This is a genomic window from Colwellia sp. SU-HH00943, assembly GCF_057546125.1.
The window spans coordinates 576,714-692,056 of record NZ_BAAJLW010000002.1 but is presented as its reverse complement, the minus strand read 5'-3'; the positions used below and the strand labels follow the sequence as shown (position 1 = coordinate 692,056).

Below are 115,343 nucleotides of genomic sequence, written 5' to 3'. Positions count from 1 at the left end.
AACATGACTAACTTGTGGAATGATCAGGTTTGCCGTTGTAGGCCTTGTTGTGTCTAGCTCCTTAACCCAATCATTTAATTTTTTAGCCGTTTCAGCCAAAATATACTGACCTTTTTCAGATTCGTGATAACGTTTCTTTAACTCTTGTGGTGAGAATTTAGGTGCTGCTCCCCAGAATTCATTATCCATTTTAGTCGCATCATTGGGATCATTCCAAAAGCCGGTAATATATCGATAATGCAGATAAGTCCACTCTATTTCATTACCAATACTCCATTGAAAGACACTTGGATGGTTGCGATCACGAAGCATTGTACGAGTTAAATCGCTTTTCGCCCATTGTTGAAAGTGTTCACCATAGCCGCGGGTGATATTGTCATCATGGCGCTCGTGCATGTTTAGACGTTTGTCTTTGGCATAATCAAATTCATCAAAAAATTCATTTTGTACCAAAATACCCATCTCATCACATAAGTCTAAAAACTCAGCGGAGAAAGGATTATGAGCTGTACGTACAGCATTTAAACCTGCATCTTTTAATGACTGTAAACGACGACGCCATACTTCTTTGGGAACAGCAGCGCCGACTAGACCGCCATCATGATGTAATGAAACACCTTTTACCAAGGTTGCTTTACCATTTAAAAAGAAACCTTTTTTGGCAATGAATTCAATACTACGAATGCCAAATGGCGTAGTGTAAGAATCGAATACCTTACCGTCTTTGCTTAACGTGGTGACTGCTTGATACATGTTCGGCGCATCAATATCCCAAAGTTTAGGCTTTGCAACTGTCATTGATTGGGATATGACTTTATTTCCTTTGCCTTTAACACGTGTTTTAGTCGTCTCAGTTGCAACAACTTTTCCTAAGTTATCAACTAATTGAGTGGTCACCAAAAGACTAGATTTTTTCTTATTATCATTAGCTAGTTTTATGTCAATATTAACAGTCGCTTCTGCGTTAGATATTTCAGGCGTGGTAACAAAAGTGCCCCAAATAGGGATATGAAGTTTATCTACTGTAATTAATTTTACATTTCGATATATACCACTGCCGGTATACCATCGGCTATCACCATGACGCGAATGGTCAACATGTACTGTTAAGATATTATCTGAGCCGTCCGTAGTTAATAATTTCGTTAAATCAAAATAAACCGGTGAATAGCCGTAAGGGTTTTCCCCTAACTTTTTACCGTTTAACCAGAACGTAGCATTGTTATATACACCGTCAAATAATATATAGCTGTTTTTATCACTTGGTTTTGCTGGTGTTTTAAAGTGTTTTTGATATATGCCTACACCACCGGGTAAATAACCCGTTGCACCTTCTAATGATTCATCAAAGGAGGCTTCAACACTCCAATCATGCGGCAAACGTATAGTTCGCCATGAAGAATCATTAAGGGGTAGCTCTGTAGGTAAACTCGTGCTTTCAACTAAGCGAAACTTCCAGTTAAAATTAAAATCAGTTTCACGGCTACTATCAGCCATTGCAACACCACTACAAAGCAGTACACTGATAATGAGCTGCTTAAGTGTCTTAACAGTTATCACAATTAAACTCCAAATAAGTATCTTATTATTGTTAACAATTAACAGTATTACATAATGAAAACTCATTTACCATGGTGAATTAACACTCTTCAAATATTTAAGTTTTGAGTTAGTTAGTATTAATAACCGTTGGGCGATAACTATCCATACGCACCATAGCTTTACCTTCATATTCACGCTTTAATTGCCACAACGGCCTTTCTAGCGTTAATTCCCAAGCAAATATCTTTTTGTATAATTGCCTAACTTTTTCAGGATATTTGTATGCTAAGTTATGAATTTCTTGTTCATCTTTAGCAATGTTATATAACTCAGCTGGTCTGTCAGGAAAACGAAGTAGTTTCCAATCGCCATCTCTGACAGCGGCTCTCACTTCTTTTTTCCAAAATAAGGTTTGATGAGGAACCCCACTTTTTTCTTTTGCGATGTATGGCAGTAAATCAACACCATCTAAAGCGTCTGCTTGGGTAATTTTCCCACCTGCCGCACTAATGAAGGTTGGTAATAAGTCTAGTGTGCTTATCGGGTTCTCATATTGGCTATTAGCGTTTATTTTGTGCGGCCAACGCATTATAAAAGGGACTCGAATTCCCCCTTCTAAATGATTTGCTTTAGTACCACTTAATGGAAAATTGACAGAAGCATTGGTGTCTGATGGGCCGCCATTATCATTGGTATAAATAACTAAGGTATTTTCTGCTAAACCTAAGGCATCAAGTTTAGCTAAGATTTTACCTATAGCGCGATCAAGGGATAGCGTCATGGCAGCAAGCGCTCTACGCTTACCTGTTAACCCTTTAATCTTAGCCAAATCGTTAGGGTGAGCTTCCATGGGAGTATGAACAGCATTAAACGACACAAATGCAAAAAATGGTTGCTCTTTATTACGTTCAATAAATTGATTGGCTTTCTCGGCTAAAAAGTCAGTCATGTATTGCTTGGTTTCTCGGTAATCTCCAAAACCATATTCTAACAATGCATTTTTTGGCGTTGTTGTTAACTGATTCTGATCATATTCAAAATAACTGCGCGCCCCAGTTCTAAAACCGATAAATTCATCAAAGCCTCGTTTTAACGGATGATATCTATCTGCATCACCCAAATGCCATTTACCAAAAAGTGCTGTTCGATAGCCGAGTTTTTTTAACCGATCTGCTATAGTTATTTCACTTAGCGGTAACCCCATATCATCATGATCTAAACCTGATTTACTCATGTAACCAGGGACATTGTTCTCCTCAAAGCCAAATTTCTGTTGGTACTTACCTGTCATCAAACCAGCACGCGAAGGACCACAAACAGCAGATGTCACATAAGCTTGAGAAAACTTAACCCCTTGTGATGCTAACTTATCTAAATGTGGTGTATTAAAATGATCATTTTGATTTTGCACTGTTCGCTGAAAACTAAAATCGGCGTAACCTGCATCATCAGAAAATAACAAAACTATATTAGGCTGTTGTTCGCTGGCAATACTTGTAAATGAAATAGCCCAACAAAAAACTGATAGGCTAACAAGGTTAATGAATCTCATAAACGCCTCGTTCATCTGCAGCTTTAAGCTGTTCTTTAGATAAATCATCAAAAAACTTTTGCTTAGCGGCATCATATTCATGTTTTTGTAAGTGGATATTATTAATATTTTTTTGATTCCACTCATTCCAAAGTTTAGCTAACTGAGCTTGCTTATCAGGGTGTTGATCAACCAAGTTATTTTGCTCGGTTGGATCAAGTTTCATATCAAAAAAGCTTCGACCTACATTAGGCAAGGTTTGATGCAAATATTTAAATTCAGGCGTTCGTACCGCCCAAAGGTGATCTGCTTCTTCTAATCGCCAAAATAGCGCTTTGTGCGGGCTACCTTGCTTTTCACCTTTGATAAATGGAATAAGGTTCACCCCTTCAAGTTTATTATCACTATGGTCAGCTTGTGCAAGTTCAACTGAAGTCGCAGCAATATCCAGTGATGAAACTAGCCCGTTAAATTTCAGGCCTTTGGGTATTTTAGCTGGCCAATGAGCTATAAATGGCACATGTATTCCCCCTTCTAAAAGAGCAACTTTTCCTCGTCGAAAAGGAGAGTTATCGGCCCAGTCAAAAGTAGGTAACCAAGCTTCAGGGTAAACACCGCCATTATCAGATAGAAAGAAAATTAAGGTATTATCAAATTTGTTAGCTTGTTTTAGTGCCTTAACAACACGTCCTATGCCTTCATCCATAGCATCAACCATAGCAGCATAGATACGACGTTCTTTATCTTTAATGTGAGCATATTTATCAATAAAAGATTGTGGGGCCTGTAAAGGTGCATGCGGTGCGTTATACGCTAAATACATAAAGAAAGGGTCACTTGAACTACTTTTAATATAATTAGCAGCATCGTTACTTAGTGCTGTCGTTAAATATTCATTAAACTCAGCGACATCATGATTTCTCATGATAGGTAATTCATAACCGTCGCCACCAACAACTACTTCTCCTGGCATATAGTTATGCCCACCATCTAAAAAACCATAAAAGTAATCAAAGCCTCTATTGTTAGGTTGATATTTAGGAGCACCACCTAAATGCCATTTGCCAAACATAGCCGTTTTATAACCGGATTCTTGTAAACGTTTAGGGAAAGTTTTTTCTGTTAGCGGTAACCCCATATGTGGATCATCTGGCATATAAGACACATTATTTTCCATACCAAATCTTGCTTGAGCACGACCTGTTAATAGACCTGCACGCGATGGCCCACAATAGGGGTGAGTCACATAACCATTGTTAAATATCACTCCGTTGTTTGCTAAGGCATCAATATTAGGGGTTTGTATAGGCGTTTTACCCGTAAAACCCACATCGTTATAGCCTAAGTCATCCGCCAAAATAACAATAATATTAGGCCTAACCTCTTCTGCGTTTGCTATGGCTATATTTAGAGTAAGACCTAGCGACGACATAACAAACAAAATAGCTAAGCGCATCATTAATTTCATTATTCTTTATCCTTTTCTCTGACAGCTTATTTATTAATAATTTATTAAAATTTACTTATCAGGAGTGACTATGCTAATCGGGTAAATTTCATGTTTTACGGTTTCGCCATTACTATTGGTAAATGAAGCATTCAGGTAATAAAAATGTCCTTCAGGTAGTTCAGCTGAGGGTGTAAAACCTTTTAGAGAGAATGTTTGTGTTGCAGTACCTGACTCACTATAAAGGGCTGAAGGATCTACTAATACTCTATCCTTGGCAGGGATCCATTTATTTTTAAATTCTCGTAACCAGAAACGTACTCCCCCTTCATCAGCCGAAATAACTTTATAACCACTGCCGGCATGATAGTTAACTTTTAAGGTAAGGTTTTCACCGATCACTAAAGGCGTATTTTTATAAATTTCTTCATTTAAAATGCTAATAGAAGGTTCAACACAGTTTGTATTACACGGGGTGTTCATCAGTTGGAAATTCATTGAACTATCAATATTCACACTGCTCGTTTTAGATAAGTTAGCTAACTCAGGCTTTTCCTTACCAAGCACAAATAATTGGTTGGCAGCTTTCTTTTCAATAGTTACCGTTTCGCCGTTGCGCCACGTAACAGTAATGTTTTCAATTTCATCTTCATCTCCTAAACCAAAGTGCACTATATTAAGTAAGCTTTGTGAAAAAATAGCACCTGCTGAACCAACTCTTTTGAGATACTCATTTTTAGTAGTTGTCACAATCACTTGTGCTGATATTGCATCAATATTATTTTTTGGTGAATAACCAACTCTCACTAAAGCATAATGGTTATGCTTATCTAAATTAAGTTCATTATTATAAAGATACCATTGCCCGTCTTCACTGCCACTGAGTAGATCTAAATCACCATCTAAATCAAAATCAAATGCTTGACCCATATCACCATTGCCTGGTCCGCCGACATCATTGGCACCATGATGTGTAGTGAGTTCAAAATTACCTTTGCCATTATTTAATAACATATAATCTGAAACCCTTGAGCCTATCAGTCCCCAACGATAAACCAATAAATCTTGAAAACTGTCATTGTTAAAGTCTCCAACTGTTACGCCAAGCGCATTACCGCCGGTAGGTACATGCCACTGACTTGAGACATCAGTAAATTTGCCCTCGTCATTACGAAGCAGTACATCGGCAATATTTCTATTTTCTGGTGTAAAGGCAAGATCTACCGCCTGAACACCCGACAAACTAAATCTATATGACCAAAAGATATTGCCATTACGGACAAGCGCTGATTTCCAACGATTTTCACCTAAATAGCCAAAGTAAACTCCATTTTCTGAAATATCATCAGGCCAGCCTTTCGCTTGTTGCGGGTTTATAACTAGCTCTTCACCTGAACTTAATACGTTAGCTTGTTTATTGCTGCCTAAAAATATTGGGTAATCTTTACCTCGAAAAGCACCTTGGGTTAAAAATTTATAACTATGAAGCTTAATTGCGCCTTCAGCGATAAAGTCAAAAGCATCAACCCCTCTATAGCCACGAGGTTTTATTGAGAACTCTTGACTAATAGGATCATGATCTACAGAAGGTGCTTCACCATAGCCATTTTCAAAGACTTTTCCTCTAGCAAGGTACAAATCAAAGTCGCCGTCATTATCAATATCAATGTCCGTGATGGCCATAACATCATTAAGTTTGGCAATCTCTTCTGGGAACTGACTGGTTATCTCGGTAAAAGTAAAATCACCATTACCTTGCCAAACAGAAAATGGGCTATATAAAATAATATCGTCAATATGATCGTTATTTAAATCGGACACTAGAACACGAGAAGACTCGTGATCTTCTATGCCCTTGATGCTTCGGTAAGCAAATCGACCATTATTTAAATTTTCATAGAAAAAGTGCTGAGGTTTTGAGTGAGTTAAACTGGCTTCATTAATTAGCATTAAATCAAGATCACCATCAAGGTCTAAATCTATAAATTTAGCTCCTCGTCCTCTACCACCGCGATCTATTCCGACATCTCCTGTACTTAAAACAAAAGTACCGTTATTGTTTTGATAGAAGTTTGCTTTTGAAGGGTTAGTACCGTTCCCCCCTCCCATAGTTACCACTAGATCTAAATCACCGTCATGATCATAATCGCCAGCGGCTGTACCGTGTAAATCATGCATAAACCAGCGGGAAAGATCTTTTTTATGCTTAGTTACTGTACCATCACCATTATTCCAATACAGTTTACTCGGCTCAGCATTATGGTTATTGACGATAAAATCATAATCACCGTCGTTATCTAAATCAGCAACGGTTGGCCCACCATATTTAATCGAGTTGGCTTTATCTAAACCAGCTTGCTCAGAGATATCACTAAATTGAGGTAAATTCACCTCTTCTATATCTGAGAAGGACAATTCATTGATATTTAAGGTAGCGGCCTTACTCACTAGCTTTAAAGTTACTTTTCCGTGGCTGTTAAAATTAGCTAATACGGTGAATGTTTGTTCTCCTGCAACAGGAATCGTTAAATTATCAAGCAGTAATTCATCATTAGCATAAACAGTTAAATAAGCATAATCATTAGGATTAATCAGCTTTATAGAGAGCTTTTTGAGTAAGGCACCTGAAACGGAGTAGTCAATTTCTATGGGCTGTTGTGGCGCAACTGTTAACGGTAAACCTGCCAAGTTTTCATCATGACACGCAGTCATGCCACAAATCATAAATGCCATAAAGATGGGTTTATTTACTAAAAAGCTGAAAATTTTTTTCATGTTAGACTTAAAACAAATGTTAATTGTTTACAATTTACATTAGTATTAAATTAATTGTCCAGATATTTAACTAAATAGGTGTAGTTTATTGTGAAGGTAAATTTCAGTTTTCCATTAAACAGGACGGTATAGTGAATATATAAAGCAAGTTAAAACAAAAACAAAGCGTTCAGAGAACTATTCAATGATTCAATAATAAAAGGCAAAATAATGAAGACGATCATAATAAGTTTAATCAGTTTATTTACTTTAATCTCTTGTGCCCAAAATCAGGATAAAATAACCAAGAGTGAAAATTTACCGACCATAAATACAAGTATTGAGATTCACTCTGAAGAAGCGTTAGCTTTTTTGAACGAGTCAACGCCTGTTAATGTACTCGCCACTGGATTTAAGTGGGTTGAAGGACCTTTATGGTTAGAAAAAGAGGGATACCTAATTTTTTCTGATATTCCTAATAATAAAATAATGAAATATCATCCTAAAGAGGGTTTGAGTGTTTATTTAGACAAATCTGGCGCAACAGGTTTGCATCAGGGGGATTACGATCAAGGCTCAAACGCACTTTTATTAGATAAACAAAATAATTTAATACTGTTACAGCAAGGTGATAGACGGGTAGCAGTAATGAATGCCCCGCTTGATTCACCAACAAGTAACTTTAAAACCTTAGCGGGTTATTATCAAAATAAACGACTTAATAGCCCTAATGATGCTGTTTTTCATAGCGATGGCAGTTTGTTTTTTACTGATCCTGCCTATGGTTTAAAAGAAATTATGAAAGATCCCCGTAAAGAACTGCCTTTTCAAGGAGTATATCGATTAACCAAAGACGGAGATTTACAGCTATTAGACGATGAAATCAATTACCCAAATGGCATTGGTTTATCTAAAGATGAAAAAACCTTGATAGTCGCGGTATCAGATAATGTTTACCCACATTGGTTGGCTTACGATTTATCACCTCAAGGTGAAGTTTCAAATAAACGCGTATTAATGGATGCCAGTGAATTAGTAGGCAAAAAAGGTGAACAAGGTACAGCTGACGGCATGGCGTTGCATTCAAGTGGCAATATATTTGCCACCGCACCTGGTGGTGTATGGCTTATAACGCCACAAGGAAAAATATTAGCTAAAATCAGAACCGGAAAATTTGCTGCTAACTGCAAGCTTTCTGCTGATGAAGAAACGCTGTATATCACAGCACATGACACTTTAATGAGTGTGGCAATAAAATAGTTGCAAACTGCCTTTGTTTATCCAGATATCACATAAACAAAGGCATCCCCTAAAGGCAATGGCAAAGGCAAAGGCATTGAAAAATTATTGCGATTCTTTTCCTAACAATTCCATTAAGCCCAATAAGGCAGCAAATAGTACCGCACCTACAGGCCAAACTATCCAAGTAACTCCCCAATTCATCGTCCATAAACTCCAGCCGAGAAATACCGCAGTTAATAACGGCCAATAAAATGCTGCTAGTTTTTCTGCTCGCTTATTGCGCCTTGTTTTTTCAGAATCCAGCTCGCTTTCTTTTAAAATAGCATTATAGGCATAGAATTGAGCCGAAACAGGCGAAATTATAGCGATTCCACACGCGATTATACACATTAAGACAATCAGCATCATAAGTAGTGTATCTGAGCCGGAAGAAAATATACTTGCTAACATGAGTGGCATGAAACTGATAATAAAAAGAAATATCCCTATTGATAAACGCTTATTATAAATAGGCTTAAATTTTTGTAATTTATCCGTAAAAACGCTATGTACGCCATACGCAAGTTCAAAGGTCTCGTTATCAATGACAGTAGTGTTCTCTTCAAACTGGTTAGTTTTAATAAAGAAGTAAATGCCGATAGAAACCATCACTAAAATACTGGCAATACCTAATGCCGCAGCAATATTGCCCGTCATGTTCATTCGGCCTGTTTCAGCCATCGCCAAAAAGAAAAATAATGGAATCACTGAGCAAATACAAAGCATCACACCTTTAGTGATCAAGCTTGAGACAGCCATTTTGTCTTCAACGTATGCTGTAGCTTGTTCTACACTAATTTGAGTCGTTTTAACTAGCTTCTCTTGTGAATTCGTCGTAAATGTTTCGTTTTCATCTTTGAGTAAAAAATCTGTTGAAACCTCAAAAATATCGGCCAGTAAAATGATTTTATTTAAGTCAGGGATACTGTTGGCGCTTTCCCACTTAGAGACAGATTGTCTAGAAATATTCATTTTTTCTGCCAATTCTTCTTGTGACCAGCCAAACTGCTTTCTTAATCTGATGATCTTTTCTGCTAATATCATAAAATTTATTCCTTCATAGATTGTTGAGAGCCAAGCATAGGAAATCCGCTGGTTGCACACTAGCAAGCAGAGTTGTTAATTTGTCAACCACAGGTTGCATAAACGCTAACCACTTCAATTAAACGAGTTTTTTTGCTTCTAGCAAGAGAATAAGTCAGTTGGAATTTATCAATAATATTACTCCCTTTCTTTTATAAAATCTCATTAAAAAAGTCTAATTACCCCTAGTTAAGTTAACTTACCTAGCACTCTACAGGTTTACTTGTTGATGATTACTCCAAGTTTTTCCATCATAAAATCCCCCTCCCCTTCACGATTAATTAACACACACCAATTTATTTTTATATAAAACCAATATTCATATAAAAATATTGCTTGCAATTTTATTCAAAACAAGCAAATATTGTTAACAATTAGCAAAGAGGAAAAAGTTATGAATAATTTACTGATATCAGATCAACAAGTAGAAGACTTTCATCGCGATGGTTATGTCATTATCAAAGGCTTTTATAATCAAGAAGAAATTCAAAAATTACAAAATAAAGCGTTTAACGATGACAGTTTATATCAACGAGCTTGGGACAAAAAAGATGCCTCAGGAACGGTGAGTAAAGTGTGCTTATGGCAAGATCTTGGTGATGACTTTTATTCTATGTTCTCACGTGGGCGTAGGCTAGCTGACTCGGTTGAGAAAATTTTACAAGAGCCTGTTTTTCACACTACCACGAAAATTATGATGAAAGAGCCTTTAGTTGGAGGCGCTTGGGAGTGGCACCAAGATTACGGTTATTGGGCAACAGATAATTATCACCTATACCCTAAAATTGTTAGCTGCATGATTGCCATCAATAAAGCCACTATTGAAAATGGCTGTTTGGAAGTGTTGAAAGGCTCACATCATATTGGTCGTATTAACCACAATAAAACGGGCGATCAAAAAGGCGCTGATATGACATTCGTTGATGAAGCGATAAAGCACCATGAATTAGTAAAAGTTGAACTAGAGCCAGGTGATACTTTATTTTTTCATTGTAACTTGCTACATAAATCAAACCAAAACCATTCAACTGAACCACGTTGGGTGATGATACCTGCCTACTGTGCAGAAAGTGCTAAACCTTTTAAAGAGAACTCTTTAGTTTATCGTCCTCTTGATAAAGTTGAAGACAGTGAAATTTTAGCTTGGCAGGAAGCATAAAACACTTTCTTTAAATATGAATACAAAACGCCGTAAACTCATTTAGTTAAAGCTAAGTAATGCTAAGTAAATGAGTTTACGGCGTTTTACGCTTACGGTTTTACAACTTGATTAACTTATACGGATAGCTATTTTCTGCCTGCCATTGCCCCACGTATAAATTGCCTTCTTTATCAGCAATAACACCATGGGCATGCCTGAACAAGTTCCAGTTGGTGATAAGTGGTTGAAGCTCACCCTTTACATACTTTGCTTCTTCAGCGCCAATTGTTGAGATAACTTGGTTATTTTGATCAAAAACACATAAAAAGCCTGAATCATCTTGGTTTTTATTGTCAATATCAGACCAACAAACTGCCGCAACAAAATAATCACCCATAAAAACGGGGCCATGAATCCATGCTCCTGGTGTTTCTATAGTCGATATATACACTCCTGACATTGAGAACACTTTTAAACACTGCTCTGCACGTGAGCTGATGATTAAGGTTTGTTGGTTAGGGTTTCGTTTATCTATCGCTATACCGTGGGCATTGACCAAATTATGATTTTCATTGATATTTTCATGCCCGCCCCAGTGGCGAATATACTGACCTTGCTTATTATATTGAATAACATAATCAGAGCCGTAACCATCAGTGATATAAATATCACCATTGTCTGCTACCGCTATATCAGTAGGATTAAATGGCATATCAGGCGAATAAATGCCGATTGTTTGTGGGTGACCTAAAGTGAAAACAACATTACCTTCAAGCGTTAACTTTGTGATAGAGCCAGCTTGAGGGATCACTCGATTAAAAGGTGAGTCCCAAGCACCTGTAGAAACACCATCCCATTGACGGTTTAACTTCCAGCCACTGTCCACCAAATAAATATATTCACATCCCTGTTCTTCTATTATTTCAATAGCATGCAACCCTGGATACTCTGTTCCCCAGCTATCTAATAAATTTCCGTCAGCATCATAGACAATAACATTATTCTTAGGTTGATCGGTTACCATAAATATTCTGCCCGCCTTATCTATGGCAAAATCATGGCAGTTTTCTACCGGATATTTCGTTTTATCTAACGTTCCCCAATGGGCATCCACCTTATATCGAAAGTCTCCTTGACCCACAATTTGATCATGGGGATCTAGGTTAGATTTTGGTAGCACTGGCATATAAACCTCATATTAATCTTATCTATTTTGTTGTGCGCTTAGCGAAAAATATAACAAGCGCATTTGTCATTGGTTAACACTAATTACTATTTAAGAGCTTGCGCTTCATTGAGACAAGTTTTTGCACATTGCCGATGCTTGCTAATAATAAGTAACAAGCTTGAAGATAACCCGCACTGTTTACTTGTGATTAGACATCCTGATATAACAAGCTGCCAATAAAGCTAATAAAAAGAGTATTGATGCTGAGCCGCCTGATGACTTTTCTGCTGGTGTGGACTCGGCTGGCGTTGATTCTGTAGGGGCTGTCTCTTCAGTTTCTTCTGATTCAGTTTCTTCTGGCTCAGACTCTTCTGGTTCTGACTCTTCTGGTTCTGACTCTTCTGGTTCTGACTCTTCTGGCTCTGATTCTTCTGGCTCAGATTCTTCTGGCTCTGATTCAGCATTAGGATCAATTAATTGCGTAAAACTGAATTTATCGCCATTCCATTGCCATTCACTTGAGCCACTACTTTGTATTCTTACTACTTTTGTGCCGGCTGTTTCTATATATAGAGTATTATCACTAACTACTGTTTGATAATTCCCCCAATCTCCTGTGCCCGAAAAACTATCATTACTAGTAATCTCACCATCTATAGAAAGAGTCACTCCTAAGCCTTGCTCTGACTCAGAAGCAACAAGATATTCTACGCGATAATAGCCAGCATTAGGAAAAGCAACATCATACTCTCCCCAATCACCTACCGTATTGTAATTAATGTTGTCGCCAACCTTGTTAAACCCTAATTCCGTATCACTGGCTGAAGCGCTACCTTCTTTGTTGGTACTTACAAAGTCACCAAATTCAATAGTTATTGTATCGCCATCTAGCCAAGCTGAAGTATCAACAACACTTTCAGCCTTCACGGGTTTATAAAAGCGCACCCAGTCAATTAAAAAGGTGTTTTTTTCTGGATCGGCTAACTCTTCATCAGTTGCTTTAATTCCGTCAGCTTCACGCCAATCTTGCTGTTCAACATCAAAAATCACTTGCATAGGCTTACTTAAACCTGTGCCATCGGTATAACCTAAGGGATCAATAATATCTTCACCACTAACCGTGCGTACTAGCTCACCATTGATGTAATATTCTAAATTCCAAGGGTCAATCCAATAAACACCAATACGGTGGAAAGCATTACGCCAAGTGCCTGCATCATTAGTTACCCAACTTCCGGCATCTTTAGGTTGATAATCTTGAAAAGGCTCTCGAATAAAAACATGGTGGCTAAGGTGCATTCGTTGATCAAACCATTCCTGACCTGCCCTATCACTGCCATAGCTTTCTATAACATCAATTTCTTGCGTGGAATCAGGGCTTAACAACCAAAAAGCATTGGCTAAAGTTAAATTGGTAATTTTGACTCTGGCTTCAAGGTAAAGTGGATAAAGCATAGTTTCATTAGAATGAATTGCGCCAGTATAAACATTTTCTGTCCCTGCTTTTCTACTTGTGGTTAGGTTTAACATACCATTAGTAACATATGCGTGATCACCGGTAAAAAGTGTCATACCAGGGCCTGTCCAAGCATTAATAAAGCCTTCATCCCAGCGGCTATAAAATTCATCACTTTTACCAACGGCAGGCGCATCATAATTAAAATCATCAGACAAAGACTGCAATAACCAAACATTACCTTCACCTGCCTCTGCAGGTACAGAAACACCATCCCAATCGGCAGCATAACTAGCCGTAGATAAACCTAATAACAATAATAAACTTGCTGTTTTTTTCACTTTGTCACCTTTTTAATAAAGCAATACTACAGTACTTTATAAGTACCTTATTACTAATCCATCATCCTTCACCAAACCCAAATTGTCAACAATTAACAGTTAAACAATAGTTATAAAAAAGCCGATAGTGGTAACACTATCGGCTGCATACTCAATTCAAGAGTACTTAGGGAGACATTATAACAAAGGCATGAACCTTTATTTTTCCATCATATAAACGGTTTTCTTTTCTAAATACTGTTCAAGACCAAACTTACCGTCTTCACCACCAAAGCCTGATTGCTTCCAACCATTGTGGAAACCTTGATGTTGTTCACCCATACCACGGTTAACATAAACTTCACCCACTTCTAAATCATTGATAGCTTTATTAATATCAAAGAAGTTCTCAGTAAAGATATATGCACTTAGTCCGTAAATACTATCATTACAGTATTCAATGGCTTGCTCCATACCTTTAACTTTAACAATGGGTAAAACAGGACCGAAAGTTTCTTCGTGAACAGCGATATTATCTTGAGCAACATCCACTAATAATGTTGGCTCATACCAGCAACCGCCTTCATAACCAGGAACATTGGCAACCTTACCACCCGTAGCAAGCTTAGCGCCTTGCTTAAGGCTTTCTTGTACGATGTGATCAATATTTTCAATTTCACGTTGATTACATTTAGGACCCATTTGTGTATCAGGCTTCATTGGATCGCCAACTTTAAGTGCTTTAACCGCTGGTACAAACTTCTCCATGAATTTTTCATAGACACTTTCTTGTACGTATAAACGCTCAACACAAGTGCACACTTGACCACAATTAGCAAAACGTCCCCAAAGAGCGGCATCAACGGCTTTATCTAAATCCGCATCTTCCATGACCACCATAGGCGCTTTACCACCAAGCTCTAACATAACCGGTGTCATATATTCAGCTGAGGTTTTATAGATTTGCTTACCTGCAACAGTAGAGCCAGTCATGGTGATCATTTTAGTGATAGGGCTTTCACATAAAGCCTGCCCCACAACAGATCCTGAGCCGTTAATCACGTTTAATACGCCTGCAGGAATACCTGCTTCATTCGCTAAACGACCTAATTCAGTTGTTGCCAAAGGTGTTTCTTGAGTAGGTTTAAGTACAATTGAATTACCCGTAATTAAGGCTGGGCCAATTTTACGACCCGCTAATGCTAGTGGGAAATTCCATGCGGTAATACCAACTACAACACCACGCGGTACTTTATGAATGTAGATTTTTTCATCTTCATTATCTGACGGTAAAATATCACCTTCAATCGTTAAAGCATTATCACAAGCGTAATCAATAAAGGTTGCAGTAACATCTACTTCCATTTCAGCAACTGAAAGCAACTTGCCCTGTTCAGCAACAAGCATAGGCGCTAAAATACTTTTGTTTTCACGGATCTTATTGGCAAAATCACGCAAAATATTTTGACGAGTTCTCGCTGTTAACTTAGCCCACTGCTTTTGACCTGCATCGGCTATTTCAAGCGCAAATTGCGCATCTTCGCTACAGCCTTTTGGGATTTCAGCAATTTTTTCACCCGTTGACGGGCTTAATATTTCAATAATGCCATCAGCTTTTGATGAGACATACTCGCCATTAATAAAGTTAACATTATTTTTGAAGTTCAAGTCTTGAACACTCATAGTATTATCTTCCCATCCATCCGCCATCTACAAGTAGAATAGCGCCATTTACATAACTAGCCGCTTCAGAAGCTAAGAAAACTGCAGGGCCTTTAAAGTCTTCAGGGTTACCCCAGCGACCTTGTGGAATGCGGCCTAATATTTGTGCAGAGCGCTCAGGATCATTTCTTAACGCTTCCGTATTATCAGTATCAATATAACCTGGTGCGATAGCATTAACATTAACGCCCTTACCAGCCCATTCGTTTGAAAGCGCCATTACTAACTGACCAATAGCGCCTTTACTTGCCGCATAACCTGGTACAGTAATACCACCTTGGAAGGTTAATAACGAAGCAGTAAAAATAATTTTACCTGAGCCACGCTCAACCATGTCTTTACCAATTTCACGACTAAGCACAAATTGAGAGTTTAAGTTAACATCAATAACTTGATCCCATAAATCATCACCGTGCTCAGCAGCAGGTGCGCGTAAAATAGTGCCTGCATTATTAACTAAAATATCAATTTGAGGAAAATCAGCTTTAACTTCCTTAATAAAAGCATATAAAGAATCACGATCCGCAAAGTCACATTGATACGCTTTAAAATTACGACCAAGTGCTTTAACTTCTTTCTCTACTGCTGAACCTTCAAGCTCTAATGTTGCAGATACTGCGATAATATCAGCACCAGCTTCTGCTAAACCTAATGCGATACCTTTACCAATACCACGTTTTGCACCAGTAACTAAGGCGACTTTGCCTGCTAGGCTAAATTTTTCTAACATGTCATTTTCCTAAAAATTATTTATTCTGGGTTACATTCCACAAGCGCTTTCATGCCTTGAGGATTATTGTCCATACCTGCAAACGCCAAATTGATATCACTTAAGGCACTGATTGAGCTGATAAATGGTGCTACGTCTATTTCACCTTTGGCAATAAGTTCGATCGCCCAATCAAAATCTTCAGCTTCATAAACACGTGCGCCTAATAACTCTAACTCTTTCCAGAAAAATTGGAATAAATCAATAGGTGGTTGTGTAGAATGAATAGCTACCATCACAATACGGCCACGACGACCAGCAACTTGTGTCATTGCTTCAATAGCAGGTTGCACGCCTGATACTTCAAAAACAACATCAGCACCTTTGGTGCTTGTCCAATCATCAACAAATTTAGCTAAATCTGTTTCTATTGGGTTAACTGACTTAACGCCTAAACCATCTGCAAATGCGCGACGACTGTCATTAGGCTCAGAAACAAGTACTTCTGCACCAACGCTCTTAGCAACGGCTGCCACTAATTGTCCAATTGGACCACCACCTAAAATGACAACTTTTTCGCCTGCTTTTAAACGTGAACGACGTACATCATGACAAGCTACCGATAACGGCTCAATTAATGCGCCTTGCTTAAGATTAACGCCTGCAGGTAACTTATGTAATGTACGTGCTTTAACGGTCCAGCTAGACTGGAAAGCGCCGGGCGTGTCAATGCCCATAAATTTTAGGTTTTGACAAATATGTGTATGACCTGCTTCACAGGTAGGACACTCACCACACCAATCTAGTGGGCGAACAACCACTTTATCGCCAATAGCATAACCCTCAACTCCTTCACCAATTTCAGCAACTGTGCCTGAAATTTCATGACCGATAGTCGCAGGTGGGTTAACACGCTGATCCATCACACCGTGATAAATATGCATATCAGTACCACAAATACCAACGTAACCGACATTAAGACGAACTTCGCCTGCCTCAGGTGATTGTTCTTCACCGGCAACCAGATCAAAACCTTTATTACCTATATAACGTGCAGCAACCATTTTTTTTACCTTAAGAATGTTTAATTAAATATTGACCAATGAGCGCATCATCAAACTCAACCCCTGTACCAGGAATATTAGGCGCAATAGCATCACCCTTTTCATCAAGCTTTAAAGGATGTGTTGTGTATTGATCAATGGGAAATGAATGTACCTCTAAATAACCCGCATGAGGCTGAGACGCTAGTAGTGACACATGTAACTCATGCATGCCATGACTACAAAGCGGAATACCATGTTCTTTTGCTAATTCTGCAATTTGTAAAAAGCCCGTGATACCACCAATATTAGAGGCATCAGGCTGAACAAAGCCTAACTTTGATTGTGAAAATGCATAAGTAAATTCATGATACGTATGTAAGTTTTCACCCATAGCTAAAGGAATAGATAAGGCATCAGAAATACGGCCATAAGCTTCATACTCATCCGGTATCATTGGCTCTTCAAACCATGAAATATCACAATGTTCTATTGCCTTACCAAATCTAATAGCTTCTTGCTCTGATAGTGAATAATTTGCATCCACCATAAAAGTGCAATCTTTACCGATTAAGTCTCTTACCGCTTCAACTCGAGCAACATCTTCTAAATAATCTTCTTTACCGACTTTAATTTTTACCGCATTGAAACCTTTATCTAAATAGCCTTGAATATTTGATAGTAATTTTTCTTGGCTAAAATTCAAATCAATTCCGCCCGCATAACAGCGAGTAGTATTGCTAGCGCCACCGGCAACTTCCCATAACGGTTTGTTTAAGCGCTTACATTTAATATCCCAAAGGGCAATATCTACAGCTGATATAGCAAAACTTAGTAATCCGCCTCGACCAACGTAGTGATATTCCCATTGTAGTGAATCCCAAATAGCAAAAATATCAGTAGAATCTTTACCAATAAGGTTTGATTTCATTTCATCATTGATTAATGAATAGATGGCGCGACCACCTTTACCACCTGTGTATGTGTAGCCTACACCTTCATAGCCGTCGCTAGATTTTATTTTACATACAACAAGTTCAAAATGAGTGTGATCGCCATGTTTTGCATCTGACAAAACTTCAGCTAATGGTATCTGATAATATTCTACTGTTACGGCAGTTATTAAACTTTGCTTGCCATTCATTGAATCAGTCTCTCTTGGCTGGTTAATTGTTAACAATTTACACTTCACAAGAGTTTTTGTAAAGGTTTATTGTTAACAATTACCAATATTATAATTAATTATTTACGCATTGTTTATTTTTTGTGTTATTAGCGTTTATTTTTTAAATAATTACGCCTAAATCCCCTAACAACGAGTACTTTGCTCTGAAAAAGCCAACCTGACATTAGCTATTTCTACGGTCATTTTACCGCCGGTATAAACCATAAAAGGGGTAGTGACTTTACTAAAATCAAAGTTGTTTTTAGCAAAACACTTTAGCGGTACCGGTAAACTGACCCATTCATTTTTAGGGAGCTTTTTAAAAGTACTTTGCAGTGCAAAGCTGCTTCTACACTTCCAATCCCAGTTACACTCCATCGTCAATTCCACCAATTTTTTAGGTGGTTTGATTACCTTAACGTCTATCAACAGTACGCCGTTATCTACAAACGAGGATAAATCTAAAACATTTAAGGTATTCATTAAATTGGCTGTTAAAAGGCTTTTATCTTCAGTGCCCCATTCATTTTTAATCCCTCGAGGTTTCCACGTTAATCGCAGTGCATCGTTCTCAACATCTTTTGTAGCAGGCGCTGCAACTAAGCTTCCTCTCAAAGTTTTTGCTTTACTGTTTTCTAGTTTGACCTTACCGAACTGCAAACTAAATTCCCAAGGAGCTACACTTTGACCTGCAACTAAAAAATCAGTTTGAGGATTTGCTACTTGCGCAAAAACGTTCAAAGGTAATAAAAATAGAACCGCAGTGATTAACTTATTAGTGCTTAAAAAAGAAGGTTTCATGATTAACTCGCTTTTGCTGAATTTTCTGATTTATTGCGCTTCCATTTAATTAACTTCTCCAAATGTAACCCTGAGCTCAACATCAAGTGACAAACTTGCAACAAACCATTTTGATGACATGTTTTAAGCTTGCTGCCACTTAATTCGCTGATCGCTTTTTGATTAAAGCTATATAAGCCGCTTAACGCTGTATTGCCCTGATCGCCTAAATCAATATTTAACGTGATTGGCTCTAGCAATTCATATTCATTGGCGAGATTTAGCAATTCTCTGCTTTGTTTGCTGCCTGCCATTAGTTGTGAAAATGTTTGCTGAATACGTTGTAAATACTCTGTAGCTTCACCTTGTTCATCAAAAATGCGCGCACCATCATCTATGGCTAATAATGGGCTAGCAATGTCCAGCGCAAGTTGTGCGCCCGAGGTAAACTCCCCTTCAGGTAAATGAACAATAAAAGGTCGTCTTAAAATATCTAAAGGTAAGTAAGTTGCCTGCCAAGCATCACCTTGTAAGTATAAATTTTCGCCTCGTTCAAACCCTAAGATGGCGCTAAATTGAAACTGTCCTGTTTCTGAATTTTTAGTAATAAATATTGGATATTCGTGCACTAAGCTACTTAATTCTCCCACCATAACAACACTTAAGTTGACGTGATTTTGCACAATATTGTAGGTTTTATTTCTTATTCTTAAGTCACGATGCTTAACCGGATTTAATAATTCTATTTTGCTTGAGGACATACTTCTCTCCGTTAACATTTAAATTTTAGATAAACCGTATTGTTGAATTTTTGTTATTAATTCACGGTTACTGGGTAAGCTATTAACTAACTGATTGGTTTTATTTAGATTGTTTTTAACCTGTTCTTGGACAAAAGCATTTAAATTTGGGTCAGGTGTAAACAGTGTCTCTGTTCTAAACTGACTGCCATAGAGTACAAACTGGTAACTGGCTGCCTGAAACACTTCACCAATGCGGTTAAAATCTAATTGAGTTGGCACATTGTATTGCCATAGTTCCATTTGTGTTTGCAAGCGCTCTGGAATACTTGCTGAATTTCTATTATCTTGCCAAAAAGGTGTTTCACGGTTACTGACAATATAATGCAACTTCAAAAACTCAATGACTCGTTGCCAGCGGTAACTAAAGGTGTCATTAAAACGCGCTTCGACAATCGATAAAGTATTTTTAGTTTTAGGCAATTGCTCAGAAATCATGGTGGCTGAAAGCTCAATCATCACTAAAGCTGCAGCTTCTAAAGGCTCTAAAAATCCAGCCGATAAACCTATGGCAACACAGTTTTTATGGAAGAACTTTTCTCGATGGCCTGCCTGAAAATTTATTTCTTTGACGTTTAGCCCTTTAGTGCTCGCACCGCTTTTTTCAATATACGCCATCAAGTCTTGTTCAGCTGACTCTCGCGACTGATATTTACTTGCATAAACATAACCAACACCACGGCGAGTAGGTAATCCTATGTCCCAAATCCACCCTGCGGTTTGCGCAGTTGATTGTGTATAAGAGGCAATAGCATCGTTATCATGCTCGTACGCTACTTGCACTGCTAAAGCGGTATCAGCAAATAATACATCATCAATAGGGTTAAATTTAACGCCAAGTGCATCGCCCAATAACAGTGATTTAAAACCACTACAATCAATGAAAAAGTCTGCAGCTATTTTCTCACCGCCAACTAGTTGTACGCTTTCAATTTCACCAGATTCAGACAATAGTGCAGATTCAACATCGGCAACGACGTGGCGAACACCTAGGTTGTTAGTACAATGTTTCTGTAAAAATGCGCTGAACTTAATCGCGTCTAAATGATAGCCATAATTCGCGTAGCCCGCATACTCAGGTGTTGAAATAGTTTTCGGGGCGAGATTTTTATTGCACAGAGTTTCTTGGCTGGTGAAGAGTTTAGCCAGTGATTCATTCGTATTTTCAGTTAACCAATAGGCTGCAGTATCACCGGTTAGCGCACCATCAGGTACATCAAAAGGATGGTAATAAAAATTATCTTGTTGCTCACTGTCCCAGTTAACAAACTTTGAGCCTTGTTTAAATGAGACATTACATTCTCGAATAAAATCAGTTTCTGATACACCAATACTACGCAGTGTTTGTGGCATGGTTGGCCAAGTACCTTCACCCACCCCAACCGTTGGTACATTGGCAGATTCAACCAAAGTAATAGTCAATTCGTTATGTTTAATTCGGGCGCTATGCCTTGCTGCAATAATACCTGCAGTTAACCAACCTGCGGTACCACCGCCAACAATAAGTATTTCTTTTATTAGATTACCCAAAATTATTTCCCATAGTTATCATTCTAAATCACGTAACCTCTGAAGAATCATTAGGTACCAAGCAAAGTCATATCCATTGACAGTAATAGATTCAGTACAAATTCAAATCTCACCAATAATTTTAAACATACAAATACTTCGTTAGAGGTTAAATATTGATATGTTTAAAATTAAAAAGCTCTAGTAAGTACTAGAGCTTTAATATTAATAGAAAAATCTATCTAAGGAATGCGTACAATTTCAATGTTATCAATAATGTACTGTGCACCTACACCGCGTAGTACAAAATCAACGGTAAGATTCTCGCTATCCCAATTGGTATCAGCACCATGTCCCCACCAGTGAGAAGTTTCATCAGCGACACCTTGCACCGTACCGAAGTCTGCGCCATTCCAAACGTCACTAAACAAGGTGAAATCTAAAGCAATATCTGGGTTTTTAAATACAACCTCAAATCTGTAGCCACCCCATTGATTAAGGTTTGGATCAGTTCCAGCAGCCATATTATCTTCGTAATTTAAGTACTGCACATCATAAGTTACACGATAACGTCCACCTGACACCATGGCACCATTTTGAACTGGAAAGCTAATGGTTACTGCATCAGTAGCATCGGTAGTATCTACATACAATACTTGATTAGTTGCATCATTAGGATCTTCTCTTAGTTCTACCGTACCACCGCCAGTTGCCGTAGGCGTATAGCCATCATCTTCAAACGAGCCAGGATTACCAGTTAAAATGTCTACACCTTCAATGTTGTCATAACGAGCGAAGGTAAAGTCATCAAGCACTGGCATACCATCATTACCCATCCATGCACTCATGACGAACAACCTTAACTGATCGGCAATATCCATTGGAGTTTCACCATCGCCGTTTGCTGTAGCTAAAAATCCTGATTCAGTATCATAAGTAATCAATAATGGACGCCAAGAAGCATTCGCAGGATGCCAAGGTCGAGCACCAACCCAGAAGTTATGGGCACCATTTGGATCATTACTTAGCATCACATAAGGTGAAGCTTCACCAGCACCTACGTAAGCATTGTAATGGAAGTAATATTTACCACCTAACTCCATATCAGGGAAAGCGTCAGCAGTAACCGCATAGTAACAAGGAGCTCCTAACATTTGAAAAGATGAATTGCCATTGGCTACTATTGAATTTTGAATCGCCGCACCTGGGTCACACCAAGTTGCTTCAAAACCAGCACCATCACTTTCAAAACCAACATCCATGCCATTAGCAGCTAAGAGGTTTGATTCAACACCGTTGACACGAATAGTTAACTCACGCTCACCATCAGACATGTTACCTTGATCATCCGATACTTTCATTGTGAAAACAAAATCTTGGAATGCACCTGGCGCAATATCATCAAAATAAGCATTCGGGTTGAAGTTTAAGGTATTGTCTTCAACTTGACCTGCAAACGAGTTAACGTATGCTTGCCCATCTAGTTTAACGTCACTTATAACGATAGCATCGCCTTCACGATCTATTACTTCAGCAGCAAGATCGACCATTAGCATGCCATCAGTTTCTTGAACATCTTCACTCATAAAGTAATTAAGTACTAATGGTGCACCAGGAATATCTTGAACACCTAATACGTTTACAGAAAGATTTCTTTCAAGATCATTATTGTGATCACTTACTGTATAAGTAAAATTAAAAGTAACCTTTTGACCATCAGGAATATTCGCTTCTACAGCAGAAACATCTATATCAAGATTAGTACCATTAACCGTCACAGGAAGATCAAAAGGATTATTTGCACTGGCAACAACATTGCTGATAGTCAATTCTTCACCATCTGCATCAGTAACATCTTTTAAACCATCAAGAGTACTCATACCAGCATCACGGGTAAAGTTGCCCACTAAGTCATTAGCTATCTCAGGTGCAAAATCTTCACCTTCGATGTTAATGGTCATTGTACGAGGTACAGAATGTTCACCGTCACTGATATCGTAATTTAACACCACGGTATATGTTTCACCCGTATCAATGATAGGAGCTACATCTAGCGGACGAACCCCTACATTAGGACCTGATGGCTCTACACCTACAGCATCTGTTGGGGTTACACTGCCATTTCTAACGGTTAACACATCACCGTCCATATCAATAGCTTTACCTTCTGTACCTAATTCACCATTAGTGCCACCTAAAGCAGAAAGTAATACGTAGCCATCTTTTTCATGAAGGTTTACAACAATATCGCCACCGTGCTCTGGCGCATATAAATTTTCTTTTACTGGTGGTGTGTAGCTTTCACTACCACAACCTGTAAGTGCAGCTACAATAGTAGTAGCAATTATCGTTTTAGATTTTTGTAATGTTTTCATAATTAAACACCATTCAATTATTTAGTGAAGACATGGGAGTTACCCCATGCCGTTCTCAATTTATTATTAGAAATTAACGCGAACACCTAAGCGATAAGATGCACCCACTTTATAGTTAGTGTAAGTACGTGACGTTGGAGCATCACCCGTTAACGGGTTACCTTCTTCAAGCGCAACAAACTGATAGCCAACAGCATTGTCAGCATAAACACGTTGTACTTCTAACTCACGGTTCGTGTAGTAAGTTCTATAAGCAGCATCAGTTAAGTTAGTCGCTTGGAAAATCACCATCACGTTATCATTAACTTTATAAGAAGCTGAGAAATCTAGGGTATCGCGCCCTTCATTCCAAATTGAACCTTGGTTCCATGTACGACCACTTTGCCCAGTGTTGTAATCTGTACCTACAAGTGAATCACTAGCACCACGGTAGCTTAAACGTACTTGATGTCCGTCTTGCTCCCAAAAAGCGGTGAAGTTATAGGTGTGCATTGGTGTGTCTGCAACAGGCATTGGTGCTAGTTCTTTACCTGTTACTGATGAAATATCTGCATCATATTCACTGTCTTGGTAAGTATAGTTAGCTGATACCCCTAAACCACTTAAGAAGTAGCCAGGTAAGAAGTTATAACTTTGCGTATAACCAAGCTCTACACCACCAATAGTAGCGCCTTTACCATTAACAATTTTACTAACACTGTATTGCCCACATAAATCACGTAAATCATTGCTTAATCGTGTTGGATCTGAGCCCCACCAACCGTAATCAGCCGTAGCACGTTGTGGCATACAACCCGTTAAGCCATGATCATCACCGTCAGCATCACTGTCATCAGCAATCATAACAAGCTCATCACTACTAATTTCACCTTCTAAGGTACGTAAATCAGTCAGATAAGTTGCTGCTGTATCGTTAGTCGTAAAGTTTTTCATGTCTTTGTAGAACAAGGCAACACTTAATAATGAAGCTTCGTTAAAGTACCACTCAGCTGAAATATCAAAGTTATTTGACTCAAGTGGATCAAGTTGCGTGTTATACATACTTACACGACCTACTTGCGGGTTACCATTACCCCAGTAACCATTTTCATACACTGAGAAACCCGGACGGATTAAGTCAATTTCAGGGCGTGTCATGGTTTTAGAAGTAGCAAAACGACCAACCACTTCATCAGAGAATGCATAGTTTAAGTTTAAGCTAGGTAACACATTTTCATAACTATGTTTACCATTAGATTTAAATGATTTTAATGATCTATCTTCGTTCTCACTAAAACTATAACCGGTAAAGTTTCTTGACTCGGCTGGTGAACCGTCCCATAGAACTGAAGAGTTCCAACCATAAACATCATTAGTACTTACATCAGCATGTTGCCATAATACGTCCCAACCTGGTGTCCATGAACCTGCAGGTCTATCTACACCTGCTAACGTATCAGCTGCCCATGAAGCATAGTTTGGATCATGACAAGCACCTTGGTCAGCCTGTGGTGTCCAACCTGAAGGATCTTGACCTGAGCTGGTATCCCAACCCTGACCATCAACACGGCCATAACGTTTTTCATAACCCTGCTCCATAGCGCTTGTGTATTGACAAGCAGGTAATGAAGTATCACGTAAATCACGTAATTGAACACGGTCAAATTCACGGTATAAATTATCGGTAAAGGTCCAGAAGTTTGCACCTGAATAACCTGTAGTTTCTACGTCAGTTTTCACATAACGTACACCAATATCACCCGTTAACTTGCCATCAAAATATTCAAAGTTAAATTTCAAGTAAGCAGCTGAGGTATCAAAATCAGCGCCACGTGTTTGGGTATTATCAACCGTTCTAACAATGTCTTCACCACCAAACACTAAATCAGAAGCAGCAAAAACATCAATAGGAGTCCAGCCAGTAGTATTAAAGTCGCGAGCATAACCTAATGAGCTCATAAAATTATCATAAGCTAGGCCATCACTGGCAATCATTGAACCACGAATACCTGTTAATGTACCACCGGGTACAGTAACAATATTACCGTCTTCATCTTCTAATACTTCTGTTGCTGCAGAAGAACTATAAGAATAGGTTTGATTATCAACAAATTTTTCTCGTTGAGTATACTTAGCACCAAACTCTATTCCTGTAACACCAGCAAAGTCCATTTCATATTGGAAATCAACTTGTGCGTTACTCATTTTGTCTTCAACGTCTACATCCCTATTTGAAATGTAACCTAAGTGAAATGCTTCAATATCACGAGGGTTGAAGTTTGTTGTTGAAGAGTTATCTTCATTGGCTGGATGAAAAACACCGTCATCATCAATCCAGTCATAGATATTATCACCTAAATCTACATAACCTTGACCACTAACGATTTTACACATACCACTAGTACAGTCATAACCAACAGGTTCAACATTTTCTAATGCTTCTTGACTTAATCGTGCTGGCACTTGCACAAAGTTTTGCATATTTGTTGAGGCGTTAGGTAAGCTTTCAGAAGTACTGCTTGAATGACCAATTGCTACTTTCATTTGTAATGAATCAGTAATAGCTTGATCAAGCTGTAAACTAAAGCTGTAATTCTCACGGTCATCACCACCGTCATTTCGCGATAGATCACCTGTACCGTAACGGTTAATGTATTTAGTTAAGGTTTGTGTTGTGGTATCTATGGTATACCAGTCAGCTTGCGGATCAGTAAACGGGTCAATAGTAGCATTATTTAATGAACTTTGACCTTCAATAAAGTTACCCACATTACCGTGACGACTTTTGATGCCATCCATAGAGTTTGTTCTTTCTTGCGTTGAATAAGTCGCATCGAACATTAACTCAGTTGAGTCGGTAGGTATCCATTGAAGACCTAAGGTACCACCAGTTCGGTCACTGGTATTTTGGAATAACTCATAGTTAGTACTATTGTGTCTGATCGCTTTAACACCAGAAAGTATTTCACCGTTTTGATCTCTTGCAGCAAAAATTTCTGGTGTTACTTCAAAGTTACCTACACGGTATTGGTCGCGGCGAATAGTATTAGTTTCGCTATAAACAGATAATGCTACACCAAAAGTATCATCAAGGAATTTTTCAGATAGTGCTGCTGAAACTTTATAATCTGATTCTTCAGAAAAGTCATTGTAACGACCTTGTACTGTCGCAGAACGTACATCATTTTCTTGGTATAGAGGACGAACCGTTGTTAAGTTTACGCTAGCACCCAATGAACCTTCATCATGGTTAGCGCTTGGTGTTTTAACAACTTCTAATTTAGATAGAATATCAGCAGAGAAAGAACTTAAGTCAACCGATTGGCTAAAATCAGTTGAGGTCATTTGTTGACCATTAATAGTGATTTTGTTTTGGTTTGAAGAAGCACCACGAACTGTAATTTGTGAGCCTTCACCGTCTTGACTAACCACGGTAACACCGGTAACACGCCCTAACGCATCAGCAATATTTTGGTCAGTACTTTTACCAACATCTTCGGCGTTAATCGTATCAACGACGTTAGTGGCAAATCGTTTATCATTGATTGATTTTTTCAAGCTACCACGTAAACCGGTAACTTCAATCACCTCAATATTTTCATCTGTAGCTGAAGCATCTTGTTCTTCTGCTTCTTGAGCACTTACATTAAGACCTGTTGCAGCAAGCAACGCCATGCAAACAGGGCTCAATTTGAACTTTCTATTCGGACTTATCATTTTTAATCCCCTAGGGTATCTGATTCCACTCTTTTTATAATACATTTTCTATTTTTGTTTTTAATAGCTGAGCTATTTTATAAACGACATAGACCAAAATTATTCTGGTTGTTTCATTTATATACACCACTTTATTCTCATAACTACACACTTGTCAATGATTTTTTGTTAACAATATTCAATTTACAATCATTTTACAATTGCTACGAAAAAACTCGTAAAAACAACTGCTTTAACAAGGGGTTAATTTAGCCATTACAGCTCCGTAGTAAGCGTTTTAACAGAAAAAAACATACGGACATACCTAGGTGTAAAATTGATTTTTAAAACGAATTTAGCCAATCAAAAAGCTTTATAGAAAAAATGACAGTAGAAAATTATAGAAATAAAAATAAAAAAAATTGTGCTAATTAATTAAAAGTGACCAATGCCTTTAAGCTGATTTTTTAATTTGAATAATGTAAAACAGTTTTTCGGATATGATGTTATACCAAGTTGATTAAGTTCTTTACCACTCAGCGAGAATTAAAAGGCTTTGAGGCAAGGCATTGATTGAAGAGAATGGTTATTCCCTTGTCAATATCAATAACGCAGCATATAAGCCTTTTAAACTCGCCCTTTGGGAGCTTGCTCGATGCCCACTAACTTCGTTAAATTTATTTGATTTAGAATGACTAGACCTAAACAAATTTGCCTTGTTATTGAACATCGAGCATAGCTCTGATTAGGGAAGAAATTTAATCAAATTGGTATTAACAGCATCAAAAAAAGCCTATCACTTTTCAGTGATAGGCTTCTTAGGTAGCTAGCTAATCTTATACCGACTTAACTTAAGCTAATTTATCAAGGGATAAGATAAATTGGTGGTTATGCAGTATTTTGGAAAGTGCCTGCATCTAATACCTGCTTTCTTGGTGTGAACCTACAAATATAGTTCCAATTCCAACTGGCATCATATTTATGACACAAACCCCAACCAATACCCGGCTTGGCTGATTCTTTCCCTTGTGGATCACGATATAAACCAATTGCCTCAGGCGCACCTTTTATATGTGCTTTTATTTCAAAATTAATGCCGTCCGGTGAAAATTGAATAGTATTTTTTTCAGGACCATCAGTCGTTAGCATGGAAGCAATGCCGCCTTGATAGTTCCATACCACAACTTCATGGCCACTATTTGAAATAGGGTTATAGTCTGATTTTACATAAGGGCCTTCGATGTTTTCAGCGATAGCAACACCATGCTTAATTTCGCGACCGCCAAAGTTCATGCTCTCCCCCATGGTTTCACCTTTATAATAAAGATAAAACTTTTCATTAAACACTAATAAACAAGGATCGTGCACTTTATGGCTATCAAAGCTGCCTTTACTTTTGACATGGAAACGATTGTCTTCATCGCCATCCCATTCACCGTCTTTTGAAGGGCTTAAGATAGGCTGCGAAGATTTATGCCAAGGACCATAAGGACTTTCTGACCACGCTAAGGCGATTTGTTCATATTGACGATTGGTATAAGGATATTGTACCGATTGATAAACTAAATAGTATTTTCCATCGTGTGCTAATACCTCGGGGGTAAATACAGCACGGTCATCATAGGCGCCAGCTTCACCACGCTCTATGGCTACACTTTGCTCTTGCCAGTATTCTCCATCTTCTGACGTTGCATGCCACACTTGTGTTAAATCCCAAGGAAAAACTTTGTCTTCTGGATTATCAGAGCCAAAGCCAACGGTTTCCCCCTCACCTTTGGTGTACCAAACATGGTAAAGATCATCCACTTTAATAACCGATGAAGGATCTCTTCGGATCACCCCTTCTTCAAAAGCAAAATCACCTTTTAATTCGTGAACGTCAAATTCAGTTAACCACTGATCGTCTTTTTCATCATAACCGCGCTCAATGGCACGCTGACTTGCTAAACTTAATTTTTTATTTTTCATGCTTACCTCAAAAACCTGCTAATGCAGTACGGAGATGCTGGTAGGTAGGTTTACTTAAAATAGCGCCTTTATGTTGTACAACATTACTGGCAACAAAACAGGCCTTCTTAATAGCCATTGTTATGTCATCACCAGAGAGTCTAGCGGCTAAATAAGTACCAGCGAACGAATCACCTGCAGCGGTACTATCCACCTGTACAGGCGCAGGCTCAAACGGTTGATGATATTGACAAATGTTGTCGTTATAGCCATAAACACCAGCCTCACCACATTTAATCACTACTTCTTTTGAGCCGAATAATTGACAATAATCAATAATCTCTTGATAACTTTTATGTTCGAATAACTGTTCATGCTCTTCAATGCCTGGCATCAAAATATCACTCACGTTATACGCTTTTTCTAACCAATAAATTGCATGAGTTTTATCACGCCACATTTTTGGGCGGTAGTTAGGATCAAAAGCAATTCTACTACCTTGTTTTTTTAGCGTTGACATTAACTCAATTAATGCTGATTTATCCTCATCGGCTAGTACAGATAAAGAAATACCACTAAAAAATACCAAATCTGTGTCGGCACATAGCTTGGCAAATTCATCAATTGTTAAATATTGCATCATCTTGCTAGCTGCTGAGCCTGAGCGCCAATAACTAAAACTACGCTCTCCATGACTATCCGTTGCAATGGAATACACGCCAATGGTTGCTTTATCTGTAACAACCGCTTTGGTGTCATCTATTCCTTCAGCACGCCAACAAGCTAACATATCTTCACTTGCTTGATCCTGACCCACTGCGGTTAAATAACTTGTGGTTAGTTTGTCATTTAACCTTTTTGCATATACCAAGGCATTATAGGTATCACCAGCGAATGCTTTTTGAAACTTATCTTCACCAATAGGCGTTAATTCCATCATACATTCGCCAATAGCGAGCAATTTACTTTTCATTATCCGTTTTTACCCTGTTATAGATTGTTAGGTCGCTGATATTTTGGTCTCAGAAAGCTTGCTTTCAGAAAGTTTGGCCCCTGAAAATTCAGCTTCAATTTCTTCAATTGTTTTATGCTTAGTTTCTGGCAACAATTTATATAAGAAAATAAAGCCAACAATACCGCTTACCGCATAGAATAAAAACACATCAGCAGCACCGATATTATTCAATAACCAAGGGAAAAACTGCTGAACAAAATAACTCATCATACTACTGATAAAAGCAAATACCGGTATGGCAACACCGCGAACACCTGTTGGGAATATTTCAGAAAATAATACCCATAAAATAGGACCTAGCGAATAATGAAAAGCAACAATAAATAACATAATACCCGTCATAACAACCGCTACATTGATAGTCGTTGCATTTTGTAAGATGATACTTTCTGCCTGACGTAATTCAGATTCTGACATGGTTTCTTTAAGCGCTGCTTTAAATTCAATATCTGAATGGAAAACTTTATTGGTTAGTTTGTCTAACCCTGAAATTTGGTGCTGTTCTTTTATTTCTGCAACCGCTTGTGGCGTTAACTGGTAAGTTGCTTGCTTAAAGCCAACATGACAAATATATAAGCTGATACTTGCTAAAATTAACCCAGACATTAACAGCGGACGACGTCCCACTTTATCAATTAAAACTATCGCAACAATAGTGAAAGCAACACCAACTACCCCAACCACTACTGCATTTAAGAACGCAGCATCAGTGCCTATACCAATTTGTTCAAATACGGTTGGCGCATAAAATAAAATAGCATTAATGCCTGTGGCTTGCTGAACAATAGCAATAGTAAAAGCAACGATTACCGCTTTACGGCGTCTTGTTGAAAATAAGCTTTTAAAGGAGGCAATCATAGAGTGGCTTGTTGGATCAGACGCTAAGCTTTGCTTAACATCAGCCACTTCTTCTTCAGGATCTAAATCATGATCGAAGCTGGCAATAACTTGTTTCGCTTCCTCTTCTTTACCGTTCATAATTAACCAACGAGGGCTACGAGGAATAGTAAACAATAAAGCAAACCAGATCACTGCAGGCACTATTTCTAGCCCTAACATCCAACGCCAAGTATGTGTATCAAGCCCTACAGCTGACACCCACTCATAACCAGACTGAGACAGCATTAAAATACCGTAATTTGCGAAGTAAGCCGCTGAAAAGCCAACAACAATACTTACCTGTACAATAGTCACTAATTTACCGCGAATATTCGCAGGTGCAATTTCACCAATATACATTGCCGCTACAGATAAAGAAGTAAACGCCAAGCCACCAATAAAACGGGCAATCACTAACGTTTCATAATTAGGTGCAAAGGTAGAAGCTATTGCTGAAAATATATAAATGAAGGATATACCTATTAGCACTTTCTTTCGGCCGATACGATCACATATATAACCAGTAATAAGTAAGGCGAATAAAACCGCTAAACCAGGAGCACTTACCATAGTGCCCACTTGCATATCAGACAAACCAAATTCAACAGAAACAAATTTAACCGTTCCTGAAATGAGTGCAGCATCAAGACCTAAAATAAAAGCACCAAATGCGACAACCAAAGCACAATAATAAACGCTTTGCGAACTTGTTTTCATAGACTTCCCCATTTTTTGCCAACATTAAAATATTCACACTTTAATGAAACATGGCTTTTTAATAATTTTTATTCATGTTACCTTATATCTCAAGAATTGTTAACAATTAAATATATACATTTATGTTGTTTTTTATTCGTACAAGATTAAGTGCTTAATTTATTAAAGATAATTAATCTGTTAATTCGCTTTAATTTAGCAAAAAAGCTTAATTAAAAGTAACATAACAACTTATGCTCTGTCATTTGATGCATTGTGAATCATATTGACCTTAGGAGACCCAATGAAAACATTAAAACAAATACTTATACTTTCAACTGTCGCTTTAGCGGTTGGTTGTCAATCTGAAAGTAGCAATACAGCAATTAACACCACGTTAAAACAAGTTTCACCACAAGCCCCTGAAACCTTATTAGAAATTGCCAAGTTAGACAGCAAAAATCCTGATGTTAAATTATCTTACTCTTATGCAAAGGGACATATTGAAAACAACCAGCTTGATGTAAAATTCGATAACACCAACAGCACACACACCAGTGTAACAATCGAACCTAAAGACAACTGGGATTGGAGTAGCTACTCTGATTTCAACTTAGCGTTTGATATTGCCAATCATGGTCAACGTTCTACCCAAATATATTTAGATATCACCGACGGCAATGGCGATAATTACACTCGCTCAGTGAGCATTCCCAAAGGTGGTTTTAATACCTATTATGCTAAAATGAAAGGTCATGATTTAGCCACTCCCGAAGGTGAAGACGGCGTAGAGCTTAACTTTACCTCAGGGTTACGTTCAAATCCTGATACTTGGCAAAGTAACGAAATACAATTTATTTCCTTATGGGGTAAAAAGAATTTAGATCTTTCATCGATTAAAAAAATTACTATTAGTGTACAAAGTGCATTATTTGATAAAGAAATTCAGTTAAAAAATATTCGCCTTCGTAAAAACCCTACCATGGACAAGGACTTCCTTACGAATATTGTTGATAAATACGGTCAAAACGCCAAAGAAGATTTTACTGGCAAAGTGCACAGTGACGAACAACTACTTAAAGAGAAGCTAGCTGAACAAGAAAAATTTGCCAGCCAAACAATACCAGACCGCTCTAAGTTTAGTGGCTGGGCTGCAGGTCCGAGATACCAAGCAACGGGTTATTTTAGAACAGAAAAAACCGATGGCAAATGGTCACTTATTGATCCTGAAGGCTACATTTATTTTTCCTCAGGCATTGCTAATATCCGTTTATCAAATACCTCAACCATGACAGGTTATGATTTCCCTGTTGCTTCGATTGCCCAGCAAACTGCTGATGATGTTACACCAGAAGACTCTCAAGGTTTAAACAGAGTGCCCGATTCAGCAATCCCTAAACGCTTTGAAGCATCAGAATTAAGAGCAAGTATGTTTAATTGGTTACCTGATTATGCTGAAACGTTAGGAAAACATTTTGGTTACCGCCGTAGTGCGCATTCAGGGCCACTTAAGAAAGGTGAAACCTATAGCTTTTACTCAGCCAACTTAGAAAGAAAATACGGTGAAGATGGCGCTGATTTCATGAAAGCATGGCGTGATACCACGTTAGATAGAATGACCAATTGGGGATTTACTTCATTAGGTAACTGGGCTGATCCTGCATTTTATGACAATACACAAGTTCCATATTTTGCTAATGGTTGGATCCGTGGTGATTTTAAAACCGTCTCAAGTGGCAATGATTTCTGGTCACCATTACCTGATGTATTCGATCCTAAGTTTGCTGTTCGAGCAGACTTCACAGCTAAAGTTATCTCACAAGAAGTACAAGATAGCCCATGGTGTGTAGGTGTATTTATCGATAATGAAAAAAGTTTTGGTCGCCCTGAAACTAAAGAGTCTCAATACGGCATTGTGCTCCACACATTAAGAAGAGACGGCAAAGAAGTACCCACAAAAGCAGCATTTACTCGTTTAATGAAAGCAAAATATGTTGATATTGCTAAGTTAAATAAAGCTTGGAATAAAAACATTGCTAGTTGGGAGGCCTTTGATCAAGGTATTGATTCAACCTTTAATACCGATGAGCAAGTTACAGACTACGCCGAATTACTAACGGCCTACGCTGACAAATACTTTGCAATAGTTAACCAAGCAGTGAAAAAACATCTGCCAAACCACATGTATATGGGCGCGCGTTTCCCAGATTGGGGTATGCCAATCGAAGTAGTAAAAGCGTCAGCTAAGCATGTTGATGTGGTAAGTTACAATGCTTATAAAGAAGGTTTGCATAAGAAAAAATGGGGATTTCTTGAAGAAATTGATATGCCAGCAATTATTGGCGAATACCACGTGGGAGCAAAAGACAGCGGCTTATTCCACCCAGGTTTGATTCACGCCTCTGATCAACAAGATAGAGCCAACATGTTTGAAGATTACATGAACTCAGTAATTGACAATCCATACTTTATTGGCGCTCACTGGTTTCAGTACATAGACTCACCTATTACTGGTCGTGCTTATGATGGTGAAAACTATAATGTAGGTTTTGTTTCTGTAACCGATAGCCCTTACCAGCCACTGATTGAAGCTTCACGTAAGGTAAATAGCACACTTTACCAACGTCGTTATAACAATAAGTAGCTCAATTAAATATGGCAGAGATTGTTAACAATCTCTGCCATATTTAGAAAAATAATACCGAAAAACCCATCTCTAACAATTGTAACAATGACTAATCGTAGATATTTAAAGACATCACCATTAGAAACCATTGTTTTTTGTAAACAATAATCTAATTGCAATCTTTGTCAAAAACGTTATTATTAACTTAACATTCTAATAAGAGGAATCATTATGGTTGGAGCTAGAACAAAAATCCTTACCATAAAAGATCAAATCGCAAATGAATTGCGTTCAGATATTATTTCTGGTGCATTACCCCCGGAAAGTAAATTAAAAGAACAAGAGCTTGCTGCTCGATTTGGTTTATCACGCGGTCCTATACGCGATGTTATTTTACAATTAACCAAAGAAGGTTTACTGGTTTCAAAAAATAACTGTGGTGCGTCAGTTAACAGTGTTTTAGATCCTAAAATGCAAAAACTGATGATCAACTTGCGTCGTAATATAGAAGCATTTGCTATAGAGCAACTCAAAGGTAAGTTAACCGAACGAGACTTTGCCGAATTAGATGCAATTCTTGATGAGTTACAAGCAGCATTTGAAGCTGAAGACTTTACTGAAGTAACCAATATCGATATCTCATTCCACAACTACTTGGTTCATAAAGCAGGTGGCGATGAGTTAACAAATATTTGGTATCCTTACGTAATGCGAATGCGCTTAAACTACAAGCGAATACGCTCAAGTGAAGCATGTGTTGATGAACACAGAAATATACTAACAGCGTTGAAAAACGGTGAAACTGCCATTGCGGTTAAGGCCGTTAAAGCCAATATAAAGTAATCATTAATTTCACAATAAAAACGCAATAACGAAACTATTGCGTTTTTTATTATCTTTTACTTATTGTTAACAATTTATAATTTACAATAAGTGTGGAATTCGTTAGATTATGCTTAAGATTATAAAAAGAGCATGCTAATGATCATTACGAAAAAAAATTATACATTCAAAACGCTGTTGCTTAGCCTTTCACTCACTTTAACAGCTTGTGGCGGTGGCAGTGGTGGCAAAGAAGAAACACCACCTCCTGTTACTCAACCAGACACTACGCCCAACAGCTTTACTTTTACCGCTATTGAAGATAGCGAATTAAACTCATCCATTGACTCAAACAGCATCACTGTAACCGGTATTAATAGTGCCAGTAGCATATCAATTTCGATGGGTGAATATGCAATTAACGGCGCTAGTTTTACCTCAAGTGACGGTGAAGTAAATAATAATGATACGGTAATCGTAAGACTCACCTCTTCAGAAGATTATCAAAGCAGTGTTACTGCAACATTAACTATTGGTGGTGTTAACGGTACATTCACTGTTACAACCATGTCAGTCCCTATCGTAGATACCGGCGTGAATTTAGACTTTAACCTTAATATCAAACACCAAGTGGGCGGGCTAAGTGAATTTGACAGACAAAAATTTATTACCATTCACGCCTCCCATACTGAAAACGACTGGTATAGCGTTGGTACCAATGAAAGCGATGATTTAGTCACTGAATTTATCGAAGGTTACGATGTATATTTTGGTCGAGATACCGGCGGTATGGCTTGGCAATTAGGGCAATTACCAGAATCATCAGGAAAGTCAGGCTGGGTTGATGAAGTAACCGCAACCACCAATGGTAATGGTGCTCGTTGGAATTATACCAATAATAACAATGCAGACAGTATCACTAAACGTCGCCTTGAATATAGGAATACTCAAATGATTGTCGGCGCTCAACAAAGACCCTATTGGCCTGATGGTACGCTCACCAATATGGGGTGGGCTTTCTCTGACACTGATACTAGTGACGAGCCATTTGGCTCGGCAACGGGTGACTACATGGGCCAATTTATCGCCAAATACTTTAATAAAGGTGATAATGATACTTTAGGTCAACCAAAACCTAAATATGTTGAAGTGATGAATGAACCCATTTGGGAGTTGGTTGAACATGCCAGTAACCCAACAACCGTTGAACAAGTCTTTAAATTTCACAATACGGTTGCTGATACAATTCGTAATGTTGAAGTTAACGGTTCAAAACCTAACGCCGATATCTTAATTGGTGGTTATACTGCCGCTTTCCCAGATTTTGATAAATACAATTTCCAGCAATGGCTTGATAGAGACAAGCTTTTTATCGATGTCGCGGGTGATAATATGGATTTTATCTCGATCCATTTATATGACTTCCCTATTATTGGCGGTAAAAAGAAATTACGCTCAGGTAGTAATATGGAAGCTACCCTTGACTTATTAACGGCATATTCTGAAAGTAAGTTAGGCGAGCCTTTACCGTTAATCATTTCTGAATATGGTGGACAAATTCATGACATGTTTAATGAACCATGGAGCCCAGAACGTGATTGGCACATTTTAACAGGGTTAAACAGCCAATTAACCGCTTTTCTTGAGCGTCCCGATCAAATCGAAATGGTTATCCCTTTTATCGTAGTCAAAGGTGAATGGGGGCGCATTAATGAAAACGTTCCTTATTATCACAGACTTATGCGTCAGAAAAAAGAAGGTGAAGGTGAAACAGGCGAAGAATGGGTATACACCGAGCTAGTTAAGTTTTACCAACTTTGGGCGAATGTTAATGGCACCCGCGTGGAAAGTTATACCCATGAGCAGGACATACAAATTGATGCTTATGTTGACGGTAATAAAGCTTATTTGATCTTAAATAACCTTGAAGCGGAAAGTACTGAAGTAAACCTCAATATTTTTGGTGCAGACAATAGCAACATCACCAGCGTTGTCACTAAGCATTTATACTTACAAAATGAACAACCTGTGCTTGATGAAACTACCACCAGTATGCTTGCTGAAAGCTTTGAGCTTGCTGCCGATGGTACTGCTATCTTTGAGGTTACTTTCTCTAACAATATCGATATCAATGAAACCGCAACGGAAGTGAAATATTTTAATCAAAGTGATTTAGTGGCTATTACAGCCAATCAAACCATCAGTTTTGATATCAATAATGTCACTATTAGCGATCATGGTATGGCTATGCTCAGGTTAGGTATTAGCCGTATACATGGCTTATCATTAACACCAGAAGTAACAATAAATGATCAAACCATTACCGTACCAACTGATTATCGCGGCTATGATCAATACCATAATGGTAAGGGTAGAGATAACTTTTATGGCGTAATAGAAATCCCGGTTGATTTATCATACCTACAAGAAAACAATCAAATCACCCTAACCTTCCCAGATAATGGCGGACACCTTGCAAGTAAAGGGTTACAGGTTATCACAAGCACATCTGAACTTAACAGGAGCTTATAATGCAACGTAGAGCGTTCATAAAAGTATTAGGGAGTGCGGTTGGCTGTACAGCACTCTCGCCATTATCGGTTTTAGCAGCGAGTAAACGCCAAACGTTAGTTGACGTTGAGCCAATTTCATCATTAGCCACTAACCAAACAAGACATTGGTTGGGGAAAGATTATTGGGGCAATAGATTACAAGACTGGCGTATGCATCAAGGTGCTTTAGAATGTCTTCAAGGGGATAAATCTTTTGAGATGAGAACAGTATCCCTACTGACTCGCTCGCTCGCAAACAACCATTTACCCGGTAGAATACAAGCGGTATTTCAAAATATCACCCCAACTAAATCAGGCTACTGTGGCTTTCTATTTGGTATAGGTCAAGGTGAGCTAGATTATCGTGGCGCAGCCCTTGCACAACGCGCAGCGGGTCAGCACGGTGGTTTTATGGCGGTACTAAACCAAGCAGGAGAATTAAGTTTTCGCGATTTTTCAAATCAATCTAAGCCGCTTAGTTTTGACACGCTAACCTCGAAAAATAAAGCCAGTTTACAAAAGCTCTCTTCAACCCCTATTTTACTTGACTGCCACCTTGATCCGACAAGCAATGGCACTTATCAACTTCGACTATTTGCTTATCATGCTGAAACCGGTAAACAATTAGGTTTTGCCATTAGAGCGGGTGTAAAGGCGAGTGAATTACTAGGCGGTATATCTTTACTATCTAGCCCAAATACACGAGAGCACGGTGCTAGATGGCGGATAAGCAAAGTAGCAACAGGCGGAGAAAAAATTTCTCAACATCCTGAGCGTACCTTAGAACCAGTAATGGGTTGCTTGCATAGTGTCAATCAGAGCGTACTAAAACTATCTGCACAGTTTATGCCTGTAGATAAAAGGCTTTATCAAACAGCGACGCTAGAAATTAAAGAAAAAGGCTCAACAACATGGCAAAAGGCTCAAACTACAACCATTGAAGATGGCTATGTTGCGCTATTTAGAATTGATAACTGGCAAGCAAGCAAGTCTTTCGATTACCGTATAACTTGCCCAACAGTTAGCGAAGCCAGTTTGTATAATGGCCAAATACAAGCAGATCCTAAAACAAGCAAGCCGCTTAATATTGCACTGTATTCTTGTATTGTCCCAACGGCAAAAAGCTTAGATGTAATTCATTACAAAAAATTTATTCCACAGGAGCGTAATTTAAAGCGTTATGGCAAAGAAAATATTCTTTTTCCTCATAACCAGTTAGTGAAGCATTGTGATTCTCATCAACCAGATTTATACGTTTTTTGTGGCGATCAATATTATGAAGCGCTGCCATCACGCTTTGGACGAGCCACTAAAGATGCAAAATTAGATACCTTATATCGATGGTATTTATGGTATTGGACATTCAGAGAGTCGGTAAGAAATAAACCAGCAATAATTTTGGCCGATGATCACGACGTATTACAAGGTAACTTGTGGGGTTATGAAGGAAAAGAATCTGATAAGCCCAAAGAAGAAGATGGTGGTTTTAAGTGGGATAAAGACCTAGTTAGAATGGTTTATCGAATGCAACATGGCCACAACCCTGACCCATATGATGCAACTCCAATAAAGTATAATATCCCGGTCACTTATGGAGAATTTATTTACGGTGGCGTTAGCTTTGCTTTAGTGGAAGATCGCAAGTTTAAATCACCACCAAATGATAAGGTTCACCCTTCAAAAGCAACTGGGGAATTATTAGGTAAGCGCCAAGAAGACTTTTTGGCAACATGGAATAAAACCAATACCCACTTACCTAAAATTTGTTTAACGGCATCAATATGGGGCTCTCCTCAAACCTCTGAAGATTTTTCGCCTTTACTTGATTATGATTCTAATGGCTATCCAGCAGACGGTCGAACAAGAGCGGTTAAATTAGTGACAAAAGCCAAAGCGTTAGTGCTAGCAGGTGATCAACATTTAGGTTTAGTAGCACAACAAGGCATTAATGGCTTTGATGATGGCGCGATATTTTTTGCAGGCCCCGCTGCGGCAGCCTTTTGGCAACGTTGGTTTGAAGGCAACAACCAGCTTAAAAATCAATTTCGAGCAGGTAAAAATACCGGTAACTTTATCGATACCTTTGGCAATAAAATGCGCGTACTTGCCGCGGCTAATCCAAAAGTCACGCATGCTGAATTTGAGCAAGGCAATACTAGTTGGGGCAAATTTTTATCTGACAATCAGCTTAAAAGCGAAGGTTATGGCATTGTGAAGGTTAATCATACCAGCAGTACATATACGCTAGAGTGTTGGCCGTGGGATGTTTCTCCTCAAACAGGAAAACAATTTGAAGGCTGGCCTATTGATGTTAGCTTTAGTGGCCAGCTTTCATAGCGCTTAACTATCACTTAACTATCGTTTAACCATGCTCAAAGCTCACTGTTAGCCAATAAAGTAGTGTCACTTTTATTGGCTAACAGTGAAATACAACTCACAAAACTCAAACAACAAAACAAGAAAACAAGAAAACAAGAAAACAAGAAAACAAGAAAACAACAAATTATTGTTATTTTCATTTTTTCCCCTTCTTTTTAGCTTTACTAATTTAATCAACCAAAACAAAGTGAATGACACACCCCTTTAGCACAAAGTACAACGATAACTTAAGTACCCAACATCCTTAAAAGCCTCTAAAAGCAGATTTATAAAGGGGTAACAAGAAAATCCCAGTTTTTATCCTTGCTTGTTATCTTCCTACAAATAACTAAATCAATTACCTAACACAAGGAATATCCAACAAAACAAACAAAGCTTATATTTGATATTTTAATGCCTTATCTTAGTATTCTATCAATATTTGCTGACATAAAATGATGTTATTGATTTTATCTGTGAGTAAAGATTATGAGTAAAAGCACCATTACTGACCCATTTAAATGTCCAAGAGAAAAAGAAGGCATTAGTACTATTAACGATCAAGGTGAGCCTGTCACTATGGTACTAGGTTTAAAAGAAGTCAGAAAATGTGCTCACAATTGGAAAACATTTCAATCTGGTGCTGAGCCAGGGCGTATCGTTATTCCATCAGAAGTGAATATTCGCACAACGAGACAAATTCCATTTGAAGTTGATCCTCCTGAGCATAAGGATTACCGCGCTCTGGTTGAATCTTGGTTTAAACGTCCACTCGAAGCAGATTATCAAGAACAACTAATCGCAATCATTCATGAGCTGATTGACGAAGCACTCACTTTACCAACAGTAGAAATTGTTGAAGAGTTCGCGCTAAAGCTACAATCTCGTGCGTTAACATTATTATTAAATATTCCATATGCTGAAGCCGAAACTTGGATCAGCTGGGGCACGCATGTATTTAGAAGTGACGATACAGCACTTGATGCCGATAAAGCCAATATATTATATGACTATATTGATTCAGAAATTGATAAAGCCATCGAAAATCCTAGTGAGGATTTATACTCAGTATTATTAGCCTCTGAAGTAAATGGCAAGCAATTAACAAAAGAAGAAGTTAAAGGCGTTATGATTTTAACCTTTGCCGGTGGACGAGATACCGTTATTAACGCCGTAACCAATACAATTGCCTATTTATCAGAGCATCCAGAATCGTTAGTCAGACTAAAAGAAGAGCCCGAGATCAGAGGTAAAGCGGTAGAAGAATTTGTTCGTTACTTCTCACCATTAACGCATATGGGCAGAGTAACCACCGAAGATACAGCTGTCTGTGAGCATGCATTAAAAGCTGACAGTAAAATTTCACTTTGTTGGGCATCTGCAAACAGAGATGCCAGAGTATTTGAAAAGCCTGATGAAATTGTCCTAGATCGAAAATTAAACCCGCACGTTGGTTTTGGTTTTAGTCATCACAACTGCTTAGGTGCAACTCATGCAAGACAAGTTTTAAATTGCTTAATTGCTGCTTTATCTGAAAAAGTTGCTTCTTTATCGATTACAGACAGCGAAGAAAACATTGAAGATTTACAGCAATTCCAACGAAAAGTTGGCTATCATCAATTACACGTTAGCTTTAATGGCGTTAAGTAATACGAAGTCATAACCAGATAAAATAGGAGCCACCATGGCACAGATTACCTTTATAACACTAGACGATGAGAAAGTAACATTAGAAGCAGATTCAGGTTCATTAATGGAACTCGCGGTAGAAAATGGCATAAATGGCATTGATGGCGATTGTGGTGGTGTTTGTTCATGTGCTACATGCCACGTACATGTAGCACCAGAGCACATGGCTCAAGTAGGTGAAGCCAGCGAAATTGAGCAAGATATGTTAGAGCTTGATGACAATGCAAATGAATTTAGTCGTTTATGTTGCCAAATTGAGGTTTGTGACGAGCTTGATGGCGTAACATTACACGTTGTTGGTTCATAGGGTATTTTTCGATTATGTCTGCACAAAATAATCAAGAAACTACTAAGCAACGATGTATCATTGTTGGCGCTAGTCATGCGGGTGTAAACGCTGCTTTTGCATTACGCAAAGAAGGCTGGCAGGGTGAGATATTACTTATTGATAACGATCCTGAACTACCTTATCACCGCCCTCCTCTTTCTAAAGCTTACTTAACGGCTGACAACGACACTCAAGCTGCGGTATTAAAGTCTGAAGCTAGTTATCAAAAAGCTAATATAAGCTTAAAACTTGGCAATAGTGTAGATCGCATTGATAAATCTCAACAGCTTCTAACGCTGGACAATAATGATGTATATCATTATGACAAATTAATATTCGCGACAGGTGCTAGTGCTTTTATCCCTCCCATTAAAGGTTTAGATACCTGTAAAAACGTTTTCACCCTACGCAATAGTGCAGATGTAAACTTAATTAAAGCGGCCTTTAACCAAAGTAATAAAAAACGTGTGGTTATTATTGGTGGCGGTTATATTGGCTTAGAAACCGCAGCTTCAATTAAAAAGCTCGGTGGAACGGTAACCGTCATTGAACGTGAAGAGCGATTGTTAGCACGTGTAACCTCTGCGGATATGTCTGCTTTTTTTCAGCAACTACACAGCAAAAATGGTGTGACAATTAAAACAGATCAAACAGTTCAAGCTATTGCGAGCGATGATGAATTAATAACAGTAACTTGTGATGATGAAAGCCAATATACCGCCGATATTGTGATCATTGGTGTCGGTGTGAAAGTTAACCAAGCATTAGCTGAGCAGGCAGCGCTAACCATATCGAATGGCATAGAAGTGAATGAACAATGTAAAACCAGTGATGACAATATTTATGCGATTGGCGATTGCAGTTATCATCATAATAAATATTATGACCGTTGGATTCGATTAGAGTCGGTGCAAAATGCAGTTGACCAAGCAAAAATTGCTGCTGCTTCTCTATGTAATAAAGAGGCATGTTATGATGCTTTACCTTGGTTCTGGTCTGATCAATTTAACGTCAAACTTCAAATGGTAGGACTTAATACAGGCTTTGATAATGTCGTTATTCGCCAAGAAAGAGATGATGACAATAGGTTTTCAACTTGGTATTTTCAGCACAACAAACTCTTGGCAGTTGATACTGTAAACCATGCTAAAGCTTATGTTTTAGCGACTAAACTATTAAAACAAAGAAGTGAAATAAATAAAGTTCAGCTAGCAGATAATACGGTAGATTTATCTATTGACAGCCTAACACTTACTTAAGATTAACTTAAGGCTTATCTTTTGGTTTAACTTTGGGCTTAACTAAACTCAGCGAAGCTCAGCTAGACTCTGTCAGCTGCTTTAGCTAAAAAAGAAAAGCATGATAGTGTGTCTGTTTTAAACTCACCATCATGCTTTTTATTTACTAATTCCGATTACTTAGAAATTTACTTAACTTCGGCTAACTTATTAATGAGGAATTATAGCCGCATCTGGATAACGCTCTGTTACCTCTGACATTTTATCAACATTATCCAACACCCAATCAACGATTGTCGGATCAAAGTGACTACCTTTATCACGCTCAAGTAATTCAAGAATTTCCTCGATTGGCCATGGCTCTTTATATGAACGACGACTGCCTAAGGCATCGAAAACATCAGCCACAGCAACAATACGACCATAAATATGAATATCTTCTCCCGCGAGCTGGTTTGGATAGCCACTACCATCCCACTTTTCATGATGCTCACCTGCAACAATAGCTGCAGCTTGCAGAATTTCTCTGTCAGAACGATCTAATAATTCTCTTCCCATCGTTGCATGACATTTCATGATCTTAAATTCATCATCATCGAGTTTACCCGGCTTATGTAGAATTGAATCTTTAATACCAATTTTACCAAAGTCATGTAGTGGTGAAGCAACCCTGAGAATCTCCGCTTCTTTTTCACTCATGCCTAAACCTTTGGCGATTAGATAGCTGTACTCAGCGACACGACGAACATGATTACCTGTTTCTTTAGAGCGAGTTTCAATTGCTTCGCCAAGCATATAAACCATATCCCGCTGCGTACCCTCAATTTCATCTTTTAGTAAGGCATTTTCATAAGCTATTGAAACATTTTGCAAAAACAACCTGACCAAATCAGAATCATCTTTGGACATGTTGGCGTTAGCTCTTATATATATTAAATCTTCTCGCTCAGGTGTCGGTTGAAAATAGCCAACATACTCGTCTTCACGCACAATTAAGGATTTTTTTCGAAGTGCTTCGCTTAAAATAGTTACAACAGATTCAGGCAATTTTTCATCAGCACATTCGCCAATTAATTCTTCATAACTGCCGGTAGCAGCTACTACTTCCATGCGTTTTTTTGTCGGATGCTGCTCAATAGCAAAACCATCACAGTGTGCATATAAACTGTTTTTTTCTAAATTCAATAAAGCGATTAATTGCTCAAGCACCCCTTGAACAAAACCTTGTAGCATTTTAGGCCGGAAAATTTCCCCAGTAGACTCAATAACACGGTGTAAACCTTTGCGGTTGTTATTGAGGTTTTCTAAATCACGGTAAGATCTTAAGCTAGTCAAAATAGTACTGAATAATTTTTGCGTAGTAAGCTCAGATTTTTCTTTATAATCATTGATATCAAAATCTAAAATAACTCTGCGCTCTGGTGCTTCTCCTGGTTGCCCTGTACGGAGCACAAGGCGAATCATAGTGTTTTTGAGTTCATCTCGAATATAACGAATTAAGTCTAAGCCAGCATGCTCAGTTTCCATAACAACATCAACCAATGCCATCGCGATGTCTTCATGTTGCTCTAAAATATTTCTCGCTTCTTCACCACTGTAGGCATGAATAAACTCTAACTCTCTACCATCAAAATTGAAGTTTTTAAGGGCAAGCTTTGTCACATCATGAATGCTTGGTTCATCATCTACTATTAATACTTTCCAGCCCGATTTTTTTAGCGTCTGAACCTGCTCTTCCTCGGGGGCAAAAAATAGCTCATCACTCTCTGACATTGTTATTCTCCATCACTCATTGGTAATAATATTTCAAAACGCGCCCCTTTTTTAGCATCACAAATCACTTCAACTTTCCCCTTCAGTGCTAATATGAGGTTATATAATATATTTAATCCTAATCCACTGCCGCCATCACCACGACGAGTAGTAAAGAATGGATCAAATATTTTATCCTTAATGGATTCATCAATACCTTTCCCTGTATCTTCATAAATCAACTTAAACTTATCATTTATAATAGCACTCGAAATAAATATAGTGCCGGTATCGCCAACATTAAAACCATGCTTTAATGAATTATCGATTAAATTACTGACAATTTGATACAAAGCACCCGGTTTAGTAGAGAAAGCAACTTCAGGGTCTATCGTATTCTTAACACTAATATGCGTTTTTTTTAGTTTAGGGCGCATACTAAATACCACTTCGTTAATGTAATTATAAATTTTAACCTTTCTATAAGAATCATCAGTTTGATCGACAGCGACTTGTTTAAAGCTCGATATTAATTCTGAGGCTCTTTGCAAGTTTTGACTTAAGATTTTACTCCCTTCCAAAGCATGATCTAAAAATTCTTCTAAATCAGATTTTTTCATACTCCCACTTTGATACTTTGATACCAAAATGGTTACTTCTTCTTCAATACTTGAAGCGGATGTAACGCCTATACCAATAGGCGTATTAATTTCATGAGAAATCCCTGCTACCAAGCTCCCTAACGAGGCCATTTTTTGGCTTTGTACTAACTCAGACTGGGTTTCTTTAAGCACTTTCATACTTTCATTTAAGCGAGTATTAGTCTGTGTTAGTTCATTTGTTCTTTCTTCAACTCGTTGTTCAAGTGATTCATTAAGCTGACTTAACGCAATTTCTGCTTGTTTTTTTTCCGTAATATCGTTTGTTTCAATTAATAAACGAACTCTATCCCCATAAATAAACTTGACTAATGTTGCCGATAAAATGCACGTATCAGCTTCTCCAAATGAAAATTCATTAATACACACTGCATTGCCGCTTTTTTGAAAGCGTTCTATCCAATCAACAAAACGCTTTGCTTCAGCTGAATCTATTAATCTTGATAAGTTTTGTAAGTTAAATTCATCTTCTCTGGTAATTGTAAATAAGGCTCTTAAAACTTCATTGATAAGTACTACTTCTTTGTTTTCTAGTACTAATAATCCTTTTCCCACTGAAGACTGCGCTTTAAAAACAGCGCTAAAAAATGATTTTTCAGAAATCTTTCTATCAATAACCGTTAGCATTTGAGTCATTGAAAGTATCAAAATGCTGGTCATGGTTACGATAGTTAACAGTAAATCTCTCTCAAGACTAATTCCAAAAACAGGACTAGAAACACAGTTAGCATCATAATTAGCCGCTATCACGCCAATATAATGCATACCGATAATTGCTACTCCCATCACACAAGCACTTATTAATTTAAAAGTATGTGTTAATTGGTTGCTGTCTATTTGACGAAATATTAAATATAAAGCAATGTTTGAGGCGGCAATCGCGATGATAATAGATAAAATAACAAGACCTGTTGAATACTCTACACAGGCTCCCATTCCCATTGCAGCCATACCAATATAATGCATAGCTGAAATACCTAAGCCCATCAAAAGAGCGGCAATGAAAAAGTTAATTTTTTTCCGCTTTGAGCGAATCATATATAAAGCAATAGCGGAGGCAAAAATTGCTGGGAGAATTGAGATCCCTGTCAGGGCAATATCATAATGTACAGGCACAGGTAGTGAAAAGGCGAGCATGCCAACAAAATGCATAGCCCATATTCCCATCCCCATAACAACTGCACCACCTACGGTCCAATACAAGGCAGTTTTTCGTTTAGAAGCGGCAATACGAATACAAATACCAACCACAATATAAGAGGCATATATTGCAATTGCTATAGACAGTAATACTATCGACCAATTAAATGATGCTGTCATATAAAGCGGTAGTCATAAATTAAATTTACTCTAAGTCTAGTTTGCTAGCTGAAAAAGCTCCAATTATTTAATCGCTAAAGTTAAAGATAACAAGCACTTTTAAAAAAATTTTATCTCAAGTGAATTAAAAGCGCTTGTTATTTTTTGAAAATCGGGAATGTTAGCTAGCGCTTAAGTTAGCCTTAAAAAAGTCTAAGGTGCGTGACCAAGCCAGTTCGGCATTTTCTTTATCATAACGTGCTGTTGAGTCATTATGAAAACCATGTTTTGCATTTTTATACATATGCATTTGATAAGGTACACCAAGACTTTTTAATTCAGCTTCGTAATCAGGCCAAGATTTATTGACCCTTTCATCAAGCTCTCCAAGTTGTACCATTAAAGGCGACTTAATATTTTTCCATAATTCTTTTTTAGCTGGAGTGCCGTAAAAAGGAACACCGGCATTTAATAAACCTGAGTCAACCGCCGCTAAATAGTTAACGATATAACCGCCAAAACAAAAACCAACCGCACCAAGTTTGCCATTGCTATGTTCGTGGCCCTTTAGAAATTTAGCCGCAGCAACAAAATCATGTTGAATTTTTGCCCTATCCATACTTCTTTGCATGGCTCGACCTTCATCATCGTTACCCGGATAACCTCCTAGTGGATATAAAGCATCAGGAGCAAAAGCAATAAAGCCAGCTTTCGCTAGGCGTCTTGCCACATCTTTTACGTAAGGGTTTAGGCCTCGATTTTCGTGAATCACTAATACAACAGGTAATTTCCCTGTGATATTGGATGGTGTGACTAGGTACCCCTTACCTTCTCCATATCCTTGCGGCGAAGGAAATGTTTGGTATGTCGCATTAATATCATCATCGTTAAAGGAAACTTGCTCCGCTAAAGCATAATTAGGCAATAAAGCTGAAGTTAAAACACTCATGGAGTAACCAACAGCCACTAAAGTGCCTAATTTTTTCATAAATGTACGCCTGTCCATACCACCATGGGCATATTCATCATACCAATCGAATGCTTCTTGAGGGATATCATTTTCTATTCTAGCTTGCATAGTTTCCTCACTTTTAAAAAGTTGTTATGGCAAAAGTGCGCCATTTATATTTATTGTGTGAACAGTCGAATTACCACTTCAACCTATATTATATTTAACATAATAGTTAGCAAACAGAAAGTTACCTTTATTTGATACTCGTTTATTGATAACCTTTAAAAGTTACCTTCCTGATTTAAAAATCAAACATTCATAATAATTAATAACAACCATTATCAAATGAACATAAAACGTAAAACGCTTTTTTGGAAGTTATATCCTTCTTTTTTAATCATTTCATTTATCTCATTGTTAGCTATTGTCATGATTGCACTTTGGTCAATAAAAACCTTTCACTACCAAGAGCGTGCGAATGATTTAGAAATACGAGCCAAAATATTAACCCCTGAATTTTCAAGACTGATATTGTCGAAAGATTATCAAAAAATTCAATCTCAAACCGTTAAGCTGGGTGATGATGCTTCTACGCGTATCACGATAATTTTACCGTCTGGCAAAGTGGTAGGTGACAATAAAAAAGCTCCTGAAACCATGGATAATCACATCTCTCGGCTCGAGGTTGCTCAAGCATTACGTGAAGGGAAAGGGTTGTCGATAAGATACGGTTACACATTAAAAATAGACTCTATGTATTTCGCTATTCCCATCATTATGGATGGTGAAATCATTGGGGTGATGAGAACATCCACCCCACTTGATACGCTGCAAGATGCCTTATGGGGAATCTATTATAAAGTTTCCATCGGCTTTTTTATTCTCATCATTATTATGGCTATAGCGAGTTGGTTGATTTCTAAAAATATCGTTAGACCATTAGAAGTAATGAAAGTACAAGCACAACGATTAGCAAAAGGCGACTTCTCCAGTCGAGTTCAATTAAATTCAAATGATTCTCTTGAATCAGAGCAATTAGGACAAGCATTCAATGAAATCGCAATTCAGTTAAATCAACGTATAGAAATTATTCTCAATCAAAGGAATGAACAAGAAGCGGTATTCTCTAGTATGGTTGAAGGAGTTATTGCTGTTGATAATGAAGAAAAAATTCTTCGTATTAATGATGCTGCTTACAAAATCTTAAAAATATCAGAGAAAAATATTGAAGGCTATAAATTACAGCAAGTCATTGAAAATGTTGAATTACAAAATCTAATTTTATTTGCCTTACAGCAAGATACACCAACGGGGCAAGAGATCAGCATACACAGTGATATTGAACAAGTTTTGTTAGCTCAATCAGCGCCATTACTTGACATACATAAAAGTAAATGTGGCACATTAGTCGTGTTTAATGACATCACTAAACTTAAAGAATTCGAATTACAACGCAAAGAGTTCGTTTCTAATGTTTCACATGAATTACGCACTCCCCTCACCGCTATTCAAGGTTTGTCAGAAACATTAATAGATTTCCCAAGCTTACCGAAAGAGAAAAGAGCAAACTTTATTGGCGTTATTCATACCCACTCTATTCGCTTAGAAAGCATTATTGAAAACTTGTTAACCTTATCTAAAATAGAAAAAGAAACCGAAGTAGATGAGATTGATTTTGCTGATGAATCTATTACTTTAGCCATTAGTAACGCTATTTTCCTTTGTAAAGACAAAGCCTTCAAAAGAAACATCGATATTATTTTAAATAATTCAGAAGATATTGTCTTCAAACATAACTCTTCTCTTATAGAGCAAGCCATTATTAACCTGCTTAACAATGCAATAAAATACAGCGATGGCGATAGTGAAATAAAAATTACGGTTACCAAGCTAGAAAACGACATTCAAATAAGTGTTGCAGATAAAGGCAGCGGTATTCCGGAAGAGCATTTATCACGGTTATTTGAGCGCTTTTATCGGGTTGATAAAGCACGCAGCCGCGCCTTAGGTGGCACAGGGTTAGGTTTATCTATAGTGAAACATATTGCACTAGCGCATAACGGCATGGTCAGTGTCGAAAGTGAAATAAATAAAGGCAGTATTTTTACCTTAACCTTACCTCTTGGAAATACTTAGTATAAGTAGGGAAAAATAAACGTAAAAGCGACTTTTAACCTGCAACTTATAAAAATTTACAAGTAATAAAAATCCCCAATATCAATGATTGATACTGGGGATTTTTTAAAACGCAAACAAGTCAAATTCCATGTTTAAATTATCATTTCTAATATTAGGCCGTTGACCACCTGATGAAAGTTTAGTTACACGCTCCGCCACAAACCGTTCCAGCTCCCTAATTGACAGCAAATTATTTTTATTGGTATCAACCTGCTTATCATCTAATGCTTGCAATAATGCATAAGTGAACAAGCCATTTTTCACGCCGCCACCTTCGTAACTGTATTCTTTAGCACCAGAGCTTGAAATCACTATTGCCCCTGAATCGCTACTGAGGTTATTAAACGCTAACCTTTCAAAATTAGTAGCAGGTACAGCATTGTCTGATTTACGTGTTAAGCCTCGATTGAGTGGAATAGACCTTGCACTGACAAATTGATTAGAAATTACGGAGTTATTATCGTACAAATCTTCATCACCACTAAAGCAAGTATCAAAAAACACAGCTTTTTTATTTGCCGGTATTGAAAATAATAACGACTCTATATCATTAAAACTCACACCACTTGCTTGTGGCTTATTTGGGTTTATATCATTAGTAGCATAGTAATACTGATCGCTTTCAGAAAAACCATGGCCTGCAAAAAATAATACCACCACATCATTGAATTTAACTTTCGATAAAAATTTATCTATTTTTGCTACTAAGGTATTTTTCGTAACCTCTTTATTGGTTAAGAGTAATTGATGTGTTTTACGAATATTACGACGGTTACTATTTTTCGAAAAAGCGCTCAGCACATCTTGTGCGTCTTTTGCCGCATAATTCAGATCTAAGCGATTATCTTTGTAATCAGAAACGCCTACACTAACGATGTATAAGTCACTCGGCGGTTTTTTAATACTATTAACATGCACTCGGTATTTTTTTGATTGGTTCTGTTGAGAGTCTATAACAGATAAGTCAATTCTATTATGACCAAAAACTAGAGGCACCTTTACTTTTTTATTAATAGTATTATGTGCCTGTAAACGCTGGCCATTTTCACCGTTTAACGGTACCCCATTAACTTTAATAAGTAACTTATCAAGAGCAGCCTTTTCACTATGTAATAAAAGCTCAAGATAAACTGCATTCTTATTCACAAAAGCAGGCACTTTATTTTCTACGACTATGCTAGGTTTTAACGAAGAAGCGTTTGCTATATCACTATTTTTATTTTGATATTTACGATTTCTTCTCTGGTTAAGCTGCTGATAAAAAGCGATAGTTTCTTTAGAAGCTCCCAATGTACTTAACACCTTGTCTGGCCTTTTTAGAGTAAGATCAAAATCTTCAAATGAAAATAACTCATTATGGCGTTTAAACTTCACTAAATCATAGGCACCTTTAGAACTGATAAAGTAATTATCCTTATTAATCACTAAGTAATCTTCACCGCCTAAAGGCACCAAATTATATAAATAATCATAATTTTTCGTGGTAAACACCTTGGTAGTGCCATCATTACTAGACAATGCAACTCTGTCATTAGGTAAATCTACTAAATTAGTAACTTCATCCGTGAAGGCGTTATTGACCAGAGTACCTGAGTCCATATGATAAAAGCTGCCATTAGCTAAGAACACTATAAAGCCCGATTTAGAGTGGCTGATCCCCGATATCATTGAAGGAAGTTTAACTTTTTTCTGTTGTGCGCCAGTGCTTAACGACCATACTTTCACAATCGAGTTTTTATGCTTTCCCCAACTAGCAACATATTGTGAATCATCGGAAATAGCCACATTACCGATAAAAGCGTTTTTGGCACCTATATCGACTGTTTTAATCGCTTTACCATCAGCCATACGCCAAATTTTAATGCCATGAGCAGCCGTTTTTTCGCCATAACTATCTAAAGCGACTCCTTCCGATGAGGCAATCAAATACTTGCCATCAGGTGAAAACTGTAAACCGTCAATATTATTTCTTGAGCCAAATCCGCTAGATCTTTCTTTTGCCCATAATTCTTTAGTATCAAACTTATAAACAACTGATTTACTTTTACTGTCCCAAACTCTCACACTTGCTTTATAGTCACTATTAAAAGGGTCTGTCATCGCAATATATTGACCATTTTTAGACAGGGCTATTTTTCCACCAGAAAAACCACTTTTTGCGGAAGAAAAGTTATCTATAACTGTTTTAACAACGGTAGAATTCCCCTCATTTAATTCAACAAACTTATTAAACTTACCCTGTGAATTATAGGTGTAATACCCCCAATCACCATTGCGTTTATCTATATAGTAATAACCATTTTTACTATCGCTTAACCGAGCAATTTTACTAATAACTTCTTTACTTTTTAAATCCAAAACATAAATATCATTAAAGAAAGAATACGCTAAAATATATCGATGCGTTGAATCAACACTGTAGTTAAAGGTTAATTTTGATAAAATTTTAGGGGCAAAATAACGATATTCAGGTAATGTTCTAAAATCAAAGAAGCTTTTAGATTCTCCATCTAGTTCATAATTAACTTGTCCTTGAGCATTAAAGGTAAATACTTTGCCATTGTATATAGTGCGCAGTAATTCTGGCGTTTCATTTTTAAAAACACCATTGGTTAAGTTAAACGACGCGTTATCCACATAAATTTTACTATCGACTGAATCATAAAATAATTTTGACGCCTTGTGACTTACTGATGCGTATTCAGTCACTATATTTTTAGTCCGTAAATCATAAACCTGTGAAGGTAATTGGCTCTCACTTTTTTGAGTTAGCAACACTAAATTGGATTTTCCTAGAAATGAAAAATGACTTCCATAGCCAAGATCAAAATTACTCGGTAACGCAATGTGTTTATTGGTGCTAATTTGTTTAAATTTTATTGAACTATCAGCCACTTTATAACCAAAATACAGACCATTATCACTGATAACATTCGCACTCTCTTGATACTGTTTTTCAACCGTAATGGTTCTAAATGTACGGCCATTAGAGGCTGTTCTTATATATACTTTAACAAAATCCCCTTTAACGGTTTTATTGCTATCAGGGTTAATAATACTGGTTGCAAAGTACTTACCATTATTACTAATAGCGACGACTTTAGTGAACTTATCATAAAGCTCAAAAAAGTTGCCCGGATTTGTTTTCAGGTTGCCGTCAAATATTTTCTTTACTGACGTATTATTGCCACGTGCAGTAATTTTAAAAAGCTTATTGCCTTTTGTTGCCAACATTTGAGTATTATTAATGAACACAGGGGTATGTTCAAATCTATGTAAAGTATGTTTTCTGCGACCTTTTTCATCAAAAATAAGCACTCTACTTTTTTGACTTTTAACAAAAATTCGCTCACCCGATGGACTCACGGCTAAAGCACCAGAAAGGGGCTCACTTGCTTGAAATGAAGTATAAGCCCAGTTATTTCCTACATCCCATATTTGAATTTTATCGCCGGTTCTTACAAATAGTTTTTGCGCTTGGTTAGCAAACAAAACGTCCAAAGAACTTGTACCAACATGGATTCGCTTAACGGTTTCACCAGAGCTTAAGTGTTTAACATAAACATTATCCTTTGAAGCATATGCAACATATTCCCCCGAAGGGTCTACTGCTAACTTTTGATAACTCAGGGCATTATTCATACCCGTTTCAAAAACCAATTGGGTTTGGTTGGTCGCTTGTTTGCTATTTTTTTTAGGTGTGGTAGAGCCACATCCCCAAAGCAACCCTAGTATAACTATCAATAACAATACGTTTTTCATTAACACTCCCACAAAAGCCAACTTGCATACAAAACAAAAGCAACCGTTAACCTTATGTTAACAATTGTAAAAATCAAACACAACACATCAAACTTTTGTTTTTATTATATTTTTCAATTGCTTTTTATGGAAATACTTTGAAGAAAGCTGCTTAGCTAAAGCGTGAAACAGCCAGTGCTAAAAAACTTTAAGCTAGAGTTAACTCAAGTTGGGTTAAATTGATTCAGTTAAATTGATTCAGTTAAATTAAGTGAATTAAGAGAGTGTAATGAGTTGAATTGCAACTGTACTGGCTTGGTTTGCAGTAAAAAGGCAAAAAACGCTAACTCTTTTGCAAAAAGTTAGCGTTTTAAATTTAAACTAAAATGTTTAAGTGTTTAAGCTTTTTGAGCTCTAGCCTTATGAAGTTTTTTGTAGCTTTCAATCAATCGTAAGTGTTTATCTAAACCTTCTAGCTTCATACTTGTAGGGGTTAAGCCAAAGAATTTAACATCACCAGATACAGACCCAACCACATTTTCAATAAGGTCTTTTCCAAACATACGAGTAAAGCTATTAATAAAGTCTTCTAGCTCTAGTGATTCATCCAAAGTCACTTCTAACACAGCATGAACAGCTTGATAGAATAAACCACGTTCAACCGTATTATCGTTATATTGTAAAAACTCACCTACTAACTCAATAGCCTCTTCCAGTTCACCTAACGCCAAATATATTAAGGTTTTCAGCTCGAGAATTGTTAATTGCCCCCAAACGGTATTTTCATCAAACTCAATACCAATTAAGGTGATAATATCCATATAATTATCTAACTGACTTTCTTCTAGACGCTCAACTAAATCTACTAACGCATCATCGCTTAAGGTGTGGATATTTAAAATATCTTCTCGATAAATCAATGCTTTGTTGGTGTTATCCCAAATTAAATCTTCAGCAGGATAAACTTCTGAATAGTCAGGCACTAAGATGCGACAGGCAATAGCTTGGTGTTCATCGTTACTTAAATCATCAAAAACCATAACGTATGCTTCTTTTCCTAACGCCTGTAAGATAGCAAATAAGTTGTCACATTCTTGCTCATTAGTTCCTGAAAAATCCCATTCAACAAAGTCGTAGTCATACTTGTCGCTAAAAAAGCGCCAAGAAATAACGCCAGTTGAATCAATAAAGTGCTCAACGAAGTTTTCTGGCTCTGCTACCGCCATACTGTTAAAGGTAGGTTTTGGTACATCATTTAACCCTTCAAAGCTGCGTCCTTGTAAGAGCTCAGTTAAGCTTCGTTCAAGCGCTACCTCTAAGCTAGGGTGGGCACCAAATGAAGCAAATACCCCGCCTGTTTTAGGATTCATCAAGGTGACACACATGACAGGAAATTGTCCGCCAAGGGAGGCGTCTTTGACCACAACAGGAAACCCTTGTGCTTCAAGACCGGCTATACCCTCTACAATGCTTGGATACTTTGCTAAAACCTGTGTAGGCACATCAGGTAAAACAATTTCTTGCTCTATTATTTGCCTTTTAACAGCACGTTCGAAAATTTCTGACAAACACTGTACTTTTGCTTCATAAAGGTTATTGCCAGCACTCATACCGTTACTTAAAAATAAATTTTCAATTAAATTGGTAGGAAAATAAACAGTTTCTCCGTCTGAATGACGAATGTAAGGAATTGAGCAAATACCACGCTCACTATTACCTGAGTTAGTATCGATTAAATTTGAGCCACGTAGTTCGCTTTCTGGGTCGTAAATAGCTAAACAATAATCATCTAATATTTCTACCGGTAAATCATCGTTATCATTTGGCTTAAACCATTTTTCATTTGGATAATGTACAAACTCGCTATTGGCGATTTCTTCACCCAAAAACTGATCGTTATAAAAGAAATTACAACTTAAACGCTCAATAAACTCCCCTAATGCTGAGCATAATGCGCTTTCTTTACTTGCGCCTTTACCATTAGTAAAACACATAGGTGAAGCGGCATCTCTAATATGCAATGACCATACATTCGGTACGATATTTCGCCAAGAAGATATTTCAATTTTCATCCCTAAATCTGACAAAATTTTGGTCATATTAGAAATGGTTTGCTCAAGGGGTAAATCTTTCCCCACGATAAAAGTACTTGTTTGCGTATCCGACTCAGCCATTAGCATGGCTTGGGCATCTTCTTCAAGGCTATCAACCAGCTCAACCTTAAATTCAGGCTGAGTTTGTACCACTTTTTTTACCGTACAACGATCAATAGATCTGACGATACCTTTGCGGTCTTTTTCTGAAATACTTTCCGGTAGCTCTACTTGAATTTGAAATATTTGGTTATAACGATCTTCAGGATCAACGATATTGTTTTGCGATAATCTAATATTTTCCGTAGGAATATCGCGAGATGAACAATAAACCTTAACAAAGTAAGCCGCACATAGTGCTGAAGATGCCAAAAAATAATCGAAAGGGCTAGGTGCTGAGCCATCCCCTTTGTAACGAATAGGCTGATCTGCAATCACAGCAAAATCATCAAACTTCGCTTCTATTCTCAGATTGTCGAGATAATTAACTTTAATTTCCATGGTTTAGCTTCCGAAATCATAGCTTGTTAAATGGGCTAATCCCTTTATTAAATGAGGATTAATTAAGCCCTACAAACAAGCAATTCTAAATTAACCTAATTATCTGTTTTTTTAGCGCAATAGTCTTGGCTTAATTGCAAAAATAACCAATTAATGTTTTAACAGTAGCAAGTAGCTATAAATAGGAATAAGTAATAGGGAAAGTTTTTGTTCATCCAAACATGGAAGTGCTTGGTAATACCTTCATGGATTGTTGAGCTACTTTATGTCCATTGAATTAAATATTTAACTTGTTATTAATAAAGCAAAAAAAATGAATGTCTGTGCGGTACAAACATTCATTATGATTGGGTAGCGAGTTTATAAATCTAGGATAGAGAAAACTTTAATTTTGCCGCTTTAAGTCGCTGGCTTTTCTTTATCAATTCTTTGACTAAGCGTTGACGTTTAGATAACTGTATTGATTTATCCTTTTTGGATTTTGACATTTTACTCTCTCCTGTTTAAGTAAGCTTTATTTTCATAAAGCAATTTATCAGCTTAAAACAGAGAGTCTGTTATCAATTGTAATGATAAAGTAAGGCTTTGTAGCAAACCACAAAGCCTTACGCTGCGTAGTTTACTTTATCTTTGCAATCCAAGCATTTACCCTGCGTTCCAAAATATCTAAAGGGACAGCACCACCACCTAAAATAGTATCGTGAAAACCTTTGATATCGAATTTATCACCAAGCTCTTTTTCAGCTTCAGCACGAAGAGCTAAAATTTTCAACATACCAACTTTATAAGCCGTTGCCTGACCAGGCCACACAATGTAGCGTCGTACTTCTGAAGTGATTGCTTCTGGTGAGACAGGCGTTTTTTCTTTGAAATACGCGATAGCCTCTGCTTCCGTCCACCCTTTTGCATGTAAACCAGTATCAACAACCAAACGAACTGCACGCCAAATTTCATTGACTAAGCGTCCAAAATCAGAAAAGTCATTCTCATAGCCGCCCATTTCTTTAGCTAATAACTCAGCATAAAGACCCCAGCCTTCTGAATAAGCCGTAAAACGAGCTTGGGTTCTAAACTGAGGAACGCCCGTTAATTCTTGAGCAATTGAAAGTTGCATATGATGGCCTGGATTTCCCTCATGATAGGCAATTCCTTCCATTTCATTTTTTGGCATCGCACTCATGTCAGATAAATGGGCATAATAAATGCCAGGCCTTGAACCATCAGGCGTACCCGGAAAATAGTGCTGTGCTGCACCATCTTGTTCTCTAAAAGGCTCTACCCGCTTAACAACAAGATCAGCTTTAGGCAAAATTCCAAAAAACTTCGGCAGTTGTTTATTAATTTCAGCTAAGTAATCTTCTGAATCTGTGATATAGCCTTGACGACCTTCATCGGTATTTGGGTAGAAAAACTGCTGATCGGTTTTTACAAAAGTAAAGAACTCCTGCAAGTCTCCCTCAAACCCTACTTTGTCTTTAATGGCAATCATTTCTTTGGTGATGCGAGCAACTTCCAAAAGCCCTGTTTGGTGTATTTCTTCTGCAGTTAATGCGGTTGTTGTAGAAGCTTTCAACCTGAAGTTATAATAATTCTCTCCATTAGCTTGTTTACCAACACCTGTTGCTATTTCATCAGTATTGACAATATCCTTTTCAAACCAAGCGACTAAAGTTTCATAAGTTGGTTGAAAATCCGTTAACAGTGCTTGCTTAGTTTGCAGTAATAATTCATCAGCACGCAATTGCTCAATTTTTCCTGACTCAACTAAAGCGGCCACTTTTCGTTTAGCATCAGCCCATAACGCTGAATCTTTTCCCTCGCTAAAAGGAGCTCCGGTAATTAAGGCTTGTGCTTGTTCAATAACTCCTTGATAAGCAAATTTAGGCGGTCTAACACCATTCGATGCATTTTTCTGGGCTCTAACGAGTAAATCAGAAATAGCTTGAGAAATACCTGAAATACGTTTGTTGTATGCTTCCATATCAGACGCTTCGTCAACTTTATGGAAACTAATTAAAAACTGCGCTACAAACGCTTGTATTCCTTGCATTTGGGTAAAAATATAACCATTTCCATTATATTTTTGTCCTTCTGCAGCCTGTTCATATTGATAAACCCAGATGTCGTAAGAAATTTTTGCATCAGCATCTAATTTTTCATAATTAAAGTTAGACTTTAACTCATCCACCGATTGTTTTTGCAATGCTAACTGTCGCACTTCTTCAGCTTCAGTCATAACATCAATTTGGTCATACTTATCTTTTCGACCTAGAAAGGTCATCATCATTGGGCTTAATTGTAATTGCTCTTCATATTTAGTTTCGAACCATTCATTTAAGCGCTCACTTTCTGATTGCACTGATGTAGACACAGTGTCTTTAGCTGTATTTGAACTGTTGGCGCTTGTATTTGTAGAAGGGTCAGGTTGGCAAGCAGCAAGCAACACAGCCAATGCAATAACACTTAACTTTGATCTCATTAGGCAACTCCATTTAAAATTTTGTTATAAGATATTCTTAATTTTCAACAATGAAGTTATCTGTTTTTCGATTATTTAGCAACTTCAAGCAAGCTTATCTAAATTTATTGGCTCTCTGCACTTATAATCGCTTCGCCTAAACAAAATAATTGCCATTGACCTGCTTGCATTTTATGCCAAGTTTCATTCTGTGTTAAAGGTTGCGTGGCAATTACGGTAACAATATCATTGGCTGTAGTTTCCTCATGAAAATCAACGGCAACTTCAGCATCAATTAAACTGGCTTTGCCAAAAGGTGCTCGACGGGTTATCCAGTGTAAGTTATTGGAACAATAGGCAAACAAGCTTTCACCATCAGTTATAATGATGTTGGCTACTCCAAGTTGATCAATTTCAGCGACCAATGTAGCAATATAACTGAATAAGGTTTTTGGCGAAGGTTGCTCTGCGCCAAAACGATAGTGAAGTTTATCTAAAATCCAACAAAACGCATGCTCGCTGTCAGTTGTGCCAATAGGTAAATGTAACTTTATTGGCAACTTATCTTGGAATGATTTTAATTGGCCATTATGGGCATAAGTCCAATTTTTTCCCCACATTTGGCGAGTAAATGGGTGAGTATTTTCTAAACAAACGCCCCCGGAATTAGCCTGGCGAATGTGACAAATAACCGCTTCACTTTTCATCGGATATTTTGTTACTAGCTCTGCTATAGGTGATTGAGCACTAGGATTGGGATCTTTAAAACTGCGACAACCTTTCCCTTCGTAAAAGGTAACTCCCCAGCCATCTTTATGGGGGCCTGTATTTCCACCACGTTGCATTAAGCCACTAAAGCTAAAACAAATGTCAGTTGGCACATTAGCTGACATGGCTAAAAGTTCACACATAACAAAACCTTAAACTAAACCTAAATAAAACCACAACTTATCATAAAATAGTCAAGGCAAGTCCTTGGCTATCGTACTATTATATTCTATAACTAGAGTATACCATTGAAAGAAATATTTTAGGTATTCATTAACTTATATAAAACAATCAGGAACAAACCTTCATGGACATCACAATTTGGTTAGTAGTTGCACTCTCGCTGTCTTGGTACATGAGTTATAAGCGCATATCATTATCAAGCTTCACTTTGGCCTTCATAGCCTTAATGGCTATCGGCTCAATGCTAAACATCATAGGCTTTGTTTCTTGGCTGTTACTTGCGGTTATTGCCTTGCCATTGAATATTGCCAGCTTTCGTAAGCAGTTTATTTCAATGCCGTTGTTATCTATCTACAAAAAGATCATGCCGCAAATGTCCGAAACCGAACAGCAAGCAATAGACGCGGGTACAACTTGGTTTGATGCGGAATTATTTCGTGGTAATCCTGATTGGAAAAAATTGCATAACTACCCACAACCTAGACTAAGTGCTGAAGAAGAAGAATTTCTCAACGGTCCAACAGAGCAAGTATGTGCACTTATGAATGATTGGCATACCACTCATGAAATTGCGGACTTATCGCCTGAAGTTTGGCAGTTTCTTAAAGACAAAAAATTCTTTGCCATGATAATCAAGAAAAAATATGGCGGCTTAGAATTTTCAGCTTATGCCCAATCTAGAGTTTTACAAAAGTTAACCGGGGTAAGCAGTGTTTTAGCAAGTACCGTTGGCGTACCAAATTCTTTAGGTCCAGGTGAACTTCTACAAGAATATGGTACTAAAGAGCAGCAAGATCATTACTTGCCTCGTCTAGCTCGTGGTGAAGAAATCCCCTGCTTCGCCCTAACCAGTCCAGAAGCAGGCTCAGATGCTGGAGCAATCCCTGATACGGGTGTTATTTGTCACCAAACTTTTGAAGGTAAAGAAGTATTAGGCATGAAGCTTAATTGGGATAAGCGCTATATAACCTTAGCGCCTGTAGCAACAGTATTAGGGTTAGCGTTTAAATTAGAAGATCCTGACCATTTATTATCAGAGCAAACTGAGCTAGGTATAACGTGTGCGTTAATTCCTACTGATCTCGAAGGCGTCACCATTGGCAGACGACATTTTCCATTGAATGTACCATTTCAAAATGGTCCAACTCAAGGTAAGGATGTTTTTGTACCTTTAGATTATATAATCGGCGGCAGTGATATGGCTGGTCAAGGCTGGCGCATGTTAGTTGAATGCCTTTCTGTTGGCCGCGCAATCACCTTACCTTCAAACAGTGCAGGTGGCGTTAAAGCAACTGCATTAGCAACCGGTGCTTACAGTCGAATTCGCCGCCAATTTAAACTTCCTATAGGTAAAATGGAAGGTATTGAAGAGCCTTTAGCTCGTATCGGTGGCAATGCATATTTAATGGACGCGGTTACCACCATGTCTACTGGCGCCATAGATTTAGGTGAAAAGCCATCAGTTATTTCGGCTATTGCTAAATATCACTTAACGGAAAAAATGCGTAGCTCTATCATCGATGCTATGGACATTCATGGTGGTAAAGGTGTTTGTATGGGGCCTAGTAACTATCTTGCTCGTGGTTATCAAGGCGCACCGATAGCAATCACAGTTGAAGGTGCCAATATATTAACGCGAAGTCTTATTATCTATGGTCAAGGTGCTATCAGATGTCACCCTTATGTTCTAGCTGAATTAGAAGCCGCTCATAATGAAAATGAAGCTCAAGCACTAGATGACTTTGATCACGCCTTATTTGGTCATATAGGGTTTAGTATCAGTAATATTGCTCGAAGCCTATGGTGTTCTGTGTCTGGAGCACACTTTATTCAAAGCCCGTTCAAAGATAATACGCAACGATATTATCAATTACTCACCCGCTTTAGTGCCAATTTAGCTATGCTGTCTGATGTCGCCATGTTAGTTCTTGGCGCTGATTTAAAACGAAAAGAACGTATATCTGCTCGTCTAGGGGATGTATTAAGTCATCTATATTTAGCTAGTGCTTCTTTAAAACGCTTTAATGATGAGGGTCGCTTAGCAGGCGACTTTCCGTTATTACAATGGTCAGTCGAAAGTTCCCTCTATGAATGTCAACAAGCCATTGATGCTATGCTAAATAACTTCCCAAACAAGTGGGTCGGTTACGCACTTCGCGCAATCATTTTCCCGTTCGGTACTTGGCTTACAAAACCAAGCGATAATGTAGATCACAATGTTGCCCAGCTATTACAAACTCCTGGCTCAACTCGGAGTAAACTTGGACAAGGGCAATATTTAGCTCGTGACAAAGGCAATATGTTCGGTTTACTGGAACAAACATTAGAAGATATTATTGCTTGCGAGCCTATTTTTTCCAAAGTCTGCACTGCATTAAATGAGAAATTGCCTTTTTATCATTTAGACAAAGTTGCAGAAAAAGGACTAGCTGCTAATGCTATTACTGAGCAAGAAGCACAATTATTAATTGAAACTGAAGTCAACAGAAAAGCAATTATTTCTGTTGACGATTTTGAGTCAAGTGAATTAGCAGTCCAACAAAACGTACAGAATAGCTAACAAAAAGAGGATTTTACCGAGGCTTCACAACTGACTAATCATCACACAAAATTGAAACACTTTTTAATTTAATGTTAATATGTGTTTCAATTTTTTAACATAACTCCCATTAGTAGATAATTAGATGCCGACGGCTAACACAATAAAGAATAAAAGCGACGGAGTTAAACGTCGTTCAAAAGGCGAGCGTACACGTGAAAAAATCTTAATGTCAGCGATAGAGATACTAGCTGTTAATGGCATAAAAGGTACCACACATAGAGCAATTGCTACCCACGCAAATATTCAACTATCTCTAACCACATATTACTTCAAAGATATTCAAGAGTTGGTACAACAGGCGTTTGAGCTTAATTCAACTTTAATGCGTAAAAAAACTGAAAAAACAATAGAGAAAGCATTTAAAGCCTTTGAGGATTATGATGAAGAAGCTTTACAGGAGATAACTGTAAAAACCGAGCTTTGCGATCATTTGGCAGCGTTAACTGCGAAGTACTTATTTGACAACATCAACAAAGATAAGACCTCACTTGCGGTAGAGCAGTTAATGTTTTCTGCAAGGCAACTAACTCCTGAACTAAAAAAACTTGTACAAGAGCATGAAGAATCACAATTAAAACCTTTTGCGCAACTCGCTAGCTATTTTAATAAAAAAGATCCAGAAATAGACGCCATCATGTTAAGTACTGTTTTCTCTCAATTAGAATATAGTCAAATAGCGTTGAAGAGAAGTGAGCGCTCTATGGAAGTCATTCATCAAGTTATTTATAAATTAATGGCTTGGATAATGGGTTTAAAAACTTAATTTAATAAAAAATAGAGTTTATGAAATAAAAATGCACAAGCTTACGCTTGTGCATTTTTAATGCTTTCTAAATGATAAAAAATTTAATTCAATTGGTATTACTTAAGTTCATTTTATAAAAAGGACAGTAATTCTTGATCTAGTTGCATTAACGTTTTTGGGTCTGCCATCATAGTTTTGCCTAATGAGCTTGTTTTAGGCAACATGCGCTCAAAATAAAACTCAGCGGTTTTTATTTTAGCGCGATAAAAGTCACGATTTTCTAACTCTTTATCGGCTAGCTTTTCATAAGCTACCTGTGCCATTTGAGCCCAAAAATATCCCATAACGATATAACCTGAAAACATCAAATAATCCACAGAAGCAGAGCCGACAACATCACGGTTTTTCTTAGCTTTAAGTGCGATACGAAGTGAGTATTGCTGCCAATTAGCAACGGCTTTACTTAATGGCCAAATAAACTTATTCATTTGACGTTTATGAGGATTACTCGACAACATACTTTTTTCTTTACAGAAAACTAATACTTCTTTGGTGAAGTTTTTCAACGAACGTCCATGGGTTAATAATATTTTACGCCCCAGCAAATCAAGTGCCTGAATACCGGTTGTTCCTTCATACAAAGTAGAGATTCGGGTATCTCGTACAATTTGCTCCATACCCCACTCTTTAATATAACCATGACCACCAAAAATCTGCACTCCATGGTTAGCTGACTCTAACCCTAATTCAGTTAGAAAGGCTTTTAAAATAGGGGTAATAAAACCTAACTTATCATCTGCCGCTTTTTTCTCTTCGTCAGTTTTTGCCATTTCTATTTGATCCACTATTTTTGCCGCATAATAAATCATGGCACGACCACCTTCAGAAACGGCCTTTTGGGTCATTAGCATTTTACGAACATCAGGGTGAACAATGATTGGGTCAGCTACTTGCTCTGGATATTTTTTACCTGTTAAAGAGCGCATAGATAAACGCTCTTTCGCATAAATCAGTGCATTTTGATAAGACAGTTCAGCAGCACAAATCCCCTGTAAAGCGGTACCAATACGTGCCGTATTCATAAAGGTAAACATACACTCTAAACCTTTATTTTCAGGGCCAATCAACTCTCCAACAGCATTATCAAAATTAAGTACCGCTGTTGAAGAGGCTTTAATGCCCATTTTATCTTCAATAGAACCACAGGTAACATTGTTTAACTCACCCAAATTGCCCTGAAGATCAGTTTTAACTTTAGGTACAATAAACAAAGAAATACCACGTGTACCTTTAGGTGCATTTGGCAATCGAGCTAAAACAATATGGATAATGTTTTCCGTTAAATCATGCTCTCCTGCTGAAATAAAAATTTTTGTGCCTGTGATGTTATAAGTGCCATCTTCATTTGGTACTGCTTTTGTTTTTACTTGCCCTAAATCAGTACCACATTGTGGCTCAGTTAAGCACATGGTGCCTGTCCAAGTTCCTTCAGTAAGACGAGTTAAATAGAGTTCTTTTTGCTGGTCAGAGCCATGAGACTGAACAGTATTCATTGCACCGTGACTTAAACCAGGATACATAGCCCATGACCAATTAGCCGTGCCCATCATTTCTGATTTAATCATACCTAATGACGGAGGTAAGCCTTGCCCACCATGCTCAACTGGATGAGATAAACTTTGCCATCCTCCTTCAACATATTGGTTATACGCTTCTTTAAAACCCTTTGGCGTTGTTACATTACCATCATTAAAAGTACAGCCTTCTTTATCTCCACTTTGGTATAACGGTAGCAACTCGTTTTCACAGAACTTTGCACATTCTTGCATAATAGCATCACCGAGATCTGGTGTTGCCTCTTCAAACTCTGGATAATTTTCATAATGTCCATAGTAATCAAAGACATCTTCGGTTAAGAATTTAATGTCTGCTATTGGTGCTTTATAACTAAGCATAACGAGCTCCCGTCAAAAGTTATTTTTTAAATACTAATTAAATATAGATATGAACTCTGATTAAAACACTGGTCGTACCACTTATTCAAGTATTTTTTTAGTTTTACAAAAATAAAATAATGAGAATTAAATTAAATCTTTGTTATCAATAGAATTATTAATAATGGAGATTAGTAGCTAAAAAGTGACAAAGAGAATAACCCTTGCTATATTTTGTTCAGTTACATTTGTTACAGGACGTTTTAAAGTGTCGAAACTTTCCCTAATACCATTACTATTGACAGTATTTGCATTAGCAAGCTGCCAAAGCACAAGTAAGCAAGAAGCCATAAAACTACCTAGTTGGGTAACAAGTCCGCCACAAGATACTAGTAATATCTTTTACGGATTAGGAAGTGGTTATAATTTAAAAACAGCTAATGCAGCGGCACTTAAAGATGTTTCGGGTAAGCTTGGTGTAACGGTCAGCAGCATTTATCAACAAAGGCAACAAGTTGCGAATCAAAGCTATCAAAAATATATTGATGATCAGGTGCAACTATCAACTGAACAAACCCCTATCACTCAATACCAAGTTGTCCATAATGAAGCGTTCAATCAAACTTTTTACTCCTTAATAAAAGTTGAAAAAAGCAAAATATTACAAGCAAGTGAAGATAAATTAAAACAAGAAAACTTACTTGCGAAAAATATGCTTGATAAACAAACTAGTACAAGCAACTTAGTCTGGTATTCACAAAGTAGTCAACTTCTACAAACTAAAGCGAGATCAGCGTATCGATTAGCAGTAATTATTAATTTACTCGCACCAGAAAAAGACATACCTTCTAACATTTCTCCATGGAATACCTTGTCAGAGCAAGTTGTGAAAGGCCAAAAAGGGCTATGTGTAACACTGGTAGATAAAAACAAGAAGTCAGCTGACTTTATTAAAGCAGTAAAAGAAAGCTTAACTAAGCAACAAATAAAAATTACTCATCAATGCCAAGATAAATTACTGGTTAACGCTACTGAAGAACAGAATTTTTTGTTTAAGAAATATATTTCATCTAATGAAGTTAACTTTGAGTTAGTAACCGGCAATGCTATTAGTTTAGCGAGCAATAGCATGACTCTTTCTGGGCAGTCAGTATCTAATTACATTAACGCCAGAAAATCAGCCGTGGCACAAATGAAAATAAAATTAGAGCAACAATCCATTTGGCAATTTTTGGCATTAATGTAAAAAAAGGAATTAACATGAAAAACGTAGCTTTAGTCATTTTAACCTCTTTATCAGTCCTAGCTTGTAAGTCGACTATAGACAATAAGCTAGACTTTCAAAGTAACCCAAAATACCAACGCCCGTTAGCAAAAGCGCAAATAATGCCTACGAAAGAACAATTACAAGGTAAACCGATTAGAGTTATTGTTATACCTACAGAAACCAATAACAAACTCGCTAAAAGCTCTCAATCGGTAAACGCACTCAATAATAGCCTAGATAATATTTTACAAAAAGCAGGTCTAGAAATTATTGACCGTTCGATGGGTGATAAAGTGAAAGATGAATTAATCGCTTATGAAACTACAGGGAAATACAGTGATTCAACCATTGATGTTGCCGATATAGCGATTTGGACAAACATTGCTTCCGCCTCATTTAGTCATAGTTTTACAGAAGGACACGAAGGAAAAAACATCTTTACCGGCAAAAAGGTTTGGATTGAACCTTCATGTACGTTCAAAGCTAAAGTCAAAGGCACAGCCAAATCATTTAAATTACCTAATTTGAAACTAAATAAGCAAGTTTCACTCGATGGTGTTGCCACGATCAGCCGTGATACACGAAGTTCAAATTGTCGGTTACCAACGGTTGAAATTCATGGTTTAGTCAATGAAGCAGCCACTAATGCTGTGCGTAATTATCGTACTACTATTCAAAATGCTTTTGCCCCAAGAGCTTATGTTCTAGAGTACCGCGTGGTTAAAAACAAACATTACATCCAAATTAGTTTAGGTAGTAATAGACAATTAACACACGGAGATGAAATCAACTTTATTCGTCAAGTTGAAAAAGCACACACCATCACTCAAGAAACATCTATCAATGAATTCCCTATCGGTGCTGGAGAAGTAACTGATATTATTCAACAAAAAACCTCTTGGGTTGAAGTTGAGCCAGAGGTAGCAAAACAACTAAATATTGGCGATATTGCCGTTGTAACATACAGTAAAAGTATTTTTGAACACGTTACTTCAGTTGGTCAGACGTTGAATAACCTTTAATATGAGAAAAATTACTACAACACTTATCAAAGGCGCTTTTTTATTGTTTTTAACTTGCATGAGCTTGTTAACTCAAGCTCATTCCATAACGCCTTGCTGGTTTAATAGTCCGGTAAATCAAGAGCAAATAGGTTTTATAGGAGCAGCAAGCCCATTTAGCGCCAAAATCAATGGTTCGCTGATTGCCAGTCGGCAAAAAGCGCTTAAAAAACTGCTCGATTATTATGCCTTAGAAGAAAAAACCGATGAGATAAACTTTACTGACGAAACCATCACTTTAGCTTCAGGTATTAAAGTTGTTTTTTCTAAACCTTATATCGATAACCAAGCAATGTACACCTATGCTAGTATCGAAAAGCAAAGCAATAAAGCACAACAACAAGCATGGCTTAGCCAAACTTGTCCATTACAAACTTGTCAATTCAAAACCTGCTCACCTAGTTGGTTATGTAATAGCGCAGACAATGCCATTATTAGTGTTAGTCAGCCGACAAGTAACCCTTCAAAACAATTAGATAAAACCCATGAGAATGCGCAAATATTTTTACAGTTTATTTCAAAGTCAAAAGTTGATGATTACAACTATCAAGTAAAATCCGAAGGGCAGTTTCAGAAATGGGGTTACACTGAGCATAAAGGTGAAATAAAAGCCTTAGCGGATAAAAGCAAATTATTAAATACGCAAAGCTGTCAAACAACAAACTATATGTTCGCCCAATTTAGCTTCTCAGCTCATCCAACAGAAAGCTTTTTACCGGAAAGTAAGTTTAACAAACCCTTTTCAATGTGGCGTAAAGAGCCAAACTTGTCTGATACAACTGGTGTCGTTGGCATATTCTCAGGTATTACTGCTGATGGTTTATTTAGTAGTGCCATAAAGCTTTCAATAAAAGAAGGATTACTTGAGCTTGCAAAAATCAAACAAATTGATATTGACCATAATTATCAAATCCGTCGACATAATGGCCTATACTCATTAGCAAAAACTACCATGGTCACATCGGCAGTTGTTTCAGCAAAATTACAAGACATTAAAATTATTGAAGAAGATGACAAGTTAGTCATCTATACTTGGCTTTTAGAGAGCATATAAAACTAGATTAAAATTTAATTGTAATAATTTAATAGCAATATTGATGTAAATTATTTATAAAGACTATTCAACAACTGAAGTAAAATAAAAGGAAATAACATGAAAACACAAAAGCTTATCATTGTTGCAGCCATGACGACCATTTTGGCAGCCTGTGGGTCAACAGAAAAAAAAGCAGCTCCAGAGCCAAAAACAAACAACTTAACGGCTGGAATTCCTCAGTGGGTTCTTAACCCGGTTGTTGAAGATGGTATTGCCGCAACAGATTGTGTCAAATTTTCTGGTAACCTTTCTGTTGACCAAAAAATGGCAACAGCTAATGGCCGTTTAGCGTTAGCACAACAGCTTGAAACACGTATTGAAGGTTTAGATAAAACCTATTCAAACAGAACTGACTCAAATGATGACACCACTGTAGGCTCTACATTTAGCTCAGTATCAAAGCAACTCACTAAAAAAACCTTAGTTGGCTCACGCGCAATCAAGTCAGATATTATTGATATTTCTGGCAAGCAACATTTTTGTGTCTTAACGACGTTAAGTCCATCTGCAACGAAAGAGCTATTTGATGCTATTGTTAAAGAAAGTGGTCGCTCAATTAACCCACAAGATGAGAAATTCTTATATCAAGAGTTTAAAGCTCATAAAGCCGAGCAAAACCTTGAAAAAGAAATTCAACGTTTAACAAATTAATCAAATTAATTTAGTTAACAAATAAAGGGCGGGATTTCCTGCCCTTTATTTTCCTATCATAAGAGCCTAAAGAATTAAAATTTACGATTATGGAAGAAGAATTAAAAGATGTTGTTGAAGATCTTGTTGAAGATAGCTTAGAAGAACAAGCAGGAACGACCTCACCTTCCTTTTGGAAAAAATTACAAACATGGATCATGATGATTGGTATTGTCATGATTACTGCTGGCCAATTTAACGATACTAAAGATTTGGCATCGAGTATTTATGAAGCAACACTAACACATTTTACGCATAGTCTTGAGTACGAAAGAATAGAAAACATCCATGTTGGCAGTAGTATGGAATATGTCAAATCACTCGTAGGTGAACCTCACGTACTTAAGCGTTCAAAGCTCAATGTAGAGTTACAGTTTCACTATTATAGTGAGCCAAAATATCACTTAACGTTAGTGTCTAAAGATGATCGTTTAGTGGCTTATAGTGTTTTTACATTACAAGACGGTTTTGCTCCGAAAGTGCCATTCTCAGAAGAGTTAGGCACCAAAACACTAGCTCAAGCTCATAAAACTCAAGGAACCTATAGTTATGATATAGGTAACCTACTCTACTTTATTGAATCTCAAGATTTAGGTAAACAACAAATGTTTCTCACATTGTTGCGAGGTTATGTTGAATATGGTGCTTCAGCTCAAAACAGCCAAGACTTAACAAATAACCAAAATAACATAGCCAAATTAATAGAAACCTTAGATCAAAAAGCAACGTTCTCTGATAATGAACAAGATCTTGTAGCACCTATTAATAACATTAGGAAAACAATTTATCCTAATTTTTATGCTATCACCGAACTTGAGCCAATTGTTATTGCAGAAGCACTCTTAACTCGATATGAGTTCCAAATGTTCACTAAAAGCTAAAGGATTATTAGATGAAAATCAGTTTAACAACTTCAGCCGTGTTATTAGCACTAACCACTAGCCTTTCTACCTCGGTATTTGCAGATCAAAATTCTACAACAGATGATCCTTTTGCTGACTTAGATCAAGCTATGGAAGCCTTTGATTATGAAGGTAGTGAAGCTGAGCTAGCAGAGTTCGAACAATGGAAAGCTGAATACTTAGCCGAGTATCAAAAGTTTAGACAAGAGCATTTCAAAAAAGTTGATGATATCAGAGATAACTTAATTAGCTTATGGGGAGATGCAGAGGTCTCAACACAAGAAGAATATGTTGACTATAGCCCTGATAAAAAAGTTAAAACAGTGCTTGATTTTGAAAAAAATGAAATACGTGTCAGTGTTCTACATGACAACTCAGAAAATGTCGATCAACAAGCCGTTGTAAAAGCGTTAACTGAACAAGCTCAAAAAGATGATTCTTTAGCACAACTTGTCGGTGCAAACGTTAATGAAGACATAGCTGAAAAATTGTTCTCTTCAGCCAAGAAAAAAGAGGTTGTACCTTCAGTCGTCGATAACAACCGTTCAGTTATAGAAAAAGAAATCAAAAAGATAGAGCAACAGTCTATAGCACAAGAACAACAAATTGAAAAAGTATATGATTTGTTAAATTCAAATGAAGAAACTAAACCCGACGATTCAGTTCTTGCAAAAGTAGAAGAAGAAACCACAGCTAAAAGTATTGCCCAACAAAAAGCCCAAATAGAAAAAGAAAAGCAACAACGCATTGCAGCTCTACAAGCGCAAACTGCGAAGTTAGCTAGTAATGACAAACAAAAAGAAGCATTGAAAAATAAGAAAATAACCACATTTACTATGCCATTAGCGCATAAAAATGAGTTAGCAAAAGCCAAACCTTTTGTTGCGCAAGTTAAAAGTCAAAGTGAGCGATGGGATCTTGACCCTAGCCTAATGCTTGCCATTATGCATACTGAGAGCTACTTTAACCCGAAAGCGCAATCACATGTACCAGCCTTTGGTTTAATGCAAATTGTACCTAGAACAGCAGGTGTGGATGTAAACCGTTTCTTATTTAAAAAAGATAAACCCATGGCACAGTCTTATCTATTTCTCCCTAATGAGAACATAGAAGCCGGTGGCGCTTATTTACACATTTTAAATTCTCGTTATTTACGCAAAATTGAAAACCCTCAATCACGTTTCTATTGTATGGTAGCAGCTTATAATACGGGAAGTGGTAATGTGGCCAAAACATTTAATAAAGATAAATCTCGCAACATTAATCGTGCTGCAAAAGTTATCAATACCATGTCACCTGATGAAGTTTATCAACAATTAGTAGAAAAACTTCCTTATGATGAAACGAAAAATTACGTGCGAAAGGTAGTTAAGCGCCAGAATATTTATTTACCGCTTGATAAAACATAATATCAACTTTACTGTGAGTAAAAATGAATATTATCGAACACCCTAGACTATACAGATTACTTGGCTCTGCTTCGAGTACTTATCAAACTCAGTGGCAAGAAGTTGAAGAAGAAGTATGGCAAATGTTTGGTCAAGAAGCATTAGTCTTAGTGACAGATATGTCATATTTTACCCAAGTAACCAATGAGTTAGGTATTGTTTATTACTTAAGTATAATCAAGAAAATGCAGGACATCATTTCTATGTCAGTGCCTAGGTATGACGGCACTGTCATTAATTTTGTTGCCGATAACTCTTTCTCTGTTTTTACCGATATTGATAATGCCATTAGCGCTATTATCGAAATTAATGATAAAATGACTCAAGTCAATAGCCATACTCCTGAAGCAAGAGACATAAAAATTTGTGCTGGCATAGATTACGGACGTTTTTTAAACATCAACGGCAAATGCCTCTATGGTGCCAGTGTCAATTTAGCCAGTGTTTTAGGTGAAGATATCGCTGAGCCAGAAGAGATTTTAATAAGTGCTCAAGCCTATGATTTAATCAAGAATGACCGCTATAAAGTTAAATCATTTACTACAGATTTTAATGACTTAACCCTAAATTATAAAAAATTAATTTATTAATTAGCTTTAATAAAACTTCCTCTCCTCAAATATATTAAGGAATATAGTGTCTAGTTATTTAGAAATACAATTAGCTCAACAACCCATAGAACTTTGTAAATTATTAAAAGTAGCAGATCTTGTCGCTGGTGGTGGTGAAGCAAAAGTAGTGATCAGCGAAGGCTATGTGTTACTTAATGGCGAAGTTGAATTTCAAAAAAGAAAAAAAGTTTACCATAATGATGTTGTTGAATTTAACGGTGAAGTTATTCAAGTAGTTGTTAACAAAGCACTAATAGAACAAGAACAAGAAGCTGAGCCTAAACAGCCAAGTGATCAAACGAATAGAAACGAAAAGAGTAAACAACACACTGAAGTTAACTCTCGTAACTCAGTAAAAGATGCCAGAAAACGTAAGCCTATTTCTTTTTAACAATAGGAAGCTATTAAGCTAGCTTTCATTCTTCCTCTTCTCTCCCTTAGTGCTAATTAGCTTTTTCTCCCAAAAAAGTGCCTGCCCTGTTTCAGCATTAAGTTCATAACCAGAAAAACCTAGCTTTTCATATGCCTTTTTAGCAATAGTATTGCCCTGCAATACTTCTAAGGTTAATTTACAACACCCTCTTTCGATTGCTATATTCTCAACTTCAGCGAACATTTTTAACGATAACCCCAAACCTCTATACTCAGCTAAAACACCACAATCATGAATATTGATTAAAGGTTTACATTGAAAAGTTGAAAAGCCTTCAACACAATTAATAATGCCTGCTGGTTTATTATCCACATAACAAAGTAATGTAAAAACATCATGTCGTTTTGCTAATGTCTTTGCAAGATTAAGCTGTGTATATTCACTCAACGCCTCTCCACCTCCCATAGGGTCAAGAGCATAAGCATTTAATAACATCACTAAATCATGTGAATCTTCTGGGTTATTATAGTCTGCTAATTTGAGTGTTACATTCATAATAAACCTATCATATAAGCTCTAAGAAACCTTTCATTCAGCATGGTGAGTTTGAATTGAAGGTAGAAATTACAATTTTGAATATGGCGCACTATACTCTTTATATGAATAAAGAAAAACCCTTATGTCAATATCAAGATCCAGATAATAACTCTCAACACCAATACTGTTGTGGCGAGCCTGCCATGGCATCGGGTTTGTGCTATTGGCATGACAAATCGCTGCCAAAACTGGGTGATGATGTAAAAGAGAAGTTAGAAAACTATGCTAAGTCTGGCGGCTTACTCCGTGGTATAGCGCTGTCTCGTACTCAACTGCAAGATATAAATCTTGTTAACCACCATAACAAACAAGGGTATGACTTCTCTCATGCCGATTTTTATCACGCTAATATTCGTGGCGGCCATTTGTTCAATATTAATTTACACAATGCCAGCATCATGAAAGCCGATTGTAGAGATGCGAATTTCAACTGTGCCAATTTAGAAAATGCTAATTTACTTGGCGTCAAATGGTCAGGTTGTAAGTTCGAAAATGTCAAAATAGGACAAAAAGTAATACAAGAGTTAAACGCTAAAACTGCCATTAAACAGGGTAAAGTTGAAGAATCTCATGATCTTCTTCAACAAGCAGAAGAAATTTATCGTGACTTACGAAAGCATGCTGAGCAAGAAGGTATCTTTACTTTATCAGGTTTTTTTATTCATAAAGAGCTAACAATGCGTCGCTTACAACTCCCCCGCTTTAGTATGAAACGGATCATGTCAAAATTGGTCGATGTTTTTTGTGGTTACGGCGAAGCACCACTTCGAATTGTCGGCCTTTCAATAGTCATTATTTTTATTTGTGCCGTGCTCTATTCGTTTACCGGATTAAACTACCAAGGCACTTTACACCAAGTATCAAGCACTCAAAGCTGGAGTGAGAATATTTCACTATTACTTTCATCTTTATATTTCTCTGTAGTAACCTTTACCACGTTAGGTTATGGAGACTTCAACCCGATAGGGCTTTCAAGGGCTATCGCCGCAGTAGAGGCCTTTACAGGTAGCTTTACTATCGCGTTATTTGTGGTTGTTTTTGTAAAAAAAATGACTCGATAATCGACGTTAAGTAACTATTTAGGCAATCGAGTATTTCTATTCATTAAATATGTCATTTATTACTGTTTCAACAGCATATGCCCTGCTAGAATAGCGACAATTTTATTTATTCATGACTAGTTTCCATTTATCTAGTTATACATTGTTTACGGAATTTTAGTGTTATGCGTACCAGCCAATATTTACTGTCTACTTTAAAAGAAACGCCTGCCAGTGCAGAAGTTATTAGTCATCAATTAATGCTTAGAGCAGGTCTTGTTCGAAACCTAGCTTCTGGTTTATACACTTGGTTACCTACTGGTTTACGCGTATTAAAAAAAGTTGAGAACATTGTTCGCGAAGAAATGCAACGAGCTGGCGCTAACGAAATTTTAATGCCAATGGTACAACCTTCTGACTTATGGGAAGAATCAGGTAGATTTGATGACTATGGGCCAGAGCTATTGCGTCTAAATGACCGTCATCAACGTCCTTTTGTTTTAGGCCCAACTCATGAAGAAGTTATCACTAAGCTAGTGGCTAATGAGCTGAGTAGTTATAAACAACTTCCTTTATCTTTATTCCAAATTCAAACCAAATTTCGTGATGAAATTCGCCCTCGCTTCGGTGTAATGCGTGGTCGAGAATTTTTAATGAAAGATGCGTACTCTTTCCACTTAGACCAAACATGTTTAGAAAAAACCTACCAAACCATGTTTGATGCCTATTGCAGAATATTTGACAGACTCGGTTTAAACTACCGCCCTGTATTGGCCGATACCGGTTCTATTGGTGGAGATGCCTCACATGAATTCCACGTACTTGCCGACTCTGGTGAAGATGATATCGCCTTTAGTGATAGCAGCGATTTTGCAGCTAACATTGAAAAAGCTGAGGCTTTAGCACCTCAAGGTGAGCGACCTCAAGCAACGCAATCGCTAACAAAAGTAGCAACGCCAGATCAAAAAACCATTGATGAAGTCGCAAGCTTCTTAAACGTTAATATATCAACCACAGTAAAAACCTTATTGGTTTGCGGCATTGAGAATGAGCAAGGTGAAACGCCAATCATTGCATTAGTGCTTAGGGGCGATCACCAACTTAACGAAATCAAAGCTGAGCATTTACCTCAAATAGCAAGTCCTTTAACTTTTGCTACTGACGAACAAATATTAGCTACTGCTAAGTGTAATGCTGGCTCTATCGGCCCTGTTTCGCTAGATTGTGAAGTAATTGTAGATAGAAGTGCCGCACACTTAAGTGATTTTGTCTGTGGTGCTAATGAAAATGATCAACACTTTACCGGTGCAAACTGGGACAGGGACTGTAATTCATATTCAGTTGAAGATATTCGAAATGTCGTAGAAGGCGATCCAAGTCCATGCGGTCAAGGTAATATCGTTATAAAACGCGGCATTGAAGTTGGTCATATTTTCCAACTTGGCAGCAAGTATGCCAAAGCAATGAACTGTGCAGTATTAAACGAAGGTGGTAAAAACCAAACTTTAACAATGGGTTGTTATGGTATTGGTGTTTCACGTATTGTCGCTGCAGCCATAGAGCAAAACCATGATAAATACGGTATCAAATGGCCACAAGCTATTGCGCCATTTCAAGTTGCAATCGTACCAATGAACATGGCTAAATCAGCCCGAGTGAAAGAAACAGCTGAAGCTTTATATGAACAATTAAACCAAACAGGTGTAGAAGTATTGTTTGATGATCGTAAAGAGCGCCCTGGTGTTATGTTTGCAGATCATGAACTCATAGGTACACCATTATTGTTAATTATCGGAGAGCGTAATTTAGACGCACAGCAAGTAGAACTAAAAAACCGAATTACTGGTGAAAAGTCACTTATTGCCATTGATGAAGTTAGCGCATTGTTTGCATAACTACTGGTTATACAATCAAGTAAAATAGGGGCTTAACGCCCCTTTTTTGTTTATATTGCCACCAAAAAATACTGGTTATTCTTTTTTACAACAAAAATGTAAAACTTTTCATTAAAAACTTAATTTTAGCTATTTCAATAAGCATCATTTTTAGCAACAATGGACAATTATATTCCAACTCAATAATTTAAGAAGTACTTCACCATGAAAGCAATCAACAAGTCATCTAAACTCAGTAATGTATGTTATGAAATTAGAGGACAAATTGCCGCAGAAGCCCGTCGTTTAGAAGATGAAGGGCACAAAATTCTTAAATTAAATATTGGTAACCCTGCTCCTTTTGGCTTTGAAGCGCCTGATGATATTTTAAAAGATGTTATACACAACTTGCCAAGCTCTCAGGGGTATAGTGAATCAAAAGGTATTTACTCTGCACGTGTAGCTGTTATGCAATACTTTCAACAGCAAGGCATTAAAGACGTTCGTGTTGATGATATTTTTATCGGTAACGGCGTTAGTGAACTTATTGTTATGTCCATGCAAGGTTTGCTTAATAATGATGATGAAGTATTAATACCTGCTCCTGATTACCCATTATGGACAGCAGCTGTGTCACTTTCTGGTGGTAAGCCTGTTCACTATCACTGTGATGATGAAAATTTTTGGTACCCCAACCTTAAAGATATGGAAGCCAAAATAACTGACAAAACAAAAGCAATTGTTTTAATAAACCCAAACAACCCTACTGGAGCAGTCTACCCTAAAGAGATTCTTGAAGGGATAATTGAACTAGCGAGAAAGCATTGTTTAATTATTTTCAGTGACGAAATTTACGATAAAATTCTTTATGATGAAGCGAAACATATTCCTACAGCATCATTAGCTCAAGATGTGCTAATTATTACTATGGGCGGCTTATCAAAAAATTACCGTATAGCTGGGTTTAGAGCGGGTTGGATGGTGGTTTCAGGGCCTAAAATTCATGCTGAAGATTATTTAGAAGGTCTCAATATTTTATCTTCGATGCGTTTGTGTGCCAATGTGCCTTGTCAACATGCTATTCAGACGGCGTTAGGCGGATATCAAAGTATTAATGAGCTTATTCAAGGTGATGGTCGTCTTATAAAACAACGCAACACTGCTATTAAAATGATCAATGAAATAGATGGCTTATCATGTAATCCTGCAATGGGAGCTTTATATCTTTTTGTAAAGGTGGATGCGGAAAAATTTAATATCAGCAATGATGAAAAAATGATTTTAGATTTGCTTAAGCAAGAAAAGATACTTTTAGTGCACGGTAGTGCCTTTAATATCAAAGAAAAAAATTATTTTAGGTTGGTCTTTCTTCCTCATGTAGATGAATTAGTACCAGCACTTGAGAAAATTAAAAACTTTTTTTCAACCTATAAACAACTTTAGTCTGGGCGAGAGAGCTCATCTAACGTTTGCATACATGCAGGAAATTGTGACTGATAAAACTCAGCAACTTCTGGCCATTGCTCGCAATGGCTAGTTACTCGTTTCTCTAACAAGTTACAAGCATCTGTGAATTCACGGTTTCCGCCATTTACCTCGGCTAAACTATAATGATAGGCTGCTAAATCATCTGCGGCCTTAACTATTGCTTTGGTTTGCGTATCAATATTCGCCTGGATCACAAAGGGCGCCATTGCTTCGTGCAAGTATTCTGGTAAGCCTTCATAAACCATAGAATGCTCAACTTCACTTTCAATCAGTTTTATTTGCTTAGTTAAATCTGGATTATAATACTTTAAAGGGCTAGGTATATCTCCCACTCCACCTGACTCTGAAGCTTCATGGTAAAGTGCAGCTATCGCGATAGCGGAAGGCTCATAACTTCTATTGAATTTAATTTGACCAATTAATGCTATTTGATGACTAATTAATGCCACTTCAAACGAGTGCTGAGCACAAGTCTCAGCTTCTCGTGTTGTCATTAATGGCCAACGAATAATTTTTCTAAGTCTGAGCATCCAAGCAGTAAAACTGCCTTTTTTATGATGAAACATATTTATCCCAAGTATAAGCTGCTCATTAATTGCAAAGCGTATTAATAATTATCAGGATACTGCTCTCTTATGCCAGTATAAGTCTCAAAATTATCAATAATAATATCAACTAATTTCGCTTCAAACTTAATATTTTTCTGCTCAATCAAATAAGCTTTTATTTTATCGTCAGGCCAAGGCTCTTTATAACAACGCGATGAACCTAGGGCGTCGAACACATCGGCAATAGCCATAATTCGAGCTTCAATCGGTATCTCTTCACCAACTAAACCATCAGGGTAACCTGAGCCGTCCCAGTTTTCATGGTGATAATGTGCTAATCGAGCAGCAAGCTTTGATACACTCACCGTTGATTTTTGTAAAATATCGCCACCAATTTGCGCGTGTGTTTTCATAATATTCCATTCATCACCCACAAGTTTTCCTGGTTTATGAAGAATATACTCAGGTATAGCAATTTTACCTAGATCATGTAAGGGTGCAGCTAAACGAAGTGCTTCAACAAAGGCTTTTGGCATACCCAGTTCTTGCGCAATTGACTCACAAATAAGCGCCACTCTCTTAACATGAGAGCCTGTTTCTTTGCTGCGAGCTTCTACAGCTTCTCCAACTATAAATAGTAGCTCTTTTTGCGTTTTCTCAATTTCTTTTTGTCGAGTTAAACCTTCTAGAATTAACGCTACATTAGTCGCAAATAATTCCGCCAAGTTCGCTTTGAAATGCTCATTATCATCTTCAAATTCAATATAAAGTACTGATGCAGCATTAACAGAGGCCTGATAATAGCCTACAAAACATTTGTCATCACTGTAATGAGATTGTTCATTAAATACTTGCTGAATTTTATCTTTAACTTCATTGCTAATATCTGAGCTTTCTAAAGAATCTGATTCACAGACATATTTCCCTGTACATGCAATAATTAAATTGGTTGCTTGCAAGTCAAAGTCAATTTGAGTACGGGCAATATATAAGGCTGAACTTTCAACGTTCATTAATGCTAATAAATGATCTAAAGCAGCAGAGCCAAAGGACTTTAATTGATTTATTTTCAATAAATCATGGGTGGTTTCAATCAGTTTTTTAAAGGCATCCAAACTACGTTGGATAGTCATGATATCACGATAGGCACGTATGCTTGCGTAAACTGTGGTGATCATTTTATTAGAAGTAAAGTCTGTTTTCTCTTTATAATCATTTATATCAAAATCTTTAATAACTTTAGCTTCTGGTGCTGTTCCTGCCTGTCCTGTTCTTAACACTAAACGAATGGATTGGTTCTTTAAATCTTCCCTAATCCATTGAACCAGTTCTAAGCCAGCATGATCCGTTTCCATGACCACATCTACAAATGCCATACAAAAATCATCATCATTAACTAGGATTTCTTTAGCTTCCGCCATGGAATAAACTGATACTATTTCTAGGTGACGGTTTTCTATTTCAGCATCGGCTAAAACTAATTTGGTAACTTGGTGAATAGAGTCATCATCATCAACAACTAATAAGCGCCACTTTTTTTGGGCTTTTTTAGTTAGTCCTTGTTCTGGCTCGACAGGTTCATCCTTAAAAATAAAATCATTCATTTCAATTAACTATTATGTAAAATGCCTTAACTAACAGTGTAATATAGAAAATAAAAATTGCACCAAAATAATTGAAAATATATAAAAAAAGCGGCTATTGCCGCTTATTTTTTAATGCTATGATTTCAAGCGTTTACTAAAACTGGCCAACAACTTGATGAACAATATCTCTAATAGTTGCTGATGGCGCTTCTTTATCTGATGAGGTAATACGCTTAACAGCCCAACCGTGCCAAGCTGGTTGACGGCTTTTGACATCATACACATCAACAGCCAATTTCCCTTCAGTATATTGTCTTACACGTGTTTCCGTGCCCATGTTACCACCGTACATACCGCCATAGTAACCACCGTAATAACCTCTTCCCCAACCAAAGCCAGTATTATAACTTGCAGGGTAGTGACTTACTTTAATTTTATCTCGATTACCTACAGTGTAAGAAATCGCAAAATCAGCTTTCTCAGAATCATCAATTAACTTATAGCCTTTTGCCATAAATGCTTTTTCTATTTCCGCATCAACTCTAGTTTTCATCACAGGATTGATATCTTCTGGTGGTGCCATAATTTTACCGGCAGTCAGCCATGCAAAAGTTTTATAATTAGTTGTATCTATTTTACTGTTTTTGTCAAAATTAACTTTTGCTTCATAAGTGCTAGAGCAACCAGCAATAACTACAACTAAAGCAGCAATAAACATTCTTTTTAAATTTGTCATTTTCTATTCCATTATTTGCTGATGAATTTCTGTTTATCAGCATACTCTATTAGTATTCTCAATATTGTCATGAAATGTAACCAGAAACAATAACAACCATTAACTATAGTCTGTTTTCATTTTAGCCCTTCTGTAAGGTCAATAGCGATATCAATTTATTTAATAACAATTTGCTGACTCATTGTAATTAATGGTTGACACTTATTGAGAAACCCTTTAAAAATAGAGCCATATATTGATAGATTTTTTAAACACTTTACTTAAAGTGAATAACAATGATTTTATTTTCTCAACTTAACATTCTCAATGTCGTCCTCATGGTCGTGGTGGTAGTCAAATCACTGCGAGGATTAGGTTGTGTAGAACGCTAAAAGAAAATAAAGCAAACAAACATAAAACCAAACCCTCGCTCTGAAATAGATCGAGGGTTTTTTATATTTTATTGTAAATAAAATTAAGGATAACAACATGACAACAGAGCTTTTCACTGGTGCTGAGATGGTTGTTAAAGCACTATCAGATCTAAACGTTAAATACATTTTTGGCTACCCAGGTGGCTCAGTATTAGATCTATATGATGCTATTTTTCAACAAGATGATATTGAGCATATTCTTGTTCGTCATGAACAAGCAGCTACTCATATGGCAGATGGTTACACGAGAGCTACAGGTGAAGTTGGTGTGGTATTAGCAACTTCGGGCCCTGGTGCAACCAATTGTGTAACAGGCATTGCAACAGCCTATATGGACTCTATTCCTATGGTAGTGCTTGCTGGACAAGTCCCTACAACGCTTATTGGAAACGATGCTTTTCAAGAAACAGATATTGTTGGTTGTACTCGACCTATCATAAAACATAGCTTTAATTGCCGTGATTTAGCCGATATCCCTAATGTATTAGCTAAGGCCTTTTATATTGCTAGTACAGGACGCCCTGGGCCAGTTGTTGTTGAACTACCAAAAGATTTATTGATTCCTCAAAATAAGGCGCAATACAGTATTGAGCTCGATGTAAAAATGCGCTCTTATAACCCGAATGTAAAAGGTCACCCTAAACAAATACGCAAAGCGGTAAAAACGATTAGTGAAGCTAAAAAGCTTGTTGTTTATTCTGGCGGCGGTATAGTGCTTGCCGACGCATCCGAGCTGTTAACTAAATTAGTTGAAACACTTAAAGCGCCTGTAACCAATACGTTAATGGGCCTAGGTGGTATATCAGGTACCCATGAAAATTTTGTTGGTATGCTAGGCATGCACGGCTCATTTGAAGCTAATAAAACTATGGCAAATGCTGATGTTATTTTAGCGTTAGGCGTTAGGTTTGATGACAGGGTAACGAATAATGTCGAAAAGTTCTGTCCTAATGCCACTATTATTCATGTTGATATTGACCCTACCTCTATTTCAAAAACAATTAATGCTCATGTACCTGTTGTAGGATTAGTTGATATTGTCATGCAGCAGATATTGGATGAATTGACCGCGACCAACTTCACACCAAATGAAGAGGCGCTAAAAGAATGGTGGCAGCAAATTCATTTATGGCGAGATATGCGTCACGTTGGCTATAAGCAAGAAGAAGGTGAAAAAATTAAGCCTCAACGAGTTGTAGAAGCGATGTATAAAATCACCCAAGGTAAAGCTTACATAGCTTCTGATGTAGGGCAGCACCAAATGTTTGCCGCGCAATATTATCCTTTTGCTAAACCCCGCCAATGGATAAATTCAGGTGGCGCTGGCACTATGGGATTTGGTTTGCCTGCAGCTATGGGTGTTAAATTAGCCTTCCCAGATCAGCATGTAATATGTATTACAGGTGATGGTTCAATTCAAATGAATATTCAAGAATTATCAACCTGTATGCAATACAATTTACCCGTAGTTATAGTTGCTTTGAACAATCGTTCTTTAGGCATGGTACGCCAATGGCAGGATATGGTTTATGGTGGTAGACACTCCTCGTCTTATATGGAGTCATTACCTGACTTTACTAAAATAGCCGAAGCTTACGGGCATGTAGGTATTAAAATTGATACCTTAGAAGAACTTGATAGTAAGCTAGAAGAAGCTTTTAGTATCAAAGATAAACTTGTGTTTGTGGATGTACTGGTCGATGAAAAAGAACATGTTTATCCTATGCAAATTCGCCATGGTGCTATTGATGACATGTGGGTTGAAAAAGGAGTAAAAGCATAATGCGTCATATTTTATCAATTTTATTAGAAAACGAACCCGGAGCACTATCACGTATTGTTGGGCTTTTTTCTCAACGTGCATTTAATATTGAAAGCTTAACCGTAGCTCCTACAGACGATAACACCTTATCACGTATTACTATTGCTACCATTGGTGATGATAAAATACTTGAGCAAATCGTTAAACAAGTTAACAAGTTAGTGGATGTTATCAAAATTACTGACCTTACAGAGCGCAAGCATGTAGAGCGTGAGCTTCTATTAGTAAAAGTTGCTGCTATGAATGATACATCTCGCACAGAAGTCAAACGTATTAGTGATATTTTTAGAGGTTCTATCGTAGATATTGGTAAGCAAATTTACACTATTGAACTTACCGGCAGTAGCAATAAACTCAATGCGTTCATTGAAGCATTAAATAATGAAACTGAAATTATTGAATCTGTCCGTTCTGGCTGCGTTGGTATTGCACGTGGTGAGAAAGCATTAAGGGTTTAAAATGGTGGCCGTAAGGTAAGTTATTTTACGGCCGTTTATTTTCATTCAAAGAGCAAAAAAATGATTAAATTAGGTAAATATCAACACTTTAAAGGTAACTACTATCAAGTTCTTCACCTAGCTCGTCATAGTGAAACTGAAGAATATTTAGTAGTTTACCACCCAGAAAACAACAAAGACGATCTTTGGATAAGACCATTAAACATGTTTACAGAAGAGATAGTGCGAGATGGGAAACGCATGCAGCGCTTTCAATATGTAGCTGATTAGCTGATAGCAAAAAAGCTATGCTCTTGCCAATCAACTTGTTTGTGCTGCACTTGGCTAACTTCTGCGTTTTTCGGTCCTTGCGCTAACCAAGTTAGCATCTTTTCGACATTTTCTTCTTCGCCACAAAGCATCAATTCAACATCACCATCAGCTAAGTTTTTAGCGTAGCCACTTAAGCAATAATCAATGGCTTTTTGTTGACTTGATACTCTGAAATATACGCCCTGTACCTTACCTGACACATGAACAATGTAGCTTACCTTCATAAAATATACTCTTTTTATTTGTATTATTAATTAGAGTATAGACGCTTTAGAAGAAGTGGGAAAAATTAACCGTTATAAAAACAAACTACTGACCAAAGTCACTGAGAAACTAATGAGTTATAGCAAGTTTAACCTTTTCTTTATAACTGCGACTGACCTTTAATTCTTTACCATTTTTCAATACTAGAAAGTACTCACCATTGACTTGGTTACAAAACTTTTGAATATAGTGTTTATTGACAATAGTTGAACGGTGGTTTCGAATAAAAATTTTAGGATCTAAATGTTCTTCTAATTGCTTCATTGTTTTGCGCAAAATCAGCGTATTCTCTTGACTGTCAGTTGCTGAAGTACTACATGTATGAACACACATATAATCACCTGCAGCATCAATCCAAATAATATCTTTAACAGGAACACGGCTCACTTCACCCGCATCTTTTATCGCTAAAACATCAGAATAGCTCGATAAACTTACCGGCTGATTATTATCAAGTTCTTCCCTAATTTTCTGGCAATCATTACCCGTTACATCACTTACTAACTGAATAAGTTTAGCTTTATGCTCAGCATCGGTTGTTGAACTAAAATGTTGTCGTATTTTATCTATAGCTTGATCGAGACGCTGCTCATCCGCAGGTTTCATAATGTAGTCTAAGGCGTGTACTTCAAATGCTTTTATAGCATATTGATCATAAGCGGTTGCAAAAACAATTCTCGGTAACTTTAGCCCTTGTTTAGTTAACTCTTCTATCACTTGAAAGCCATTTAAACCGGGCATTTGAATATCAAGAAACATTAAATCAACTTGATAAGCTCTGATCGCTTCTATCGCTTCTCTACCATTACTACACTGAGCAACTACATTGATATCATCATAGGCTTGTAAGCGTACCATCAAGCCTTTACGTGCCAAAGGCTCGTCATCAACAATGATTGTTCTAAGTGTCATATTTAATACTCGGTTTCCATGTAAAGTAAACTAGTCACCAACATACTCAAGTGGCATTCGTATATTCACTTTTACACCAGAAGGGGCATTATTGGCAACTAATAAAGAAAAATTATCTTTATATAAAGCTTGTAATCTTTCGCGTGTATTGACTAAACCAACACCGCTTTCTCTCGACAAATTACCATCAACAATATCAGCACCAGGCCCATCATCTGCAACTTCAATCATTAAATCATGAGCAAAATGATTAACACTAATAGTAATAGAGCCACCTTGCTCTTGAATTGCTATCGCATGTTTAATCGCATTCTCAGCCAATGGTTGCAAAATCATACTGGGCACTAAAGCCTTATGACAATCTTCACTAATATTAAAGTGAACTTGTAATCTGTCTTCAAAACGCACTTTTTCTATAGCCAAATAAAGCTCTAATGCTTGAATTTCGCTACTTAAAGTCACTTTTTTCATTGGATCTTTATCAAGAGAATAACGTAAAAACTCACTCAATTTAGTAACCATACTGTTGGCTGTGACATTTTCTTTTAATAAAATAAGAGTAGAAATTGCATTTAAAGTATTAAATAAGAAGTGTGGGTTTAACTGATATCTAAGCATTTTCAACTGCGCTTGATGAGCAACAGTATTCGCTTTTAATACCCGCTGTTTTTCTAATTGGAACATTTGATAGTACTTAGTGCCAAAGTACAAGCCGCTCCAACTTAATATAATGTAAAAAGACCAAACACTCGATTTTGTATACATCAACCAAAAGTCAGGCTGATATCCATGTTTGTATATTTCCCAATAATTGATATTTTTGACAACTTGCCATAAAACACCCGTAAAATATGAAGCAAAAACAACAACCAAAGCAATTTTAACCGGCGAAAGGTTCCAAACACGACGGTAAACATAGCGTAACGGCACAGTAAACAACCAGCCAGCATAAGCATTTAGAAAAATAATCACGACAAAAATATCACGTAAATCATGCAGCAATGAGCCGAGGTAATGAACTAATGCAAAACCTAACCAACCTGCGCTATGAGCTAACCAAAATAGACGATTTCTATCTTCTAGCAATTCTTTCCAATTCACATAAAGTCCTAAGATGACTAATTTTTTCTTTATAGTTTAATTATGCGCTAGCCACCACTTAAGTGCACGACCTTTAATCGTAACTTTGTAACCGTTTATCGCTTTTCTGAACCTTAATACCCAATCAAATTGCTAACATGGGTCCTAAACGTTGACCACCTAATAGGTGCATATGGATATGGAAAACCTCTTGGCCACCGTCTTCATTACAGTTCATAATTAATCGATAACCGTTATCATCAATCCCTTCTTCTTTAGCAAGTTTTTTAGCGACAGTAATCATACGCCCTAACGCTAATTCGTCCTGGTCAGTCACATCATTTATTGTTGGGATCAACTTATTAGGAATAATCAATATATGCGTATTCGCTCTTGGCGCTATATCTCGAAACGCTGTAACGAGATCATCTTGATATAACAAAGGAGTTGGGATTTCTTGGCGAATTATTTTTGAAAAAATAGTTTCTTCTGTCATGTTAACTTCTCAAATTTCAATGAATAGCGATAGTCTAGCGTGAAACAAAAAATTTAGAAAATTTTTATACTCATCAACCACATTTATTGACCTTAATCAAACCTCGTTACCACTAATATGTGACATGCTAACCCTTAAAATAATAGATAGATTTTTTTGGCTACATTAAGCGAACTTGAGGTTAACCATGGAAATAGATTACAGTGAAATAAATTACCTACAAGATCCAAAAGAACAAGAATTGCATGCAGATTACATTCAATTCTTACTTTCGATGACTGGCCCAACGGTTATAGATATTACCGGACAAAATACTGATTCGTGCCGAGTATTCATCACGCTTTTACAAGGGGATGAGCCCTCAGGGTTAATTGCTATACACAGATGGTTAACTACTAGAGATATCAATGAGTTACCCTATACGAATATACGTTTTATCATTTGTTCTATAGAATCAGCTTCAAAAAAACCTATGTTCACAAACCGCTTTATTGAAGGCAGTAAAGATATCAATCGTTGTTTTGGAACCATTGGGCAACAACACACTTTTCAAGATGATCAGCAAGGCTGTTACGAAAGAGCAAGGCTCATTGAACAAGCAATTCGAGATGTAGAGCCTGCAATGGTCATAGATCTTCATAATGCTTCAAGCCCAGGGCCTACTTTTTCAGTGAGCTCAACCGTTACTACAGACACATTATCCCTTGCCTCTTTCTTTTGCCAAACCTTAATTTTATCAGACTTAAGTTTAGGCTCATTAATGGAGCAAGACTTTTCTTGTCCTTTTATCACCATAGAATGCGGTGGTAGTCTCGATGAGCAAGCTCATGAGGTTGCTTTTGCTGGAATAACACAATTAACCCAATGTCATAATGTCGGCTATATGCATCAAGAAAAAAATGTCGAAGTCATCTACAGGCCGCTTCGTTTACAAGTTAAACCAGGTGTAAACCTTTCTTACGCTGAGCATGATGAAGGTTATAGCGGAGTCACATTAAAAAATAATATCGAGTACTTTAACTTTGGTGGCGCCCATCAAGATGAAATGATTGGATGGATAGATGGTAATGGTTTAAACAATCTACAACTATTAGATAAACATGGGGAAAATATTATCCATGAATATTTTCATACCCGAGAAAACCAAGTTGTTTGTAAACAAAACCTTCGTATTTTCAAAGCTACCACAAATAAAAAAGCAGCCTTAAGTGACTGTTTATTTTATGTGGTAAAACACACTAATACTGAAGATTAACTATTACGTGAGTACATAATAGTGATAGAGCTTTTTAACCCTTTAATAAATAATAGGAAGCTCGATAACTGGCGTATCAGAAAACTCAATTGCCGCTAAATATTGCTCACTTGCTAACTGTGCACTATCATTTGAACTAGCATGTACCCTTGCCAGTATATCCCCTCTATTGACAAGAGTGCCGACAGGTAAAACGCGATCTATACCGACACTATGATCTATTTTTGCATTATTATTAACCCTTCCGCCGCCAAGACCTACAATAGCAAATCCAATACTTTTTGTGTTCATAGCACTGATATAACCATGTTGCGGTGCAAGAACATCAACAATATAATTAGCTTTACTCATTGATTGCCAAGGATCTTCAATAAGATTACTAGGTCCACCTAAAGCACAAATCATTTTTCCAAAGATTTCAGCCGCTTCACCCGACGATAAAGCGGTTTCAATTTTAGCTTCAGCTTCAAGTTCATCATTACACAAGCCGGTATTAATGAGCATGGCTTTAGCAAGTGTAACAACCACTTTATGAAGTCTAGGCTCTCTCAGTTTGCCAGTCAGATACTTTACTGTCTCGTAAATTTCTAGAGCATTACCTGCAGTACTACCGAGCACTTGATTCATATCAGTAATAATGGCTTGCGTTTTAACGCCAGCAATATTTGCAACATGGCTGATACTAGTTGCCAGTATTTTAGCTTCATTTAATGACGTCATTTGAGCGCCATTACCTACTTTAATGTCCATCACTAAAGCATCTAGGCCTGCAGCCAGCTTTTTAGATAAAATTGACGCGGTAATTAACTCAATTGACGCCACTGTTGCGGTAATATCTCGAATAGCATACAACCGCTTATCAGCAGGTGCTAGCTGAGGTGTTTGGGAAATGATCGCCATACCAAGCTTAGATACGACAGCTTTAAATTTCGACAAACTAGGTTGTACGTTAAAGCCAGTGATACTCTCTAGCTTATCGGCTGTTCCTCCCGTATGTCCAAGACCTCGCCCTGAAATCATTGGCACATAACCACCGCAAGCCGCAATAATGGCTGCTAACATAAAGCTAACTTTATCACCCACACCACCGGTAGAATGTTTATCTACTATTGGGCCTTCAATTCCCTGCCAAGACAATACTTTACCAGAGTGCATCATAGCCTGAGTTAAAGCCACGGTTTCTTGTTCACAAAGCCCCTGCTGGAAAATAGCCATTGCCATAGCACCTACTTGGGCGTCATTAAAATGTTTTGAAACTAAGCCTTCAACAAAAAAATTGATTTCATCGTTGCTGAGTATTTTATTATCTCGTTTTTTGGCAATAATCTCTTGAGGTAATATCATGAACTAAAATCCTTATGTGCAATCTTTTACGACTATCACTTGCTTTTATTTAATAAATTCTTTGGCGTAAATGCATCAGGCAACAGTTGATTAACCCGCCAGTGTTGTTGCTGGTTTAAATGATTAACGGCAATAACCATAGCTTCTGCAGGAAAAAACTCGCTTATCACTTGCCGACAAGCACCACAAGGTGGCGTTAGCATTTCTTGCTCGGTGTAAATAACCAAAGCTGAAAACTCAACAGTTCCATTTTTGTCATGATTAATTACACCTTGCGCTATACAATTGCGCTCGGCACACACAGTTAAGCCATAGGAAGCATTTTCAACATTACAACCTTGTACAATTTTATTGTCTGTTGTTAGAGCCGCCGCCCCTACTTTAAAAGCACTATAAGGCGCATAAGCTTTTTGATATGCCTGTTGAGCATTGTCAATGAGCGCAGTTAATCTAGTTATTTCTACTTCATTTCCATCATTTTTTTTCATATACCACCAACAAAACTGACCAAACAGTCAAGATTTATTTATCATAACACTTTTCTTGTCTATTTCTAGTAAAACACAAGGTATCAGGTATAAAAAAACCGCACCTTCAGCATAAGTAAGGTGCGGTTTTAGAAGGTTTAATCAAAGCAGATTAAAAGTTATAAGAAACACCTATACGTAATTCCCATAACGATGGATCGTTTTGAATAGTTTGTAATTCATTACCGTCATTAAACTGTTCAAAAACATATTGGCCTTGATCGTTAATTGACGCTTCAACCATGCGATGACCGACGAATGAGCCTTTACGCATAACACCCCAATCATCATTTAGCATATTACCAATATTTTTAACGGTAAAGTAAACACTGCCTTTATGACCATCCATAAAGCCTGGAATTTCTTGCGTTACTTTCAAGTCAAATGTAGTCCACCAATCAGCATTATGTGCATTACGCCCCTGAATTTCACCACGCGCTAAACCTTGACTATCAACAAAGGCATCAAATGCAGCTTTATCAAAATCATCACCATAAACTACGTTGGCGTCATTCTCTGTTGGTATATAAAGTAATTGACGTGAGCCATTCCAGTTACTATCACCAAAAGCACCGTCTGAGCTATCAAAGGTATATGAATATGGTACACCTTCGCTTGACTGACCAAATAAGCTAAAGCGTGTATCTAAACCATCAATAAACTGCGCTGTATAATTAACCGTCATAGTGAAACGGTGTGGTACAACATAATCAGACGTTTCCATACTCGGGTTGATTGCATCTGTCGTAGCTAAGTTACCATAGTTAGAGCCCGCAACTGAGCTTGTCATTGGGTTAGCATCTTCTGATTCAGTGTATGAGTAACCTAAAGTTACATCTAAACCAAAATCAAACTCTTTATGTGCACCTAATGACAAGATTGTTGACTTACCATCTTTATCGCTATTAGTTAGTACATATTCAAAAGCTCGACCTGATGGGCTTTCTAGAAGAGGACGACCATCTGGTGCAACATCACCTGAATATTCAATACCTGCATCTTTAATTGTTGCAGAGTTTACTTTTTGATTTAGCAATAAATCAGCGGTAAAACTGTAACCACTGTCTGTAGTATAGGTAGCACCAATTGAGTATTTCCATTCTGACGGTACATCAAAGTTAGGATCAATCGCATTAACTGAGCCATCGCCACCCTCTTCAGGAATAGAAGCAATATCATCATACATTGCTTGTGGTACTCCAAAAATTGGTGTGCCTGGTGAAGTCCAATCATTAGCGAATAAATCCACTAAACCATCATCATTAGTCACCAAGTTAACATGGTACTCTCTTCTAGCAATTTGTATTAAACCGTCGTTTGAGAAGGAGTTAGATAACCATACATTTGGGTTACCACCTGAATAAAGACCAACACCTGCTCGAACGTCTAAGTTGTCATCAACACTCCAGTTAAAGCCAACACGTGGTTGTAAAATGCTAATACCATCAAAGGTTGAGTTGTTGGCAAAACCATATCTGTCATAGAAGTTTTGATTATAACGAGGCTTGTCTGAACTCTTATACATGTCATAACGGACACCAAACATTAAGGTGGCATCTATGTCAGTAAAAGTATATTCATCTTGCAAGTAAAAAGTATGCACATCATAAGTAAACTCTTGACTCGCATCAGTTGGCTCATTAGTACCCGCTGAGTTATTATAATAAATACGAGCAGCTAAACCATTTTCATAATCTTCAATAGAGTTAAATCTAAACTCACCATCCGTATGTTGCATAAACAAGTTAAAAGCAGTTAATGATTCATACTCATAACCGGCAGTAATTGTATGCGAATCTAAATAGTAGTTACCGGCAATTTTAAAGGTTTGGTTATCCCAATATAAGTCATTAGATTGACGTGAATCATCGGGACCTAAGAAGATAGTACTACCATTATGACGAATTTGAACTTCACCAAAGCCGCTATCAGCATCTAAAGAACGTTGACGGTTATCAAGATCCATTTGACCGTAACTCATAAATGTTGAAAAGTCATCAGACCAATCTGAGTGCAATGACAATACAAAAGACTTTAACTCTGCGCCTTTTTCATAGAAGTGACTGTCAAGGGTTAGCGCCCATTCATCTGACTGATCTAATTCAAAACCATCATTATAGTTATATACAAAACTTGCACGGTGATCTTCATTAATGTTCCAATCAAGTTTTAATAATAACTTTTCATCTTCAACAGGCATATTACCTGGCATACCACCAGCATCATAACCATAAACACTTTCTGAGGCTGCCACTACACGATCAACATCAGCTTGATCAATTTGATTACCTATTGGAGGGTAAACAAAAATTTCTGCACCTTCTAATTTTTCATACGAGATAAAAGCAAAAAGTTTATCTTCTAAAATAGGGAAACCTACATGAACCCCGTAGCGTTTCTCACTAAAACTACCTAACGGGATATCTTCACCTTCAATGCTATCCCCTTTCATCGAGTCATTGGTGTAATCATAAAATACGCCACCATGTACTTCATTATCACCCGATTTAGTTACCGCATTGATGTTACAAGCACTGAAACTACCGTATTTAACATCAAAAGGCGCTAACTCAACAGACACTTGATCAATAGAATCAAAAGAAAACGGTACACGAGTAGTAGGATAACCATTAGCATTCAAACCAAAGTTATCATTCATTTTCGCGCCATCTAACGTTAGGCTATTAAATCTTGGGCTACCGCCACCACAATGAATAGCATCAGAGCGAGTTTCATCAATATAAATTCTTGGATCAGCACGAACAATATCTTTAATATCACGGTTTATTGCCGGCATATTAGCTAAATCTTCAGAGGTAAAATGTGAAGATGGGCTTGCACCACTTGCAAATTGACTAAGTTTACGACCAGTTACCACAATAGTCTCAACGTCGTCTTGGCTTTCTAACGCTACATTCATTGGGTAGGTTTGATCTAACGTTAAGAAAATATCTTTTACTTCTGTATCTTTAAACTTGTCTGAATCAATGATGACTTTATAAGGGCCACCAACACGTAAGCCTTTAGCAGTAAATAAACCTGAATCATTAACTGTAGCTGTTTTGGTTGTACCAGATGGCACATGAACAATAGTTACTTTTGTTCCTACAGCTGCCTTTCCTTCTGGCCCAACAACTTGACCTTTCAATGCTGAAGTAGTTGTATTTGCTAAAACATCTGTTGAAATAACCGATGTTGACAAGCCAAGTGCAACTACTAACGCGCCAGTAATGCGTGATAGAGAGTGGGTTTTCATGTGTAATTTCCTTTAGTGTAGTGTTTTAAAATTGAATTATTATTTTGTTCTGCAATTGTTACTCAGCGAACGCTAACAACCACAGTGGTAAACTGAATTTATATCTAAACTGCTACAGTTTTATTACAATTTAATTAAAAAAACGCTACAAATCAAATAAACTTACCAACAGGTCAATAAAAATTATAAAAGCTATAGACAAGCTTTATTTTTGTAAGCAGTATTAGTGTTGAAAAAACAAACCAAATGGACAGTTCTAGTAATCAAGCTTTCAGCAATTTAAAATAAATGTCATAAAATTAAACTGTTACTTTGTAGTAAAATAGTAAATAATCACCAGCTTTATGAAGACAGCAACCTTATAAACTGAATAAAAATGCAGCAAAATCAACAAAAAAGTATTCGAGAAAAGAGCCTTGAGAAAATTCTCACTGCCGCACAAGATGAATTTGTAGCCCAAGGTTACAAAGGGGCTACTGTGCAATCAATTGCTGACAAAGCAAAGCTGCCAAAAGCAAATGTGCTGTATTATTTCAAAAATAAAGAAAATATTTATCATGCCGTATTAGAGCAAACTTTGAATATGTGGGACGAAGGGATTGGTGATATTGATCCTAATGATGGTCCTAAACGCGCTATTGAAAAGTTTGTACATGCTAAAATGACTATGTCTTTTAACCATCCTAAAGCATCAAAAATTTACGCGATGGAGATCATCCAAGGGGCACAACATTTAAAAGACTTTGCCCGTACATATCAACGTCAATGGGTAAGAGATAAAGCTAAAATATTCCAAACATGGATTGATAACGGTGAAATGAAAAATGTTGATCCGGTTAACTTAATTTTTCTTATTTGGTCAACTACTCAGCATTATGCTGACTTTGATACGCAAATATTAACGATTATGAACCGTGCCGATTACGAAGAAGATGATATGAAACAGATTACTGAGTTTATTACCAACTTCATTTTATGCGGCTGTGGTTTAGCCTAATGAACAACAAAATCTTATCGAAACTCACTGTTCTCATCGTTTTAGTGAGCAATTTTTTATTCACAAATAACCTTATGGCTTTTCAAGAAACCACTAAACTTCGTATCGCAACTTTCAATATCAGTATGGAAGCGCTCAATTATATAGATAAGAGCAAAACAAAAACTGTTAATGGCACTGAACTCAGTCAAGCGTTACAGAAAAATGTTCAGCAAATAAAAAATATCGCTGAGATCATTCAACGGATAAACCCAGATATAATTTTACTGAATGAATTCGACCGTGTAGATGAAAATCATAAAAACCTAAAATTCTTTATCAATAACTATTTAGACAAAAGTCAGCAAGGACAATCAAGTATTCACTTTCCTTATTTTTACCAAGGCACAGTGAATACAGGTGTTAAAATTAATGATGACCTAAATAAAGACGGTAAAACTAACCAACAACCTGCAGATACACATGGCTTTGGTTATTTTGAAGGCCATTTTGGTATGGCGTTATTATCAAAGTACCCAATTGATGAAAGCCAAATAAGAACCTTTCAGTATTTTAAATGGCAAGATATGCCCAATGCATTAAAGCCAATTGTTCCAAGCACACAACAGCCTTGGTATAGTGATAAAACTTGGCAAACATTAAGACTGTCTTCAAAGTCTCATTGGGATATTCCTGTCATAGTGAACAATCAAACAATACACGTGTTAGCAAGCCACCCTACACCACCTGTTTTTGATGGCCCAGAAGATAGAAATGGCAAGCGTAATCATGATGAAATTCGTTTTTGGGTTGACTACATAAGCCCTAAGCAAGGTAATTATATTTACGATGATACTGGTGTAAAAGGTGGTTTAGGTGATAGCAAAGCGTTTATTATTTTAGGCGATCAAAATGCTTCACTTGTCGATGGTGATGCGATTACCGCTAATGGTAGCAAAGGTATTTATGCACTACTAACCAGTGATCAAATTCAAGACCCAATGCCTGCAAGTTCAGGTGGAAAGTTACACACACCAGATAATAACCATGCTAAAAACCATACCGCTTATTGGCGTATGCGTGCTGATTATGTATTACCCTCAACTTTCGGCTTCACCATTTTAGATTCAGGTGTTTTTTGGCCTGAAAAACATCAAGAAAGTTATCGCCTTATTAAGGATAGAAAAGCTTCCTCAGATCATCGCTTGGTTTGGGTCGATGTTGAATTTACAAACTAATTTACTTTAAATAATTGGAAATTTTATGAAAATAATTTTACCTACTCTTGTCATTAGCTTACTTGCGAGCCTTAATGTTGACGCAGCAGTAACTGACAAAAACATTTCAGCACAAACACCTCCAAAAAACATCATCATGGTTATTGGTGACGGAATGGGGCCTGCTTATACCACGGCTTACAGGTACTTTAACGACAACCCGAAAACAAAAGCTGTTGAAGGAACCATATTCGATAAATACCTAACCGGTATGTCTAGCACTTACCCTGCGCCAGTTTCTGGTGTGGTAACAGACTCTGCAGCAAGTGCTACTGCGCTCGCCACAGGCGTGAAAAGCTATAACGGCGCTATTGGCCTTGATGTAAATAAAAAAGCAGTGCAAACCGTATTAGAACGATCAAAGCTACAAGGTAAAAAAACCGGTGTTGTTGTTACCTCGCAAATCAATCATGCAACTCCTGCGTCATATCTTGCTCATAACGAAAGCCGTAAAAACTATAATGCCATTGCTGATAGCTATATTGATGATGGCATCAAAGCAGACCTACTTCTAGGTGGTGGCTGGAAATACTTCATACGAGAAGATAGAAACCTAGTCAATGAGTTTAAAGAAGCTGGGTTTCACTATATTAATACTTACCAAGGCTTAAACAACTTGCCTAAAAATCAGCCTGTATTAGGTTTATTTGCTGATGTCGGCCTTCCTTGGGCATTAGATGATACCGATAAGCACCGTTTATCAACAATGACTAAAGCCGCCGTACATCATTTGATTGACTTACAAAAACACGATAAAGCAAGTGACAATGGCTTTTTCATGCTGATTGAAGCAAGCCAAGTTGATTGGGCTGGACATGCCAATGATATAAACAGTGCCATGGCTGAAATGGATGACTTAGCCAAAACATTAGCGTACCTAGAACACTTCGTCAGCAAGCACCCAGATACGCTAGTGGTAGTAACGGCTGATCATAGTACTGGCGGCTTTACCCTAGCAGCAAATGGAAAATATGAGTGGCAAGCCAAAGATTTAAGGGCAATGAGACACTCTGTTGAATATATAGCCAAAGAACTTGCTAGCAGTACTATTGATACCGTTAGTGCCAATGTCCTATTTAATTTTGACTTAACTGAAGAAGAATTAAGCTTACTCATTGACGCAAAAAGTAATGCAATAGCAAACGATAGTAAAAGTGCTTACTCAAATAATAAGTCTTCAGCCAGTGAAAGAGCCTTAGTTAAGCAAATTAAAAAGATGATTGATAAACGAACCAACACCGGTTGGACCACAGGTGGTCATACGGCGATTGATGTTCCTGTCTTTGCCTTTGGTAAACAAAGCGAATTATTTCATGGTCATCAAGATAACACGGATATTGCTAAAACAATTTTCAAGCTATTAGGAAAATAAGCAAGATAACAGTAGACAATCATCGCCTGTTTTAGCGCAATCAAACAACTAAAGCAGGCATGAATAAAGGCTAGTTCGAAAAATATAAAACCTCATTTAACATAACGACTCTAGTTACTTATAGAATAAAATCTGCACCAATACTTTGATAGCAATTGAGTTAAATATTTGAGCATTTAGCGAGCATTAAAAGGCTTATCTCAATTGTCATTATTCAAAGGTCTGTTGAAACCACTTATCTATTGACTCAAACAACTCAACCGTTGCTTTCCTGCTAGGATCGAGTAATTCGTCTGTCGACTTTTCAATGTCATCAAATAACTCACTACTGCTCTCTTTAACACCTTGCCATGCTTCATTCGCAAAATGAGCAGAATCTTGCTTACCTTGCTCAAGACAAGCACTCATATCAAAGGTAACCTGAGTATCAAATAATAGGTTAGCGTCTTCATTTAAAATACGCTTTTCATCACAAAATTGCGTTATTTCTAAATAGGTTAATGTACCAATAACAGCAACCGTGCCAATAGTTGCAGCAGACACAGCAGTTGCAGCAACTTTTTTCCCAGAGCGTTTTATAAAGCGCTTGGAAACATTAGCACTTTTAGCTTTATGTCTCGTCTGCATTTTTTGTACAATTTTTTTTGAGTGCGTAAGACTGTGCAAACTTTCAAGGGGCAAAGCAGCATAACCAAAAAAAGCAAAAATACTGGTAAAGAAAAATTTTATCGCCACAAAAGCAATAAGTGCAGTGCAAAGCAGTGTTGATAATATCAGCTTCATATTTATCCTTTATGTTTTCCTATATTTTTTCCTTAAGCTTTTTTCCTTAAGCTTTTTCCTTTAGAGAAGGACAATTACTCGTTAGCAAAAATTCCAACCAAGGTAGCTGAGTTAGATGATTTCTTAGCCCGATACATGCCCTTAGTATTAAAAGGCATACTGATATTACCTTGCTTGTCTATAATAATCACACCACCGGTACCTCCAGCAGGTTTTAATACATCATGAATAACCTCAGTACCTGCTTGTGCGATTGTTTTTCCTTGATAGGCTACTCTAGCGCAAATATCAGCGGCCACGTTATAGCGAATAAAGAATTCACCATGTCCCGTTGCAGAAACCGCACATGAATTATTATCTGCAAATGTACCTGCTCCGATTACTGGAGAGTCCCCAATTCGACCAAAACGTTTGTTTGTCATCCCTCCAGTAGATGTACCCGCAGCTATATTTCCTTGAGCATCTAACGCTACCGCGCCTACAGTCCCAACTTTATATTCGGTCTCAAGCGAATCATGAGCAGCTTGATAATCTTTGCGCTGTGCTTTTGCTTTTTCCATTTTCTGCTTAGCGTCCTGCAAAGCCTTATACCTATGCTCCGTACCAAACAAATTATTTTCAACGAATGGCATGCCTTGTGTTTTAGCAAATTGCTCTGCCCCTTCACCACTTAACATAACGTGAACAGACTCTTCCATCACCAAGCGAGCAAGGTTGATTGGGTTTTCTATTCGCTTAACGCCAGCAACAGCGCCAGCTTGCCTATTCTTGCCATACATGATGGATGCATCCATTTCATGCTGCTCATCATAGGTATAAACAGCACCTTTTCCAGCATTAAAAAATGGGGAATTTTCCAAGATATTAATGGCTTTCGTGACTGCATCTAAACTAGATCCACCTTGTTGTAAAACCTGATAACCCGCTTCAACTGCTTGTAATAATTTAGCGCGATAAGCCGCTTCTTTTTCGGGAGTAAACTTAGATTTTTCGATTGTCCCTGCACCACCATGAATAGCAATTGCAATAGGTGCGGGCGATTGATTTACTGATTCAATTGTTTGTAACGGCTCTGCAGCTCTTATCGAACTTACAAAACTGGACATTACTATTAATGCCAATAAGCTTGATGAATATCGGGTTATTTTCATAAAGAATCTCTTATTATTACCGAGCTAATACCGAGTTATTCAATGTGAATGAATATCCTCAGTAATGCAAGTATTTAGACACTAGTAGCAAGTTAAGCCTAAACTGACAAGTAAAACTAATAAAGCTATTGATAAAGCTATAACATTACCAAACTAGCGATAAAATAAGCCAGTAAAGCCAAAACGCCACCAAATAATGAATAAGGCAGTTGAGTTTTGACATGTTCAAGTAAATCACAACCTGAAGCTATTGCAGAGACACACGTTGTATCAGAAATAGGTGAGCAGTGATCACCAAATACACCACCCCCTAATATTGCCGCAATAACTAATGATGGTGGCAAGCCTAAAGTTTGAATTAAAGGAACACCAATAGGAATTAAAATGGCGAAAGTGCCCCATGAAGTCCCTGTACTAAACGACATTATTGCGCCAGCAAGAAATAATATTGGCACTATCATTACCATGGGCAGATGATCACCCACTAATCCCGCAATAAACACTCCAGTACCAAGCTCCTTTAAGCTTGCACCTAATGTTAATGAAAATAACACTATGGTTACTAACGGTAATAATTCCGATAAGCCCTTAAAGCCAACATCAACTAGCTCTTGATGTGAAAAACGTTTAGAGAAAAGTAGTAAAAAATAGGCTATTGCAAGCGCGAAACACGTCGCATAAAGAACAGACTTACTGCCACTTCCTTGCGTTATGTCGCCATCGCCTGTCCAGAACATAAAAAAGAACATAGAAAGCACCATACTAAGCAAAGGAATCACCATAAACCTTGCTTTAGTAGGTGCAACTAATTCTTCTTTAATAGTCTCTTGCTCTAGCGGTTCAACTTTCTGCAGCTTAAGCTCTGACTGTTTCATCGGTCCATGGACTTTATCAGTTACAACCGTATAAACGACCATTAGTAAAGCAATAATCGCGTAGAAATTAAATGGAATAGTACCCCATAACACTGACATCGATGATTGCGCTAACTCATAGCTATCAAGCAAACCTAAAACATAGGCTCCCCAACCATTTAGCAAAATTAATATACATACTGGTGCTGAAGTACTGTCGATAATATAAGCGAGGCGAGCTCGGCTCATATTAAATTTATCAAATAAATCTCGCGATAAAATCCCCGCCGTAAGCACACTTAAATTTGATTCAATAAAGATAACGATACCAGTAAACATAGTGACACTACCCACTTGTCGCTTACTTTTAGCAATACCTTTAGTGACAATTTTGTTCACCATGGCGGTTACCCCGCCTGAGCTTCTGACATAAGCTAGTAAGGCCCCTATCAGTAAACTAAAAATCAAAATACGGGCATTTCCAGGTGAGCTTGCCACTGAAACTACACGCTCGATAGAGGATAGAAAAGCAGAGAAAATAGGATTGGTATGGTTATTTAATGCTAACAGTAACTCAGAGCTGAACACTGCTGCCAACAAAGCAAGTATCACTTCCTTTCGCCATATAACGACAACAATAGCCACAATTGGCGGAATGACTGACAACCAATCCATACATAAACCTTTCTTAAAATGAGTAAAACCGAAACAGTGTGGCAAATACAAATTGACTATTCAAGCTTTAAAATGCCACGGGTTAATTCTAGCTTTTAACAACAAACATTAAGGCGACGTGTTTTCAAAACCATCACAAACAGTCTGAATGATTTTCTCCATAGCTTTGGCAGCAACTGAAATTTCATGATGCTTTTGTTTAATTATTCCTAAGCTATGGGTTATTGCCGGTGAAGAAATTTCACGACATTGCAATCCCATTTCCTCCATTTGTGGACGACTAGTTCGAGGAACAACACTAACCCCCAATCCCTCATTCACCATTCGACCAATACTGACCAATTGATGAGACTCAAACATAGGTGTAAGAACATGACCATGCTTAATTAACGCTTGCTCAATTAACTCCCTTGTACCAGCAGGCCTTTGCAAACTTATATGCGGGTATTTGAGTAACTCTTGCCAATTAAGCTTTTTTTTAGCTAAAAGCGTATGATTGTTAGGGAGAACAGCGATAAATCGATCGTCATAAAGCTTTTGAAAAGCTAAATCAGGCGCATTTTTCGGTTTAAAGGTTATACCAAGTTCACACCGCCCTGCTCTCACCATTTCAACAACACTTTCAGCAACAACATCATGCACTGTTACGTTAATGTCTGGATGGCTTTTATGAAATTTATTGAGAATAGAGGGTAATAAATTCGTCGTAAAGGTCGGTATTGCAGCAATATCTGTTTTACCTCGACGCATTGAAAAAAGGCTTTGTACATCCTGAGTTGCTTGATTCAAATCTGACAACAAGCGACGTGCTACAGGGTAAAAGACTTTTCCTTCCGGTGTTAGCACTACCATACGTGTTGTACGCGTTAGCAGTTTTCCACCTAAATGACTCTCGAGTTTTTTAATAGCAATACTAAGGGCCGGTTGCGAGATATGTAATTGAATAGCGGCTTCAGCAAAGCTTGCCGTTTTAGCAACAGTAGTAAACGCAAGTATTTGGTTAATAGGGATCATCACTTATTAATAACTTATATTTATCAAACAATAAAAAAATACAATTTGTTTAATGTATTACTTTATAGCAATCTATTCAAATCTTATTTATTAAGCAAAACAATTGACAGGAGAAACACAGTGTCTGGATTCGATAAAGTAGTAGATAGCTATGAAGAAGCATTATCTGGCCTAGAAGATGGGATGACGATAATAGCGGGTGGATTTGGCCTCTGCGGCATACCAGAAAACCTTATTAAAGAAATAAAGCGTAAAGGAACGACAGGACTAACCGTAGCCTCAAACAATGCTGGAGTAGACGGTAAAGGGCTTGGTTTATTACTAGAGCAAAAACAAATTAAGAAAATATTCGCTTCTTATGTGGGTGAAAATGCGCTATTTGAAGCACAAATGATGAGTGGAGAACTGGAAGTAGTACTCACGCCACAAGGTACACTCGCTGAAAAAATGCGAGCAGGTGGTGCTGGTATTCCTGCATTTTATACTGCAACAGGTTATGGCACCCCTGTGGGAGATAACAAAGAAGTCCGTGAGTTTAATGGTAAACATTATATTCTTGAAGAAGCAATTACCGGTGACTTTGCTATTGCCAAGGCCTGGAAAGCAGACAGATACGGTAATTTAGTGTTTCGTAAAACCGCTCGTAACTTTAATCCTATGGCAATTACCGCAGGAAAAATTGCCGTTGTTGAAGTTGAAGAGATTGTTGAAGTGGGCGAATTAGATCCTGATGAAATTCATTTGCCAGGCATATACGTTAATCGCTTGATCAAAGGCACATTTGAAAAAACTATTGAACAGCGCACTGTGCGCACCGCATAAGGAGTATAACCATGGCTTTAACACGAGAACAGTTAGCTCAACGAGTAGCACAAGAATTTGAAGATGGTTACTATGTTAATTTAGGTATTGGTATTCCCACCTTAGCGGCCAACTATATACCTGAAGATATGCAAGTTATGTTGCAGTCAGAAAATGGTCTACTGGGTATGGGAGAATTTCCATTAGACGAAGAAGTTGATGCAGATCTGATCAATGCAGGTAAACAAACCGTAACGATGGCAACCGGCGCCTCTTTATTCTCATCCGCTGATTCATTTGCCATGATACGAGGTGGTCATGTTGATTTGACCGTACTTGGTGCTTTTGAAGTAGATTGTCAGGGTAATATCGCCTCTTATATGATCCCTGGAAAATTAATCAAAGGCATGGGCGGCGCCATGGATTTAGTGGCGGGTGCTGATAATATTATTGTTACCATGACCCATGCCTCAAAATCTGGTCAATCCAAATTGTTGGCTGAATGCACTCTACCTTTAACAGGTAAAGGTTGTATTAAACGTGTCTTAACCGATTTGGCACTATTAGATATTCAAGAAGGAAAATTCATATTACGTGAACGCGCACCCGGTGTTTCAGTAGAAGAAATTCGCCAATTAACTGCGGGTGAATTAGTTGTCCCTGACGTTGTACCTGAAATGCAATTTTAGTAAAGCAAACTCTTTAAATCCAAGTTAATGAAAATATGATAGGAATTACAAAATGTCTCAACGTGAAGTTGTTTTTTTAAGCAGTGTTAGAACGCCAATTGCCGACTTTGGCGGTTCACTCAAAGCTATTCCGCCAACAGAATTAGCGGGAAAAGTTGTAGCAGAATCAATTAAGCGCTCAGGTGCCAAAATTGAAGACTTTGGTCACTGCGTAATTGGTAACGTTACCCATTCAGATCGAAAAGATATGTATATGAGCAGAGTAGCCGCACTTAAAGGTGGTTTGCCTGAATCTACTCCATCACTCACTGTTAACCGTTTATGCGGTTCAGGTTTACAAGCCATCATTTCTGCGGCTCAATTGTTATTACTCAATGATTGCGATCTTGTCGTTGCGGGTGGAGCTGAATCTATGTCGCGCGTACCGTTTTGGTCACCTTCAACACGGTTTGGTGCAAAAATGGGTGACACACAGCTAGTTGATCCTATGGTAGGCGCGTTAACCTGCCCTATCGGCGACACACATATGGGGATTACTGCTGAAACTATCGCTGAGCAGTGGTCAATCACGCGATCTGAGCAAGATGAAGCGGCTGTTGAATCGCACAGAAGAGCACAACAAGCAATAGAAGAAAACCGTTTTGATAGCCAAATACTACCGATTGAGTTAAAAAGCCGTAAAGGTACTGTCAACTATGCTAATGACGAACATGTACGCTTTGATTGTAAACTCGAAGACATGGCAAAACTTAGACCTGTTTTCAAACAAGATGGCTCTGTGACCGCTGGTAATGCTTCTGGTATTAATGATGCCGCCGCCGCATTAGTTATGGCAGACGCGCAATATGCAAAAGATAATGGCTTAACCCCTGTAGCTAAGTTAGTCGGTTATGCGTTTGCTGGTGTTGCCCCTGAAGTGATGGGCATAGGACCCGTACCCGCAGTTAATAAACTCCTAGAAAAAACAGGAATTAATAAAGATGATATCGATGTTTGGGAAGTTAACGAAGCTTTTGCCGCTCAAGCCCTTGCGGTTTGTCGCGATTTATCACTAGATATGAACAAAGTAAATCCCAATGGCTCTGGTATTTCGCTAGGTCATCCTATTGGTGCGACAGGCGCATTGATTTCGGTAAAAGCTATACACGAACTAGAGCGCATCAAAGGCAGATATGCTGTCGTTACTATGTGTATTGGTGGTGGTCAAGGCATTGCCGCACTGATTGAGCGTTGTGAGTAAAATAATAATCCCAATTGAATTGCTTGTTTCTTTTGGTATTACTAGCTCGGTAGATAATCTAGCATGTCATAAAATATAGTTATTAGAGAGTTAAGTTAAACCTTGTTTATTTAAGTTAATTTAACTCTCTTAGCATCTTTACTTATAATTCAGGTACTAGGCTAATATTGGCGCAGCAACACCTGCTGCAACATACGGAATAACACGCTTAATAACACCAGCAATATCAATTTGACGATCAAAATCATTTTGCGCAATATCAATTAACGCGTCACTTGAAGACATAGTAAAAACAATAGTGCCCATAGTGAAATGTAAACGCCAAAACATTTCTTCTGTGCTTAATTCTGGATAAGCTTTATGAACAGCTTTAGTAAAATGCGCAAATACATCAGGGTATTGCGTTGTTAAAAACCAACGTAAAAAGCCCTGACTATCGGTATAGCCACGGCCTAAGAGTTGTAAAAATGTACTTGTGCCATTTTCTTTGAATTCATTTAAGTATAATAATGGCTCTATAAAGGCAGAAAACACATCGATCAAACTTGGATGTATATCATCTTGACACAAGCCACTTAATGCTGACTCTAAACGTGGTGATAACTCATTCATATAACGAGACATCACCGCTTTAATCAATTCTTTTTTAGAGCCAAAGTGGTAGTTTACTGCCGCTAAATTAACCTCACCTAAACTTGTAATCTCTCGTAAGGAAGTACCATTAAAGCCTTTGTCGGCAAAGAGTACTTCAGCAGCGTCTAAAATTTTATTTTTTGTACTCATACTTATTAATACCAGTAATCAAGCGTCAAATTCAAACAGTCGTTTAAAATACCGTATTTCTCCTTGCTTGGTCAAGAGTATTCATTCGCTAAAAAATTTATTCATCATTAATGGATAATTTTTGAACTATTTCTACAAGTAGTACTCGAAGTATATGTACATGAAAATCTCCCTGACTCAGTGGCCTGATCTGTCAATCTGCTCTGAGTCTTTTTTTTGCTATTTTCTCAATTAATCCACTTAACTCACTTAACCTTATAAGTTCGAAAAAGTTACAAACTATTACGTTATTCCTACAGTAATAAACACTGCTCCTCGCTATGATAATCCCATGTTTCATTGTTTAAAACTTGAAATGTACTCCCTTGTTTTCATGATTGTAGTTTTGGCTCATTCCCTATGAATGGGCCTTTTTTTTATCTTTAGAAAGATTGACTCAACTGCTTAAAAAATTCTTAAAAAATGTCTACGCACTACAAAAAATTACAACTTCTCTACAGTAATAAACACAACTCCTCGCTATGATAATCCCATGTTTCATTGTTTAAAACTTGAAATGTACTCCCTTGTTTTCATGATTGTAGTTTTGGCTCATTCACCATGAATGAGCCTTTTTTTTGATCTCTAGAAAGATTGACTAAAACGCTTAATAAATTCTTAAAAAATGTCTATGCACCACAAAAAATTACAACTTATCTACAGTAATAAACACAACCTCTCTCTATGATAATCCCATGTTCATTACTTATCGCTTTTAGCAAGTGAACATAATCATTGTTACCTCCCCTGTAACTATGTTTTTTCATGTTTTTTGGCTCATTCCTTGTGAATGAGCTTTTTTTTAATAAAAAAATCAAAGAAGCTTCAGTAAAACTACAAATCGTTACGGTTTCTATACAGTAAAATACAAGTAAACGACCTATGATAATCACATGTTCATTGCTTAACTCTCCTAGCTAATGGGCATAAACATTAATGTTACCCCCCCTGTAACGATGTTTTTTTCATGTTATGTTTTGGCTCATTCTTTATAGAATGAGCTTTTTTTTGTCTTTGAGATAATTTTTGTACACGCTTTGCATTCTTTTTTAGTTTCAATATACTGATTTCACCTTATAACAGCCTTTCTAATTCACATGATTAAAATAACAAAACCCTTTAAGTTTACCGCTATTGCTTTAGTGGTAGCAGGCTCTTTAACCGCTTGTAATCAAGATAACACTGATAATACGCAAGTAAACAAAGCGCCAGCCGTAACAAAAACGCTCACAAGTGAAGATGCTCAACTATTTTTAGATAATGTCGCAACTGAAATGACTGCATTAGGAAAATCTGGCGCTCGTGCTGCTTGGATCTATGCCAATTTCATTACTGAAGATACTGCATCGCTTGCCGCTGACGCAGATCAAAAATCAACCGAAGCAGGTGTTCGCTTTGCTATGGAAGCGGCAAAATTTGATGCTGTTGAAGTTACCACTACCCAACGCAGACAGTTGAATATTCTTAAGCAGTCATTAGTCTTACCTGCTCCGCAAAATTCAGAAAAATCAGCAGAACTCGCGAAAATTGGCGCTGAGTTAGGCAGTATTTACGGCAAAGGTTCCTACACAACTGCAGAAGGTAAAAAGCTTAGTTTAGGTGATATGACCTCAACAATGGCTACCTCACGTGACTATGATGAATTATTAGATATGTGGCAGGGCTGGCGTCAAATCAGTCCCCCAATGAAAACTTTATATACACGCCAAGCAGAATTAGCGAACGAAGGTGCTGAGGGCTTGGGCTATAAAGATCTTGGCGCTATGTGGCGCTCTAACTATGATATGCCTGCTGATGATTTTGCCAAAGAGCTTGATAGGCTTTGGGGACAAGTTAAACCTTTATATGATGATTTACATTGTTACGTACGAAGTGAGCTAGGCGAAGAGTACGGTACAGATAAAGTACCACAAGACCAGCCTATTCCTGCTCACCTTTTAGGAAATATGTGGGCACAATCATGGGGTAATATTTATGATGTTGTTGCACCTGAAAATGCCGATCCTGGTTATGATGTTACTAAACAATTAGCTGCACATAACTATGATGAAATTAAAATGGTGGAAGGCGCTGAGAAGTTCTTTACCTCTCTCGGTTTTGAACCACTTCCAGAAACTTTCTGGAGTCGTTCATTGTTTACAAAACCTGAAGATCGCGATGTTATTTGTCATGCTTCAGCATGGAACTTAGACTCAAAAGATGATTTACGCATTAAGATGTGTATTCAAAAAACAGGTGAAGAGTTCTCAGTGATTCACCATGAGTTAGGGCATAACTTCTATCAACGTGCCTATAACAAGCAACCTGTATATTTCCAAAATAGTGCCAATGACGGTTTCCATGAAGCTATTGGCGATACCATAGCGCTTTCTGTAACACCAAAATATTTAAAAGAAATTGGCTTAATTGACAGTATTCCTGATGAATCAAAAGATATTGGTTTATTAATGAAAATGGCATTAGATAAAGTGGCGTTTATTCCATTTGGTTTATTAGTTGATCAATGGCGTTGGAAAGTTTATTCAGGTGAAATAACGCCTGAAAACTACAATACTGCTTGGTGGGAGTTACGTGAAAAATATCAAGGTGTAACAGCTCCTATCGCTCGTGATGCAGCCGCATTTGATCCGGGCGCAAAATATCATGTACCTGGTGGCGTACCATATAGTCGTTATTTCCTTGCACACATTCAGCAGTTTGAATTCCATCGTGCATTATGTGAAATATCTGGCAATACAGATCCTATTCACCGCTGCTCAATCTATAACAATAAAGAAGCAGGTACCGCGCTTAATACCATGTTAGAAATGGGCTCTAGTCAACCTTGGCAGCAAGCTTACAAAGTATTAACGGGTAGTGAGCAAATGGATGCCAGCGCTATTTTAGATTACTTTGCTCCACTTCATACCTGGTTAAAAGATAAAAACCAAGGTAAGCAGTGTGGCTTCTAAAACGCTGTGAGTTGAGTTTAACTAGTAATATTAAACTAAGCTAAAAAGCCCTAATATCCTTGATATTAGGGCTTTTCTTCTAAAGTGCTTATTAACTACTTGCTTAAATACCTTTTAAACCTAGTTCAAGTTAACTAGTCAAATGACGCTAAAATAACAGCGAGCTTAGGTAATAATTTTTCTTTTAAGTCGTCTAATTCTTCACTTGCATATGGTGTTAATGCTTGCTGACCCCAAATAGGTTTTGGCCAACTGATATCTGTTTTATACCGAACTACATGATGCACGTGCAATTGCTCAACCATATTACCTAGTGCTGCAACATTCATTTTATCACCCTCAAAGACCTGCATAAGTAACTCACTTAGCATGCTAGATTCATTTAAAAGTTGTTGCTGTTGTTGCCAATCTAACTGATAGATATCACTAATTCCATTCACTTTCGGCACTAAAATAAACCAAGGATAATGACTGTCATTACACAGGAGTAATTTACATAATGGAAACTCGGCTAATTCGACACAATCATTAGCTAATTGCGGGTGCAAATTAAATGGCTGATCTTGTGTAGTTAATTGTTCTGAAATTGATTGCTCAGACATAGTTATTTCCTTTTATTTTTTCTACCACGGCCACGCGCTAGCTTTTTCGCTTCACGAGCAGCCTGTTTTTTCGCTTCAAGCTCAGCAAAGTATTGATTTTCTTTTTCGATATTTTCTGGCACTTCAAAGGTTATTTCGCCAAGGGTTTTGTCTCTTATTTCATTAATTAATATAACCGAGGCTTTATGCATGTCTACATGACCACCACTGCGCACACAACTGCGCTTTCTGCCAATAGCTTCGATTAAATCCTCTTCATGTTGAGGTAATTCTTCTAACTTATAACGTTCCATTAAACGTTCAGGATAAGCCTGAAGTAAATATTCTGCGGCAAAATAAGCAATGTCATCATGATCAAACGCTGTATCTTTTACCGCGCCTGAAACCGCTAAGCGGTAACCGCTATTTTCATTATCAATTTTAGGCCAGAGCATTCCAGGCGTATCAAAAAGGTATAAACCTTCTGCTAATTTGATACGCTGCTGCCCTTTGGTCACTGCTGGCTCATTGCCAACTTTAGCTTTTGCTTTGCCCACCAAAGTATTAATTAAGGTTGATTTACCAACATTAGGAATGCCCATAATTACCGCGTTGATTTGTTTACCTTCTGCATCCTTATTCGGTACCAGTTTTTTTATTAACGTGGGAATGAGTTTGGCTGTAGCCGAATTTTCTGTCGTTAACGCAATAGCTTTAACATTATGTTGGGATTCTAAATACGCCAACCAAGCTTGCGTTTTTTGTGGGTCAGCTAAGTCACTTTTATTGAGGATTTTAATTAATGGTTTATCACCTCTTATTTCAGTGATCATCGGGTTTTCACTACTAAAAGGTAAGCGCGCATCACACACTTCAATCACCACATCTATTTGTGGCAAAATTTCTTTTATTTCTTTTTGAGCTTTGTGCATGTGGCCTGGAAACCAATTAATTGCCATAAGAATCCTAACGGGTTACAAAATTTATACGTCGATTTTAGCAAGCTTTAACAACAGGACAAAGCGCTAAAGCGTTTCGTGTAAAATATTAAACTTTTCTCAACCTGTGCCGATTAATAATTAAACACTTGAAGATAAAGTAAAATGTAAAGGCATCATCAAATGAACTATATAAGCGAGTTAGCTTATTCAGGCCATATTAGGCACACAAACAAATCAGCTAAAGATAAAAAAGAAAAAGATAAACAAAGCTATAAACATAAGCAAAGTGAACTGACCTCTGATGAAGTAGAAGCACTAGCCAGTAAAAGCCCCAATGTGTTGTACACAAAAATAACGCATGATATTTGGCAAGGTGAAGATCGTCGTCTTGGTAAAGATAGACGTCAAGTGCCGCAAAATAGAGGCCGTTACCTTGAATCTCGGACAAAAAAAGATCGACGCTATCAAGAGAAATTACACGTCACAATATAATGACGAAACTAAATATAATTACGAGACTAAATGTTTGAGTTTATATTGCCTCGGCGTAATACCATAAAATTGCTTAAAACAACGACTAAAGTGGCTAGCGTTATTAAACCCTAACTTAAAGCAAGTTTGAGTGATCTGTTGCCCTTGTTTAATAAACAAAGCAGCTTGTTTTAATCGTTGTTGCTGTTGAAAAGCAACGGGACTACAGCCAAAGTGATGACGAAAATTAGTAAAAAATGTTGTGCGTCCCATACAGGCTATTCGAGCCAAAACATCAATATCTAAAGCGTGTGATAAATGATTATTGATATAGTCAACAACTGCTGTTAAACCGTTATTATCAGGCTGTTTCTGACAAAATGATAAGATAAAATCACGTGTTTGCTGACGTAATAACCGAATCGTTAATTCAGACACAGCTAACGATATCATGGCACTACGATCTTGATGATTTTCACCGTAAATTTGCACAATTCTATTTAACAAACTTTGCATTTGGCTATTATGGTGAGTATGAACCAGCTGATGATTATATTGCCAATGGCCAAAAGTTTCATCTAACGGAGATTGTGCATCTAAACTAGCCGCCACTTGCTCAATTCTATCGGTTGATATTTCAATCGCTAAACACGTTGTTGGTTTCGCTAATTGTGCTGTGGGAAAATCAATTTCAACTTTGCTGTTTGGCGCCATAACAAATGACTCATGTGGAAAAAACTCACTGTTAAACTGCTCTTCCTCACTATGCATGACCTTTTTACCAGTAACCATAGCACAGAATAATAACTGATCAGATTTTAATCCTACGCGTTCAGCTTGCTCATAAGTATCATAAATACTGAGCTCTGATTCTGGTCCTGCAAAAGTCACCTTATTTTCCACAAGCACCTTAGGTGAGCTTCTTTTGTTTTCTATATTCTGACTTTCAATAAACGGTGAAATCATGCTTTTTCTATCTTTTTTTATTAACAATATGAACTAACAGATAACTTTTTTGAATTCTCAGCATAGTTAAACTACACATTAATATCTAAAGTAAATCGACTTGATTAATAAAACAACTATAAAGTCTTAAAAAAATAGAGGGGACTATTATGATTTATGCAACACCTGGCTCAGAAAACTCGGTTATCAACTTCAAAGAACGCTATCAAAACTTTATTGGTGGTCAATGGGTTGAACCACAAAATGGTAACTACTTTGACAATATCAGCCCAGTGAATGGCAAAGTTTTTTGCCAAATACCACGCTCTGATGCTAAAGATATTGAGTTAGCGCTTGATGCCGCACATAAAGCGAAAGAGGCATGGGGTACAACATCGGTGACTGCTCGCTCAAATATTTTATTGAAAATTGCTGACGTTATTGAACAAAACCTTGAAATGCTCGCTATCGCTGAAACGTGGGATAATGGAAAAGCCGTACGTGAAACATTGGCTGCAGATATTCCATTAGCAGTAGATCACTTTAGATATTTCGCAGGCTGTTTACGCGCTCAAGAAGGCTCTATTGGTGAAATAGATGAGCATACGGTTTCTTATCATTTTCATGAGCCACTTGGCGTGGTTGGTCAAATCATCCCATGGAACTTTCCTATCTTAATGGCTGCTTGGAAACTAGCGCCAGCATTAGCGGCCGGTAACTGTATAGTATTAAAACCTGCTGAACAAACACCTGCCTCAATCTTAGTTTTAATAGAGTTAATTGAAGATTTATTACCTGCAGGTGTACTCAATGTTGTTAATGGTTTTGGTGTCGAAGCAGGACAAGCATTAGCAACCAGTACACGTATTGCTAAAATCGCTTTTACTGGCTCAACACCGGTAGGTGCACATATTTTAAAATGTGCTGCTGAAAATATCATTCCCTCAACGGTTGAGCTTGGCGGTAAATCACCTAATATCTTCTTTAATGATGTTGTTGATCAAGAAGATGAATATTTAAGTAAATGTATCGAAGGCGCTGTATTAGCCTACTTTAACCAAGGTGAAGTTTGTACTTGCCCATCAAGGTTATTAGTTCAAGAAGAAGCTTATCCTAAATTTGTTGAAATGGTGATAGAGCGTACTAAAGCGATCAAACGTGGTAATCCATTAGATACTGATACCATGGTGGGAGCACAAGCTTCGCAAGAGCAATATGAGAAAATTTTATCTTATATTGATATCGGAAAAAATGAAGGTGCGCAAGTACTAATGGGCGGTGAAGTTGAGTCGGTATCAACTGATATAAGCGAAGGTTACTATATTCAACCGACCTTATTAAAAGGGACAAACGACATGCGCGTATTCCAAGAAGAAATTTTTGGCCCCGTCATTTCTGTTACCACTTTTAAAGACGAAGAAGAAGCACTAGCTATCGCAAATGACTCTGAATTTGGCTTAGGTGCTGGAGTTTGGACACGTGACACTAACCTTGCTTTTAGGATGGGTCGTAAAATTCAAGCGGGACGTGTTTGGACTAACTGCTATCATATGTACCCTGCTCATGCTGCATTTGGGGGATATAAAAAATCTGGCGTTGGCCGTGAAACCCATAAAATGGCCCTAGAGCATTATCAACAAACTAAAAACTTATTAGTCAGTTACGACGTAAATCCACTCGGGTTTTTCTAAACTACTAAGTTGAGTAATGCCAATATAGCGCGATAACAATAAAACGTTATCGCGCTTTTTTTTGCTAGCTAATAGTGAATATATTGATGATAATAACGAACATTATTTTTAATAAAAGTAACGTTATATAACGGTGTTTTTTAACAACTAAAGAGTGTTATGAGTAAGAAATTTTATGTGGTTTGGAAAGGCGCTAAAACCGGTGTATTTTCAACGTGGAGTGAAGTACAAAACTACACTCAAGGACGTTCAGATGCACAATTTATGGGCTTTGCAACTAAAGCAGAAGCGGAAGCTGCTTTTGCTTCAACTTATACCAAAGCGCTAATGAAGCGCTCATTAAGCAATAAAACTACAAGCACGAAAACATCAACAAACACTCAATCCTCCTTAAGTAGCAGTATTCATAAACAAAGTGCGGAGCTACAAATATATTGTGATGGTGCTTGCTCACCTAACCCAGGAAAATCCGGGACAGGGTTAGCCTTATACCAGCAAGGTAAAGTCACTACGCTTTATTATGGTTTATACAATGCCAATGGTACCAATAATACCGCTGAGTTAAATGGTATGTTAATGTCATTTAAACTCGCTAAAAAGCTATTACAAACCGCGGACAAAGTAGAGATCCTTTCTGATTCTAAATACTCTATTGATTGCATTACCAAGTGGGCCAAAGGTTGGCAAGCAAAAGGCTGGACACGAGGCAAAGGAGAAGAAATCAAAAATGTTGAGTTAATTAAAGAATGCTTTGCTTTGTATCAAACATTAAAACAGCAGTTAATCATCAGTCATGTTAAAGGCCATGCTAATATCGAAGGTAATGAATTAGCCGATAGAATGGCCGTGCTAGCAAGAAGCCAGCAACAAACTAACTTAATAAAGTACCCAGACGAAATTGACATTAAAGCAATCCTCGCCATGGAATCAGGTTAATTAATACCATTATGATCATCCTAACCCTGCTATTAATAATATTAAGTGCCTTCCTTTTATCGCGTAAGTTTCAATTGCCCAAAAATGTTTGGATATTATTTATGGCGCAACCTTTGGTGATGTGCTCGGCACCAATCATTGTTTTTATCGGTGGGATCTTATCAAGTCAATTAACTACAACAACGTCTTTAGCCACCTTACCAATTAGTTTGATGATTTTGGGCGTTGCCGCCGGTGTTATTCCTGCAGCAATGATTGCAAAAAAACAGGGACGTAAATTTGCAGCGTTTAGCGGCTTTACTTGCTTAATTATTGCTGCATTAACCGCAATGCTCTCAGCGAAAATGGCGTCGTTTGAGCTTTTTACCTTCGCAAGTTTTCTCATTGGTGTCGGTGGAGCCTTTACACAACAGTTAAGATTTGCAGCTATTGAAAGCACTAAAAATGAAGAAGATATCCCTAAGATACTGTCAATATTAATGCTCAGTGGTGTGTTCGCAGCATTTTTAGGACCTGAAGTTGCCGTGGTCGCGAAAGACTGGCTTAGTTCTCCTCACGGCTACGCAGGCTCATTTTTATTGTTAACAGCGCTTATTCTCGTCGCAGCAATTATGATGCTATTTTTTGACAACCCAACCGTAGTAGAAGAGTCTAACGAAGGTAAGGCAAGATCATTATCCCTGATCATAAAACAGCCTATTTTTCTTATTGCTATATGCAGTGCTACCATTGGTTTTGCTTTAATGAGCTACTTAATGACAGCAACTCCCATAAGCATGCACCACCTTCAAGGGCATTCGCTTATTGAAACCAAATGGGTTATCCAAACGCATATTGCCGCAATGTATTTACCTTCATTAGCCACCCCCTTTTTAGTGAAACGTATCGCGCTAAAAGGCCTACTTGCTTTGGGTAGCTTTGTTTATGTTATAGTGGCTATCATTGCATTGTCTGGGCAGCATGTTATCCATTATTGGTGGGCATTATTGTTACTGGGTATTGGTTGGAATTTCTTATTTTTAACGGGTACTTCATTATTGCCACAAAGTTATAACGCATGTGAGCGTCATAAAGTACAAGCAACAAACGATTTTGTATTATTTGGCTTCCAAGCTTTTGCCTCCCTGATGGCAGGATGGGTATTATTTACTGGCGGTTGGCATTATGTCGTGATCACTAGCCTACCCTTTATTGTTGCTTTGTTTTTTATAACATTTGCATACCTGAACTACGACAAAAGATTGCAAAAGCAAAACATTGAAAATATAACTCAAGAAAAACATTAAAAGGAGTAAAAACATGAGCGGTACTACTATGGTTGTTGTCATTGTTTGTGTGGTTTTTGGCATCTTGTTTGAGATGTATAAAAAACACTTAGACTTTAAAACTAAAACCTTAGCCCATAATAATGAAAGCGATGAAAATAATGCGCGCTTAGCTGAGCAAGTAGAAAAACTTACCGAGCGTGTTCAAGTACTGGAAAAAATAGTAACGGATGAAGGTTACCAAGTACAAAAAGACATTAATAATTTATAACTGAAGTAAACTACATGAAGCTAATAATGAAAACTGAGTTTGATAACCTCAGAAATAACGACAACCATGCTTATGAAGTTGACACAAATGGCGATAAACAAGTTGTTAAAATATATTGTAATGAACAATTGATTGCCAAAAAACTCACGCAAAAAAAATCGATCCGCTATTTTGGTGTTAGTGGTTATCAAGAATATTTAACACCGGAAGTATAAGCGTTAATCCAACTTTGTATTTCTTTAACTTGGTATTTATTCGAGTTAGTTTTATTTTTTTAGCATTGATTTTAGATCAGCAAAAGGATTATACGTTGCCGTATCTTGGTTAGTATCCCCTGCTATAACTTCTGTTTGATAGTTTGCATGTTCAGTGTATTTGGCATGTTCATTATCGTGACAATAAATACAGAGCAATTCCCAATTACTGCCGTCGTTTGGATTGTTAGTATGATCATGGTCAATATGATGCACTGTTAGCTCTTTAATATTCGAGTACTCAAATTCACGGGCACATCGACCACATACCCAAGGAAAAAGTTTTAAAGCGCGATCACGATAACCTTGCTCTTTTTGTTTATAATTGGCACTGGTTCCGTAACGATCTGAAGACATAATAACAATGAATTAAAAAGGAATAATTGACATATTGTATGGGCATAGTCAACG

The 115,343-nt window shown here is 37.4% G+C and carries 87 protein-coding genes (1 of these 87 only partly in view); 40 read left to right on the top strand and 47 right to left on the bottom strand.

Going from position 1 to position 115,343, the window contains the following annotated elements:
• From AC27GZ_RS08210 to AC27GZ_RS08195, 4 genes are all read right to left on the bottom strand, one after another.
• Nucleotides 1-1,560: the 5' portion of a glycoside hydrolase family 2 TIM barrel-domain containing protein gene (locus AC27GZ_RS08210; RefSeq protein ID WP_487094466.1), read on the bottom strand. The gene continues 975 nt to the left of window position 1, outside the view; only the first 1,560 of its 2,535 coding nucleotides appear in the window; it begins with the start codon at nt 1,558-1,560; the stop codon falls past the left edge of the window.
• Nucleotides 1,561-1,669: 109 nt separating this feature from the next.
• On the bottom strand, nt 1,670-3,094 hold the full coding sequence (locus tag AC27GZ_RS08205) for a sulfatase (RefSeq protein WP_487094465.1): 1,425 nt from the start codon (nt 3,092-3,094) through the stop codon (nt 1,670-1,672).
• Nucleotides 3,081-4,541, bottom strand: coding sequence for a sulfatase family protein (locus tag AC27GZ_RS08200; protein ID WP_487094464.1), 1,461 nt, complete (start codon nt 4,539-4,541; stop codon nt 3,081-3,083). The genes AC27GZ_RS08205 and AC27GZ_RS08200 overlap by 14 nt, the downstream gene beginning before the upstream one ends.
• 51 nt (nt 4,542-4,592) lie before the next feature.
• On the bottom strand, nt 4,593-7,295 hold the full coding sequence (locus tag AC27GZ_RS08195; protein ID WP_487094463.1) for a CRTAC1 family protein: 2,703 nt from the start codon (nt 7,293-7,295) through the stop codon (nt 4,593-4,595).
• A gap of 210 nt (nt 7,296-7,505) precedes the next feature.
• Here AC27GZ_RS08195 and AC27GZ_RS08190 point away from each other — a divergent pair, with 210 nt between their 5' ends.
• The gene (locus AC27GZ_RS08190; protein ID WP_487094462.1) at nt 7,506-8,534 is read left to right on the top strand and encodes an SMP-30/gluconolactonase/LRE family protein; all 1,029 of its coding nucleotides are present in this window, start codon (nt 7,506-7,508) and stop codon (nt 8,532-8,534) included.
• A gap of 84 nt (nt 8,535-8,618) precedes the next feature.
• Here AC27GZ_RS08190 and AC27GZ_RS08185 read toward each other — a convergent pair whose 3' ends face one another.
• Nucleotides 8,619-9,599 (bottom strand): helix-turn-helix domain-containing protein, encoded by a 981-nt coding sequence (locus tag AC27GZ_RS08185; protein WP_487094461.1) that lies wholly within the window; start codon nt 9,597-9,599, stop codon nt 8,619-8,621.
• Nucleotides 9,600-10,032: 433 nt separating this feature from the next.
• On the opposite strand from AC27GZ_RS08185, the gene AC27GZ_RS08180 reads away from it, so the two are divergent.
• Nucleotides 10,033-10,797, top strand: coding sequence for a phytanoyl-CoA dioxygenase family protein (locus AC27GZ_RS08180; protein WP_487094460.1), 765 nt, complete (start codon nt 10,033-10,035; stop codon nt 10,795-10,797).
• A gap of 100 nt (nt 10,798-10,897) precedes the next feature.
• Here AC27GZ_RS08180 and AC27GZ_RS08175 read toward each other — a convergent pair whose 3' ends face one another.
• The 14 genes from AC27GZ_RS08175 to AC27GZ_RS08110 all read right to left on the bottom strand — a co-directional run bounded on the left by AC27GZ_RS08175 (nt 10,898) and on the right by AC27GZ_RS08110 (nt 32,059).
• Complete coding sequence (locus AC27GZ_RS08175) at nt 10,898-11,965, bottom strand: NHL repeat-containing protein (protein ID WP_487094459.1); 1,068 nt, start codon at nt 11,963-11,965, stop codon at nt 10,898-10,900.
• 180 nt (nt 11,966-12,145) lie between these two features.
• Nucleotides 12,146-13,744 carry a carbohydrate-binding protein gene (locus AC27GZ_RS08170; RefSeq protein WP_487094458.1) on the bottom strand — a complete coding sequence of 533 codons (1,599 nt, stop codon included), beginning with the start codon at nt 13,742-13,744 and terminating at the stop codon, nt 12,146-12,148.
• 198 nt (nt 13,745-13,942) lie between these two features.
• Nucleotides 13,943-15,406, bottom strand: a complete 1,464-nt coding sequence (gene aldA / locus AC27GZ_RS08165) for an aldehyde dehydrogenase (RefSeq protein WP_487094457.1) — start codon at nt 15,404-15,406, stop codon at nt 13,943-13,945.
• Between the two features lie 4 nt (nt 15,407-15,410).
• On the bottom strand, nt 15,411-16,175 hold the full coding sequence (locus AC27GZ_RS08160) for a 2,5-didehydro-3-deoxy-L-galactonate 5-reductase (protein WP_487094456.1): 765 nt from the start codon (nt 16,173-16,175) through the stop codon (nt 15,411-15,413).
• A gap of 20 nt (nt 16,176-16,195) precedes the next feature.
• Nucleotides 16,196-17,218, bottom strand: coding sequence for a zinc-dependent alcohol dehydrogenase (locus AC27GZ_RS08155; protein WP_487094455.1), 1,023 nt, complete (start codon nt 17,216-17,218; stop codon nt 16,196-16,198).
• 10 nt (nt 17,219-17,228) lie between these two features.
• The gene (locus tag AC27GZ_RS08150; RefSeq protein WP_487094543.1) at nt 17,229-18,341 is read right to left on the bottom strand and encodes a mandelate racemase/muconate lactonizing enzyme family protein; all 1,113 of its coding nucleotides are present in this window, start codon (nt 18,339-18,341) and stop codon (nt 17,229-17,231) included.
• 165 nt (nt 18,342-18,506) lie between these two features.
• Nucleotides 18,507-19,163, bottom strand: a complete 657-nt coding sequence (locus AC27GZ_RS08145; protein WP_487094454.1) for a putative glycoside hydrolase — start codon at nt 19,161-19,163, stop codon at nt 18,507-18,509.
• 2 nt (nt 19,164-19,165) lie between these two features.
• Nucleotides 19,166-19,903: a SapC family protein gene (locus tag AC27GZ_RS08140; RefSeq protein WP_487094453.1), complete on the bottom strand. Its 738-nt coding sequence runs from the start codon at nt 19,901-19,903 to the stop codon at nt 19,166-19,168.
• Between the two features lie 18 nt (nt 19,904-19,921).
• Complete coding sequence (locus AC27GZ_RS08135; RefSeq protein WP_487094452.1) at nt 19,922-21,472, bottom strand: tryptophan halogenase family protein; 1,551 nt, start codon at nt 21,470-21,472, stop codon at nt 19,922-19,924.
• A 221-nt stretch (nt 21,473-21,693) separates the two neighbouring features.
• Complete coding sequence (locus AC27GZ_RS08130) at nt 21,694-23,826, bottom strand: hypothetical protein (protein ID WP_487094451.1); 2,133 nt, start codon at nt 23,824-23,826, stop codon at nt 21,694-21,696.
• Between the two features lie 66 nt (nt 23,827-23,892).
• Nucleotides 23,893-27,522 (bottom strand): TonB-dependent receptor, encoded by a 3,630-nt coding sequence (locus AC27GZ_RS08125; RefSeq protein WP_487094450.1) that lies wholly within the window; start codon nt 27,520-27,522, stop codon nt 23,893-23,895.
• An 867-nt stretch (nt 27,523-28,389) separates the two neighbouring features.
• Nucleotides 28,390-29,469 (bottom strand): glycoside hydrolase family 117 protein, encoded by a 1,080-nt coding sequence (locus AC27GZ_RS08120; protein WP_487094449.1) that lies wholly within the window; start codon nt 29,467-29,469, stop codon nt 28,390-28,392.
• 7 nt (nt 29,470-29,476) lie between these two features.
• On the bottom strand, nt 29,477-30,421 hold the full coding sequence (locus tag AC27GZ_RS08115) for a sugar kinase (protein WP_487094448.1): 945 nt from the start codon (nt 30,419-30,421) through the stop codon (nt 29,477-29,479).
• Between the two features lie 27 nt (nt 30,422-30,448).
• The gene (locus AC27GZ_RS08110; protein ID WP_487094447.1) at nt 30,449-32,059 is read right to left on the bottom strand and encodes a sugar porter family MFS transporter; all 1,611 of its coding nucleotides are present in this window, start codon (nt 32,057-32,059) and stop codon (nt 30,449-30,451) included.
• 283 nt (nt 32,060-32,342) lie between these two features.
• Here AC27GZ_RS08110 and AC27GZ_RS08105 point away from each other — a divergent pair, with 283 nt between their 5' ends.
• The 7 genes from AC27GZ_RS08105 (at nt 32,343) to AC27GZ_RS08075 (ending at nt 43,672) form a co-directional block, all read left to right on the top strand.
• Nucleotides 32,343-34,682 carry a beta-galactosidase gene (locus AC27GZ_RS08105; RefSeq protein ID WP_487094446.1) on the top strand — a complete coding sequence of 780 codons (2,340 nt, stop codon included), beginning with the start codon at nt 32,343-32,345 and terminating at the stop codon, nt 34,680-34,682.
• A 213-nt stretch (nt 34,683-34,895) separates the two neighbouring features.
• Nucleotides 34,896-35,507 carry a GntR family transcriptional regulator gene (locus AC27GZ_RS08100; protein WP_487094445.1) on the top strand — a complete coding sequence of 204 codons (612 nt, stop codon included), beginning with the start codon at nt 34,896-34,898 and terminating at the stop codon, nt 35,505-35,507.
• A 138-nt stretch (nt 35,508-35,645) separates the two neighbouring features.
• Nucleotides 35,646-38,018: a hypothetical protein gene (locus AC27GZ_RS08095; RefSeq protein ID WP_487094444.1), complete on the top strand. Its 2,373-nt coding sequence runs from the start codon at nt 35,646-35,648 to the stop codon at nt 38,016-38,018.
• Nucleotides 38,018-40,375: an alkaline phosphatase D family protein gene (locus AC27GZ_RS08090; protein WP_487094443.1), complete on the top strand. Its 2,358-nt coding sequence runs from the start codon at nt 38,018-38,020 to the stop codon at nt 40,373-40,375. Before AC27GZ_RS08095 ends, AC27GZ_RS08090 begins: the two co-directional genes overlap by 1 nt.
• Before the next feature lie 510 nt (nt 40,376-40,885).
• Nucleotides 40,886-42,046 (top strand): cytochrome P450, encoded by a 1,161-nt coding sequence (locus AC27GZ_RS08085; RefSeq protein ID WP_487094442.1) that lies wholly within the window; start codon nt 40,886-40,888, stop codon nt 42,044-42,046.
• Nucleotides 42,047-42,080: 34 nt separating this feature from the next.
• Entirely contained in the window at nt 42,081-42,392 is a 312-nt protein-coding gene (locus tag AC27GZ_RS08080; protein ID WP_487094441.1) for a 2Fe-2S iron-sulfur cluster-binding protein, read from the top strand.
• 14 nt (nt 42,393-42,406) lie between these two features.
• The gene (locus tag AC27GZ_RS08075; protein WP_487094440.1) at nt 42,407-43,672 is read left to right on the top strand and encodes an NAD(P)/FAD-dependent oxidoreductase; all 1,266 of its coding nucleotides are present in this window, start codon (nt 42,407-42,409) and stop codon (nt 43,670-43,672) included.
• Between the two features lie 189 nt (nt 43,673-43,861).
• Here AC27GZ_RS08075 and AC27GZ_RS08070 read toward each other — a convergent pair whose 3' ends face one another.
• The 3 genes from AC27GZ_RS08070 to AC27GZ_RS08060 all read right to left on the bottom strand — a co-directional run bounded on the left by AC27GZ_RS08070 (nt 43,862) and on the right by AC27GZ_RS08060 (nt 48,439).
• Nucleotides 43,862-45,424: a DUF3369 domain-containing protein gene (locus AC27GZ_RS08070; RefSeq protein WP_487094439.1), complete on the bottom strand. Its 1,563-nt coding sequence runs from the start codon at nt 45,422-45,424 to the stop codon at nt 43,862-43,864.
• Between the two features lie 2 nt (nt 45,425-45,426).
• Nucleotides 45,427-47,382 carry an MHYT domain-containing protein gene (locus AC27GZ_RS08065; RefSeq protein WP_487094438.1) on the bottom strand — a complete coding sequence of 652 codons (1,956 nt, stop codon included), beginning with the start codon at nt 47,380-47,382 and terminating at the stop codon, nt 45,427-45,429.
• A 160-nt stretch (nt 47,383-47,542) separates the two neighbouring features.
• Entirely contained in the window at nt 47,543-48,439 is an 897-nt protein-coding gene (locus AC27GZ_RS08060; protein ID WP_487094437.1) for a dienelactone hydrolase family protein, read from the bottom strand.
• A gap of 219 nt (nt 48,440-48,658) precedes the next feature.
• On the opposite strand from AC27GZ_RS08060, the gene AC27GZ_RS08055 reads away from it, so the two are divergent.
• Nucleotides 48,659-50,449 (top strand): HAMP domain-containing sensor histidine kinase, encoded by a 1,791-nt coding sequence (locus tag AC27GZ_RS08055; protein ID WP_487094436.1) that lies wholly within the window; start codon nt 48,659-48,661, stop codon nt 50,447-50,449.
• Between the two features lie 105 nt (nt 50,450-50,554).
• On the opposite strand, the gene AC27GZ_RS08050 is transcribed toward AC27GZ_RS08055, so the two are convergent.
• The 4 genes from AC27GZ_RS08050 to AC27GZ_RS08035 form a co-directional block, all read right to left on the bottom strand.
• On the bottom strand, nt 50,555-54,253 hold the full coding sequence (locus AC27GZ_RS08050) for a caspase family protein (protein WP_487094435.1): 3,699 nt from the start codon (nt 54,251-54,253) through the stop codon (nt 50,555-50,557).
• Nucleotides 54,254-54,630: 377 nt separating this feature from the next.
• A complete protein-coding gene (locus AC27GZ_RS08045; protein WP_487094434.1) occupies nt 54,631-56,826 on the bottom strand; it encodes an OsmC domain/YcaO domain-containing protein in 2,196 nt (731 codons plus the stop codon).
• Nucleotides 56,827-57,445: 619 nt separating this feature from the next.
• The gene (locus AC27GZ_RS08040; RefSeq protein WP_487094433.1) at nt 57,446-59,305 is read right to left on the bottom strand and encodes a DUF885 domain-containing protein; all 1,860 of its coding nucleotides are present in this window, start codon (nt 59,303-59,305) and stop codon (nt 57,446-57,448) included.
• 104 nt (nt 59,306-59,409) lie between these two features.
• Complete coding sequence (locus AC27GZ_RS08035) at nt 59,410-60,195, bottom strand: class II glutamine amidotransferase (RefSeq protein WP_487094432.1); 786 nt, start codon at nt 60,193-60,195, stop codon at nt 59,410-59,412.
• A 164-nt stretch (nt 60,196-60,359) separates the two neighbouring features.
• Between AC27GZ_RS08035 and fadE the strand changes: the two genes are divergently transcribed.
• Entirely contained in the window at nt 60,360-62,795 is a 2,436-nt protein-coding gene (gene fadE, locus AC27GZ_RS08030) for an acyl-CoA dehydrogenase FadE (RefSeq protein ID WP_487094431.1), read from the top strand.
• Between the two features lie 124 nt (nt 62,796-62,919).
• Nucleotides 62,920-63,600 (top strand): TetR/AcrR family transcriptional regulator, encoded by a 681-nt coding sequence (locus tag AC27GZ_RS08025; protein ID WP_487094430.1) that lies wholly within the window; start codon nt 62,920-62,922, stop codon nt 63,598-63,600.
• Between the two features lie 113 nt (nt 63,601-63,713).
• Here AC27GZ_RS08025 and AC27GZ_RS08020 read toward each other — a convergent pair whose 3' ends face one another.
• Entirely contained in the window at nt 63,714-65,537 is a 1,824-nt protein-coding gene (locus AC27GZ_RS08020) for an acyl-CoA dehydrogenase C-terminal domain-containing protein (protein WP_487094429.1), read from the bottom strand.
• Between the two features lie 247 nt (nt 65,538-65,784).
• Between AC27GZ_RS08020 and AC27GZ_RS08015 the strand changes: the two genes are divergently transcribed.
• From AC27GZ_RS08015 to AC27GZ_RS07980, 8 genes are all read left to right on the top strand, one after another.
• Complete coding sequence (locus tag AC27GZ_RS08015; RefSeq protein ID WP_487094428.1) at nt 65,785-66,762, top strand: hypothetical protein; 978 nt, start codon at nt 65,785-65,787, stop codon at nt 66,760-66,762.
• Nucleotides 66,763-66,776: 14 nt separating this feature from the next.
• Entirely contained in the window at nt 66,777-67,805 is a 1,029-nt protein-coding gene (locus AC27GZ_RS08010) for a hypothetical protein (RefSeq protein ID WP_487094427.1), read from the top strand.
• 1 nt (nt 67,806) lies between these two features.
• Nucleotides 67,807-68,898: a hypothetical protein gene (locus AC27GZ_RS08005; RefSeq protein ID WP_487094426.1), complete on the top strand. Its 1,092-nt coding sequence runs from the start codon at nt 67,807-67,809 to the stop codon at nt 68,896-68,898.
• Between the two features lie 99 nt (nt 68,899-68,997).
• Nucleotides 68,998-69,591, top strand: a complete 594-nt coding sequence (locus AC27GZ_RS08000) for a hypothetical protein (protein WP_487094425.1) — start codon at nt 68,998-69,000, stop codon at nt 69,589-69,591.
• Between the two features lie 89 nt (nt 69,592-69,680).
• A complete protein-coding gene (locus AC27GZ_RS07995) occupies nt 69,681-70,511 on the top strand; it encodes an ETEC_3214 domain-containing protein (RefSeq protein WP_487094423.1) in 831 nt (276 codons plus the stop codon).
• Nucleotides 70,512-70,522: 11 nt separating this feature from the next.
• Nucleotides 70,523-71,941: a transglycosylase SLT domain-containing protein gene (locus AC27GZ_RS07990; protein ID WP_487094421.1), complete on the top strand. Its 1,419-nt coding sequence runs from the start codon at nt 70,523-70,525 to the stop codon at nt 71,939-71,941.
• A 23-nt stretch (nt 71,942-71,964) separates the two neighbouring features.
• On the top strand, nt 71,965-72,570 hold the full coding sequence (locus AC27GZ_RS07985; RefSeq protein ID WP_487094419.1) for an adenylate/guanylate cyclase domain-containing protein: 606 nt from the start codon (nt 71,965-71,967) through the stop codon (nt 72,568-72,570).
• A gap of 46 nt (nt 72,571-72,616) precedes the next feature.
• Complete coding sequence (locus tag AC27GZ_RS07980) at nt 72,617-72,982, top strand: RNA-binding S4 domain-containing protein (RefSeq protein ID WP_487094417.1); 366 nt, start codon at nt 72,617-72,619, stop codon at nt 72,980-72,982.
• A gap of 18 nt (nt 72,983-73,000) precedes the next feature.
• Here AC27GZ_RS07980 and AC27GZ_RS07975 read toward each other — a convergent pair whose 3' ends face one another.
• The gene (locus AC27GZ_RS07975; RefSeq protein WP_487094415.1) at nt 73,001-73,519 is read right to left on the bottom strand and encodes a GNAT family N-acetyltransferase; all 519 of its coding nucleotides are present in this window, start codon (nt 73,517-73,519) and stop codon (nt 73,001-73,003) included.
• Between the two features lie 104 nt (nt 73,520-73,623).
• Here AC27GZ_RS07975 and AC27GZ_RS07970 point away from each other — a divergent pair, with 104 nt between their 5' ends.
• The 3 genes from AC27GZ_RS07970 to AC27GZ_RS07960 all read left to right on the top strand — a co-directional run bounded on the left by AC27GZ_RS07970 (nt 73,624) and on the right by AC27GZ_RS07960 (nt 77,918).
• Nucleotides 73,624-74,622 (top strand): ion channel, encoded by a 999-nt coding sequence (locus tag AC27GZ_RS07970; protein WP_487094413.1) that lies wholly within the window; start codon nt 73,624-73,626, stop codon nt 74,620-74,622.
• Nucleotides 74,623-74,786: 164 nt separating this feature from the next.
• Nucleotides 74,787-76,496 carry a proline--tRNA ligase gene (locus AC27GZ_RS07965; RefSeq protein ID WP_487094411.1) on the top strand — a complete coding sequence of 570 codons (1,710 nt, stop codon included), beginning with the start codon at nt 74,787-74,789 and terminating at the stop codon, nt 76,494-76,496.
• A 204-nt stretch (nt 76,497-76,700) separates the two neighbouring features.
• Entirely contained in the window at nt 76,701-77,918 is a 1,218-nt protein-coding gene (locus AC27GZ_RS07960; RefSeq protein ID WP_487094409.1) for a pyridoxal phosphate-dependent aminotransferase, read from the top strand.
• Here AC27GZ_RS07960 and yfbR read toward each other — a convergent pair.
• The 3 genes from yfbR to AC27GZ_RS07945 all read right to left on the bottom strand — a co-directional run bounded on the left by yfbR (nt 77,915) and on the right by AC27GZ_RS07945 (nt 80,833).
• The gene (yfbR, locus tag AC27GZ_RS07955) at nt 77,915-78,529 is read right to left on the bottom strand and encodes a 5'-deoxynucleotidase (RefSeq protein ID WP_487094407.1); all 615 of its coding nucleotides are present in this window, start codon (nt 78,527-78,529) and stop codon (nt 77,915-77,917) included. The genes AC27GZ_RS07960 and yfbR overlap by 4 nt on opposite strands.
• A 41-nt stretch (nt 78,530-78,570) precedes the next feature.
• Nucleotides 78,571-80,115, bottom strand: a complete 1,545-nt coding sequence (locus AC27GZ_RS07950) for an HD domain-containing phosphohydrolase (protein ID WP_487094405.1) — start codon at nt 80,113-80,115, stop codon at nt 78,571-78,573.
• 136 nt (nt 80,116-80,251) lie between these two features.
• Nucleotides 80,252-80,833: a DUF4136 domain-containing protein gene (locus AC27GZ_RS07945; protein WP_487094403.1), complete on the bottom strand. Its 582-nt coding sequence runs from the start codon at nt 80,831-80,833 to the stop codon at nt 80,252-80,254.
• 468 nt (nt 80,834-81,301) lie between these two features.
• On the opposite strand from AC27GZ_RS07945, the gene AC27GZ_RS07940 reads away from it, so the two are divergent.
• From AC27GZ_RS07940 to AC27GZ_RS07930, 3 genes are read left to right on the top strand one after another with little or no spacing between them, the layout of a single operon-like run.
• Complete coding sequence (locus tag AC27GZ_RS07940) at nt 81,302-83,029, top strand: acetolactate synthase 3 large subunit (protein ID WP_487094401.1); 1,728 nt, start codon at nt 81,302-81,304, stop codon at nt 83,027-83,029.
• The gene (ilvN, locus tag AC27GZ_RS07935; protein WP_487094399.1) at nt 83,029-83,526 is read left to right on the top strand and encodes an acetolactate synthase small subunit; all 498 of its coding nucleotides are present in this window, start codon (nt 83,029-83,031) and stop codon (nt 83,524-83,526) included. The genes AC27GZ_RS07940 and ilvN overlap by 1 nt, the downstream gene beginning before the upstream one ends.
• Before the next feature lie 60 nt (nt 83,527-83,586).
• Nucleotides 83,587-83,796, top strand: coding sequence for a DUF1653 domain-containing protein (locus tag AC27GZ_RS07930; protein ID WP_487094397.1), 210 nt, complete (start codon nt 83,587-83,589; stop codon nt 83,794-83,796).
• On the opposite strand, the gene AC27GZ_RS07925 is transcribed toward AC27GZ_RS07930, so the two are convergent.
• From AC27GZ_RS07925 to AC27GZ_RS07910, 4 genes are all read right to left on the bottom strand, one after another.
• Complete coding sequence (locus AC27GZ_RS07925; protein WP_487094395.1) at nt 83,793-84,062, bottom strand: acylphosphatase; 270 nt, start codon at nt 84,060-84,062, stop codon at nt 83,793-83,795. The genes AC27GZ_RS07930 and AC27GZ_RS07925 overlap by 4 nt on opposite strands.
• 109 nt (nt 84,063-84,171) lie before the next feature.
• A complete protein-coding gene (locus tag AC27GZ_RS07920) occupies nt 84,172-85,014 on the bottom strand; it encodes a LytR/AlgR family response regulator transcription factor (RefSeq protein ID WP_487094393.1) in 843 nt (280 codons plus the stop codon).
• A 30-nt stretch (nt 85,015-85,044) separates the two neighbouring features.
• Entirely contained in the window at nt 85,045-86,115 is a 1,071-nt protein-coding gene (locus AC27GZ_RS07915; protein WP_487094391.1) for a sensor histidine kinase, read from the bottom strand.
• Nucleotides 86,116-86,239: 124 nt separating this feature from the next.
• A complete protein-coding gene (locus tag AC27GZ_RS07910; protein ID WP_487094388.1) occupies nt 86,240-86,590 on the bottom strand; it encodes an HIT domain-containing protein in 351 nt (116 codons plus the stop codon).
• A 187-nt stretch (nt 86,591-86,777) separates the two neighbouring features.
• Here AC27GZ_RS07910 and AC27GZ_RS07905 point away from each other — a divergent pair, with 187 nt between their 5' ends.
• A complete protein-coding gene (locus tag AC27GZ_RS07905) occupies nt 86,778-87,845 on the top strand; it encodes a M14 family metallopeptidase (protein ID WP_487094386.1) in 1,068 nt (355 codons plus the stop codon).
• Between the two features lie 42 nt (nt 87,846-87,887).
• Here the strand turns inward: AC27GZ_RS07905 and deoA are convergent, their stop codons facing one another.
• From deoA to AC27GZ_RS07890, 3 genes are all read right to left on the bottom strand, one after another.
• Nucleotides 87,888-89,189 (bottom strand): thymidine phosphorylase, encoded by a 1,302-nt coding sequence (gene deoA / locus AC27GZ_RS07900; protein WP_487094384.1) that lies wholly within the window; start codon nt 89,187-89,189, stop codon nt 87,888-87,890.
• A gap of 35 nt (nt 89,190-89,224) precedes the next feature.
• A complete protein-coding gene (locus tag AC27GZ_RS07895; RefSeq protein WP_487094382.1) occupies nt 89,225-89,677 on the bottom strand; it encodes a cytidine deaminase in 453 nt (150 codons plus the stop codon).
• A gap of 151 nt (nt 89,678-89,828) precedes the next feature.
• Nucleotides 89,829-92,972, bottom strand: coding sequence for a TonB-dependent receptor (locus AC27GZ_RS07890; protein WP_487094380.1), 3,144 nt, complete (start codon nt 92,970-92,972; stop codon nt 89,829-89,831).
• Nucleotides 92,973-93,348: 376 nt separating this feature from the next.
• On the opposite strand from AC27GZ_RS07890, the gene AC27GZ_RS07885 reads away from it, so the two are divergent.
• The 3 genes from AC27GZ_RS07885 to AC27GZ_RS07875 are packed head-to-tail and all read left to right on the top strand — an operon-like array spanning nt 93,349 to nt 96,597.
• Complete coding sequence (locus AC27GZ_RS07885; protein WP_487094378.1) at nt 93,349-93,969, top strand: TetR family transcriptional regulator C-terminal domain-containing protein; 621 nt, start codon at nt 93,349-93,351, stop codon at nt 93,967-93,969.
• A complete protein-coding gene (locus tag AC27GZ_RS07880; protein WP_487094376.1) occupies nt 93,969-95,186 on the top strand; it encodes an endonuclease/exonuclease/phosphatase family protein in 1,218 nt (405 codons plus the stop codon). Before AC27GZ_RS07885 ends, AC27GZ_RS07880 begins: the two co-directional genes overlap by 1 nt.
• A gap of 25 nt (nt 95,187-95,211) precedes the next feature.
• A complete protein-coding gene (locus tag AC27GZ_RS07875) occupies nt 95,212-96,597 on the top strand; it encodes an alkaline phosphatase (RefSeq protein WP_487094374.1) in 1,386 nt (461 codons plus the stop codon).
• 210 nt (nt 96,598-96,807) lie between these two features.
• Here AC27GZ_RS07875 and AC27GZ_RS07870 read toward each other — a convergent pair whose 3' ends face one another.
• The 4 genes from AC27GZ_RS07870 to AC27GZ_RS07855 form a co-directional block, all read right to left on the bottom strand.
• Nucleotides 96,808-97,380: a hypothetical protein gene (locus AC27GZ_RS07870; RefSeq protein WP_487094372.1), complete on the bottom strand. Its 573-nt coding sequence runs from the start codon at nt 97,378-97,380 to the stop codon at nt 96,808-96,810.
• 74 nt (nt 97,381-97,454) lie between these two features.
• Nucleotides 97,455-98,531 carry an isoaspartyl peptidase/L-asparaginase family protein gene (locus tag AC27GZ_RS07865; RefSeq protein ID WP_487094370.1) on the bottom strand — a complete coding sequence of 359 codons (1,077 nt, stop codon included), beginning with the start codon at nt 98,529-98,531 and terminating at the stop codon, nt 97,455-97,457.
• Nucleotides 98,532-98,668: 137 nt separating this feature from the next.
• A complete protein-coding gene (locus AC27GZ_RS07860; RefSeq protein ID WP_487094368.1) occupies nt 98,669-100,060 on the bottom strand; it encodes a Na+/H+ antiporter NhaC family protein in 1,392 nt (463 codons plus the stop codon).
• Nucleotides 100,061-100,168: 108 nt separating this feature from the next.
• Nucleotides 100,169-101,074: a LysR substrate-binding domain-containing protein gene (locus AC27GZ_RS07855; RefSeq protein WP_487094366.1), complete on the bottom strand. Its 906-nt coding sequence runs from the start codon at nt 101,072-101,074 to the stop codon at nt 100,169-100,171.
• A gap of 120 nt (nt 101,075-101,194) precedes the next feature.
• Here AC27GZ_RS07855 and AC27GZ_RS07850 point away from each other — a divergent pair, with 120 nt between their 5' ends.
• From AC27GZ_RS07850 to bktB, 3 genes are read left to right on the top strand one after another with little or no spacing between them, the layout of a single operon-like run.
• Nucleotides 101,195-101,896, top strand: a complete 702-nt coding sequence (locus tag AC27GZ_RS07850) for a CoA transferase subunit A (RefSeq protein ID WP_487094364.1) — start codon at nt 101,195-101,197, stop codon at nt 101,894-101,896.
• A gap of 11 nt (nt 101,897-101,907) precedes the next feature.
• The gene (locus AC27GZ_RS07845) at nt 101,908-102,564 is read left to right on the top strand and encodes a 3-oxoacid CoA-transferase subunit B (protein ID WP_487094362.1); all 657 of its coding nucleotides are present in this window, start codon (nt 101,908-101,910) and stop codon (nt 102,562-102,564) included.
• Nucleotides 102,565-102,616: 52 nt separating this feature from the next.
• Complete coding sequence (gene bktB / locus AC27GZ_RS07840) at nt 102,617-103,804, top strand: beta-ketothiolase BktB (protein ID WP_487094360.1); 1,188 nt, start codon at nt 102,617-102,619, stop codon at nt 103,802-103,804.
• A gap of 156 nt (nt 103,805-103,960) precedes the next feature.
• Here the strand turns inward: bktB and psrA are convergent, their stop codons facing one another.
• Nucleotides 103,961-104,587 (bottom strand): TetR family transcriptional repressor PsrA, encoded by a 627-nt coding sequence (gene psrA, locus AC27GZ_RS07835; protein WP_487094358.1) that lies wholly within the window; start codon nt 104,585-104,587, stop codon nt 103,961-103,963.
• A 1,136-nt stretch (nt 104,588-105,723) separates the two neighbouring features.
• Between psrA and AC27GZ_RS07830 the strand changes: the two genes are divergently transcribed.
• Nucleotides 105,724-107,577, top strand: a complete 1,854-nt coding sequence (locus tag AC27GZ_RS07830) for a M2 family metallopeptidase (protein WP_487094356.1) — start codon at nt 105,724-105,726, stop codon at nt 107,575-107,577.
• 134 nt (nt 107,578-107,711) lie between these two features.
• Here AC27GZ_RS07830 and AC27GZ_RS07825 read toward each other — a convergent pair whose 3' ends face one another.
• On the bottom strand, nt 107,712-108,179 hold the full coding sequence (locus AC27GZ_RS07825) for an HIT domain-containing protein (protein WP_487094354.1): 468 nt from the start codon (nt 108,177-108,179) through the stop codon (nt 107,712-107,714).
• Nucleotides 108,180-108,181: 2 nt separating this feature from the next.
• A complete protein-coding gene (gene ylqF / locus AC27GZ_RS07820; RefSeq protein ID WP_487094352.1) occupies nt 108,182-109,117 on the bottom strand; it encodes a ribosome biogenesis GTPase YlqF in 936 nt (311 codons plus the stop codon).
• A gap of 162 nt (nt 109,118-109,279) precedes the next feature.
• Between ylqF and AC27GZ_RS07815 the strand changes: the two genes are divergently transcribed.
• Nucleotides 109,280-109,591 (top strand): hypothetical protein, encoded by a 312-nt coding sequence (locus AC27GZ_RS07815; protein WP_487094350.1) that lies wholly within the window; start codon nt 109,280-109,282, stop codon nt 109,589-109,591.
• An 18-nt stretch (nt 109,592-109,609) separates the two neighbouring features.
• Here AC27GZ_RS07815 and AC27GZ_RS07810 read toward each other — a convergent pair whose 3' ends face one another.
• On the bottom strand, nt 109,610-110,536 hold the full coding sequence (locus tag AC27GZ_RS07810) for an AraC family transcriptional regulator (protein ID WP_487094348.1): 927 nt from the start codon (nt 110,534-110,536) through the stop codon (nt 109,610-109,612).
• A gap of 149 nt (nt 110,537-110,685) precedes the next feature.
• Here AC27GZ_RS07810 and exaC point away from each other — a divergent pair, with 149 nt between their 5' ends.
• The 5 genes from exaC (at nt 110,686) to AC27GZ_RS07785 (ending at nt 114,893) form a co-directional block, all read left to right on the top strand.
• A complete protein-coding gene (gene exaC / locus AC27GZ_RS07805; protein WP_487094346.1) occupies nt 110,686-112,206 on the top strand; it encodes an acetaldehyde dehydrogenase ExaC in 1,521 nt (506 codons plus the stop codon).
• A 159-nt stretch (nt 112,207-112,365) separates the two neighbouring features.
• The gene (locus AC27GZ_RS07800) at nt 112,366-113,142 is read left to right on the top strand and encodes a ribonuclease H family protein (protein ID WP_487094344.1); all 777 of its coding nucleotides are present in this window, start codon (nt 112,366-112,368) and stop codon (nt 113,140-113,142) included.
• 101 nt (nt 113,143-113,243) lie between these two features.
• Complete coding sequence (locus tag AC27GZ_RS07795) at nt 113,244-114,428, top strand: MFS transporter (RefSeq protein ID WP_487094342.1); 1,185 nt, start codon at nt 113,244-113,246, stop codon at nt 114,426-114,428.
• Between the two features lie 13 nt (nt 114,429-114,441).
• Nucleotides 114,442-114,678: a hypothetical protein gene (locus AC27GZ_RS07790; protein WP_487094340.1), complete on the top strand. Its 237-nt coding sequence runs from the start codon at nt 114,442-114,444 to the stop codon at nt 114,676-114,678.
• Nucleotides 114,679-114,692: 14 nt separating this feature from the next.
• A complete protein-coding gene (locus AC27GZ_RS07785) occupies nt 114,693-114,893 on the top strand; it encodes a hypothetical protein (RefSeq protein ID WP_487094338.1) in 201 nt (66 codons plus the stop codon).
• A gap of 51 nt (nt 114,894-114,944) precedes the next feature.
• Here AC27GZ_RS07785 and AC27GZ_RS07780 read toward each other — a convergent pair whose 3' ends face one another.
• A complete protein-coding gene (locus tag AC27GZ_RS07780; RefSeq protein WP_487094337.1) occupies nt 114,945-115,289 on the bottom strand; it encodes a YajD family HNH nuclease in 345 nt (114 codons plus the stop codon).
• Nucleotides 115,290-115,343: the final 54 nt, after the last annotated feature.

Bases quoted from the DNA above. Each gene is read 5' to 3' on its own strand.
- AC27GZ_RS07825 (WP_487094354.1), bottom strand. From the start codon at position 108,179: ATGTCTGAGCAATCAATTTCAGAACAATTAACTACACAAGATCAGCCA.
- AC27GZ_RS08155 (WP_487094455.1), bottom strand. From the start codon at position 17,218: ATGGTTGCTGCACGTTATATAGGTAATAAAGGTTTTGATCTGGTTGCC.
- AC27GZ_RS08190 (WP_487094462.1), top strand. From the start codon at position 7,506: ATGAAGACGATCATAATAAGTTTAATCAGTTTATTTACTTTAATCTCT.
- AC27GZ_RS08055 (WP_487094436.1), top strand. From the start codon at position 48,659: ATGAACATAAAACGTAAAACGCTTTTTTGGAAGTTATATCCTTCTTTT.
- bktB (WP_487094360.1), top strand. From the start codon at position 102,617: ATGTCTCAACGTGAAGTTGTTTTTTTAAGCAGTGTTAGAACGCCAATT.
- AC27GZ_RS08080 (WP_487094441.1), top strand. From the start codon at position 42,081: ATGGCACAGATTACCTTTATAACACTAGACGATGAGAAAGTAACATTA.
- AC27GZ_RS07970 (WP_487094413.1), top strand. From the start codon at position 73,624: ATGAATAAAGAAAAACCCTTATGTCAATATCAAGATCCAGATAATAAC.
- exaC (WP_487094346.1), top strand. From the start codon at position 110,686: ATGATTTATGCAACACCTGGCTCAGAAAACTCGGTTATCAACTTCAAA.
- AC27GZ_RS07920 (WP_487094393.1), bottom strand. From the start codon at position 85,014: ATGACACTTAGAACAATCATTGTTGATGACGAGCCTTTGGCACGTAAA.
- AC27GZ_RS08175 (WP_487094459.1), bottom strand. From the start codon at position 11,965: ATGCCAGTGCTACCAAAATCTAACCTAGATCCCCATGATCAAATTGTG.
- AC27GZ_RS07860 (WP_487094368.1), bottom strand. From the start codon at position 100,060: ATGGATTGGTTGTCAGTCATTCCGCCAATTGTGGCTATTGTTGTCGTT.
- AC27GZ_RS07795 (WP_487094342.1), top strand. From the start codon at position 113,244: ATGGCGCAACCTTTGGTGATGTGCTCGGCACCAATCATTGTTTTTATC.
- AC27GZ_RS07875 (WP_487094374.1), top strand. From the start codon at position 95,212: ATGAAAATAATTTTACCTACTCTTGTCATTAGCTTACTTGCGAGCCTT.
- AC27GZ_RS08185 (WP_487094461.1), bottom strand. From the start codon at position 9,599: ATGATATTAGCAGAAAAGATCATCAGATTAAGAAAGCAGTTTGGCTGG.
- AC27GZ_RS08010 (WP_487094427.1), top strand. From the start codon at position 66,777: ATGAAAAACGTAGCTTTAGTCATTTTAACCTCTTTATCAGTCCTAGCT.
- AC27GZ_RS07965 (WP_487094411.1), top strand. From the start codon at position 74,787: ATGCGTACCAGCCAATATTTACTGTCTACTTTAAAAGAAACGCCTGCC.
- AC27GZ_RS08005 (WP_487094426.1), top strand. From the start codon at position 67,807: ATGAGAAAAATTACTACAACACTTATCAAAGGCGCTTTTTTATTGTTT.
- AC27GZ_RS08025 (WP_487094430.1), top strand. From the start codon at position 62,920: ATGCCGACGGCTAACACAATAAAGAATAAAAGCGACGGAGTTAAACGT.
- AC27GZ_RS07785 (WP_487094338.1), top strand. From the start codon at position 114,693: ATGAAGCTAATAATGAAAACTGAGTTTGATAACCTCAGAAATAACGAC.
- AC27GZ_RS08160 (WP_487094456.1), bottom strand. From the start codon at position 16,175: ATGTTAGAAAAATTTAGCCTAGCAGGCAAAGTCGCCTTAGTTACTGGT.
- AC27GZ_RS08105 (WP_487094446.1), top strand. From the start codon at position 32,343: ATGAAAACATTAAAACAAATACTTATACTTTCAACTGTCGCTTTAGCG.
- AC27GZ_RS07910 (WP_487094388.1), bottom strand. From the start codon at position 86,590: ATGACAGAAGAAACTATTTTTTCAAAAATAATTCGCCAAGAAATCCCA.
- AC27GZ_RS08085 (WP_487094442.1), top strand. From the start codon at position 40,886: ATGAGTAAAAGCACCATTACTGACCCATTTAAATGTCCAAGAGAAAAA.
- AC27GZ_RS08050 (WP_487094435.1), bottom strand. From the start codon at position 54,253: ATGAAAAACGTATTGTTATTGATAGTTATACTAGGGTTGCTTTGGGGA.
- psrA (WP_487094358.1), bottom strand. From the start codon at position 104,587: ATGAGTACAAAAAATAAAATTTTAGACGCTGCTGAAGTACTCTTTGCC.
- AC27GZ_RS08150 (WP_487094543.1), bottom strand. From the start codon at position 18,341: ATGAATGGCAAGCAAAGTTTAATAACTGCCGTAACAGTAGAATATTAT.
- AC27GZ_RS07870 (WP_487094372.1), bottom strand. From the start codon at position 97,380: ATGAAGCTGATATTATCAACACTGCTTTGCACTGCACTTATTGCTTTT.
- AC27GZ_RS08110 (WP_487094447.1), bottom strand. From the start codon at position 32,059: ATGAAAACAAGTTCGCAAAGCGTTTATTATTGTGCTTTGGTTGTCGCA.
- AC27GZ_RS08090 (WP_487094443.1), top strand. From the start codon at position 38,018: ATGCAACGTAGAGCGTTCATAAAAGTATTAGGGAGTGCGGTTGGCTGT.
- AC27GZ_RS07845 (WP_487094362.1), top strand. From the start codon at position 101,908: ATGGCTTTAACACGAGAACAGTTAGCTCAACGAGTAGCACAAGAATTT.
- AC27GZ_RS08020 (WP_487094429.1), bottom strand. From the start codon at position 65,537: ATGCTTAGTTATAAAGCACCAATAGCAGACATTAAATTCTTAACCGAA.
- AC27GZ_RS07940 (WP_487094401.1), top strand. From the start codon at position 81,302: ATGACAACAGAGCTTTTCACTGGTGCTGAGATGGTTGTTAAAGCACTA.
- AC27GZ_RS08180 (WP_487094460.1), top strand. From the start codon at position 10,033: ATGAATAATTTACTGATATCAGATCAACAAGTAGAAGACTTTCATCGC.
- AC27GZ_RS08040 (WP_487094433.1), bottom strand. From the start codon at position 59,305: ATGAGATCAAAGTTAAGTGTTATTGCATTGGCTGTGTTGCTTGCTGCT.
- AC27GZ_RS07995 (WP_487094423.1), top strand. From the start codon at position 69,681: ATGGAAGAAGAATTAAAAGATGTTGTTGAAGATCTTGTTGAAGATAGC.
- AC27GZ_RS07930 (WP_487094397.1), top strand. From the start codon at position 83,587: ATGATTAAATTAGGTAAATATCAACACTTTAAAGGTAACTACTATCAA.
- AC27GZ_RS08115 (WP_487094448.1), bottom strand. From the start codon at position 30,421: ATGAAAAGTAAATTGCTCGCTATTGGCGAATGTATGATGGAATTAACG.
- AC27GZ_RS07905 (WP_487094386.1), top strand. From the start codon at position 86,778: ATGGAAATAGATTACAGTGAAATAAATTACCTACAAGATCCAAAAGAA.
- AC27GZ_RS08045 (WP_487094434.1), bottom strand. From the start codon at position 56,826: ATGGAAATTAAAGTTAATTATCTCGACAATCTGAGAATAGAAGCGAAG.
- AC27GZ_RS07925 (WP_487094395.1), bottom strand. From the start codon at position 84,062: ATGAAGGTAAGCTACATTGTTCATGTGTCAGGTAAGGTACAGGGCGTA.
- AC27GZ_RS08035 (WP_487094432.1), bottom strand. From the start codon at position 60,195: ATGTGTGAACTTTTAGCCATGTCAGCTAATGTGCCAACTGACATTTGT.
- AC27GZ_RS07815 (WP_487094350.1), top strand. From the start codon at position 109,280: ATGAACTATATAAGCGAGTTAGCTTATTCAGGCCATATTAGGCACACA.
- AC27GZ_RS08065 (WP_487094438.1), bottom strand. From the start codon at position 47,382: ATGACAGCATCATTTAATTGGTCGATAGTATTACTGTCTATAGCAATT.
- AC27GZ_RS08095 (WP_487094444.1), top strand. From the start codon at position 35,646: ATGATCATTACGAAAAAAAATTATACATTCAAAACGCTGTTGCTTAGC.
- AC27GZ_RS08130 (WP_487094451.1), bottom strand. From the start codon at position 23,826: ATGAAAACATTACAAAAATCTAAAACGATAATTGCTACTACTATTGTA.
- AC27GZ_RS08000 (WP_487094425.1), top strand. From the start codon at position 68,998: ATGAAAACACAAAAGCTTATCATTGTTGCAGCCATGACGACCATTTTG.
- AC27GZ_RS07780 (WP_487094337.1), bottom strand. From the start codon at position 115,289: ATGTCTTCAGATCGTTACGGAACCAGTGCCAATTATAAACAAAAAGAG.
- AC27GZ_RS07810 (WP_487094348.1), bottom strand. From the start codon at position 110,536: ATGATTTCACCGTTTATTGAAAGTCAGAATATAGAAAACAAAAGAAGC.
- AC27GZ_RS07985 (WP_487094419.1), top strand. From the start codon at position 71,965: ATGAATATTATCGAACACCCTAGACTATACAGATTACTTGGCTCTGCT.
- AC27GZ_RS07975 (WP_487094415.1), bottom strand. From the start codon at position 73,519: ATGAATGTAACACTCAAATTAGCAGACTATAATAACCCAGAAGATTCA.
- AC27GZ_RS07800 (WP_487094344.1), top strand. From the start codon at position 112,366: ATGAGTAAGAAATTTTATGTGGTTTGGAAAGGCGCTAAAACCGGTGTA.
- ilvN (WP_487094399.1), top strand. From the start codon at position 83,029: ATGCGTCATATTTTATCAATTTTATTAGAAAACGAACCCGGAGCACTA.
- fadE (WP_487094431.1), top strand. From the start codon at position 60,360: ATGGACATCACAATTTGGTTAGTAGTTGCACTCTCGCTGTCTTGGTAC.
- AC27GZ_RS07790 (WP_487094340.1), top strand. From the start codon at position 114,442: ATGAGCGGTACTACTATGGTTGTTGTCATTGTTTGTGTGGTTTTTGGC.
- AC27GZ_RS07885 (WP_487094378.1), top strand. From the start codon at position 93,349: ATGCAGCAAAATCAACAAAAAAGTATTCGAGAAAAGAGCCTTGAGAAA.
- AC27GZ_RS08195 (WP_487094463.1), bottom strand. From the start codon at position 7,295: ATGAAAAAAATTTTCAGCTTTTTAGTAAATAAACCCATCTTTATGGCA.
- ylqF (WP_487094352.1), bottom strand. From the start codon at position 109,117: ATGGCAATTAATTGGTTTCCAGGCCACATGCACAAAGCTCAAAAAGAA.
- AC27GZ_RS07960 (WP_487094409.1), top strand. From the start codon at position 76,701: ATGAAAGCAATCAACAAGTCATCTAAACTCAGTAATGTATGTTATGAA.
- AC27GZ_RS08205 (WP_487094465.1), bottom strand. From the start codon at position 3,094: ATGAGATTCATTAACCTTGTTAGCCTATCAGTTTTTTGTTGGGCTATT.
- yfbR (WP_487094407.1), bottom strand. From the start codon at position 78,529: ATGTTTCATCATAAAAAAGGCAGTTTTACTGCTTGGATGCTCAGACTT.
- AC27GZ_RS07890 (WP_487094380.1), bottom strand. From the start codon at position 92,972: ATGAAAACCCACTCTCTATCACGCATTACTGGCGCGTTAGTAGTTGCA.
- deoA (WP_487094384.1), bottom strand. From the start codon at position 89,189: ATGATATTACCTCAAGAGATTATTGCCAAAAAACGAGATAATAAAATA.
- AC27GZ_RS07855 (WP_487094366.1), bottom strand. From the start codon at position 101,074: ATGATCCCTATTAACCAAATACTTGCGTTTACTACTGTTGCTAAAACG.
- AC27GZ_RS07830 (WP_487094356.1), top strand. From the start codon at position 105,724: ATGATTAAAATAACAAAACCCTTTAAGTTTACCGCTATTGCTTTAGTG.
- AC27GZ_RS08070 (WP_487094439.1), bottom strand. From the start codon at position 45,424: ATGTCAGAGAGTGATGAGCTATTTTTTGCCCCCGAGGAAGAGCAGGTT.
- AC27GZ_RS07880 (WP_487094376.1), top strand. From the start codon at position 93,969: ATGAACAACAAAATCTTATCGAAACTCACTGTTCTCATCGTTTTAGTG.
- aldA (WP_487094457.1), bottom strand. From the start codon at position 15,406: ATGAGTGTTCAAGACTTGAACTTCAAAAATAATGTTAACTTTATTAAT.
- AC27GZ_RS08075 (WP_487094440.1), top strand. From the start codon at position 42,407: ATGTCTGCACAAAATAATCAAGAAACTACTAAGCAACGATGTATCATT.
- AC27GZ_RS07950 (WP_487094405.1), bottom strand. From the start codon at position 80,115: ATGAATGATTTTATTTTTAAGGATGAACCTGTCGAGCCAGAACAAGGA.
- AC27GZ_RS08125 (WP_487094450.1), bottom strand. From the start codon at position 27,522: ATGATAAGTCCGAATAGAAAGTTCAAATTGAGCCCTGTTTGCATGGCG.
- AC27GZ_RS08120 (WP_487094449.1), bottom strand. From the start codon at position 29,469: ATGAAAAATAAAAAATTAAGTTTAGCAAGTCAGCGTGCCATTGAGCGC.
- AC27GZ_RS07895 (WP_487094382.1), bottom strand. From the start codon at position 89,677: ATGAAAAAAAATGATGGAAATGAAGTAGAAATAACTAGATTAACTGCG.
- AC27GZ_RS08140 (WP_487094453.1), bottom strand. From the start codon at position 19,903: ATGTCCTCAAGCAAAATAGAATTATTAAATCCGGTTAAGCATCGTGAC.
- AC27GZ_RS08145 (WP_487094454.1), bottom strand. From the start codon at position 19,163: ATGAAACCTTCTTTTTTAAGCACTAATAAGTTAATCACTGCGGTTCTA.
- AC27GZ_RS08060 (WP_487094437.1), bottom strand. From the start codon at position 48,439: ATGCAAGCTAGAATAGAAAATGATATCCCTCAAGAAGCATTCGATTGG.
- AC27GZ_RS07945 (WP_487094403.1), bottom strand. From the start codon at position 80,833: ATGACAAATTTAAAAAGAATGTTTATTGCTGCTTTAGTTGTAGTTATT.
- AC27GZ_RS08200 (WP_487094464.1), bottom strand. From the start codon at position 4,541: ATGAAATTAATGATGCGCTTAGCTATTTTGTTTGTTATGTCGTCGCTA.
- AC27GZ_RS07990 (WP_487094421.1), top strand. From the start codon at position 70,523: ATGAAAATCAGTTTAACAACTTCAGCCGTGTTATTAGCACTAACCACT.
- AC27GZ_RS08100 (WP_487094445.1), top strand. From the start codon at position 34,896: ATGGTTGGAGCTAGAACAAAAATCCTTACCATAAAAGATCAAATCGCA.
- AC27GZ_RS07865 (WP_487094370.1), bottom strand. From the start codon at position 98,531: ATGAAAATAACCCGATATTCATCAAGCTTATTGGCATTAATAGTAATG.